This window comes from Cupriavidus sp. 05N40 (assembly GCF_056397305.1).
Genome location: NZ_JBFTND010000013.1, coordinates 1 through 96,943, shown reverse-complemented (window position 1 = coordinate 96,943; position 96,943 = coordinate 1). Strand labels below are relative to the sequence as shown.

General features: G+C 67.3%; 93 protein-coding genes, 1 tRNA gene, 1 pseudogene and 1 riboswitch. Of the genes and pseudogenes, 39 read left to right on the top strand and 56 right to left on the bottom strand.

Annotated features, from left to right (window positions below; translation table 11 throughout):
- From AC1DO7_RS05340 to AC1DO7_RS05300, 9 genes are all read right to left on the bottom strand, one after another.
- A partial coding sequence (locus AC1DO7_RS05340; protein WP_477115866.1) for a 3,4-dihydroxy-2-butanone-4-phosphate synthase occupies positions 1 to 173 on the bottom strand: 173 nt, incomplete at its 3' end.
- Between the two features lie 204 nt (positions 174 to 377).
- A complete protein-coding gene (locus tag AC1DO7_RS05335) occupies positions 378 to 998 on the bottom strand; it encodes a riboflavin synthase (RefSeq protein WP_441613234.1) in 621 nt (206 codons plus the stop codon).
- A 128-nt stretch (positions 999 to 1,126) separates the two neighbouring features.
- On the bottom strand, positions 1,127 to 2,245 hold the full coding sequence (ribD, locus tag AC1DO7_RS05330) for a bifunctional diaminohydroxyphosphoribosylaminopyrimidine deaminase/5-amino-6-(5-phosphoribosylamino)uracil reductase RibD (protein WP_441613233.1): 1,119 nt from the start codon (positions 2,243 to 2,245) through the stop codon (positions 1,127 to 1,129).
- A gap of 81 nt (positions 2,246 to 2,326) precedes the next feature.
- Positions 2,327 to 2,878, bottom strand: coding sequence for a GspH/FimT family pseudopilin (locus AC1DO7_RS05325; protein ID WP_441613232.1), 552 nt, complete (start codon positions 2,876 to 2,878; stop codon positions 2,327 to 2,329).
- Between the two features lie 3 nt (positions 2,879 to 2,881).
- Complete coding sequence (locus AC1DO7_RS05320; RefSeq protein WP_441613231.1) at positions 2,882 to 3,331, bottom strand: type IV pilin protein; 450 nt, start codon at positions 3,329 to 3,331, stop codon at positions 2,882 to 2,884.
- Positions 3,332 to 3,418: 87 nt separating this feature from the next.
- Positions 3,419 to 5,143 (bottom strand): pilus assembly protein, encoded by a 1,725-nt coding sequence (locus tag AC1DO7_RS05315; RefSeq protein ID WP_441613230.1) that lies wholly within the window; start codon positions 5,141 to 5,143, stop codon positions 3,419 to 3,421.
- On the bottom strand, positions 5,140 to 5,751 hold the full coding sequence (locus AC1DO7_RS05310) for a pilus assembly PilX family protein (RefSeq protein ID WP_441613229.1): 612 nt from the start codon (positions 5,749 to 5,751) through the stop codon (positions 5,140 to 5,142). The genes AC1DO7_RS05315 and AC1DO7_RS05310 overlap by 4 nt, the downstream gene beginning before the upstream one ends.
- Complete coding sequence (locus tag AC1DO7_RS05305; RefSeq protein WP_441643193.1) at positions 5,751 to 6,704, bottom strand: PilW family protein; 954 nt, start codon at positions 6,702 to 6,704, stop codon at positions 5,751 to 5,753. The genes AC1DO7_RS05310 and AC1DO7_RS05305 overlap by 1 nt, the downstream gene beginning before the upstream one ends.
- Positions 6,689 to 7,225, bottom strand: coding sequence for a hypothetical protein (locus AC1DO7_RS05300; protein ID WP_441613227.1), 537 nt, complete (start codon positions 7,223 to 7,225; stop codon positions 6,689 to 6,691). Before AC1DO7_RS05300 ends, AC1DO7_RS05305 begins: the two co-directional genes overlap by 16 nt.
- 408 nt (positions 7,226 to 7,633) lie before the next feature.
- On the opposite strand from AC1DO7_RS05300, the gene AC1DO7_RS05295 reads away from it, so the two are divergent.
- The 6 genes from AC1DO7_RS05295 to AC1DO7_RS05270 are packed head-to-tail and all read left to right on the top strand — an operon-like array spanning position 7,634 to position 14,439.
- Positions 7,634 to 8,125, top strand: a complete 492-nt coding sequence (locus AC1DO7_RS05295; protein ID WP_441613226.1) for a type IV pilin protein — start codon at positions 7,634 to 7,636, stop codon at positions 8,123 to 8,125.
- Between the two features lie 7 nt (positions 8,126 to 8,132).
- The gene (locus AC1DO7_RS05290; protein ID WP_441613225.1) at positions 8,133 to 8,651 is read left to right on the top strand and encodes a GspH/FimT family pseudopilin; all 519 of its coding nucleotides are present in this window, start codon (positions 8,133 to 8,135) and stop codon (positions 8,649 to 8,651) included.
- Position 8,652: 1 nt separating this feature from the next.
- A complete protein-coding gene (locus AC1DO7_RS05285; RefSeq protein WP_441613224.1) occupies positions 8,653 to 9,099 on the top strand; it encodes a type IV pilus modification PilV family protein in 447 nt (148 codons plus the stop codon).
- 7 nt (positions 9,100 to 9,106) lie between these two features.
- Positions 9,107 to 10,276 carry a PilW family protein gene (locus tag AC1DO7_RS05280; RefSeq protein WP_441613223.1) on the top strand — a complete coding sequence of 390 codons (1,170 nt, stop codon included), beginning with the start codon at positions 9,107 to 9,109 and terminating at the stop codon, positions 10,274 to 10,276.
- A 44-nt stretch (positions 10,277 to 10,320) separates the two neighbouring features.
- Positions 10,321 to 10,836: a pilus assembly PilX family protein gene (locus tag AC1DO7_RS05275; RefSeq protein WP_441613222.1), complete on the top strand. Its 516-nt coding sequence runs from the start codon at positions 10,321 to 10,323 to the stop codon at positions 10,834 to 10,836.
- A 6-nt stretch (positions 10,837 to 10,842) separates the two neighbouring features.
- Positions 10,843 to 14,439 carry a pilus assembly protein gene (locus AC1DO7_RS05270; RefSeq protein WP_477115865.1) on the top strand — a complete coding sequence of 1,199 codons (3,597 nt, stop codon included), beginning with the start codon at positions 10,843 to 10,845 and terminating at the stop codon, positions 14,437 to 14,439.
- Positions 14,440 to 14,483: 44 nt separating this feature from the next.
- Here AC1DO7_RS05270 and nrdR read toward each other — a convergent pair whose 3' ends face one another.
- Both nrdR and glyA read right to left on the bottom strand, forming a co-directional pair.
- The gene (gene nrdR, locus AC1DO7_RS05265) at positions 14,484 to 14,948 is read right to left on the bottom strand and encodes a transcriptional regulator NrdR (protein WP_441613220.1); all 465 of its coding nucleotides are present in this window, start codon (positions 14,946 to 14,948) and stop codon (positions 14,484 to 14,486) included.
- 159 nt (positions 14,949 to 15,107) lie between these two features.
- Complete coding sequence (glyA, locus tag AC1DO7_RS05260; protein WP_477115864.1) at positions 15,108 to 16,355, bottom strand: serine hydroxymethyltransferase; 1,248 nt, start codon at positions 16,353 to 16,355, stop codon at positions 15,108 to 15,110.
- 122 nt (positions 16,356 to 16,477) lie between these two features.
- A riboswitch (ZMP/ZTP riboswitch) is annotated at positions 16,478 to 16,579 on the bottom strand.
- Between the two features lie 163 nt (positions 16,580 to 16,742).
- Between glyA and ybgC the strand changes: the two genes are divergently transcribed.
- The 10 genes from ybgC to AC1DO7_RS05210 all read left to right on the top strand — a co-directional run bounded on the left by ybgC (position 16,743) and on the right by AC1DO7_RS05210 (position 24,429).
- Positions 16,743 to 17,147 carry a tol-pal system-associated acyl-CoA thioesterase gene (ybgC, locus tag AC1DO7_RS05255; protein ID WP_441613218.1) on the top strand — a complete coding sequence of 135 codons (405 nt, stop codon included), beginning with the start codon at positions 16,743 to 16,745 and terminating at the stop codon, positions 17,145 to 17,147.
- Positions 17,144 to 17,827, top strand: a complete 684-nt coding sequence (gene tolQ, locus AC1DO7_RS05250; protein ID WP_441613217.1) for a protein TolQ — start codon at positions 17,144 to 17,146, stop codon at positions 17,825 to 17,827. Before ybgC ends, tolQ begins: the two co-directional genes overlap by 4 nt.
- Before the next feature lie 69 nt (positions 17,828 to 17,896).
- Positions 17,897 to 18,334: a protein TolR gene (gene tolR / locus AC1DO7_RS05245; RefSeq protein ID WP_441613216.1), complete on the top strand. Its 438-nt coding sequence runs from the start codon at positions 17,897 to 17,899 to the stop codon at positions 18,332 to 18,334.
- A 19-nt stretch (positions 18,335 to 18,353) separates the two neighbouring features.
- Positions 18,354 to 19,502, top strand: coding sequence for a cell envelope integrity protein TolA (tolA, locus tag AC1DO7_RS05240; protein WP_441613215.1), 1,149 nt, complete (start codon positions 18,354 to 18,356; stop codon positions 19,500 to 19,502).
- Positions 19,503 to 19,646: 144 nt separating this feature from the next.
- Positions 19,647 to 20,912 (top strand): Tol-Pal system beta propeller repeat protein TolB, encoded by a 1,266-nt coding sequence (gene tolB / locus AC1DO7_RS05235; protein ID WP_441613213.1) that lies wholly within the window; start codon positions 19,647 to 19,649, stop codon positions 20,910 to 20,912.
- A gap of 16 nt (positions 20,913 to 20,928) precedes the next feature.
- Positions 20,929 to 21,441, top strand: a complete 513-nt coding sequence (gene pal / locus AC1DO7_RS05230) for a peptidoglycan-associated lipoprotein Pal (protein ID WP_441613212.1) — start codon at positions 20,929 to 20,931, stop codon at positions 21,439 to 21,441.
- An 18-nt stretch (positions 21,442 to 21,459) separates the two neighbouring features.
- Entirely contained in the window at positions 21,460 to 22,218 is a 759-nt protein-coding gene (ybgF, locus tag AC1DO7_RS05225) for a tol-pal system protein YbgF (RefSeq protein ID WP_441613211.1), read from the top strand.
- Positions 22,219 to 22,294: 76 nt separating this feature from the next.
- Positions 22,295 to 23,050 carry a 7-cyano-7-deazaguanine synthase QueC gene (gene queC, locus AC1DO7_RS05220; protein ID WP_441613210.1) on the top strand — a complete coding sequence of 252 codons (756 nt, stop codon included), beginning with the start codon at positions 22,295 to 22,297 and terminating at the stop codon, positions 23,048 to 23,050.
- Between the two features lie 102 nt (positions 23,051 to 23,152).
- The gene (locus AC1DO7_RS05215) at positions 23,153 to 24,268 is read left to right on the top strand and encodes a YeeE/YedE family protein (RefSeq protein WP_441613209.1); all 1,116 of its coding nucleotides are present in this window, start codon (positions 23,153 to 23,155) and stop codon (positions 24,266 to 24,268) included.
- Positions 24,269 to 24,353: 85 nt separating this feature from the next.
- Positions 24,354 to 24,429 (top strand) — tRNA-Lys (locus AC1DO7_RS05210).
- 117 nt (positions 24,430 to 24,546) lie between these two features.
- On the opposite strand, the gene AC1DO7_RS05205 is transcribed toward AC1DO7_RS05210, so the two are convergent.
- The 5 genes from AC1DO7_RS05205 to AC1DO7_RS05185 form a co-directional block, all read right to left on the bottom strand.
- The gene (locus tag AC1DO7_RS05205; RefSeq protein ID WP_441643192.1) at positions 24,547 to 26,412 is read right to left on the bottom strand and encodes a S9 family peptidase; all 1,866 of its coding nucleotides are present in this window, start codon (positions 26,410 to 26,412) and stop codon (positions 24,547 to 24,549) included.
- A 40-nt stretch (positions 26,413 to 26,452) separates the two neighbouring features.
- The gene (locus tag AC1DO7_RS05200; RefSeq protein WP_441613207.1) at positions 26,453 to 27,637 is read right to left on the bottom strand and encodes an AI-2E family transporter; all 1,185 of its coding nucleotides are present in this window, start codon (positions 27,635 to 27,637) and stop codon (positions 26,453 to 26,455) included.
- A gap of 200 nt (positions 27,638 to 27,837) precedes the next feature.
- Positions 27,838 to 28,368 (bottom strand): DUF3318 domain-containing protein, encoded by a 531-nt coding sequence (locus tag AC1DO7_RS05195; protein WP_441613206.1) that lies wholly within the window; start codon positions 28,366 to 28,368, stop codon positions 27,838 to 27,840.
- Positions 28,365 to 28,745 (bottom strand): phage holin family protein, encoded by a 381-nt coding sequence (locus tag AC1DO7_RS05190; protein ID WP_441613205.1) that lies wholly within the window; start codon positions 28,743 to 28,745, stop codon positions 28,365 to 28,367. The genes AC1DO7_RS05195 and AC1DO7_RS05190 overlap by 4 nt, the downstream gene beginning before the upstream one ends.
- Before the next feature lie 174 nt (positions 28,746 to 28,919).
- Entirely contained in the window at positions 28,920 to 29,237 is a 318-nt protein-coding gene (locus AC1DO7_RS05185) for an ElaB/YgaM/YqjD family protein (protein WP_369796917.1), read from the bottom strand.
- Between the two features lie 231 nt (positions 29,238 to 29,468).
- Here AC1DO7_RS05185 and AC1DO7_RS05180 point away from each other — a divergent pair, with 231 nt between their 5' ends.
- Positions 29,469 to 30,107 (top strand): peroxiredoxin, encoded by a 639-nt coding sequence (locus tag AC1DO7_RS05180; protein WP_441613204.1) that lies wholly within the window; start codon positions 29,469 to 29,471, stop codon positions 30,105 to 30,107.
- Between the two features lie 172 nt (positions 30,108 to 30,279).
- On the opposite strand, the gene AC1DO7_RS05175 is transcribed toward AC1DO7_RS05180, so the two are convergent.
- Complete coding sequence (locus tag AC1DO7_RS05175) at positions 30,280 to 31,473, bottom strand: acyl-CoA dehydrogenase (protein WP_441613203.1); 1,194 nt, start codon at positions 31,471 to 31,473, stop codon at positions 30,280 to 30,282.
- A gap of 265 nt (positions 31,474 to 31,738) precedes the next feature.
- Here AC1DO7_RS05175 and AC1DO7_RS05170 point away from each other — a divergent pair, with 265 nt between their 5' ends.
- The gene (locus tag AC1DO7_RS05170; protein WP_441613202.1) at positions 31,739 to 32,563 is read left to right on the top strand and encodes an IclR family transcriptional regulator; all 825 of its coding nucleotides are present in this window, start codon (positions 31,739 to 31,741) and stop codon (positions 32,561 to 32,563) included.
- 62 nt (positions 32,564 to 32,625) lie between these two features.
- Here AC1DO7_RS05170 and kynA read toward each other — a convergent pair whose 3' ends face one another.
- The 3 genes and pseudogenes from kynA to AC1DO7_RS05155 form a co-directional block, all read right to left on the bottom strand.
- A complete protein-coding gene (kynA, locus tag AC1DO7_RS05165; protein WP_441613201.1) occupies positions 32,626 to 33,507 on the bottom strand; it encodes a tryptophan 2,3-dioxygenase in 882 nt (293 codons plus the stop codon).
- A gap of 13 nt (positions 33,508 to 33,520) precedes the next feature.
- Positions 33,521 to 34,777 carry a kynureninase gene (kynU, locus tag AC1DO7_RS05160; RefSeq protein ID WP_441613200.1) on the bottom strand — a complete coding sequence of 419 codons (1,257 nt, stop codon included), beginning with the start codon at positions 34,775 to 34,777 and terminating at the stop codon, positions 33,521 to 33,523.
- A 63-nt stretch (positions 34,778 to 34,840) separates the two neighbouring features.
- A pseudogene (locus AC1DO7_RS05155) lies at positions 34,841 to 35,200 on the bottom strand (cyclase family protein); the annotation flags it as partial.
- Positions 35,201 to 35,390: 190 nt separating this feature from the next.
- On the opposite strand from AC1DO7_RS05155, the gene AC1DO7_RS05150 reads away from it, so the two are divergent.
- A complete protein-coding gene (locus AC1DO7_RS05150) occupies positions 35,391 to 35,873 on the top strand; it encodes an Lrp/AsnC family transcriptional regulator (protein ID WP_441613198.1) in 483 nt (160 codons plus the stop codon).
- A gap of 12 nt (positions 35,874 to 35,885) precedes the next feature.
- Here AC1DO7_RS05150 and AC1DO7_RS05145 read toward each other — a convergent pair whose 3' ends face one another.
- On the bottom strand, positions 35,886 to 36,332 hold the full coding sequence (locus AC1DO7_RS05145) for a MarR family winged helix-turn-helix transcriptional regulator (protein WP_441613197.1): 447 nt from the start codon (positions 36,330 to 36,332) through the stop codon (positions 35,886 to 35,888).
- A gap of 18 nt (positions 36,333 to 36,350) precedes the next feature.
- The gene (locus tag AC1DO7_RS05140; protein WP_441613196.1) at positions 36,351 to 36,905 is read right to left on the bottom strand and encodes a flavin reductase family protein; all 555 of its coding nucleotides are present in this window, start codon (positions 36,903 to 36,905) and stop codon (positions 36,351 to 36,353) included.
- A gap of 167 nt (positions 36,906 to 37,072) precedes the next feature.
- On the opposite strand from AC1DO7_RS05140, the gene AC1DO7_RS05135 reads away from it, so the two are divergent.
- The 5 genes from AC1DO7_RS05135 (at position 37,073) to msrA (ending at position 42,582) form a co-directional block, all read left to right on the top strand.
- Complete coding sequence (locus tag AC1DO7_RS05135) at positions 37,073 to 38,140, top strand: 2,5-dihydroxypyridine 5,6-dioxygenase NicX family protein (protein ID WP_441613195.1); 1,068 nt, start codon at positions 37,073 to 37,075, stop codon at positions 38,138 to 38,140.
- A 53-nt stretch (positions 38,141 to 38,193) separates the two neighbouring features.
- Positions 38,194 to 39,039, top strand: a complete 846-nt coding sequence (locus AC1DO7_RS05130) for an alpha/beta fold hydrolase (protein ID WP_441613194.1) — start codon at positions 38,194 to 38,196, stop codon at positions 39,037 to 39,039.
- 72 nt (positions 39,040 to 39,111) lie between these two features.
- Positions 39,112 to 40,356: an acyl-CoA dehydrogenase family protein gene (locus tag AC1DO7_RS05125; protein ID WP_441643191.1), complete on the top strand. Its 1,245-nt coding sequence runs from the start codon at positions 39,112 to 39,114 to the stop codon at positions 40,354 to 40,356.
- The gene (locus tag AC1DO7_RS05120) at positions 40,353 to 41,939 is read left to right on the top strand and encodes a class I adenylate-forming enzyme family protein (RefSeq protein ID WP_441643190.1); all 1,587 of its coding nucleotides are present in this window, start codon (positions 40,353 to 40,355) and stop codon (positions 41,937 to 41,939) included. Before AC1DO7_RS05125 ends, AC1DO7_RS05120 begins: the two co-directional genes overlap by 4 nt.
- Before the next feature lie 100 nt (positions 41,940 to 42,039).
- Positions 42,040 to 42,582 (top strand): peptide-methionine (S)-S-oxide reductase MsrA, encoded by a 543-nt coding sequence (gene msrA / locus AC1DO7_RS05115; protein ID WP_441613191.1) that lies wholly within the window; start codon positions 42,040 to 42,042, stop codon positions 42,580 to 42,582.
- A 40-nt stretch (positions 42,583 to 42,622) separates the two neighbouring features.
- Here msrA and AC1DO7_RS05110 read toward each other — a convergent pair whose 3' ends face one another.
- The 5 genes from AC1DO7_RS05110 to AC1DO7_RS05090 form a co-directional block, all read right to left on the bottom strand.
- Complete coding sequence (locus AC1DO7_RS05110; protein WP_441613190.1) at positions 42,623 to 43,702, bottom strand: DUF72 domain-containing protein; 1,080 nt, start codon at positions 43,700 to 43,702, stop codon at positions 42,623 to 42,625.
- Positions 43,703 to 43,710: 8 nt separating this feature from the next.
- Positions 43,711 to 44,943 (bottom strand): class I SAM-dependent methyltransferase, encoded by a 1,233-nt coding sequence (locus AC1DO7_RS05105; RefSeq protein WP_441613189.1) that lies wholly within the window; start codon positions 44,941 to 44,943, stop codon positions 43,711 to 43,713.
- Between the two features lie 180 nt (positions 44,944 to 45,123).
- Positions 45,124 to 45,762 (bottom strand): pyridoxamine 5'-phosphate oxidase, encoded by a 639-nt coding sequence (gene pdxH, locus AC1DO7_RS05100; protein ID WP_441613188.1) that lies wholly within the window; start codon positions 45,760 to 45,762, stop codon positions 45,124 to 45,126.
- Between the two features lie 135 nt (positions 45,763 to 45,897).
- Positions 45,898 to 47,091, bottom strand: a complete 1,194-nt coding sequence (locus AC1DO7_RS05095; protein WP_441613187.1) for an MFS transporter — start codon at positions 47,089 to 47,091, stop codon at positions 45,898 to 45,900.
- Between the two features lie 255 nt (positions 47,092 to 47,346).
- Positions 47,347 to 49,632, bottom strand: a complete 2,286-nt coding sequence (locus AC1DO7_RS05090) for an AsmA family protein (RefSeq protein WP_477115863.1) — start codon at positions 49,630 to 49,632, stop codon at positions 47,347 to 47,349.
- A 249-nt stretch (positions 49,633 to 49,881) separates the two neighbouring features.
- Between AC1DO7_RS05090 and tcdA the strand changes: the two genes are divergently transcribed.
- A complete protein-coding gene (gene tcdA, locus AC1DO7_RS05085) occupies positions 49,882 to 50,775 on the top strand; it encodes a tRNA cyclic N6-threonylcarbamoyladenosine(37) synthase TcdA (protein WP_477115862.1) in 894 nt (297 codons plus the stop codon).
- Positions 50,776 to 50,793: 18 nt separating this feature from the next.
- Here the strand turns inward: tcdA and AC1DO7_RS05080 are convergent, their stop codons facing one another.
- Positions 50,794 to 51,372, bottom strand: coding sequence for a P-loop nucleotide/nucleoside kinase family protein (locus AC1DO7_RS05080; protein WP_441613184.1), 579 nt, complete (start codon positions 51,370 to 51,372; stop codon positions 50,794 to 50,796).
- A 170-nt stretch (positions 51,373 to 51,542) separates the two neighbouring features.
- Between AC1DO7_RS05080 and AC1DO7_RS05075 the strand changes: the two genes are divergently transcribed.
- A complete protein-coding gene (locus tag AC1DO7_RS05075; protein ID WP_441613183.1) occupies positions 51,543 to 52,007 on the top strand; it encodes a bacteriohemerythrin in 465 nt (154 codons plus the stop codon).
- A gap of 15 nt (positions 52,008 to 52,022) precedes the next feature.
- Here AC1DO7_RS05075 and AC1DO7_RS05070 read toward each other — a convergent pair whose 3' ends face one another.
- Together AC1DO7_RS05070 and trxA are read right to left on the bottom strand one after the other, a co-directional pair.
- The gene (locus AC1DO7_RS05070) at positions 52,023 to 52,406 is read right to left on the bottom strand and encodes a cupin domain-containing protein (protein WP_441613182.1); all 384 of its coding nucleotides are present in this window, start codon (positions 52,404 to 52,406) and stop codon (positions 52,023 to 52,025) included.
- Positions 52,407 to 52,444: 38 nt separating this feature from the next.
- A complete protein-coding gene (gene trxA, locus AC1DO7_RS05065) occupies positions 52,445 to 53,290 on the bottom strand; it encodes a thioredoxin (protein ID WP_441613181.1) in 846 nt (281 codons plus the stop codon).
- Between the two features lie 207 nt (positions 53,291 to 53,497).
- Here trxA and AC1DO7_RS05060 point away from each other — a divergent pair, with 207 nt between their 5' ends.
- A complete protein-coding gene (locus AC1DO7_RS05060) occupies positions 53,498 to 55,195 on the top strand; it encodes a long-chain fatty acid--CoA ligase (RefSeq protein WP_477115861.1) in 1,698 nt (565 codons plus the stop codon).
- 42 nt (positions 55,196 to 55,237) lie between these two features.
- Here the strand turns inward: AC1DO7_RS05060 and AC1DO7_RS05055 are convergent, their stop codons facing one another.
- Together AC1DO7_RS05055 and AC1DO7_RS05050 are read right to left on the bottom strand one after the other, a co-directional pair.
- Complete coding sequence (locus AC1DO7_RS05055; RefSeq protein ID WP_477115860.1) at positions 55,238 to 56,047, bottom strand: ankyrin repeat domain-containing protein; 810 nt, start codon at positions 56,045 to 56,047, stop codon at positions 55,238 to 55,240.
- A gap of 16 nt (positions 56,048 to 56,063) precedes the next feature.
- Positions 56,064 to 56,768, bottom strand: coding sequence for a gamma-glutamylcyclotransferase (locus AC1DO7_RS05050; protein ID WP_441613178.1), 705 nt, complete (start codon positions 56,766 to 56,768; stop codon positions 56,064 to 56,066).
- Between the two features lie 208 nt (positions 56,769 to 56,976).
- On the opposite strand from AC1DO7_RS05050, the gene AC1DO7_RS05045 reads away from it, so the two are divergent.
- A complete protein-coding gene (locus tag AC1DO7_RS05045) occupies positions 56,977 to 57,297 on the top strand; it encodes a hypothetical protein (protein ID WP_441613177.1) in 321 nt (106 codons plus the stop codon).
- Between the two features lie 76 nt (positions 57,298 to 57,373).
- On the opposite strand, the gene AC1DO7_RS05040 is transcribed toward AC1DO7_RS05045, so the two are convergent.
- From AC1DO7_RS05040 to AC1DO7_RS05010, 7 genes are all read right to left on the bottom strand, one after another.
- Positions 57,374 to 57,721 (bottom strand): FKBP-type peptidyl-prolyl cis-trans isomerase, encoded by a 348-nt coding sequence (locus AC1DO7_RS05040; protein ID WP_020204589.1) that lies wholly within the window; start codon positions 57,719 to 57,721, stop codon positions 57,374 to 57,376.
- A gap of 109 nt (positions 57,722 to 57,830) precedes the next feature.
- Positions 57,831 to 58,379, bottom strand: coding sequence for a YaeQ family protein (locus AC1DO7_RS05035; RefSeq protein ID WP_441613176.1), 549 nt, complete (start codon positions 58,377 to 58,379; stop codon positions 57,831 to 57,833).
- Positions 58,380 to 58,553: 174 nt separating this feature from the next.
- Positions 58,554 to 58,865 (bottom strand): hypothetical protein, encoded by a 312-nt coding sequence (locus AC1DO7_RS05030; protein WP_477115859.1) that lies wholly within the window; start codon positions 58,863 to 58,865, stop codon positions 58,554 to 58,556.
- A 176-nt stretch (positions 58,866 to 59,041) separates the two neighbouring features.
- Positions 59,042 to 59,644 (bottom strand): YceI family protein, encoded by a 603-nt coding sequence (locus tag AC1DO7_RS05025; RefSeq protein WP_441613173.1) that lies wholly within the window; start codon positions 59,642 to 59,644, stop codon positions 59,042 to 59,044.
- Positions 59,645 to 59,656: 12 nt separating this feature from the next.
- Positions 59,657 to 60,040 (bottom strand): MAPEG family protein, encoded by a 384-nt coding sequence (locus AC1DO7_RS05020; protein WP_441613172.1) that lies wholly within the window; start codon positions 60,038 to 60,040, stop codon positions 59,657 to 59,659.
- Positions 60,041 to 60,143: 103 nt separating this feature from the next.
- On the bottom strand, positions 60,144 to 60,362 hold the full coding sequence (locus AC1DO7_RS05015; protein ID WP_441613323.1) for an RNA-binding S4 domain-containing protein: 219 nt from the start codon (positions 60,360 to 60,362) through the stop codon (positions 60,144 to 60,146).
- 2 nt (positions 60,363 to 60,364) lie between these two features.
- Positions 60,365 to 62,140 carry a glutamine--tRNA ligase/YqeY domain fusion protein gene (locus tag AC1DO7_RS05010; protein ID WP_441613171.1) on the bottom strand — a complete coding sequence of 592 codons (1,776 nt, stop codon included), beginning with the start codon at positions 62,138 to 62,140 and terminating at the stop codon, positions 60,365 to 60,367.
- Positions 62,141 to 62,365: 225 nt separating this feature from the next.
- Between AC1DO7_RS05010 and AC1DO7_RS05005 the strand changes: the two genes are divergently transcribed.
- Positions 62,366 to 63,805: a CoA transferase gene (locus AC1DO7_RS05005; protein WP_441643189.1), complete on the top strand. Its 1,440-nt coding sequence runs from the start codon at positions 62,366 to 62,368 to the stop codon at positions 63,803 to 63,805.
- Positions 63,806 to 63,860: 55 nt separating this feature from the next.
- Here the strand turns inward: AC1DO7_RS05005 and AC1DO7_RS05000 are convergent, their stop codons facing one another.
- From AC1DO7_RS05000 to AC1DO7_RS04980, 5 genes are all read right to left on the bottom strand, one after another.
- Complete coding sequence (locus AC1DO7_RS05000; RefSeq protein WP_477115858.1) at positions 63,861 to 64,478, bottom strand: FMN-binding negative transcriptional regulator; 618 nt, start codon at positions 64,476 to 64,478, stop codon at positions 63,861 to 63,863.
- Between the two features lie 23 nt (positions 64,479 to 64,501).
- Complete coding sequence (locus tag AC1DO7_RS04995) at positions 64,502 to 65,119, bottom strand: pyridoxamine 5'-phosphate oxidase family protein (RefSeq protein WP_441613168.1); 618 nt, start codon at positions 65,117 to 65,119, stop codon at positions 64,502 to 64,504.
- A gap of 122 nt (positions 65,120 to 65,241) precedes the next feature.
- On the bottom strand, positions 65,242 to 66,102 hold the full coding sequence (locus AC1DO7_RS04990) for a PhzF family phenazine biosynthesis protein (RefSeq protein WP_441613167.1): 861 nt from the start codon (positions 66,100 to 66,102) through the stop codon (positions 65,242 to 65,244).
- 198 nt (positions 66,103 to 66,300) lie between these two features.
- Positions 66,301 to 67,926 (bottom strand): gamma-glutamyltransferase, encoded by a 1,626-nt coding sequence (gene ggt / locus AC1DO7_RS04985; RefSeq protein WP_441613166.1) that lies wholly within the window; start codon positions 67,924 to 67,926, stop codon positions 66,301 to 66,303.
- A 69-nt stretch (positions 67,927 to 67,995) separates the two neighbouring features.
- On the bottom strand, positions 67,996 to 68,973 hold the full coding sequence (locus tag AC1DO7_RS04980) for a Bug family tripartite tricarboxylate transporter substrate binding protein (RefSeq protein WP_441613165.1): 978 nt from the start codon (positions 68,971 to 68,973) through the stop codon (positions 67,996 to 67,998).
- A gap of 193 nt (positions 68,974 to 69,166) precedes the next feature.
- Here AC1DO7_RS04980 and AC1DO7_RS04975 point away from each other — a divergent pair, with 193 nt between their 5' ends.
- Positions 69,167 to 70,051, top strand: coding sequence for a LysR substrate-binding domain-containing protein (locus AC1DO7_RS04975; RefSeq protein ID WP_441613164.1), 885 nt, complete (start codon positions 69,167 to 69,169; stop codon positions 70,049 to 70,051).
- Between the two features lie 108 nt (positions 70,052 to 70,159).
- On the opposite strand, the gene AC1DO7_RS04970 is transcribed toward AC1DO7_RS04975, so the two are convergent.
- Both AC1DO7_RS04970 and AC1DO7_RS04965 read right to left on the bottom strand, forming a co-directional pair.
- The gene (locus AC1DO7_RS04970) at positions 70,160 to 71,662 is read right to left on the bottom strand and encodes a tripartite tricarboxylate transporter permease (protein ID WP_477115857.1); all 1,503 of its coding nucleotides are present in this window, start codon (positions 71,660 to 71,662) and stop codon (positions 70,160 to 70,162) included.
- 12 nt (positions 71,663 to 71,674) lie between these two features.
- Entirely contained in the window at positions 71,675 to 72,136 is a 462-nt protein-coding gene (locus tag AC1DO7_RS04965) for a tripartite tricarboxylate transporter TctB family protein (protein ID WP_441613162.1), read from the bottom strand.
- A 346-nt stretch (positions 72,137 to 72,482) separates the two neighbouring features.
- Between AC1DO7_RS04965 and AC1DO7_RS04960 the strand changes: the two genes are divergently transcribed.
- A complete protein-coding gene (locus AC1DO7_RS04960) occupies positions 72,483 to 74,225 on the top strand; it encodes a potassium/proton antiporter (protein WP_441613161.1) in 1,743 nt (580 codons plus the stop codon).
- A 48-nt stretch (positions 74,226 to 74,273) separates the two neighbouring features.
- On the opposite strand, the gene AC1DO7_RS04955 is transcribed toward AC1DO7_RS04960, so the two are convergent.
- From AC1DO7_RS04955 to AC1DO7_RS04945, 3 genes are all read right to left on the bottom strand, one after another.
- Positions 74,274 to 75,281, bottom strand: coding sequence for a tripartite tricarboxylate transporter substrate binding protein (locus AC1DO7_RS04955; protein WP_477115856.1), 1,008 nt, complete (start codon positions 75,279 to 75,281; stop codon positions 74,274 to 74,276).
- A gap of 99 nt (positions 75,282 to 75,380) precedes the next feature.
- The gene (locus AC1DO7_RS04950; RefSeq protein WP_441613159.1) at positions 75,381 to 75,833 is read right to left on the bottom strand and encodes a DUF2214 family protein; all 453 of its coding nucleotides are present in this window, start codon (positions 75,831 to 75,833) and stop codon (positions 75,381 to 75,383) included.
- 152 nt (positions 75,834 to 75,985) lie between these two features.
- Positions 75,986 to 77,206: a CaiB/BaiF CoA transferase family protein gene (locus AC1DO7_RS04945; RefSeq protein ID WP_441613158.1), complete on the bottom strand. Its 1,221-nt coding sequence runs from the start codon at positions 77,204 to 77,206 to the stop codon at positions 75,986 to 75,988.
- A gap of 335 nt (positions 77,207 to 77,541) precedes the next feature.
- Here AC1DO7_RS04945 and alaS point away from each other — a divergent pair, with 335 nt between their 5' ends.
- Positions 77,542 to 80,166: an alanine--tRNA ligase gene (gene alaS, locus AC1DO7_RS04940; RefSeq protein WP_477115855.1), complete on the top strand. Its 2,625-nt coding sequence runs from the start codon at positions 77,542 to 77,544 to the stop codon at positions 80,164 to 80,166.
- 163 nt (positions 80,167 to 80,329) lie between these two features.
- Here the strand turns inward: alaS and AC1DO7_RS04935 are convergent, their stop codons facing one another.
- From AC1DO7_RS04935 to AC1DO7_RS04925, 3 genes are all read right to left on the bottom strand, one after another.
- Positions 80,330 to 81,091: a slipin family protein gene (locus AC1DO7_RS04935; RefSeq protein WP_477115854.1), complete on the bottom strand. Its 762-nt coding sequence runs from the start codon at positions 81,089 to 81,091 to the stop codon at positions 80,330 to 80,332.
- A 2-nt stretch (positions 81,092 to 81,093) separates the two neighbouring features.
- Positions 81,094 to 82,602 (bottom strand): NfeD family protein, encoded by a 1,509-nt coding sequence (locus AC1DO7_RS04930; protein ID WP_477115853.1) that lies wholly within the window; start codon positions 82,600 to 82,602, stop codon positions 81,094 to 81,096.
- Between the two features lie 108 nt (positions 82,603 to 82,710).
- A complete protein-coding gene (locus AC1DO7_RS04925; protein ID WP_477115852.1) occupies positions 82,711 to 83,574 on the bottom strand; it encodes a LysR substrate-binding domain-containing protein in 864 nt (287 codons plus the stop codon).
- Between the two features lie 204 nt (positions 83,575 to 83,778).
- Between AC1DO7_RS04925 and AC1DO7_RS04920 the strand changes: the two genes are divergently transcribed.
- The 6 genes from AC1DO7_RS04920 (at position 83,779) to AC1DO7_RS04895 (ending at position 88,228) form a co-directional block, all read left to right on the top strand.
- Positions 83,779 to 85,002 carry a YbfB/YjiJ family MFS transporter gene (locus AC1DO7_RS04920; protein ID WP_477115851.1) on the top strand — a complete coding sequence of 408 codons (1,224 nt, stop codon included), beginning with the start codon at positions 83,779 to 83,781 and terminating at the stop codon, positions 85,000 to 85,002.
- Positions 85,003 to 85,138: 136 nt separating this feature from the next.
- The gene (locus tag AC1DO7_RS04915; RefSeq protein ID WP_441613152.1) at positions 85,139 to 85,912 is read left to right on the top strand and encodes a class II aldolase/adducin family protein; all 774 of its coding nucleotides are present in this window, start codon (positions 85,139 to 85,141) and stop codon (positions 85,910 to 85,912) included.
- Between the two features lie 53 nt (positions 85,913 to 85,965).
- Complete coding sequence (locus AC1DO7_RS04910; protein ID WP_441613151.1) at positions 85,966 to 86,154, top strand: 4-oxalocrotonate tautomerase; 189 nt, start codon at positions 85,966 to 85,968, stop codon at positions 86,152 to 86,154.
- A 73-nt stretch (positions 86,155 to 86,227) separates the two neighbouring features.
- Positions 86,228 to 87,259 carry a threonine aldolase family protein gene (locus tag AC1DO7_RS04905; protein ID WP_441613150.1) on the top strand — a complete coding sequence of 344 codons (1,032 nt, stop codon included), beginning with the start codon at positions 86,228 to 86,230 and terminating at the stop codon, positions 87,257 to 87,259.
- Between the two features lie 100 nt (positions 87,260 to 87,359).
- Positions 87,360 to 87,947 (top strand): NUDIX domain-containing protein, encoded by a 588-nt coding sequence (locus tag AC1DO7_RS04900; protein WP_441613149.1) that lies wholly within the window; start codon positions 87,360 to 87,362, stop codon positions 87,945 to 87,947.
- A 53-nt stretch (positions 87,948 to 88,000) separates the two neighbouring features.
- Entirely contained in the window at positions 88,001 to 88,228 is a 228-nt protein-coding gene (locus AC1DO7_RS04895; protein ID WP_011297045.1) for a sulfurtransferase TusA family protein, read from the top strand.
- Between the two features lie 707 nt (positions 88,229 to 88,935).
- On the opposite strand, the gene galU is transcribed toward AC1DO7_RS04895, so the two are convergent.
- Together galU and AC1DO7_RS04885 are read right to left on the bottom strand one after the other, a co-directional pair.
- Positions 88,936 to 89,805: a UTP--glucose-1-phosphate uridylyltransferase GalU gene (gene galU, locus AC1DO7_RS04890; protein WP_441613148.1), complete on the bottom strand. Its 870-nt coding sequence runs from the start codon at positions 89,803 to 89,805 to the stop codon at positions 88,936 to 88,938.
- A 53-nt stretch (positions 89,806 to 89,858) separates the two neighbouring features.
- Positions 89,859 to 92,726 carry a valine--tRNA ligase gene (locus tag AC1DO7_RS04885; RefSeq protein WP_477115850.1) on the bottom strand — a complete coding sequence of 956 codons (2,868 nt, stop codon included), beginning with the start codon at positions 92,724 to 92,726 and terminating at the stop codon, positions 89,859 to 89,861.
- A 386-nt stretch (positions 92,727 to 93,112) separates the two neighbouring features.
- Between AC1DO7_RS04885 and AC1DO7_RS04880 the strand changes: the two genes are divergently transcribed.
- Complete coding sequence (locus AC1DO7_RS04880) at positions 93,113 to 95,467, top strand: UvrD-helicase domain-containing protein (protein WP_441613146.1); 2,355 nt, start codon at positions 93,113 to 93,115, stop codon at positions 95,465 to 95,467.
- A gap of 206 nt (positions 95,468 to 95,673) precedes the next feature.
- Here the strand turns inward: AC1DO7_RS04880 and AC1DO7_RS04875 are convergent, their stop codons facing one another.
- Positions 95,674 to 96,651, bottom strand: a complete 978-nt coding sequence (locus AC1DO7_RS04875) for a tripartite tricarboxylate transporter substrate binding protein (protein ID WP_441613144.1) — start codon at positions 96,649 to 96,651, stop codon at positions 95,674 to 95,676.
- Between the two features lie 49 nt (positions 96,652 to 96,700).
- The coding region (locus AC1DO7_RS04870; protein ID WP_477115849.1) for a UTRA domain-containing protein at positions 96,701 to 96,943 on the bottom strand (243 nt) is incomplete at its 5' end.

Sequence of the window (96,943 nt, the reverse complement as noted above, 5' to 3'; positions counted from 1 at the left end):
AGGCAGATCAGGCCGCGCCCGTACTTCGCCATGAAGTTGATTGCCTCGGGTGTGACGAAATCGGCAGCCAGGACCAGGTCGCCCTCGTTTTCGCGGTCTTCCTCGTCGACCAGGATGACCATGCGGCCGGCACGGATTTCGGCAATGATTTCTTCGGTACGGGCGATTGTCATGGATGGCAGGCTGGAGAACTGGCTGAAATTGGGGCGGAGTGCTTTGAAATTCGGGGCGGGATGGGATTGCTGGCCGGCTGGCGGGGCGCGTTGGCCGGGTTTTCGGAAAAAACCGGCCGGCCGCGCCAGCGGTCTGGCCCAATATTGTACGTCAAGCCGGCGCCGCGGGGCGCGGTGCCGCCGGCTGTCGGCTCGGTTCGGGACTCAGCCGGCCTTGGGCGCGCTCATCATGCGCTCCACGTAGCGCGCGATCAGGTCGATTTCCAGGTTTACGCGGGCGCCTGCCTTCAGGTCCTGCAGCGTGGTGACTTCGATGGTGTGGGGGATCAGGTTGATCGAGAACGTGCAACCCTGCGCGTCGTCGCTGACCTTGTTGACGGTCAGCGAGACGCCGTTGACCACCACGGAGCCCTTGTACGCCAGATAGCGGCCGAGTTCGCGCGGGGCGCGGATGCGCAGTTCGTGGGACTCGCCCACCGGGGCGAAATGGACGACCTCCCCGAGGCCGTCGACATGGCCGGACACCAGGTGGCCGCCGAGGCGGTCGGCCAGGCGCAGTGCCTTTTCCAGGTTGACGCGGCCCGGGCGGTCCAGGCCGGCGGTCTTGTCGAGCGATTCACGCGACACATCTACGTCGAAGGCGTCGCCATCCAGCGCGATCACCGTCATGCAGGCGCCCTGGATGGCAATGCTGTCGCCGAGGATGACATCGCTCAGGTCCAGTCCGGTGGCGCGCACGCGCAGGCGCACGCCGGCGGTTTCACCGGCAGCCAGCGGGGAAATGGTTTCGATGCGGCCGACGGCCGCGACAATGCCTGTAAACATGGTCAGTGCGGGATGCAAGGGGAAAACACGCATGCTAGCAGGTGCGCGGCCAGTTCGTTTTCCCGGCACGCGGCGGTGGCCGTGGCCGCGCCGCCGCCCGGCGCCTGAACGTGATCGCTGCCCGGCACCTAGACGTGGTCGGCGCGGCGGGCGATCAGGCGCAGGTCTTCGCCGACCATGCGCACGTCGTGCCAGCGGAAGGCCGCGGCATCCTGCAGGCGCGCCAGCGGCGGCAGGTTGAACATGCCCTGGGCATCGCCCAGCAGCTTGGGAGCCAGGTAGACCAGCAGTTCGTCGACGCAATGCTCGCGGATCAGCGAGCCGTTGAGCTTGAAGCCGGCCTCCACATGCAGTTCGTTGATGCCGCGCTTGCCCAGTTCCTCCAGCATGCGGCGCAGTTCTACCTTGCCATGCGGATTGGGCAGCACCACCACCTCGGCGCCGCGGGCTTCCAGCGCCCGCCGGCGGGCAGCGTCGTCGAAGGCGCAGAAGACCAGCACCGGCTTGGCGAAATCGCCGGTGTCCGGCGTGAGCAGGCGCGCATCCAGCGGGATCTCCAGCCGCGAGTCGACCACCACGCGTTGCGGCTGGCGCGGCGTTTCGATGGCGCGCACGTTGAGCTGCGGGTTGTCGTCGCGCACGGTGCCGATGCCGGTGAGGATGGCGCTGGCGCGCGCGCGCCAGGCATGGCCRTCGTCGCGSGCSGCCTGGCCRGTGATCCACTGGCTGGTGCCGTCGTGCAGCGCCGTGCCGCCGTCGAGCGAAGCCGCCACCTTGACCCGCACCCAGGGCAGGCCGCGCGTCATGCGAGAGACAAAGCCGATATTGAGTTCGCGCGCTTCCTTTTCCAGCAGCCCGCAGCGCACGTCGATGCCTGCTTCGCGCAGGCGCTGCAGGCCACGCCCGGAGACCGAGGGATTGGGGTCTTCCATGGCAGCCACCACGCGGGCGATGCCGGCGCGCGCCAGCGCATCCGCGCACGGCGGCGTACGACCGAAGTGGCTGCATGGCTCGAGCGTGACGTAGGCCGTCGCGCCCGCCGGGTCGTGGCCGTTTGCCGCGGCGTTCTTGAGCGCCTGGATTTCCGCGTGGTCCTGCCCGGCCGGCTGGGTGAAGCCCTGGCCGATGATCTTGCCGTCCTTCGACAACACGCAGCCGACGCGCGGATTGGGCGTAGTGGTGTACATGCCCCGCGCAGCTAGCGCGAGAGCCTGTGCCATGGCTGCGTGGTCGGTGTCAGAGAACATGAGGCTAGGGTGTCGCTCGCGGCGCGTTGGGTGGGGATCGGTCTCGGCAACAGGATACCCGGGCGTCCGGATGTCACGATGTCACTGTGGATCGGGCTGGGCGGCGCCGTCGCAGTCGGCATCCCGTCCCGGAGTGCAAAGGCGAACCCGGCCATGCGCGCCGAGCCTCAGCTGCCGTTGTTCACCGCGGCAGGACACGGTGAAGGTGGCGGCAAGGAAACCACCCTGCTCTGAGCGAGAGTATCCCACAGCTGTCATGCGCAGCGTATTGTTGCCTTGCGCCGTAGAGCGCAGGCCGATCCGCAGGCAGGCGCTGCGCATTTCCACCACCGCAAGCGGCGGTGCGGCGTGTTCGCCCGCCGTCACCACGCTCAAATGCCAGCCGCGGTCGAGCGTCGTGGCACCGGGCAGCGGCGCGAGTATCACGTCGCTGCGCCTGGCCACGGCGGTGGCGCGCGCCAGCGCGAGCGAGCCGGCCAGGCGGTCCGCCGCCAGATCGACCTGCTGCCGCGCCACCATGTGCTGCAACGACGGATAGGCCGCCCCGGCAAGGATGGCAAGCACGGCCAGGCAGGCCAGGAGTTCGGCAAGCGTGGCGCCGTGCCACGGGCGCCACGCCAGCGGTCGCCCCATCGCTCAGCAAACCGGCGGTAGCGGCACCGCTTCGGCGGCATGCGCTGGATGTGCAAGCCATTCGCCCGTGCTGCGCAGGATCAGCGTGCCGCATGGCGCATCGGGCCGTTGCGGCACGGCGCGAAGCTCGACGCAGCGCTCCAGCTCCCCGCCCGGGCAAGCACCGGCACTGATCAGATGTCGGGAGCGCGCCGGCGGTGCCGGCACGGGGCGCGGCCACTTGCCTGCCACCTGTCCGCCGCCGGGCTCGGCTGCGAAGGTCATGGCGGCCAGCGCGTGGCGTTCCAGTTCCAGCATGCCGCCAAGCAAGGCGCTGCGCGCCTCGGCGCGCCAGCCGCGCTCCAGGTGCTGGTGCCAGGCGGGCACGACCATGGCGGCGAGGATGCCCAGGACGGTCAGCGTGACCAGCAATTCGAGCAGGGTAAAACCGGTTGGGCGGGGTCTGTGCGACATGAGCGGTTCTCCGGTTGCGGACCGGCGCACCACGGGATGCGCGACGGGCGGTGAATGAGGAGGGGAGGGGAGGTGTGGCGTGCCGTTTCAAGGGGCGCCCGCGCGGATCAGCTCCCGCCAGCGCAGGCGGCCGGTGCGGCGGCTGGCCACCGTGCTGGCGAGTTGCGTGGCACGGCCCGCCTCAAGGGACCAAAGTGTCAATGTCACCGTCGCGCGCGCGCCTAGGCCAGGCCCGCTCGGCGGTGCCGGGGAAAGCGGCGTGGCGGCAAGGCTGATCGCGGCGTCCGCACCGACGGCTTGCCCGCGTGGCGGCTGCACGAGGGGCTTGCCGGGCGGGGCGGCATCTCCGCTCAGCGCGCGGAGCAGGTAAGCCCGCTGGCGTGCGTCGGGCGTGCGCGTAACCAGGGCCAGGTGACCCGGGGCGGCGGGCAGGATCCGCTCCAGGCGCTCGCCGGGGTTGGCAAGCACTCGTTTCCAGCCGCCCGTGGCTTGCGCGTTCGCCGAGGTGGCAGGCTCGAACACGGCGGCGACATCGCCGCCGCTGCCGTACACCACGAGATGGCCGCCGGGCGCGCTGATGATCTCCGGCGCCACGGGTATGGGCGGTGCCGCTTGCTGCGAGGCGCGCGTATCCAGGCGGTGCTGGCAACGGCCGTCCTCCCCGAGCCACGGCGCTGGCCCGCGCAGGTCGAAGCGCCAGAGGCGGCCGGCGTCATCCACGGCATAGGCTGCCACGGCCAGCCCGCCAGCATCGGACAGCACGGTCGCGGCGAGCAGCGCCGTACCGGCCGTGCCTGCCCCGCAGCCGCTCGCGGGCAAGCGCAGGCGTTGCACGGCGTACTTGCCGAGCCACGGGGTGTGGGCGGGTTTGTCCAGTGGCAGCAGCGCGAGTCCGCCCGGCGCCAGCGGCACCATCGCATACCATCTGTTCCCGTCAGGCGCGGGCAGGGCCAGCGCCCGGATCGGCCCCGCGGGCGCCAGCGGAAGCGCGGGGGAGGCATGGGCTTCCCACAGCGGGCCGAGCGGGGGCTCGAGCGCGGTATCGGTGATATCGAGGGCGAACACGGCGGCCGGGGCCTGCTGCCCCGCCTGCCTCGCCTGCCCCGGGCGGGCGGCCGTGATTGCTGCCATGCCGCACAGCAGCACAGTTCGCCAGCGTCCCGGTCCGAGCAGGACATCGGCGGCCTCGGGGAATGGGCAGGGAACCTGGGCTGGCCGGTTGGCGGGGGCTGACAGCGTTCCTCGCGCGACTGGTCCCGATGGTGCCGCCTGGCCCGGCAGGACGCCTGGCGCGTAAGCCAGCACTTCCTCGCCGGTGCCGGCATCGAAGGCATGCAGCAGGCCGCCGTGTGTTCCCAGCCAGACGAGGGCGGGGCGGGCCGCATGCTTGCGGGCAAACCTGGCGTGGCCGGGGCGGCCTGGCATCCATGCCGGCGGCGGCACGAGAACTGGCTGCGCACCGGTCGGGCTGCGGGCCAGGGGCGCCCGACGCAGCCTAGCCAGATGCCGTGCCGCGGCGCCATCCACGTCCGGTTGCGCGGAGAGCAGCCGGCGTGAATCCGGATCGCGCGCGGCAAGCCGTGCTCCGGCTTCCCAGGCGGGCAGGAAGGGCGCAGGCAAATGCGGAGGTTGCTTCGCAGTCGTGGCCGGACGGACAAGGGCGAGCAGGCGGCCGGTCCCGGGCTGCTGGCCGGGCTCCGCTATATAAATGAGCGACTGCCGCGACGCCGTGACGGAGCCCTGCACCGCGCCGGCGCCGAGACCGGCGAAGAAGGCGACCAGCAGGCCGCAGCCCAGGACAGCGCGCCTCATGGCTCGAATTCCGTCTGCAGCAGCCTGCGCACCGCCCGGTCGCGCCCGGCGCCAAGCGCGGTGATGCGAAAGCGCAGCCGCGGGCCGCCGCTCGCATACCCTGGCGTCAGCCATTCGCCGGCTGGCCGCTCGTGGAGCAGCTCGACCACGTAGCGCGGCAGCGCATTCGCGCCAGCGACGTCTGGCGGCAGCACCGGCAGCGTGGTCCCCGTGAAAGCGCCCATGGCGACGCCGGTGGCCACATCCGCTCCGCGCGCATCGAGCCAGTCGTCCCAGGCCGGCGGCAGGCCCACGCCGGGCCGGCACAGCCCCAGCCGCGGTCCCTGCCCGCACTGGCCGGCCGGCGGCCACGTGCCCAGCCGTGCATCCGCGCCGGCGTTGCCGGCGCGCAGTGCCTGCAGCAGGTCGGCCTCGGCGTCCAGCAGACCGGTCTCAGCCGCACGGAAGGCAATTTCGCGATCGAGCTGGTAGGTGCCGATCTGCCGTGCGGAGAGCAGGAAATGCAGGCCAGCCACCATGGCGGTTGCGGTGAGCAGCAACATCGTGGCGGTCAGCATCAGCGTCGTGCCGCCGGCGGCACGGTGCCGCGCGTTCAACAAGGGCAGCATCAACATACCGCTGCCGCGCAAGGCACGGCATTGCGCAGCCGTACCGAGGCCGAGAACACGCGCCGCATCACACCCGGCCCCGCGGGCGGCTGGAATACCGTGTCGCCGCCCTGGACATCGGGCGTGGGCGGAAACAGCACGAGCCGCTGCCCCCCAGCTGCCTGCGGCAGCGGCCGCTCGCCGCGCAAGACCAGCGCCACCTGCACCGCCAGTACCCCGCGCCATGCAGACGTTCCCCGCCGGTTCAGTTCCTCGGCGCGCAGGAAGGTGTCCGGCTTGCCGTCGCCGCTGGTGTCGATGCCGTAGCGCAGCTGCATGGCCTCGACGCCGCGCACCAGCGCGCCCGATGTCCAGCTGCCAGCCTGCACCTGCCCGCCGCGCCGGCTTGCATAGCGGCACAGTAGCTGCGGCTCGCCATCGGCGCCAATGGCGACGTAGAGCAAGTTGGCGCCCGCATACGCCGTGGCGGGCGCTGCGCCGGCCGCATCGCCCACGCTTTGCGCCGCCAGCGCATAGCCGCTGCAATCCACCATGGTCCGGTCCGGCACGGTCGGCTGCAGTTCGCGTCCGCTGCCACTGAAGCGCACCAGCAACGCGTCGCTGCCATTGACGCCGCTGCGCGCGCAACTGGGGACGGCGGCGATGCCGGGCTGCCCGCAGTCGTCGCGCCCGGACAGCGCCGGCGGCGCATCGGCGGGATCCGGCGCGGCGTCCGGCAGCCAGCCGGCGTGGTGGACCAAGTGCGTGACGATGGCGAGCGCACGCTGGCCGCGTTCTTCCAGCAGCACGAGATCGACCGCGGTGCGATAGGCGGCCTGGGCCATATGAAGGGCCGACATCGCCAGCGCGCTAACCAGCAGGCCAAGGGTCAGGCCGACCAAGAGTTCGATCAGCGAGTAGCCCTTCCAGCGTTGGCGCAGGGGAACACAAGCGCTTGTCACGGTCGCACCCATAGTGCAATCGTGCGCAAGCGCGCATTGTTGCTGTTGCCGCTGGCCGCGTCCGCGAACGCATGGAGCGGACCAACGACCGCCAACTGCTGCCCAGCCACGCAAGCCGGCAGGATGTGTTGGTCGCCTGCGGAAGCAAGTGATTTGCACAGACGCAGGTGCTCCGTAGCGATGCCGCGGGTGTGCACCGAAGACAGTACCAGTGATGGTGCTTCGAGTTCGGCCAGCTCGGCGCCCGCGCGCGTCGCATGGCTGAGCGCTTCGTAGTGGCGCAATGTTCCAAGTGCGACAGGTGCGAGCGTGCAGAGCGGCAGGAGACCAATGCCAAGCAAGGCGAGAGCGGTAAGAGCCTCGATCAGGAAGAAACCTCGCATGGGCGGATTGCCCTCGCAAATCGGGGGCATGACATGTCGCGGCGGCAGTTCTCTGAACGTATTGACATGAGTGGCACCGAGCGGACGCAGAAAGCCCGCGCGCCGGGCGCACCGATTCATGTAAGCCGGATGAAGTGTCGCTGCGGGCATGGCAAATCCGCTCTGGATGACGATTTGCCGAGGATGCCGCGCCAAAGATCAGGTGAATGTGCCGGGCAGTGACGAGTTTGAAAATTCATGTTGCAGACATATGTGGCCACAAACCAACGCCGGCGATCGAAAATCATGGGCTAGAGCGCCTGAATTGACACTTCCCTGTCCTTTCCCCCACTATAGCGGGGTGGCGCTGACGGCTGGATGCGCTATGAAGTAAGCAAGGCCGATGCGCATGTCGCCGGCCCGCAGAAAATTAAAAGATATTTCGGGATGGGTTCGGTGCTTCCATCGCAGAGTGGGATGCCGGAATCCGGATGAGTTATTCAACCGGGGGTCATATGAACTGGGTCAAATCTTCGCTCGCGCAGCGCCCGTATCCGGCTGTTTACCGGCGGCGTTGACATGTCCGCGCCGCTTCGCTATTTCGCGACCGCGCCGCGCCTCCTCACTCAGCAAGACGCTCCGCCTGGATCAGGCCGGCGCGGATGTCGAGTGGCGCGCGGCTTTACCTTGATCGAACTGATGGTGACGGTGGCGATCCTGGCCATCCTATCGGCGATCTCTATTCCGATGTACTCGGACTACGTCACGCGTAGCAAACTGTCCGAAGCCTTTGATACGCTTTCCGTTTTCGGCTTGCGCATGGAGCAGAGCTTTCAGGACAACGGCAACTATGGCGTGGCAGCTTGCAATGTTTCCACGTCGTCGGCGAACTTCTCCTACCAGTGCAACCTGACTTCTGCTGGGCAAGGCTTCCTTGTGACTGCGCAGGGCAAGGGACCGGTCACCGGGTATACCTATACGCTTGACCAGACCGGCAATAGAGCAACCACTATCTACAAGGGCCAGGCGGCAAATGGCGCCTGCTGGTGGCTGACTGCGGGGAACTGCTGATATGAGGATGAAAGGGCTGTCTCTTATCGAGATGATGGCCGTGCTTGCCATCATCTCCATTCTGTTGATGGTGGGCGTGCCGAGCCTGAGCGACTATTTGCAGAACAACCGCTTGCGTGCCGTCGGCGAACAATTGTCCTCCGATCTCAAGGCTGCGCGCGTTGAAGCGCTCAATCGCAACCGGATGACGACATTCACGATGTCGGCAAAGGGCTGGTCCTACGCGGTGCCAAGCGCTGCCGGATTCGCCGGTTATTCTGCCTCTCCGCCGGAGATGAGCCGGGCGGTGGCTATTGCCTCGAACCAGGCATCGATTTGCTTCGACGGTACTGGGCGTGTGCTGGCAGCGGATTGCGGCGGACCGCCGGTGGCGCTGCCGCAGTTTGATGTCCAGCCTGTGAGCGGAAGTGCCGCCTGTCAGGCCAAGGGCGGGACCATGCAGTGCTTGCGCGTGACGCTGTCAGCGTTGGGGCAAGCGCGCGTGTGCAATCCTGCGGCCGCGGCCAACAGTGTGATGGCGTGCTGATATGAAAGTACGCACCGAAGGCTTCGCGCTAATCGAGGCGCTGGTGTCATTGACGCTTTTCTCGATCGGGATCGTTGGCTTGTGCGCGGCGACCTTGCTCGCGGCCAAGCAGAACTCGCAAACGCGCTACCGCACGGTGGCACAGTACTACGCCGCGGAGATCATCGGGGTCGCCACGGTGGATTCCGCGAACGCAGCTTGCTACACCGTGCCCGCCGGGGGTGGCTGCACAGCGGGCACGGGCCAGGCGATCGCTGCCGACTGGTTGACGCGCGTGAAGGCGGCGCTGCCCAGCGATGTACCGCATGCGCCTAGCGTGGTGTACGACGCCGTCTCAGGCAATATGACCGTTACGCTGCAATGGAAGCTTGCGGGCGAGGCACAGGAGAAGACCTACGTGAGCCTCACCACGTGGCACAACCTCGTGACCACCACTAACCTCAGGTAGCCACTCCATGCACGCCAGGCTTCACTCGCATCTGCGTACTAGCGGCTTTACGCTGATTGAGTTGCTGGTCGGCCTAGTTGTCGGTCTGATCGCCGGGGTCGCCATTGTCAGTGCGACTTATTTTTTCGAAGATTTCAAGCGTACGCAGTTCGGTACGAACGCCGCCGCCGACAGCAGTGTGCTGGCGATGCTGGCGATCGAGCGCGATATCAAGGGCGCAGGGGTAGGCGTTGCCACGAGCGGGCGAAACAACCAATCCACCATCATCTGCCAGGCGCTGAATGCCTATTTCAATGGCGTGCTGGTCGACAATGCCGCCATTGCGCCGGTATGGGTGACGCGCCCGGGCGGGGCGGGCGCTTCGGATACGATTTCCGTCGCGGGCGCCGTCTCGATTAGCGCTGCCGCGCCCATTGCCCTCACCACTGGCATGGCCGCCGCATCGGATTCGCTGAACGTGGCTTCGGCCCAGGGGATCAGCGCGCCAGGCCCAAATGCGCAAGGTTCGGTGCTGCTGGTGTCCGCGTACAGCGGCACCGGCAGTGTGACCTCGCCCTGCACAGTCATGCAGGTCAGCGGCACATCGCTGCAAGCCAATAGTACGCAGATCGCACATGTGGCTGGTAGCGGCAACTGGAATCCTCCGGCGACAGTCGCATTCTCGAATCCACAACTATATGGCGCAGGCGCCAGCGTAATGAACGCGGGGGCATTCTCCTGGACGGCCTACCAGGTGAACAATGCGACTGCCATGCTTGAACTTGTCAATCAGTTTGCCGCAGCCAATACCCCGGCGACACCCATGGCCGAGAATGTGGTCTACATGCGCGCGCAATACGGCGTGGCGGCTGGGGTGGGCCTGAGCGTCTCCCAGTGGGTTGATGCAAGCGGGGCATGGGCATGGCCGCTGAGCGCGGCAAACATGAGTCAGATCCGCGCAATCCGTGTAGGCCTGGTGACGCGAATTCCGGCGGCGGTAAAGCCGACGGGAGGAGCGGGAGCTGCGTGCGATGCAACCACGGCCGCGACGCTGCCCGTGATATTTCCGGCTACCGTATCGCCGCTGGGAGCGGCCGTGTCAGCCGACCTGAGCGCGACGCAGAACTGGCAATGCTATCGCTATCGCACGCAGAGCCTGGTCATACCGCTCAAGAATATCGTGTTCGGAGAACAATAAGTATGCGATCGCTTCGCGCCCAGAGAGGCCTCGCACTTCCGGTAGTGCTGATCATCCTGCTGGCCATCCTGGTGTCCGCCGTCTCGTTGCTGCGCTCCGGGTCGGTGTCCGGAACCACGGCCGGCAATATCGCCTTCAAGGAGGCTGCGAGCCATGCGACCGACCTGGCCTTGACCGCGGCAAAGGCCACTCTTGACGGGATTGCCAATCCGGATGCCACGGATAGCACCAAGCAGTACTACGCGACTTCCGGGACCTTCGCGGTGGACCAGAATGGCCTGCCCAATGTGAACTGGGGCGACATCAACACTTTCCCGCAGGTCAAGGTCGCCAACGGTGGCCTGCAGTACCAGTACGTTGTCGAGCGCCTTTGTGGTCTGACGCCGGTAACCGATCCTTACGGACAATGTACTGCCCGTCCCAAGACGATTCAGGGGCCGGGCAGCTACCAGGTAGGCTCACCGTCGCTGCAATTGCCGCAGGTTGCTTATCGTGTGACGGTACATGTTACAAGCCCGCGTAGCGGCGAGACATTCGTTCAGGCAATCCTTAACAGATAATCTGCCATGAAATTCTCTACGTTGCTCAAGGCCTGTCTGGCAGTTTCGGCATTAGCGGTGATTTCGGCCTATCCAGCTTCGACCGACATCTCCGTCACCCCATTGTCCGCAACGTCGCAGGCTCCTCCCAATGTCATCTTTGGCGTTGACGATTCGGGGTCGATGGACTTCGAGGTGCTGATGAGTACGAGCGACGGTGCCTTGTGGTGGAATACGAGCAACAAGAACTTCTACTCGAATGGCACGTTCAACTTCAACGACACGGGATCGTCCGGAAGCCCGTGGATGAAGTATGCCTATCTGTTCCCGAACGGCCAGAGCACGAGCAATGACAGCGATCTGCGCCGCTATGCCGACTCGAACTCCGACCACTACGCAATACCGCCTCTGCCGCAGTACTCGTACATGCGCAGTTCGGACTACAACCCGCTCTATTACAACCCGAACGTAACTTACGTCGCGTGGCCTACCGCCTATGTGGGTAGCGCCATGAAGAGTTTCGGCGACGCGAATACGGCGGCTACACGCAGCCACCCATACTACCCGACCCAGAGTTCGTCCTCGCCCTACCTGTGGAACCTGGCGACGACAGTCGCTGCGCAAAACAGCGCGGCGGGCAATACGGCCTTCCGCATGTTTTCTGGCATGACGATCACGGCGAAGTGGGCGTCAGACAACGGCTACACGACGATCTACTACAAGCCCAAGAATGGCAATTGGACGTCAAGCAATATGGCGTCCGATCTCACGGTACCCGACGCCGCGACCTACTGGGACGTGTCGCTTCCGTATCGCCCTGCGACATACTACGTCAAGGATGCGACCTGCAAGGCCAATACCGCCGGATGTAACGCCACCCCGGATGGCAGCTATGTGCGGGAGTGGCAGATCACCGCCGCCAACAGCCTGAAGTTTCCCGGCGGGCGTACATATAGCGCCGAATTGCAGAATTTCGCCAACTGGTTCCAGTACTACCGCAAGCGTAAGCTGATGCTGGCCTCGGGCATGGGCCAGGTATTGACGAATCTCAAGGGCATGTATGGCGCCTATACCAACTTCAACTCCGGCGCGGGCACCGATGTCACCATGTACGACTTTTCTTCGACGGACAACTCGAAGAATGGCTCCGCCTTGCTGGGGGCGATTTACCAGAGTGTAGCGTCCGGCGGTACGCCCACGCTTGAAACACTCAACTTCATTGGCAAGCAGTTCATGAGAACGGACGCTAATGCGCCGGTCAAGTTTGCATGCCAGCAGAATRCCGGCTTTATCCTGACTGATGGCTATGCCAACAAGTCAACCGTGACGCCGCCAAGCTATTCGGCGAGCAGCAACTTCATAAATAGCGCGCCTTACACGTCGATCCCCAAGCCTTCCTTGGCGGACATTGCCAGTTCCTACTTCGTCAACAATTTGCGCGGCGATCTCACTAAGGGACTGGTGCCGGTGAATTCGACGGACAGCTCATGGAATGCCGACAAGAACTCCGACCCGCATATGAATACGTATGCAGTGGCACTGGGAGCCAGAGGTTATATCTATGGTCAGAACGCGGCGCAGACCGCCAATCCGAACCTTAACCCGCCAGCCTGGGTGGCTACATCCCAGAACTACAGTCCGAACGCCCTGGACGACCTTTGGCACGCCACTATCAACGGTCGCGGGCAGATGTTCCGTGCCACCAATGCCGCGGACCTGACTTCGTTCTTTCAGCAGGTCCTTCAGAGCCTGCTGTCGAAGTCCGCATCCAATGCGGCGATTGCTGTCAGTTCCACCAACGGCGGCGGCGCGGCGTTCATGGCTAGCTACAACGGACAGAATTGGTCCGGTGAACTGACTGCCGCTCCTATCGACCCGACAACCGGCTTTATCAATGCGGCGGCGCCGTTGTGGAAGGCGCGCGACCAACTGACCAGCCTCACGCCGAGCGGGCGTCGGATCGGTACCTACGATAACGGGAAGGGCGTTGCGTTCGCGGCGGGGTCGGGGGCCGGGTTCCTGCAGCCGGCCACTATCAGTCTTCTCAATACTCCTGGGAAGACTGACGGAGCCAGCGTGTTGGGCTACTTGCGCGGAGACCGTTCGCTGGAAGGCAGCACCTATCGCACACGGTCGTCGCTTCTCGGCGATATCGTTTCGGCGGAGCCCGTGTATGTCGCAGGTGCCGCAGCCTACTATTCGGATCCGGGCTACCCTAGCTTCCAGAGCCAGTTGGCATCACGCAAGTCGGCGATCTACCAAGGGGCAAACGACGGCATGCTGCATGCATTCGATGCGTCCTCGGGGGCAGAACTCTGGGCTTACGTGCCGGGCGCGCTCCTGACCTCGAGCGGGAAGATGAATGCGTACACAGTGACGCCCTACACGCACCAATACTATGTGGATGCAACGCCGGCGGTTGGCGATGTCTACATGGCAGGTACCAAGACCTGGCAAACATTGCTTGTCGGCGGCTTGGGGGCGGGTGGGAGTGGCTACTACGCGCTTGACGTGACCAGCTCTACGGCGCAGAGCGATGCGGACGTAGCCAGCAAGGTGAAGTGGGAGTTTCCGAATTCTTCCACCAGCAGTACGGACGCAGCCAACCTTGGCTTGACCTTCGGCAAGCCTGTTCTCGCCAAGACCAAAGCAATGGGGTGGGTGGTACTGGTGCCGTCGGGCTACAACAACAATGTGGTTCGCAATGGCGGAACGCAGGGCGATGGCAAGGGCCGGCTGTTTGTGCTGGATCCTGCGACCGGCAATGTGCTCAAGTCGATTTCGACGGGGGTTGGCGATACCACTACGCCTTCCGGGCTGGCCTATATCTCAGCGTTTGCGGCGAACGGCGCCACCGATGCGACGATCGACTACGTCTATGGCGGTGACCTGCTGGGGAATGTGTGGCGTTTCGATCTGTCTGGCACCACCGCTACAGCATGGAACGTCAGCAAGCTGGCCAGCCTTGCTGATAGCACCGGCAAGGTACAGCCGATCAGCTCGGCGCCGGAGCTTACTGTCTATAACGGGCAGCGCATGGTGTTCGTGGGTACGGGGCTGTTGCTCGGTCAATCAGACCTGGGCGTCAGCAATGTGCAGTCGATGTATGCGCTGGTCGACAAGATGACCGCGGCACCGCTGATCTCCAACGTACGGACCGCTCTCGTGAAAAGAGCCGTGACACTATCGGGGTCGGTTCGGCATATCAGTAACACCCCCGCAATCGACTACACCAAGAACCCGGGTTGGTATTTCGACCTGCCAGGGTCGGGCGAACGTGTGGTGACCAATCCGACAGCAGTCGCGGGAATCCTGGTCTTTACGACCGACATCCCTTCGGCGGCGACGTGTGGCTCGTCTAGTTACCTGTACGCCGTTGACTTGACCACCGGCGGCGAACTGCCCAGCACGAATTTCACCTTGACTGGCCAGTCTCCGTGGACAGGCATTGCGCTGTCCAATACTGCGCTGTCGTCGAGACCCTCCCTGGTCGCGCTGACCAATGGCAACCTCGATGCGCTTACCCAGCAGTCGAATGCAACTTCGTCCACATCGCGGCTTCCCATCAATCTTCTGGGGACATCCAAGCGAGTGGCATGGAAGGAGGTCTATATCCAGAAATAAATGGCGTATGGGGCAGGGGGGAGCCCCCTCTGTTCCGCGCGTGTTCAGCGCTTGCTATTGTTCCCGCTCACCTCGGCCAGCACGTCCGAGAATTCCGCCACGTCCTCGAAGCTCCGATACACCGAAGCAAAGCGGATATACGCAATCTTGTCGAGCCGGCGCAGTTCGCGCATGACCTGCTCGCCGACCTGGCTGCTGGGGATTTCCTTTTCGCCAAGCGCAAGCAGTCGTTCTTCGATACGGGCCAGCGACGCGTCGATGGCTTCGGCCGAGACGGGGCGCTTGCGCAACGCCAGGCGCATGGAGTCCTTCAGCTTGTCGCGGGCATAGTCCGCGCGGGAGCCGTTTTTCTTGACGATGGCGGGGAAGGACAGTTCGATCCGCTCATAGGTGGTGAAGCGGCGGTCGCAGGATTCGCAGCGGCGGCGGCGGCGAACGGTATCGCCTTCTTCCGACATGCGCGTGTCCAGGACCTGCGTATTGGAATGGGCGCAAAAGGGGCATTTCATGCCTGACCACCTTGTAGTTTGAGCCTGGGCGCCGGCTGCGCGGGGCAGCGCCCCGTTATCTTGTCATTCTGTGATGCGCCGGGCCGGGTTGGCAAGGCCCGCGCCGCACAGCGGCACGGGGCTGCCGGCCGCCCGCGCTCAGGCGGGCGGCGCAGGGCATCAGCCGTAGACCGGGAAACGCTTGGTCAGGGCCGACACTTGCTCGCGCACGCTGGCGATGTTGGCTGCGTCGTGCGGGTTGTCCAGCACGTCGGCCACCAGGTTGGCCACCAGGCGGGCTTCTTCTTCCTTGAAGCCGCGGGTGGTCATGGCCGGCGAGCCCAGGCGGATGCCCGAGGTGACGAAGGGCTTTTCCGGGTCGTTGGGGATGGCGTTCTTGTTGGCGGTGATGTGCGCTTCGCCCAGCACGCGTTCGGCTTCCTTGCCGGTGATCTTCTTGGCGCGCAGGTCGACCAGCATCACGTGGCTTTCGGTGCGGCCCGAGACGATGCGCAGGCCGCGCTCGATCAGGGTCTCGGCCATCACGCGGGCGTTCTTGACCACTTGTTGCTGGTAGGTCTTGAACTCAGGCGAGAGCGCCTCCTTGAAGGCCACGGCCTTGCCGGCGATGACGTGCATCAGCGGGCCGCCCTGGATGCCGGGGAAGATGGCCGAGTTGATGGCCTTCTCGTGCTCGGCCTTCATCAGGATCACACCGCCGCGCGGGCCGCGCAGGCTCTTGTGGGTGGTGGTGGTGACGAAGTCGGCGTGCGGCACCGGGTTGGGGTACTCGCCGGCGGCGATCAGGCCGGCGTAGTGGGCCATGTCGACCATGAACAGCGCGCCGACCGACTTGGCCACGCGGGCGATGCGCTCGAAGTCGATGCGCAGGGCGAAGGCCGAGGCGCCGGCGATGATCAGCTTGGGCTGCTTTTCATGGGCCAGCTTTTCCAGCGCGTCGTAGTCGATGTCTTCGTTGGCGYCCAGGCCGTAGCTGACCACGTTGAACCACTTGCCGCTCATGTTGAGCGCCATGCCGTGGGTCAGGTGGCCGCCTTCGGCCAGGCTCATGCCCATGATGGTGTCGCCAGGCTTGAGGGCGGCGAAGAACACGCCCTGGTTGGCCTGGGAGCCGGAGTTGGGCTGCACGTTGGCGGCTTCGGCGCCGAACAGTTGCTTGACGCGGTCGATGGCGAGCTGTTCGACCACGTCGACGTACTCGCAGCCACCGTAGTAGCGCTTGCCGGGATAACCTTCGGCGTACTTGTTGGTCAGTTGCGAGCCCTGCGCGGCCATCACGGCCGGCGAGGTGTAGTTTTCCGAGGCGATCAGCTCGATGTGCTCTTCCTGGCGCTGGTCTTCCTTCTGGATGGCGGCAAAAATCTCGGGGTCGATCTGGTCGATCGTATAGCGGCTGCGTTCGAACATGGCGAAAAACTCGTCTTAAGAAATGGGGATCCGAATGGCTTCGGGGTAGGGCGCGCGGGGAAGGCACAGGCGACCGGCGCCGGACACGTCAGAAGTCCGGCGCAGGGCGCACCCTGCTTCCCATTCRCTGCCCAGGCGAGCGGCAGGCGCTTGAAACTTCGCGCCAGAGAGCTTGCGCTTCCTCGTGGTAGTACCCACTGACTTCGCCAGTCGCGCAAGATGGAATGGTTGGCGGCAGTTTACGCGAGGCGCCGCCCGGCCGCAAGACGTGGGCCGGGCGGCGGCAGCGCATAAAGTCAATGGCTTGTCTGTCAGACAATGTAATTGTTGTAAAGTCAGACAAGGGTTTACACCGGGTCGGGCCACCTGTCCGCTACAATCGCGGCCATGAGCAACAATGTGTGGGCCCTGCGGGTGTACTGGGAAGACACTGACGCGGGCGGCGTGGTTTTCTACGCCAATTACCTGAAATTCTTCGAGCGCGCCCGGACCGAGTGGCTGCGCTCGCTCGGCATCGAGCAGCAGGCGCTCGCGGACGGAGCGGGCGTGGTCTTTATCGTCAGGAGCACGGCGGTGGACTACAATGCCCCCGCCCGGCTGGACGACCTGCTCGAGATCCGGACCCGGATTGAACGGGTTGGGCCGGCATCGGTCCAATTCGCCCAGGAAGCCTGGCGTGGGGAGCAGTTGCTGGCTACCGGCGCCATCCGTGTCGGATGTGTTGATCGCAGCACGTTCCGCCCGACCCCCATCCCCGCTCCCGTCCTCGCAACCATCAAGACCGCCCGATGAACCCCGTGACCGTCACGCAAGACCTGTCGATCATTTCGCTGGTGCTGCACGCCAGCTTGCTGGCCCAGGCCGTCATGGCCCTGCTGCTCGTCATGTCCCTGTTCTCGTGGACATATATCTTCCGCAAGCACCTGGCGCTGCGCGCCGCGCGCACCCAGACGGAGCGCTTCGAGCGCGATTTCTGGGCCGGCGGCGACCTCCAGGCGCTATACCAGAGCGCGGCCAACAACCGCCACAGCACCGGTGCCCTGGAACGTATCTTCGAGTCCGGCATGGGTGAATACCTGAAGGCACGCGAGCGCAACCACGAAGCCGGGGCCCTGCTCGACGCCGCCCGGCGCGCCATGCGCGCGGCTTACCAGCGCGAGATGGATGTGCTGGAATCGCACCTTCCGTTCCTGGCGTCGGTTGGCTCGGTCAGTCCCTATATCGGCCTGTTCGGCACCGTGTGGGGGATCATGAACGCCTTCCGCGGCCTGTCGAATGTGCAGCAGGCGACGCTGGCTTCCGTGGCGCCCGGCATCGCGGAGGCGCTGGTCGCCACCGCCATCGGCCTGTTTGCCGCCATTCCCGCCGTGATCGCCTACAACCGCTACGCCACCGAGATCGATCGCCTGGCAATCCGCTTTGAAAGCTTCATGGAAGAGTTCCTGAATATCCTGCAGCGCCAGACTCGCTGAGCTGCCGGTTCGCGCCGGCTCGCGCAAGTCCACGCAGTTACGTAGTCAAGGTCAAGGAGAAACCCGCATATGGCAGCGATACAGCGCCGCGGCGGTTCGCGCCGCCGGGCCAGCGCCGAGATCAACGTCGTTCCCTATATCGACGTGATGCTGGTGCTGCTCGTCATCTTCATGGTGGCGGCACCGATCGTGAATCCGGCCGTGGTCGACCTCCCCACCGTGGCCAACGCCACGCCGCAGCAGAAGGCGCCGCCGATCGTGGTGACCGTGCATGAAGACGGCCAGCTGACCGCACGCGGCAAGGACAATGCCGGCAACGCCTTCGACCGCAAGGTCGACAAGGCCGGACTGGTGGCATTCGTGCATCAGCGCCAGAACGAAAATCCCGACCAGCCCGTGGTGATCGCCGCCGACCGCTCGGTCAAGTACGAGTCCGTGCTCGACGTGATGTCGGTGCTCAAGGCCGACGGCGTCAAGCGCGTCGGCCTGATGGTCAAGTCAAAGTAATCAGACATTGCAGCGCGAGATGAAGACCGTCGCCTATCCTTATCAGCCGGTCAAGGAACGGGGAACCATGCGTTCCTTCCTGCTCGCGCTCTTCATGCACCTGCTGCTGGGCATCGTGCTGTACTACGGCGTGCACTGGCAAAGCAGCACTCCGGTCGGCGCCGAAGCCGAGTTGTGGGAAGAAATCCCGGACACGGCCGTCGCGCCGCCACCGCCGCGTCCCGTGCCCGAACCGGTGGTGCAGCCGCGTCCGGCCCCTCCCGCGCCCGCGGTCAAGTCCCGCGCCGAGGAAGACGCCGATATCGCGCTCGAGCAGCAAAAGCGCAAGCAGGCCGAAGCTGCCGCCCGCGAGGAAGCACGCAAGCAGGCCGATCTGCGCGCGCGCCAGGAAGCCGAGCGCCAGGAAGAGGCCCGCAAGGAGGCCCAGCGCAAGGAAGACCAGCGTAAGGACGCGCAGCGCAAGGAAGACCAGCGTAAGGACGCGCAGCGCAAGGAAGATCAACGCAAGGAAGACCTGCGCAAGGACGCGCAACGCAAGGAAGACGCGCGCAAGCTTGCCGCCCAGCAGGAGCAGCAGCACAAGGAGCAGGCCGAGCGCGACCGCAAGGAAGCCGACGCCAAGGCCCGCGCGGATGCGAAGGCCCGCGCGGACGCCGACGCCAAGGCCCGCGCCGAAGCCGACGCCAAGGCCAAGGCAAATGCGGACGCCAAGGCCGCCGCCAGCGCGAAGGCGAAGGCCGACGCGGACGCCAAGGCCAAGCGCGATGCCGCCGCCAACGCGCAGCGCCACAGCGAACTGGCGCGGCTGCAGGCCATGGCCGGCGGAGCCGGCGTGCCGGGCGGGGCCGGCGGCGTGGGCAGCAATGCCGGCAGCGGCGCAGGTTCGGGTGGCAAGGCCTCGCCGGGTTATTCGGATCGCGTACAGCGCAAGGTGCAGCCCAATATCAAGTATTCGGAGGATTTCCCGGCCAGCCTCGCGGCCGTGATCTCGGTCCGGCTGGCACCGGACGGCGCGTTGCTGTCGGCTCGGGTCAAGTCGTCGAGTGGCAACGCGGCCTGGGACGACGCCGCCCTGAGGGCGGTGCAGAACTCGGATCCGCTGCCCAAGGATGAGAACGGCAAGGCACCCCCGAGCTTCGACATCCGGCTGCGCCCGCATGCCAATTGAAGCGGCGAACGTAACAATATGCATAGTGAACGGATGCCTGGCGACGATGCGGCTACTATCTAGCGCTCATGGCCGGGCACGGCCGGCAAGTTAAACCATTTGTTAGGAAACGACATGCGATTCTGCAAACGGAACATAGCCTGGATGAAGGGACTTCTCCTCGGTAGCCTGCTGCTGCTGGCAACCGGCGCCCAGGCGCAATTCACGGTGGAAGTCACCGGCGTAGGCCCGACCCAGTTCCCGATTGCCACGGCCAACTTCCAGGGCGAGGCGCAGGCACCGCAGAACCTCACCGCCATCATCCGCAGCGACCTGCAGCGCAGTGGCCGCTTCCGCAATGTCGACGTGGCCGGCGCCACGGTGGCCGAGTCCGCCAACGTCGACCTGGGCAGCTGGAAGTCGCGCGGCGCGGATGCCTTCGTGGCCGGCAGCGTGACTCCCACCGGCAACGGCCAGTACGATGTCCGCTTCCGTCTCTACGACACGCAGAAGGGGCAGAGCCTCGGCGGCCTGGCCTTCACGGTCGGTGCCAACCAGCTGCGCGTCACCGGCCACAAGATCGCCGACTACATCTATGAAAAGCTGCTGGGCGAGCGCGGCGTGTTCGCCACGCGCCTGTCCTATGTGGCGCGCGTGGGTGGCCGCTACCAGCTGCTGATCTCGGATTCCGACGGCCAGAACTCGCAGGTGGCGCTGACCAGCAACGAGCCGATCATCTCGCCGTCGTGGTCGCCGGACGGGGGCAAGGTTGCCTACGTCTCGTTCGAGGCCAAGAAGCCGGTGGTCTATGTGCATGACCTCGCTTCGGGCCGCCGCACGCTGGTGTCGAACCAGAAGGGCAACAACAGCGCGCCTTCGTGGTCGCCCGACGGGCAGCGCCTGGCGGTGGCGCTGTCGCGCGACGGCAATACCCAGATCTACCAGGTCAACGCCGACGGCTCCGGCCTCAAGCGCCTGACGCGCAGCAGCGCCATCGACACCGAGCCGCAATACGCGCCGGACGGCCGCAACATCTATTTCACCAGCGACCGGGGCGGTGCGCCGCAGGTCTACCGCATGCCCACCGGCGGCGAGGAAGCCGGCGCGGCCCAGCGCGTGACCTTCAAGGGCAGCTACAACGTCAGCCCGCGCATTTCGCCGGACGGCAAGCAACTGGCCTACATTACCCGTAGCGGCGGCTTCAAGCTGCAACTGCTGGACCTGGGCAGCGGCGATGTCACTTCGCTGACCGATACCGCCAACGACGAAGCCCCGAGCTTCGCCGCCAACGGCAAGTACATTCTCTACGCCACCCGGGTGGGCGGTCGCGCGGTGCTGGCGGCGGTATCCACCGACGGGCGCACCCGGCAGGTTCTGTCCCTCCAGTCCGGCGAGGTTCGCGAGCCGTCCTGGGGCCCATTCATGCAATAACGAGGAGTATCACGCCATGACCCAAATGATGACCAAGACCCTTGCCGTAGCCGCACTGCTGGCCCTCGGCGCCTGCAGCTCCGGCGTCAAGCTGGACGACACCGCCAACGCCGGCGCCAACAAGGGCGCGCCGACGACCGATGCCCGCGCCGTGGCGCCGGTGGACGTCTCGCGCGATCCGCTGAACGACCCGAACAGCCCGCTGGCCAAGCGCAGCGTGTACTTCGACTTCGACAGCTACAGCGTCAAGTCCGACTACCAGGGCATGCTGTCCGAGCATTCGAAGTACCTGGGCGCCAACAAGGGCCGCCGCATCCTGATCCAGGGCAACACCGACGAGCGTGGCACCAGCGAGTACAACCTGGCGCTGGGCCAGAAGCGCGCCGAGGCCGTGCGCCGCTCGCTGTCCTCGCTGGGCGTGCCTGAAAGCCAGATGGAAGCCGTCAGCCTGGGCAAGGAAAAGCCCAAGGCAACCGGTCACGACGAAGCCGCCTGGGCGGAAAACCGCCGCGCGGACATCACGTACTAATCCGCGCATAGGCATCTCATGAAAGCACGCGTCTCCAAGTTGGTATTGCTCACTGCGATGTCCTGCGCCAGCCTGCTGCCGGTGGCGCAGGCGCGAGCGGGCGTGTTCGACGATGACGAGGCGCGCCGCGCCATCGTTACCATGCGAGACCAGTTCAACGGTTTCCAGGCGACGGCATCGCAGCGCATCGACCAGAACAGCCGCGCCCAGCTCGACATGCAGAACCAGCTCGAGGGCCTGCGCCAGGAAGTGGCGCGGCTGCGCGGCCAGAACGAGATGCTGCAGAACGAGGTGACCACGCTGCAGAAGCAGCAGAAGGACTACTACGCCGACCTCGATGCGCGCCTGAAGAAATTCGAGCCGCAGCAGGTCACCGTGGACGGCCGTGAGGGCTTGTCGCAACCTGGCGAGAAGACCGAGTACGATGCCGCGCTCAAGCAGTTCCAGACCGGGGACTTCAAGGGCGCGGGCAACGTATTCGCCGGGTTCATCAAGAAGTACCCGCAGAGCCCGTATGTCCCGCTGGCGCAGTTCTGGCTCGGCAACTCGCTGTACGCGCAGCGGGACTACCGCGGTTCCACCACGGTGTTGCAGAACATGGTGCAGGCGTACCCGGACCACCCCAAGGTGCCCGACGCGCTGATCGCCATCGCCAACAACCAGATGGAATCGGGCCAGAAGCCCGCGGCCCGCAAGACCCTGGAGCAGGTGGTGGCAAAGTATCCTGGCACCGAGGGCGCGCAGGCAGCGAGCAATCGCCTGAAGACGCTGAAGTAGGCGTTGCGCGGGCCGGCGCCTCGAAAGGGCGGCCTTGCCGGAGCATGACAAAGGCCCGCATTCGCGGGCCTTTGTCATGCTCGCGCTAAAATACGCGATTCGCCCTGATTTTCCGCGTGCCGCCGTGCGGCGCCGCGCCCCCGCCATCATGAAAAAACGCGCTATCGTCCTGCTCTCCGGCGGCCTGGATTCCGCCACCGTCCTCGCCATGGCCAATGCGCAGGGCTTCGAGACCTATGCCCTGTCGATGCGCTACGGCCAGCGCCATTCCTCCGAGCTGGAGGCGGCCAGGCGCGTGGCCGCGGCCCTCGGCGCGGTGCGCCACGAGATCATCGACCTGGACCTGCGCCGCTTCGGCGGCTCGGCCCTGACCGACGACAGCCTCGATGTGCCCACCGACGGTGCCCTCGGCGGCATCCCCGTGACCTACGTGCCGGCGCGCAATACGATCATGCTGTCGCTGGCGCTCGGCTGGGCCGAGGCCGTGGGCGGGCGCGACTTGTTCTTCGGCGCCAACGCGGTCGACTATTCCGGCTATCCGGACTGCCGCCCCGAGTACGTCTCCGCCTACGAGGCGCTGGCCAACCTGGCCACCAAGGCCGGCGTGGAAGGCGAGCGCATTCGCGTGCATGCGCCCATCATCGACATGACCAAGGCCGAGATCATCCGCGCCGGGGTCCGCCTTGGCGTTGACTACGGCATGACCGTGTCGTGCTACCAGGCCGACGACGATGGCCGCGCCTGCGGTGTCTGCGATTCCTGCCGCATCCGCCGCAGCGGCTTCGAGGCCGCCGGCGTGCCCGATCCCACGCGCTACCAGGATGCTGCCTGACGGCTGACCGGCAAGGCGGCGCGATCGCGTGCCGTCTGGCCGGCGCCACATCCGCCCCTTTCCCCATCCCTTTCCCCGTTCCGCTTCCCCCGCCGGACACCCATGCCTGAAATCGACATCGCCGCGCTCAGCCGTACCATACTGGCCAGCACGTTCATCCTGACCTTCCTCTTCGGCGCGGTGCTGCAACGCACGCATTTCTGCACCATGGGCGCCGTCTCCGACATCGTCAACATGGGCGACTGGAGCCGCATGCGCATGTGGGGGCTGGCCATCGGCGTGGCGATGATCGGCACGGGCGCGCTGGCCGCGGGCGGCCTGATCGACCCCACCAAGACCATCTATGCGGCCAGCAAGCTGGGCTGGCTTTCCGCGCTGGTGGGCGGGCTGATGTTCGGCTTTGGCATGGTGCTGGCTTCGGGCTGCGGCAGCAAGACGCTGGTGCGCATCGGTGCGGGCAACCTGAAATCGCTGGTGGTCTTTGTCTTCCTCGGGCTGTCGGCCTATATGACGCTGCGCGGGCTGTTCGGCGTGATCCGCGTCAACACGGTCGATGCGGTATCGCTCACGTTGCCCACCACGCAGGACCTGCCGTCCGTGCTGGCGCACGCCAGCGGCATGGCGCGCCCGACCCTGCAACTCGGCATGGCGCTGGTGCTGGGCGGGGCGCTTGTGATCTGGGCGCTGGCGGGGCGGGGCTTCCGCACCTTCGACAACCTGCTCGGCGGCCTTGCCGTAGGCCTGATCATCGTGGCGATGTGGTATGTGTCGGGGCATCTCGGCTATGTCGCCGAGGATCCCAATACGCTCGAAGAACTGTTCGTTGCCACCAACAGCGGCCGCATGGAAAGCCTGAGCTTCGTCGCGCCGTACGCCTATACGCTCGACTGGCTGATGCTGTTCAGCGACAAGAGCAAAGTGTTGACGCTTGGTATCGTCAGCGTGTTCGGCGTGGTGGCCGGTGCCGCCGCCTACGCGCTGGTCACGGGCACGTTCCGCTGGGAAGGGTTCGGTAACGCCGAGGACGTCGGCAACCATATGGTGGGCGGCATCCTGATGGGCGCCGGCGGCGTGACCGCGCTCGGCTGTACCATCGGGCAGGGCCTGTCGGGCGTGTCGACGCTGGCGATCGGCTCGTTCATTGCGCTGGCCGGCATCCTGGCGGGCTCGGTACTGGGCTTTCGCTACCAGATATGGCGCCTTGAGCGCATGGCCTAGCCAGCATGGCTTATCACACCGTGCCTGCGTTCCAAGGTTGACATAGAGGCCGGTATCTTCCTATAATCGCGGCTTCAGTTTTTCCGGGTCGTTAGCTCAGTCGGTAGAGCAGCGGACTTTTAATCCGTTGGTCGCGTGTTCGAGTCACGCACGACCCACCAGCATTACGAAGGGCCTGTGGCGCAAGTCACAGGCCCTTTTTGTTTTGCGTTCCGTTTTGCCTTCCGGCTCGGTCCGGACCTGGCCCGGACGGTGTTCGCCCGGGCCAGATCGCCCGCTCAGGCGGGCTTGCCCAGGTGCTTGGCAAGGAACGCTTCCATCGCCTCGTAGAAATCGAAGCGGTTTTCTTCGTTGTGGAAGCCGTGTCCTTCGTTCTCCTTGAGCAGGTAGGCCACGTCGACGCCGCGCGCGCGCAGCGCCTCGACGATCTGGTCGCTCTCCGCCTGCTTGACGCGCGGGTCGTTGGCGCCCTGGGCCACCAGCAGCGGCGTGCGGATGCGGTCGGCGAAGAATACCGGCGAGGCGTCGTGCATGGCCTTGCGGTCGTTCTCGTCGTCGGGGTTGCCGATCATCTCGTAGAGCATGTCGAGCATCGGCGTCCAGTAGGCGGGAATGGTCTCCAGCAGCGTGAACAGGTTCGATACGCCTACGTAGTCGATGGCCGCAGCATAGCGCTCGGGCGTGAAGGCCACACCCGCCAGGGTGGCATAGCCGCCGTAGCTGCCGCCGTAGATCGCCACGCGGCGCGCATCGGCGATGCCTTGCGCGGTCAGCCAGTCGACGCCGTCGTCGATGTCGTTCTGCATCGTCCTGCCCCATTGCTTGAAGCTGGCTTCCCAGAACTTGCGCCCGTAGCCGGTCGAGCCGCGGAAGTTGATCTGCAGCACCGCATAGCCGCGGTTGGCCAGCAACTGCACCTCGGGGTTGAAGCCCCACACGTCGCGCGTCCACGGGCCGCCGTGCGGGTTGACCACCAGCGGCAGGTTCCCTGGCTCGGCCCCGGCTGCCAGCGGCAGCGTCAGGTAGCCGTGCAGTTGCAGGCCATCGCGCGAGGTGAAGCTCACCGCTTGCATCGGCGCCATGTCGGCCTCGTCGAGCCACGGCAGGATCTGCCCGAGCGAGACCAGCTTGCGCGTGTCGCTGTCGTACAGGTAGCGCGTGCCGGTAGTGCGGTCGCTCGATGCCGAGACGATCATGCGGGTCTCGTCGCGCGTGATGCTGGTGACGTGGTGCTCGTAGCCCGGCAGCTGGCGTTCCAGGTCGGCATGGATCTGCTCGCTGCGCGCGTCGAAGAAATGCCGGCGGGTCTTCCAGTCCGTGTACCAGGCGGCGGTCAGCACGCGGCGGTGGCGCGAATACGCCAGGCCGCCGGCATCGACCTCGCCGTGCTCGAACACCAGGCGCCCTTCCTGCGCGGTTTGCGGGTCGAACTCGAAGATGGCCAGCTTGTCGCGGCCGCGGTTCGATTGCACGTAGAGCCGGGCATCGTCGAAGGTGAAGAACAGCGGCGAGACCGTCTCGCGGAAATCCGTGGTGAGGATGGGGCGGAACGGCTCGTCTTCGGCATCGCGGTAGAGCAGGGTGGTGTTGACGCCGTCGCTTGCCGTGGCCACGCGCAGGCGGCCGGCATGGTCGGTGCCCCAGCTCATCACATTGCCGGGGTTCTCGGCGATCTGTACCGATTCCCCGGTCACCACGTCCACGCGCAGCACGTCGAACACCTGCGGGTCGCGCCGGTTGTGCGACAGCAGGATATGGCGGTCGTCGTCCTCGAGGTCATCGACGATGTCCGCGCGAACGTCCGGGTACGGGGTCAGGTCGACCGGATCGCCGCCGTCGATTGGCACCGACAGCACATGGAAATTCTCGTCGCCGCCGAAGTCCTTGATGTAGAGAATGTGCGCATTGCCTTTCCATGTATGGAAGGGCAGGTCGCGCTCGGTTTCTCCGGTCAGCGGCCGGGCTTCGCCAAGGAGGTTGCCTTCGGCGTCGATGGCTTGCACGAAGATGTTCTGGCGGCCCTGGTGGCGCGCCAGGAACGACAGGTGGCGCCCGTCCGGCGAGATCGAGAACTGGGAGCGGTCCGGCTTGCGGAACAGCTCGCGCACCGTGTAGTGCCTGGGTTTTGTGTCGCTCTGGTTCAAGGCTTGCTCCTGGATGGATGCGGGGATGCCCGCGGCGTGCTTACTCGGTGCGGTCCGCGGCAGGGCGGCGGTCCTGCGGGCTGGCCGGCGTGGCCGGGGCGGCAGGGCTGGCGGCCATGTCGGGCGCCGGCGGGGGTGTCGCGGCCTGGTCCTGCGCAGCCTCGCGGCGTTCGATTTCCTCGCGCGTGGAGGTGGACAGGTCCCAGCTGGCGATGAACAGCGCGGCGATCAGCGGACCGATGACGAAGCCGTTCAGCCCGAACAGCGCCATGCCGCCCAGCGTGGAGATCAGGACCACCCAGTCGGGCATGCGGGTGTCCTTGCCGACCAGGATGGGGCGCAGCACGTTGTCCACCGCGCCGATCACCACCACGCAGAAGCCGATCAGGATCGAGCCCTTGCCGACGTCGCCGGTCAGCAGGAAGTAGATTGCCACCGGCCCCCAGATCAGCGCCGCGCCGATGGCGGGCAGCAGCGAAAGGAAGGCCATCAGCACGCCCCACAGCAGCGAGCCCTGGATGCCGAGGAACCAGAAGATCAGGCCGCCGAGCGCGCCTTGCACCGCCGCCACGGCGATATTGCCCTTGACGGTGGCGCGCGCCACGGTGGTGAACTTGCGCAACAGGTGCAGCTTGTGCGGCTCGCTCAGCGGGATGGCATGCACGATGCGGCGCGAGATCTCGGGGCCATCGCGCAGCAGGAAAAACAGCAGGTACAGCATCACGCCGAAGCTGATCACGAACTGGAAGGTGTTCTGTCCGATGCTCAGCGCCTGTGTGGCAATCAGCTGGCTGGCCTGGGCGGCGCCGGCGGTCAGCTTTCGCTGCAGGTCGGCGATGTCCGAAAGGCCGAAGCGTTCCAGCACCCTGCCGATGGAAGGCGGCAGCGCATGCACCGCTTGCTGGAAGTAGGAGCCGAAGTTGATCTGGCCCGACTTGATCTGCTGGTAGACCATGCTGATTTCCTGCATCAGCGCGCCGGTGACGAAGATCAGCGGCAGCACCACGATCAGCAGGCACAGCGTGAGCGTGGTCAGCGCGGCCAGGTTGCGGCGACCGCCCATGCGGCGCGTGAGCCAGTTGTTCGGCGGTGTGAAGATGATGGCGAGGATGGCGCCCCAGAACACGGCGCCGAAGAATGGCCACAGCACGAAGCAAAAGGCTATCGAGACTGCCGCCAGGAGCAGATAGAACGCCTTCTGCTGCATATCCGCTCGTTGGGTCATTGCGCTCTACCTTGCGTGGCAAATCCTTCGGGGCTGGTCTAAAAAGGACCTCGCCCGGATCTCGTTTCCGCAACGGGTTCCTGCCGCGCGCGCCATGTGGAGATCTGGCGTGACTGGTGCCGCGGCGCGCTGCGCGGTGTGCCCCGTGGCGCGTGTGCGCGGGACAGGGCCGCCAGTGCGGCGGCCCGGCATGACGGCATCTAGCGTACCAGGGGGTCGCGGAAGCCGGTGTCGATGGTGCCGGCGGGGGTATCGCCGGGGCCGGGCCGTGCCTGCCGTGCCTCGGCCGTGCCTTTCTGCCAGGTCTCGTAGGCCCAGTAGCCGGCCGCCGCCAGGCCGCCCAACTTGGCGAGCTTCCAGCCCCAGCGCAGCACCGGGGTCCTGCGCACCAGGGGCAGGGCCAGGGACACGGCCGAACTGAGCATCGGATAGTCCTTGGCCAGGCCTAGCAGCTTGAGCCAGGAGGCTGGCCGCGTCATGCGTGGCAGCCATGTGCTGAAGCGGCCGAGCCGGACCGCGCCGCCACGCACCTGGCGCAGGGCCTCGGCGCAGTCATGGCGCTCAATCAGGGCACGCGTGATCAGCAATTCCTTGCGGATCGCGAGTGGCAGGCGGACTTCGCGGGAATGACGCACGGGGCGGGGATGCGCGCGGGGCTGCCCGGTAGCGCGGGCCGCCGCCGTATCCGCCTGGTCGTCGGGCGCCTCGGGGGGAGTGGATGGCGTGCTCATCGGCGCAGGATCTCCCGGTCTTTGTCGATCTCGGCCAGCGTGGCCTCGAACAGGGGCGGGGCGTTGCGCACGAGATGGCGCGCCATGGCCAGGCAGGCCACGCAGGCGAGCAGGTAGAGCGCGACCAGCGCGCCCAGGGCCTGCCAGCGGTAGGAATCCCAGAATACGATGGCGATCAGGAACGTAAGCGTGACCATGGACAGGCCGAAGAACACCAGGCCGAAGCAGGCCAGCAAGGCCATCTTCATCAGGCGGGTTCGTTCTTCCGCGAGTTCGACGGTGGCAAGTTCGAGGCGCGTCAGCATCATCGCCACCAACGATCCTGCCAGGCTGCGCAGGGCGTCCATGAACTTGGGGGAAGGGGTGGGGTCGCTCATGCAATTCCGGCAAGGGCGTGCAACGGAAGGCTGCACCGGTTGCGGACGGGAAGCCAGGCGGGCGGCGTAAGGCCTGCCCGCGAGGCATTCGCCCTGCATGCCCGCCAGGCGGGCCTGCAGGGCGCTCGGGTTCTGGTGCCGGGCCCGCTGGCCCGGCAGTTCGAAAAATCCGAATTACTTGCGGTTGAGCAGCAGGCCGACCAGCAGGCCGACGCCGGCCGCCACGCCCACGGCGCGCCACGGGTGATCGTGCACGTAGTCATCGGTGGCGCGAGCTGCCGCCTTGCTCTTGGTGACGACTGCGTCCTGCAGGTCCTGGGCTTTCTCCTTGGCTTGCTTCAGCAGGCCCATGCCGCGTTCGCGCAGTTCGGCGGCTTTCTCGCCAGTGGTCGAGGCCGCTTGCTTAAGCAGTTCTTCGGCATCGGACAACACGGTCTTGACATCGCTCATCAGTTTCTCCTGTTTGCGGGCGGTGGTTTCGGATTGTGACATTTTGCCTTCCTCGCACGTTCTCGGGCATTTTTCTCGCCCTCTTTCCTAGCATATGCGGGGAACCGCCGTGGTTTCAACACCACGGGTCCGACATCGCATGTAGGACAGTAACGTATGTCAAAGGTCCTAAAGACACAAAGGTGATTTTGTAGTGACTTTATATTCGTTTGGGTTGGATCGCAATCGGACTAGACTGGTTCAACCCTAATTTGGCCCATGAAGGAGACATTAATGGCATTACGTCTTGGCGACCTCGCCCCGGATTTCGAGCAGGATTCCAGTGAAGGCCAGATCAGCTTCCACCAGTGGCTTGGCGATAGCTGGGGCGTGCTGTTCTCGCACCCGGCCGATTTCACGCCCGTCTGCACCACCGAACTGGGCCTGACCGCCAAGCTCAAGGGCGACTTCGCCAGCCGCAACGTCAAGGCCATTGCGCTGTCGGTCGACTCGGTCGAATCCCATCGGGAGTGGATCAAGGACATCAACGATACCCAGGGCACGGTGGTCAACTTCCCGATCATCGCCGATGGCGACCGCAAGGTCTCGCAGCTCTACGACATGATCCATCCCAACGCGAACGAAACCCTGACGGTGCGTTCGCTGTTCGTGATCGATCCGAAGAAGAAGGTGCGCCTGATCATCACGTATCCGGCCAGCACCGGGCGCAATTTCAACGAGATCCTGCGGGTGATCGATTCGCTGCAGCTCACCGACAACCACAGCGTCGCCACGCCGGGCAACTGGCAGGACGGCGATGACGTGGTGATCGTGCCTTCGCTGAAGGACGAGGAAGTCATCAGGCAGAAATTCCCGAAGGGCTACAAGGCCGTGCGGCCCTATCTTCGGTTGACGCCGCAGCCCAACAGGTAATGGCCTTGCGGCCGGCCGGGCGCATTGCGCCGGGCCGGAGCGTCACGGTGTTGTAACGCGATGGGCTCGCCCGTCGTCTCTCCTTGGTAGTGTGCTTGGCCCGGCTTCGCAGCCGGGCCTTTTTATTTCTCGGGAGAGATTGGTCGCAACGGGCGGCGGTGCCGCGCAGGCTTCAGTAGAACGCCTGGATGCCGGTCTGGGCGCGGCCCAGGATCAGCGCGTGGATGTCATGCGTGCCCTCGTAGGTATTGACGACCTCGAGGTTCACCACATGGCGGATCACGCCGAATTCGTCCGAGATGCCGTTGCCGCCGAGCATGTCGCGCGCCACGCGGGCGATGTCCAGCGACTTGCCGCAGGAATTGCGCTTCATGATCGAGGTGATCTCGACCGCGGCGGTGCCTTCGTCCTTCATGCGGCCCAGGCGCAGGCAGCCTTGCAGGCCCAGCGTGATCTCGGTCTGCATGTCGGCCAGCTTCTTCTGCACGAGCTGGTTGGCGGCCAGCGGGCGGCCGAACTGCAGGCGGTCCAGGGTGTACTGGCGGGCGGTGTGCCAGCAGAATTCGGCGGCGCCGAGCGCGCCCCAGGCGATACCGTAGCGCGCCGAGTTCAGGCAGGTGAAGGGACCCTTCAGGCCGGACACGCCGGGCATCAGGTTTTCCTCCGGCACGAACACCTGGTCCATGACGATTTCGCCGGTGATCGAGGTGCGCAGGCCCACCTTGCCGTGGATGGCGGGAGCCGTCAGGCCCTTCCAGCCCTTTTCCAGGATAAAGCCGCGGATGGCTTCCTTGCCATCGTCGCCGGCCAGCTTGCCCCACACCACGAACACATCGGCGATCGGCGAGTTGGTGATCCACATCTTGGCGCCGCTCAGCTCATAGCCGCCGGCGACCTTCTTGGCGCGCGTGACCATGGAGCCCGGGTCGGAGCCGTGATTGGGTTCGGTCAGGCCGAAGCAGCCGATCCATTCGCCGCTGGCCAGCTTGGGCAGGTATTTCTGCTTCTGCGCTTCGCTGCCGAATTCATGGATCGGCACCATCACCAGCGACGACTGCACGCTCATCATCGAGCGATAGCCCGAATCCACACGTTCCACTTCGCGCGCGATCAGGCCGTAGGCCACGTAGTTCAGGCCCGGGCCACCGTATTGCTCGGGAATGGTCGGGCCGAGCAGGCCGAGTTCGCCCATTTCACGGAAGATCTCGATGTCGGTCTTCTCATTGCGGAACGATTGCAGCACGCGCGGGGCGAGCTTGTCCTGGCAATAGGCCTGGGCGGCATCGCGCACCATGCGCTCGTCGTCGCTCAGTTGGTGGTCCAGCAACAGCGGGTCGGCCCAGTGGAATTCGGCGTTGGCAGCCATGTAGGTCTCCTTCGGTAGTGCAGTTCGTAGTGCAGGTGGTCTTGCAGATAGGTCGGGCAGTCTCGCGGGCGGCCCGGAACTCAACATCATCGGCGCATTCCGCGGTCTGTCGTGACGCTTTTCAGTTCCGCATTGCGGAACCTTGTTCCGATGATGTAGTATAGCGCAATGCGCCGTCCGTGCAATAGCCGGAATCGGCACCCGCAATACGACCGTTCGCTGACCGGCCGCGGTGCGTTCCCATCCAACCAGCCGGAGCCGTCCCTTGGCCACTGAATCGCAAGCCTTGTCCGCCACGAAGGATGCGGATGCCGCCGGCGCCGCGCCGCGCGAAAGCGATCCCAATTTCGTCGCCGCCCTGGCGCGCGGCCTGGAACTGCTGCGCTGCTTCCGCACCGGCGAATCGATGCTGGGCAACCAGGACTTCGTGCGCCGTACCGGCTTCCCGAAGGCGACCGTGAGCAGGCTGGCCGGCACGCTGGTGCAGCTCGGCTACCTGCGCTACGACGACAGCCTGGGCAAGTACGCGCTCGACGCCGGCGTGCTGGCGCTGGGCTATTCGTATCTGGCGGCATCCAACGTGGTGACGCTGGCACGCCCGCATATGCTGGCGTTTGCGCAGGCGTACGGGGTGTCTGTGTCGCTGGGCAAGCGCGAGCGGCTGGACGTGATCTATCTCGAGTCGATCCGCAACGATGCCGGCGTGATGCTCGGACTGGGCGTGGGATCGCGGCTCTCGCTGGTATCCAGCTCGATGGGGCGCGCCTATCTGGCAGCCTTGACGGCAGCCAGGCGCGACCGCGTGCTGGCGGAGTTCGCACAGGCCTTTCCGGAGCAATGGAAGACCCAGGAGGCGGCCATGCGCGCGTCGGTGACGCAGGCCGCTGCACGGGGCTATGCGGCATCGTTCCGCGACTGGCACCCGGCGATCCACGCCTGCGCGGTGGCCTTCCGGCCGGTGGGGGAGAAGGAGCTGCACATGCTGAGCTGCAGCGCGTCGTACGGCTCGGTGGAAGAGGCCGAATTCCACGACAAGCTGGCGCCGGCCCTGCGCGCGCTGGCGGCGCGGCTGTCGGACCCGGCGTCCTGAAGCACGGCCCGCGCCGGGGTCCTCCGGGGTCCTTCCTGTCTTGAAGCGTTTCCCGCAGACGCCTAGAGATCGGTGCGCAGTTTCCAGAGTTCGGGGAACAGCACCACGTCGAGCATCTTGCGCAGGTAGCTCACGCCTTCCGTGCCGCCGGTGCCGCGCTTGAAGCCGATCACGCGCTCCACGGTGGTGACATGGCGGAAGCGCCATTGCCGGAACGCATCTTCCAGGTCGACGAACTTCTCGCCCAGTTCATACAGTTCCCAGTGCGCCTCGGGCTGGCGATAGACCTCCAGCCACGCAGCCTCCACCGAGGCATTCTCCCCGGCAGGGCGGGTCCAGTCGCGTTCGATGCAGGCCGCGTCGATGGCGAAGCCGCGCCGCGCCATCAGGCGGATCGCTTCGTCATAGAGCGACGGCGTGCGCAGCGCCTCTTCCACCAGCGCCAGGTGCTCCGGCCGGTGCGCGTGCGGAAGCAGCATGGCGGCGTTCTTGTTGCCGAGGATGAACTCGATCTCGCGATACTGGTAGGACTGGAAGCCGGAGGACATGCCCAGGTAGGGACGCATCGCCGTGTACTCCGGCGGCGTCATGGTGGCCAGCACGCTCCACGCCTGCACCAGCTGCTCCATGATGCGCGACACGCGCGTGAGCATCTTGAAGGCCGGCGGCAACTGGTCGCACCGCACGCATTCGCGCGCCGCGCGCAGTTCGTGCAGCGCCAGCTTCATCCACAGTTCGCTGGTCTGGTGCTGCACGATGAACAGCATCTCGTTGTGCTCGGGCGAGAGCGGATGCTGGGCGTTGAGGATCTGGTCCAGCGCCAGGTAGTCGCCGTAGCTCATGTCCCTGGCGAAGTCCATCTGCGCGTCGTGCCAGGCGGCATCGTTCCCGCTTGCCGCCGCGCTGCCCGCGCCCGACATCGGGCATCCCTTGTTGATCGTCATGGCGAATTCCTGTTCAGGTCACCTGGCCGCGGGCCTGGTGACGCGCTTCCTTGTAGCTGCCGCTGTCGAGCACGTCGCGCAGCACCTCCACCGCATCCCACACGTCGGTAAAGCCGATGTACAGCGGGGTGAAGCCGAAGCGTGCAATGCGTGGTTCGCGGTAATCGCCGATCACGCCGCGCTCGATCAGCGCCTGCACCACCGCGAAGCCGTCGGGATGGGCAAGGCTGACATGGCTGCCGCGGCGTGCATGCGCGCGCGGCGTGGCCAGTTCGAGCGGGTGGTGGCCGCAGCGCTGCTCCACCAGCGCGACGAAGAGATCGGTCAGCAACAGCGACTTGGCGCGCAGCGCCCGCATGTCGGTCTGGGCGAAGATGTCGAGCCCGCATTCGACCATGGCCAGCGAGGTCACGGGCTGCGTGCCGCACAGGAAGCGGCCGACCCCTTCGCGCGGCCGGTAGCCCGGTTCCATCGCGAACGGCGCGGCATGGCCCCACCAGCCGGACAGCGGCTGCCAGAATGCATCGCGCAGCGCGGGCGCCACCCACAGGAAGGCCGGCGAACCGGGCCCGCCGTTGAGGTACTTGTAGGTGCAGCCGACCGCGTAGTCCGCGCCCGATGCCTTCAGCGCAACCGGCACCGCGCCGGCCGAATGCGCCAGGTCCCACACCGTCAGCGCGCCGCACGCGTGCGCCATCTCGGTCACGGCGGCCATGTCCAGCATCTCGCCGCTCTGGTAGTTCACGTGGGTCAGCATCAACACCGCGGTGTCGGCATCGACCGCCGCCTCGATCTCCGCCGGCGAATTCACCAGGCGCAGCGAATAGCCCTGCTGCAGCAGGTCCGCAAGGCCCTGCGCGATATAGAGGTCGGTGGGAAAGTTGCTGGCTTCCGAGACGATCACCTTGCGCCTGGGGTCGCGCGCCTGCTGCACGCGCAGCGCTGCCGCCAGGACCTTGAACAGGTTGATCGACGTGGTGTCCGTCACCACCACTTCGTCCTCGCCGGCGCCGATCAGCGGCGCCAGCTTGTTGCCCAGGCGCTGCGGCAGTTCGAACCAGCCGGCCGTGTTCCAGCTGCAGATCAGGCCCGTGCCCCATTCCTCGCTCACCACCTCGGCGGCGCGCGCGGCGGCACTGCGCGGGCGGGCGCCCAGCGAATTGCCGTCGAGATAGATCACGCCCTCGGGCAGCGCGAATTGGTCGCGCAGGCTGCGCAGCGGGTCCTGCTGGTCTAGCGCGAGACATTGCGCGCGGGTTTGTACGGTCATGGGCGAAGCGTCCTGGAAGAGTTCAGTGGTTCAGTGTCGGGTGGGTGGCGACGCGGCTCCGCGTCATGCCAGGCTGCGCAGTACCGCGCGCACCGGGCTGGCGTCGAGGCCCGCCAGGCGCAGCGGCAGCGCGATCAGTTCATAGTCGCCTTCGTCGACCGCATCGAGCACCAGCCCCTCGAGGATGGCCAGCCGGTGCCGGCGCACCATGCGGTGCGCATCCATGGTCTTGGATTGCTGCGGGTCCAGCGAAGGCGTGTCGATGCCGACCAGCGTCACGCCGTGCGCAGCCAGCAGGGCGATGGTCTCTGGCGCGACCGCGCAGAAATCCGGATCCCAGTGCGCCAGCGGCGCCTGYCGATAAGTGCGCAGCAGCACGCGCGGCGGTGTGCCGGCCAGCGCGTGCCCGAGATGGCGCGGCTGGGGGTGCGAGGGCGGCTTGGTCTGTCATTGGCTGGTCGCGCCGTCATCCGGCGCTCCTTGGCTCAGTGGGGAGCGGATGACGGCATGATAGTCAATATTCCGGGCAAGAGGCTTGCTAAATGCCTGGGGTTTTGGTCGCGAATTCGCATAGAATTTCACGAGACGACAAAATGTGTAAATAATCTGCGAAATGAATCTCGACCCCACCGATTTGCGCATCCTGAGCTGCCTGCAGGAGAACGGACGCATCAGCAACCAGGACCTGGCGGACCGCGTGGCGCTGTCGCCGTCGGCCTGCCTGCGGCGGGTGCGGTTGCTGGAAGAAAGCGGCGTGATCGGCGGCTATCGCGCCTGGTTCGATGCCGAGCGGCTCGGGCTGGAAATCGAAGCGATCGTGCAGGTGTCGATGCGGCACGACGTGGAAGGCTGGCACGACACCTTCAACGCGGCGGTGCAGGCGTGGCCTGAAGTGGTGTCTGCCTACATCATCACCGGCGACAGCAACTACATCCTCAAGGTGCAGGCGCGCAACCTCAAGCACTACTCGGATTTCATCGTCAACCGGCTCTACCGCACGCCGGGCGTGATGGACATCCGCTCCAATATCGTGCTGCAGAAGATCAAGACCGATGGCTCCCCACTGGCCGTGATCAAGGGCTCGCCCGGCACATGAGCGCAGGCCCCGCTAGCGCGGCGCGTGCAGCGCGATCAGCCGGCGCAGCGTGTCCTTGAGCTGGTCGGCCTGCGCGGCGCCGAAGTCGTCCAGCACCTGCTGCTCGTGCACGGCGGCCTGGTCGAGCAGGGCGCGGGCACGGGTGCGGCCGCCCGCGGTGATGGAGACCAGCGCATGGCGGCGGTCATGCGCGCCGTTGCGGCGCGTGACCAGGCCGCTGGCCTCCATGCGGTCGATCAGCTTGGTCAGGGTAGGCTGCTTGGTGAGGGTGATATCGGCCAGGGCGCCGATGGTGCAGGCGGGCCGGTCGGCCAGCGTGGCCAGCACGCGCCATTCGGGCACGGAGAAACCCGCGGCTTCCACCTGCCGGTGGAATTCGCCCGAAACGAGATAGCTTGCGCGCGCCAGCAGGTAAGGCAGGTAGCCGTCGACGAAGGCAGGCTTGGACGATTGCGTCATGGCCGTGCGCCCGGCGCCTCAGTCCGCCAGCGGGTAGGTGGTGGCGAAGCGTCCGTCGTGGAACACCAGCGGGCTGCCGCCGTCATCGTGCACGCCGCAGCGCTCCACCTCGCCCACGAAGATCACATGGTCGCCCTCGTCGTACCGGCTGCGGTTATGGCATTCGAACCACGCCAGCGCATTGCTCAGGATGGGCAGGCCGTTCTCGGACAGGCGGTAGTCCACGCCGGCGAAACGATCGCCCTTGAGCGTGGCGAAGCGCTGGCACAGGTCCAGCTGCGTGGATGACAGCACATTGATGATGTAGTGCGAGCCGTCGCGGAACATCGGCAGGCTGTTCGCGCGCGTGGCCATGCTCCACAGCACCAGGGGCGGGTCCAGCGATACCGAGTTGAAGGAGCTGGCGGTGATGCCCACGAACGGCACGCCCGGGGGCGAGCCAGGGCCCGCACGGGTGGTGATGACCGTCACGCCGGTGGCGAACTGCGACAGCGTGCGCCGGAAGTGCAGCGTATCGAAATCGGGAGAAGCAGCCTTGCCGATCATGCGCGGCGTGGCCTCAGGCATGCCCATAGCGCGGGCTCCACTTGAATCCATGAAATTTCATATATTATTTGCGCCAGCGACAAGAAGCACAAGTACAAGCTAATGCGTCCGGTGCCAGGCATCGGTGGGCTGGCGCACCAAGGCTGCCCGCGGGCCTGCCGGGACGCGGCGGATTCCGCACTGGAGGAGACAACATGCTCATCGAGCACATCGAACACCGCTGGCTGGCGGCGTTCCGTCATACCCTCGAACTCTGCGCCCTGTCGGCCGGACAAGTCGTGGGGATTGTAACGGAGTCCCAATCCCGTCCTGTCAATGTGGAGTTGGCCGAGCTGGCGGTGCAGGCGCTCGGCGCCACGCCGGTACGCATCCGGGTGCCGTCCGCGCCCCTCAGTGCGCCCGCCCCGGTGCGCTCCACCGGCGCCAGCGACGCGCTCCGGCAACTTGCTCCGGTAGTGGCCGCGCTGCAACGCTGCCACCTGGTGATCGACTGCACCGTGGAAGGCCTGCTGCACGCTCCCGAGTTGCCGCGCATCCTGCAGGGCGCCGACGGCATCGTGCCGCGGTTGCTGATGGTCAGCAACGAACATCCCGAAATCCTCGAGCGCTGCCAGCCCGATGCTGCGCTGGAGGGCAGCGTGCGCGCCGCCATGAAGCGCCTGCGCGGCGCGCGCGAGATGCGCGTGCGTTCGGCGGCCGGAACCGAGCTGCGCATCGGCCTCGGCGACGCCCGCGTGGGCGGCGTGTGGGGCTACTGCAACAAGCCGGGGCAGGTCGCGCACTGGCCGGGCGGCCTGTGCCTGGCATTTCCCGCCGGTGGCCAGGTCAACGGCACGCTGGTGCTGGCGCCCGGCGACGTCAACCTGACCTTCAAGACCTACCTGCGCGACATCATCGTCTGCCATGTCGAGGATGACTACATCGTCGCCATCGAAGGCCTGGGTGTCGACGCCGACATGATGCGCGGCTACTACGCGGCGTGGGCCGACCGCGAAGGCACGCGCGATGCCTATGCGGTTTCCCACGTGGGCTGGGGCATGAACCCGCAGGCGCGCTGGGATGCGATGACGTTCTACGACAAGCGCGACTGCAACGGTACCGAGCTGCGCGCCTTTGCCGGCAACTTCCTCTATTCGACCGGCGCCAACGAGGTCGCCGGCCGCCACACCCTTGGCCACTTCGACCTGCCGCTGCGCAATTGCACCGTCACGCTGGACGGGGCGAACGAGGTCGAGGAAGGCAGGCTGGCCGCGGCCAGCTGATGCGATGGCCGGGCAGACCATTTGAAGAGGGCAGGCGCATGACAGGAAACGCAATGGCAGAGACCACAAAGACCACAGCGACCACAAAGACCACCATCCACACCCATCCCAACGGCATCGCCACCATCGCGCAGGGCGATGGCCCGGTGGCGGTGGTGATGCTGCATGGCATCGGCGGCGGCAAGGCCGCGTGGCCGGCGCAGCTCGACGCGCTGGCGCAGGCGGGCTATCGCGCCGTGGCCTGGGACATGCCTGGCTACGGCGCGAGCGCAATGATCGAGCCCTACGATTTCGCCGGGCTGGCGCAAGCGCTGATGCCGGTGTTGCAGGCCGAGCGCGACGCCGGCCGGCGCGTCCTGCTGCTGGGTCACAGCATGGGCGGCATGGTGGCGCAGCAAGCATACGCCGCCGCACCCGCGCTGATCGACGGCATGGTGCTGTCCGGTACCTCGCCGGCGTTCGGCAAGGCTGATGGCCAGTGGCAGCGCGACTTCGTCGCCGCGCGCACGGCGCCGCTCGACGCGGGCAAGACCATGGCCGAAATGGCGAGCGGGCTGGTGCGCGCGATGGTGGCGCCGCAGGCGGATGCCGATGCGGTAGCCTTCGCCGCCAGCGTGATGGCTGCCGTCCCCCCCGCGACCTATCGCGCCGCGCTGCAGGCGCTGGTGCGTTTCGATTGCCGCGAGCTGCTGGCGCGCATCACGGTGCCGGTGCTGGCGCTGGCCGGCGAGCACGACGCCAATGCGGCACCGGCGGTGATGGAGCGCATGGCGCAGAAGATCGCCGGCGCCGAGTACCTGTGCCTGCCGGCGGTGGGTCACCTCGCATGCATGGAACGGCCCGCGGCATTCAATGCCGCCGTGCTCGCTTTCCTCGGCCGCCATTTTCCCGCGCGCTGAAGGCGGCGTTTCACCAGAAAACACAAGCAATAGCGAGGCATCGCCGCGCGACGATGCCCGGGAGACCAACCAATGCCATTGGACTTTATCCCTGCCGTCGGCGCCGCCGACTTCACCCAGGCGCAGGAGCGCCTGCTGGTGCTGGCCAACCGGCTCGGCCGCGAGCGCTTCGCCCCGCGCGCTGCACAGTGGGACCGCGAGGCCAGCTTTCCCTTCGCCAACTATGACGACCTGCGCGAAGCCGGCCTGCTCGGCCTGTGCGTGCCGCGCGAGTTCGGCGGCGAGGGCGCGGACTTCGCTACCTATTGCATGGTGGGCGCGGAGATCGGCCGCTTCTGCGGTGCCACGGCACTGACCTACAACATGCATATCTGCTCCACCATGTGGACGGGCATGCTGGCCGACGGCGTCGCCATGACGCCCGCGCAACGGGCCGAACACGACGGCCGCCGCGAGCTGCATTTCGCGCGCGTGGTCAGGGACGGCGCCATCTACGCGCAGCCGTTCTCGGAAGGCTCGGCCGCCGCCGCCGGGCGAGCCCCGTTCGGCACCAGCGCGCACAAGGTCGATGGCGGCTGGGTGCTCAACGGCCGCAAGATCTTTGCTTCGCTGTCGGGCGCCGCCGACTACTACGGCATCCTTTGCACCGAGGAATGCGCCGACCATTCGCCCGACATGCGCGACACGCTCTATATCGCCGTGCCGGGCAATGCCGAAGGCCTCGCCGTCACCGGCGAGTGGGACCCGATGGGCATGCGCGGCACGGTCTCGCGCACGCTGCTGCTCAAGGATGTGTTCGTCGCCGACCACGAGCAGCTGATGCCGCGCGGCGTCTACTTCAAGGCCGCGCAGACCTGGCCCGCGATGTTCTTCACGCTCTCGCCGACCTACCTCGGCGTGGCCCAGGCAGCCTATGACTTCACCGTGCAGTATCTGCGCGGCGAGGTGCCGGGCCAGCCGCCGGTGAAGCGGCGCATGTATCCCACCAAGCAGATCGCGGTGGCGCAGATGCGCATCCAGCTGGAAAACATGCGCTCGATCTTCTGGCGCGTGATCCACGAAGCGTGCGCCAATCCTTCCAAGGATGCGCGCATGCGCCTGTACGCCGCGCACTACAGCGTGATGGAGGGCGCCAACGACATCGCGCGCCTGGCGATCCGCACCTGCGGCGGGCAGTCCATGCTCAAGGACCTGCCACTCGAGCGGCTTTACCGCGATTCGCGCTGCGGCGCGCTGATGCTGCCGTGGACCGCCGAGCTGATCCTCGACCGCATGGGCCGGGAAACGCTCTACGAATCGGGCGAGCGCGACGAATGAGCGCGCGTGCCGACCGGCTCCTTGTCGTTCCCGCCGGCACGCCGGAGCCAGGCGCCTTGCTGCGCGCGCTGCATGCGCACGCACGCGCGGCGCCGCAGCGGCCCGCGCTCCACAGCCTCGGCCACACCATCAGCTACGGCCGGCTGTGGCGGCGCGTGGAGCGTCTCAGTGCCCACCTTGCCGGCACCTGGGGCGTGCAGCCGGGCGAGCGGGTTGCCACGCTCTGCCTGAACCACGACCTGCAGCTCGCCATGCTGTTCGCCTGCGCACGGCTCGGCGCGATCTTCGTGCCGCTGAACTTCCGTCTTGCGGTTCCCGAGCTGGAAGCCATCGCAGTGCATGCGGGCATCCGCGTGCTGTTCCACGACGCGCCACACGCGCAGGCGGCCGGGGCAGTGGCCGCCGCGGCCGCCTGCGCAACGCAGGCTCGCGTCGGGCACGCGCCCATCGACAGCCTGGTGGATCGTCCTGCCACGGGACACGCGGCGCTGCCTGCGCCGCCCGGGCAACCAGACCAGGCGCCGCTGCTGCTGGTCTATACCTCGGGTTCCACCGGTCAGCCCAAGGGCGCACTGCACACGCAGGCGGCCTTGCTGGCCAATGCGCGCGCGAGCTGGTGGGCGCACGGCATGACGCCGGACGACCACGTCCTGTCGGTGCTGCCGCTGTTCCATGTGGGCGGCCTGTGCATCCAGACGCTGCCGGCCCTGCTGGCCGGCGCGCAGGTCACGCTGCACCAGCGCTTCGCGCCGCAGGCATGGCTGGCCGAACTGGCGCGCTCCAAGGTCACGCTGTCGCTGATGGTGCCGGCCACGCTGCGCGCGGTGCTCGAGCACCCGGACTGGGCGCGCGCGGACCTTGCTTCGCTGCGCGGCGTGATGGCGGGATCGTCGCCGATTCCGCGCGCGTATATCGATGCCTTCCATGCGCGCGGCGTGCCGCTCGGGCAGGTCTACGGCGCCACCGAGAGCGGCCCGGTGTCGGTCGTGCTGCGGCTGGACCAGGCCATGGCACACCCCGGCTACGCGGGCTGGCCGCAGCCCGAAGTGCGGGTGCGCGTGGCCGGCGCCGGCGGCGCCGAGGTGGCGCCAGGCGAGGTCGGCGAGTTGTGGCTGTCCGGCACCAACCTGATGCAGGGCTACTGGCGCCAGCCGGACCATCCGGATTTCCGCGACGGCTGGTTCCATTCGGGCGACCTCGCGCATTGCAATGCCGACGGCTGCATCGAGGTGGTCGGCCGCAGCAAGGACATGATCATTTCGGGCGGCGAGAACATCTATCCGGCCGAGATCGAGAACGTCCTGCTGGGCCTGCCGGGCGTGGCGGATTGCGCGGTGGTCGGCCTGCCCGATACGCACTGGGGCGAGGTGCCGGTCGCGGTGGTGGTGCCGGCCACTGGCGCGGACCGTGCCGCGCTGGCGCAGGAGCCGCTGCGCGAAGCGCTGGCCGCGCAGATCGCGCGTTTCAAGTTGCCGCGCCGCGTGGTGCTGCTCGATGCCCTGCCCAGGAGCGCGCTGGGCAAAGTGCTCAAGCCGCAATTGCGCGCCATGTTGCAGGCGGACGGACCTGCCGCCGCCGGCTGACAGCCACGCCGCCCGGGCGCGGCCGTGGCAGCAACTCTTCGGCGGCATGACGCGCGCCGAGCGAGTATGCTAGTTATTGTCACGAGCCGGAGGGAGCAACATGGATAACGAGCGCGAGATTGCCACGCTGGGCGGCGGTTGTTTCTGGTGCCTGGAGGCGGTGTACCAGCAGGTCAGGGGGGTGCGGGCGGTGGAGTCAGGCTATACCGGCGGCCACGTGAACCATCCGACGTACGAGCAGGTATGCGACGGTGAGACCGGACACGCCGAAGTGGTGCAGGTGAGCTTCGACCCGTCCGTGATCAAGTATCGCGAGATCCTGGAGATCTTCTTCGCCATCCATGACCCGACCACGCTGAACCGGCAGGGCAACGACGTCGGCACGCAATACCGCTCGGTCATCTTCACGCACTCCGAGCCCCAGCGCGCGATGGCCGAGTACGTCATGCGCGAAGTTATCGCGCAGAAGCTCTACGACGCCCCGCTGGTCACCCAGATCGAGCCCACCCAGCCGTACTGGCGTGCCGAGGAAAGCCACCAGAACTACTACCAGAACCACCCCAACCAGGGTTATTGCTCGTTCGTGATCTCGCCCAAGCTGGCCAAGTTCCGGCAGAAGTTCGCGCACTTGCTGATCCGGTGAGGCGCGCCGTCGCCGGTGCGCTTGCGTGCCGGCGAGCCGCTCAGTTCGCGGCAAGCCGCTCGGCGATCGCCTCCGCCAGCCGCACGCAGGTCAGCGGCGCGGAACCTTCGGCCTTGTTGCTGACGATCACATAGGCGGGCTGTCCGGCGCGCAGCGTGCGGGCAACCTGCTCGGCGATCACGGCGCGCGTGTGCGGATCTTCGTCGACCAGCCGGTCGAACGGCGCGTAGCGCGATTCGGCCTGCTCGTAGGCAAAGCCCGCATGCAGCATCCAGCGCAGCACCAGTGGTCCCGGCGCGGCTTCATCCATCAATGCCTGCGCGGGCAGCTGGCGTTCTGCCGGCGGCATGCGCTCGCGCGCCGACAGGCAGAAACGCACGCCACGCGCACGCAGCAGCTTGATGAAACGGGGCGTGAGCAGGGACGCATCGCGCAGTTCCACCGCATAGCACGCATGCGGCGTGGCGGCGGCGTCGAGCGCGGGCAGGGCACCCAGGAAAGCATCGAGCCGAGACAGGAAGCCGGCGCTGTCCACGGCCATCGCGCCCAGCGGCGACAGCTGGAACAGCAGCGGGCCGCACTTGGCTCCGAGCCCCGCGGTAGCCGGCCCGACGAAATCGCGCGCCGCGATCCCCGCATCGAGGAAGCTCGCATTGGCCAGCCGCCCCGCGCCCTCCGACGTGCGCAGCCACGGATCGCATACGCTCGCGGGCGCCTTGGTCAGGAAGCGGAAATGCGCCGGCACCTGGGCCGCATAGGCAAGATAGTCCGCAAGCGGGATCGGTGCGTAGAAGCCGCGGTCGATGCCGGCAGCCCGTAGCAGTGGATGCAGGGAGTAAGCGGCCAGGCCCTTGCGCGAGAGCAGGTTGTCGCTGTATTCACCGTGGTAGACCAGTCCGTTCCAGCCGCCATAGGACCACGACGATGTACCGAGGTGCAGTCCGGCCGGAAGGCGCTCGGCCAGTGCGAGCAGGGCGGGATCGGGAGGGGGCGCCTGCACGCTTTTTCCGCGCACAGGGCGCGCGGCGCAGGCCGTGGCGTCGGTGCCAGGCAATGTGTCGCCACTGCGCGCGGTGGCCGCGGGTATTTCCGGCAGGCCGCCGAACAGGTCTTCAGTCAAGCAGGTTTTCAGTCCAGCGATTTGTCGTAGATATAGCGGCGCGACCAGGGCAGGCCCGTCGCCGACAGGCCGGCCTTGTGGCACACCACCTGGTAGATCGACATCTGGTCGGTGTCGAAGGCATGCGCGCAGCCCGCCAGGTAGACGCGCCAGATGCGGTATTTCTTCTCGCCCACCATGGCGCGGATGGTATCACCCTGCGCCTCGAAGTTGTCCGCCCAGTGATGCAGCGTGCGGTGATAGTGGCCGCGCATCAGTTCGACGTCGGTCGCCTCCAGGCCGCCGCGCTGCAGGGTGTTGAGCACCATGCCGATGTGCGGCAGCTCGCCCTGCGGGAACACATAGCGATCCATGAACTCGGAGCCGTCCATCGGCGTGGCGCCGCTATCCGGATCGGGCGAGGTGATGCCATGGTTCATGGCATAGCCGTCGTCGGCCAGCAGGTCGCACATGCGGCTGAAGTAGCCGGACAGATTGTTCTTGCCCACGTGCTCGAACATGCCGACGCTGGTGATGCGGTCGAAGGTCCCGGCGGTATCGCGGTAGTCCTGCAGGCGGATCTCGATGCGCTCGGACAGTCCGGCCTGCCTGACGCGCTCGGTAGCGAGGTCGAACTGGTTTTGCGACAGCGTGATGCCCACGCAGCGCGCGCCGAACTTCTGCGCCGCGCGCAGCACCAGCGCGCCCCAGCCGCAGCCGATGTCGAGCAGGGTCTGCCCGGGCTGCAGGCGGATCTTGGTCAGGATGTGGTCGATCTTCTTGCGCTGCGCGGTGGCGAGATCCTCGTTGCCGTGCTCGAAATAGGCGCAGGAATAGACCATCGCCGGGTCGAGCCAGAGCCGGTAGAACTCGTTGGAAACGTCGTAGTGGTACTGGATCGATGCCTTGTCGGCCGCCTTGGTGTGAGCGAAGTGCTGCGCCACCCGGGCCAGTGCGCCGCCTGCCTGTGCGCTGGCGGCGGCGGAAAAGCGGTAGGCCACGGCGATGATGTCGCTGAGCTTGCCGTCCAGGTCGATCTTCTCCTGTACGTAGGCTTCACCGAGGTTGTCCAGGCTGGGCGTCAGCAGCAGTGACAGGGCGCCGGCCTCGCGTATCGTCAGCGTCACAGCCGGGTGCTCGAAACGGCCGAGTGGATATTCGCTGCCGTTCCATAGCCGCAATCTGACAGGGAGATTGGCACGGTCGCGCAAATCGGCGATCCAGTGATCCAGTTGCTTGTCCAGTGCTTGCTTGAAAAACATGCGGCCTCCCTATTCGGCGGTTGCGGCACACTCCTCGAACCTCAGCATCGGGCAGGCTTGTGGCCCGCGCCTTATGGCCGCTCCCTGATGGAAGCAGCCATAAACCACTTTACGACAATTCCCAAATTTGTGCAGTGCGCGGCCCCGGTCGGGCGAGCGTTCCCAGGGCCCCCGCGTCCTTCATGGCGACAGCCGCGCGATCTGCCACGCACCGTCCGCCTGCAGGCGGTAGGCGATGCGGTCATGCAGGCGCGACGGGCGGCCCTGCCAGAACTCGATCCGTGTCGGCGCGAGACGGTAGCCGCCCCAGTGGGCCGGGCGTGGCGGGTTGTCGCCGAACTTGGCGCGGAAATCCGCTTCGCGCTGCTCCAGCACGGCGCGGTCCGCGACCTCGCGGCTTTGTTCCGAGGCCCAGGCGCCGAGGCGCGAGCCGAGCGGGCGCGAGGCGTAGTAGGCATCGCTCTCGGACTCGTCCACCTTCTCCACGACGCCTTCCACGCGCACCTGGCGCTCCAGTTGCACCCAGTGGAACAACAGCGCCGCGCGCGGGTTGGCAGCCATGTCCAGGCCCTTGCGGCTTTCATAGTTGGTGAAGAACGTGAAGCCCCTGGCATCCATGCCCTTGAGCAGGACGATGCGCGCGGAAGGCTGGCCGCCGGCATCGACCGTTGCCAGCGTCATCGCATTGGGTTCGGGCAGCTTGGCGTGGGTGGCTTCATCGAACCAGCGCTGGAACTGGCTGATCGGGTCGGGCGCCACGTCGGACTCGGAAAGGGAGCCCAGCACATAGGTGCGGCGGAGGTCGGCAAGTTGGGTCATGTCAGGTCAGGTATCAAGTCTGCGGGCCGCGCACCGGGCAAGCCTGCCCGGCACCGGCGGCGCGCCTGATTTGAGTATAGCGAAAGCGCTGCAAGCCGCATTTGCGCCTGCGCAATCCCTTCGCCCGGCCAGCGCTCAGGCCTCGGACGGCGGCAGCTTGCGCGCATGCGCGCGCGAATAGTAGCCAGCCACGCCCATGGCGCCCGCCATCGACAGGAAGATCGGCAGCATGCCAAGCGCCGTGCCGACCACGCCGAATGTCAGCGGCCACACCACCTGGCTCGTGTTGAGCACCGCCGAACGCAGGCCCAGCGCTTCGCCGGCACGCCCGGAAGGCGACGCCGCATGCAGGATGTTCATCACGTTGGGTTGCGCGCTGCCCAGCGCGAGCCCGAGCAGGAACGCCAGGCAGCACATCAGCCAGAACTGGGACACGAAGGGATAGAGCAGGTAGGCCACCGCGCCGACCAGCAGCGCGCCGCGGATCACCTTCCATTCGGACAGCCGGCGCGACACCAGCGGCATCGCCACCCGGATCGCGAAGGTGGCGATGGCGAAGGCGCCCAGCACCCAGCCGATCGACGACGGCGAAAGCCCGACGCGCGTGCCCTGGATCGGGATCAGGAATGCGTGCAGGTCCCAGGCGGCGGACAGCACTGCGCTGGCGATGAAGACCGCACGCAGCTCGGGGTGCGCCAGCAGCCCCAGCGTGGAGTTGCGGCTGCCGTCGGCGATGGCGCCGCGTGCGGCACGCCCGCCGCGTTCGGGCAGCCGGCGGCGTACCAGGCACAGCCCGGCCAGTCCGGCGCCGGCCACCACGACTAGCGCGCAGAAGGCCGGACGGAAGCCGGCGTGCTCGATCAGGTAGCCCATCACCACCGGCCCCACCGTGCCCGAGAACGACAGCCCGAGCGCGTGCAGCGTGTAGTTGCGCAGTCGCGTGCCGTCGCTGGAGATCTGCCCGATCAGCAACTGCATGGCGACCTGGACCAGCATGAAGCCGACCCCGATCAGCGCGCACGAAAGATACAGCGCCGCGATGCCCGGCCACAATGCCGGCAGCAGCGTGCCCGCCAGGACCATCATCGAACCGGCGGCCATGGGCTTGCGCGGCCCGGTCTCATCGATGCGCTTGCCGGCATGGATGGCCAGCAACATCGGCAACAGCGCATAGAGCGACATCAGGATGCCGAGCGTGACGGTGGAAGCCTTGAGGGAGAGGGCGAACAGCGAGACCACCACGCGGCTGGCATTGAAGGCCACGTGGTTACACACCGTGAGCGCGATCAGGCAACTGATCGGCGGAACGGTGGTCTGTAGCGGCGGCATGCGCGGGCGGGGGCGGGTAGGAAACCGGAGGAAAAACAAGTGCGGCCGAAACCGCACCCAGGGAAGGAGGCCACGATCGCTCGCGGACATCCGTATTGCGCCATCTATTGGAAACTTCGTTGTAAATGGCCGTTTAATTATGCGAGCGGCGTGGCCGATGTACAACGACTGTCTGCGCGGAGAGCGCGAAAGTGTTGCGAAAGTGCCTCGTCTGGCGGGGATGTGTCGCGGGTGGGCAACAGCCGCGGGGTTGGCTCAGCCGCCCTGGTGCAGCGAGGCATCGGGAGCCGGGCGCGCAGGCGCGGCGGGGCGCACTTGCGCGGGCCTGGCACTCGCCGCGGCCGCGGCGGCGGCCGGCGTCCTGGCTTCGGCCCCGCTGTCCGGCGACGGCGCGGGTCCGGCAGCCTGGCCGGTGGCGCCGGTGGCCGGATCGCGGTAGGTCTTGCCGGGAGGCGGGGCGATCGGACGCTTGCGGATCTCGGCCAGCAGCTTGCCGCACTGCGAGTTCTCGCTGGTGGAAAGGTCGATCAGGGGCAGCACGGCGGCGCCGATAGGCGCCACCAGCGCGAGCGCCACCACGCCCCCGGCGCGCAGGGCCAGCACGCCCACGTCCGGGCTGACCGATGGTTTTTTCAGCGTGCCGCCCACATAGAGCGGCGAGCGCAGCGAGAAGATGCGCAGGCCCTTCGAGTCGGGCCGGACGGTCAGCGCCAGCCGCTCGCTGGCCAGGTCGACGGCGCCGCTGGTATCGATCACGGCATCCTGCGTATCGAGCACGAAGGTACGCGCGCGCGCCACGCCGTTGGTGAAACTGAAATCGCTGACGCCGCAATTGATCTGCACCGGCTTGTCGCCGAACAGCTTCGAGATCACCACGCTGCCCACGTTCAGCCCCATCGCCTCCAGGACGAACTTGCTCACCGTGCCGTTCTCCACCAGCAGCTTGGCTTCGCCGTTGGCGCTGCCCAGCAGCGTGGCCACCGAGTTGCCGGTCGCGCTCAGCCTGGCGCTGCCGTTGAGCTCGCCGATGCTGGCGCGCATCGATTCGAGCTTGGGGAACAACTCCTTGAGCTTGAGGTGGCGCGCCTTCATGTTGATGATGGCGGCCAGGGGTTCGCGCTTGCCGTTGAGTTGCAGCGAGGACACCAGGTTGCCCCCCGCCACGCCAAAGTCGAGCGGGTCCAGGGTCAGCACGCCGTCGTCGAGCTTGWGATGGGTGACGAGGTCGGTGATCGGCAGGTCGCTGGTGCGGATGATGCGCTTGCCGGTGAACTTCACGTCGGCGTCGATGCTGTCCCAGCGTTCGGTGCGGAATGGCGCCACCGGCAGGGCTTTGTCGGCGGGCTGCTTCACGCCGCTGCCGGAAGCAGCTTGCCCGGGCTTGGCGTCGGCGCCGATCAGCGGTGCGAGGTCTTCGAAGCGCAACTGGCCGGATTCGAGCTCGCCCGACAGCAGGGGGCGTGGCTGGCGCTGCGTGTAGGTAAGCGTGCCGTTCAGGTCGCTGCCGCCGACGCGTCCGCTGAACTTGTCGTAGCGGTACACCGAGCTGCCTTTTTTCAGCGTGGCGACGAGCCGGCCGCGTGTTTCGTATGGCGGCGTGCTGGGCAGCACGATGCCGGTCAGGGCATAGAGCTTGGCCATGTTGTCGCCCGACAGCTGCAGGTGGACGTCGAGCGCGCCAAGGTGGGCGGGGTTGGTCAGCGTGCCCTCCACCACCGCGCGCGTATTGCCGACACGCGCGTCGGCCTGTACCGGGAAGGGCATGTTGGTGTCGCGCAGGCTGAGCACCGTGCCGGCCTTGCCGGTGGCGTTGATGGTGGCGTCGTTGTAGCGCCCGGTGGCCTTCCAGCGCACGCCATAGCGCTGGCTGCCGGTGCCGGGCTGGCCGGGGGCGGGGACCGTTGCGCTGGCGCTCCCCGGCGTGCCCGAGGCCGCGGGATTGATCAGCGCGCCGTCGCGGGCCCTGTCGTAGAGCGGGCTGTCGCCTATGGTGTCCAGGCGGGCCTGCATCTCGATTTTCATGGCCTTGTCGGACAGGGTCAGGTCGCCCCGCGCCAGCGCCATTTCGCCGATATCGAGCTTCCATTCCGAAGGCTTCTTGCTCGACGCCATGTCGAACGTCCAGTTGTTGCGCTGGTCCGCCAGGCGCTCCAGCCACACGGCGGGGCTGTCGACGACGATGGTGGGAACCGAGATCTGGTGCCTGAGCAGCGGCAGCGGACGCACCACGAAGATCAGCTCGCGCACGGTGGCGAAGTTGGGCTCGCGCGCCCAGCCGGGGTTGCCGACGGTGATGTCGGTGGCGGACAGGCGGGGCCAGGGCACCCAGGTGTGCCAGCCGGTCTCGCCTTCCGCCCGGCGCCAGGTCAGGGTCAGGTCGCCGTTGACGGCAAAGGGCCGGCCGATCGCCTCGGACACGCGCTGGTTGAGCCACGGCTTGAGGCGGTTCCAGTCGAAGGTCAGAATGACCACGAACAGCACGGCGATCAACACCAGCGGTGTCAGTACACTCCAGATAACTGCCTTGCGGCGCAGGGACATGGGGTCGGTATCCTGGTCGGGCGGACCGCGCGCAGCGCATGTATTGCGTCTTGGGGGGCGAGGCGGCGGTCGAACCACTGCTGTAGGTATTGTATAGTTGCGCGCCCCGTTCTCCTGTCGGCGCTTGGCTGACAGTGTGATGTGACGGGCATTTTGCTTCTCGCGTGGCTTTCGCGTGGTTGCCGCGTGCCTTGCCGTGCTTCCACGGCAGCCTCTTTTCTCTCTTACCAGCAAGTCTCGAGCCAAGATATGAGCAATCTCGTCCCGGAAACAGCCCCGGAAACGTCCACCTCCCCGGCACTGGCGCAACTGCCGCCGGCGCTGACGCACGAGAGCCCGGCCGACGACGACTACCACCGCCGCTTCGGCGGCGTGGCGCGCCTGTACGGCGCCGACGGCCTGGCGCGCCTGGAGGCGGCGAGCGTTTGCGTGGTCGGCATCGGCGGCGTGGGCAGCTGGGCGGCAGAGGCGCTGGCGCGCAATGCCGTGGGCCGCGTCACGCTGATCGACCTCGACCATATCGCGCTGTCCAATACCAACCGCCAGATCCACGCGCTGGGCGACGACTACGGCCGCGCCAAGGTCCAGGCCATGGCCGAGCGCATGGTGCAGATCAACCCGCGCTGCCGCGTGACCGAGGTGGACGATTTCGTCACCGTCGACAACGTGGCGGAGCTGCTTGGCGGGCACGACTACATCATCGACGCGATCGACTCGGTCAAGGTCAAGATCGCCATGCTGGGCTGGGCGCGGCGCGAAGGCCGGCGCATCATCACCYGCGGCGGCGCCGGCGGCCAGCTCGATCCGACCCGCATCCGCGTCGTCGACTTCTCGCGCACCGTCCAGGACCCGCTGCTGGCCAAGGTGCGCTCCAGCCTGCGCAAGGACTGGGGCTGGCCGCGCAACCCCAAGCGGAAGTTCGGCATCGACGCAGTGTACTCGGACGAACCGCTGCGCTATCCCGAACCCGAGCAGCAGGCCTGCGAGATCGATGAGGCTCCGGCCGCGGCCGTGCCGGCAGCACCGCCCGCCGGCCCGCAGGGGCTGGCCTGCGCCGGCTTCGGTTCCTCGGTGGCGGTGACCGCCGTGTTCGGCATGGTGGCGGCCGCCAGCGTGCTGGGGGCGCTGACGGCGCCGGAGTGAAGCGCCGGGGCGCGGGAGCTAGGCCGCCAGCTCGGCCAGCAACGCGGCCAGGTCGGCTTCGTCCGGGGCGGAGTTGTCGAAGTAGCTCAGTTCGGGATGCGCCTGCGGTGCCGGCATGAAGCGCCGGGCGCGGTAGTCGTCCCAGTGCGTCAGCTTGTAGGCATCGTTGGGGTTGCCGCGCCGGATGATGCGGGCATGGGCTTCGTCTTCCGGCAGGTGCACCCACAGGGTGCGTACCTCGGTGCCGGGCGGCACGCGCAGCCACGCCGGGTCGTGCAGCAGATGGTCGCGTACCTCGCGCGAAAGCGGGCCCACCACGATCACGCTGATGCCCAGCGCAAGATTCTCGCGCGCGGTGTCGAGCAGGCCGTGGTACTCGGCATCGCGCAGGTGCTTGAGGTAGGTGGGGCTGTCGCGGTCGTTCGGGTCGCCGGTCAGCGCGCCCATCGCCGCGGCGCTGTAGCCGCCGTACAGGGTGTCCTTGTCGAGCAGGCAGAACGGTTCGCCGGTGGCCTGCATGAGCGGGCCGATCAGGCGGTGGGCCAGGGTGGTCTTGCCGGTGCCGGCGTGGCCGCAGAAGAAGAGCAGTCGGGGCATATGGGGGCAGGCCTGGGCCTGGCGCGATGGAAAGCCAGGCTCCAGCATAACCCGCGCRCCGTCTTGTCCTGGATCAGGCCGGCGAACCGCGGATTCGGTATCCTCTGGCCTTATGCCGGCACCCGGCGCCATGCATGCCGGCGAGCCTGCCCACTTTCTTCTCCCCAGACATGACCGATTCCCCTACGGATGCCATTGCGGATGCCCTCGCGCCGAGCCGCGCCACCCTCGCGCCCGAGTTGTTGCTCGGCGAGCCGGTGACCGACGCCACCCATGAAGAGTTCGTGCAATTGCTGGACGCCGCCGCGCGTGCCGAAGACACCGGCTTCCTGGCCGCGCTGGACGAGTGGATCGACCACTCGCGTCATCATTTCGGCCAGGAAGAAGCGTGGATGGAAGCCATGGCCTTCGGCCCGCAGCACTGTCATCGCGGCGAGCACCAGCAAGTGCTGGCGGTGGCCGACGCGGTGCGGGCCAAGGTCGCGGAAGGCGACGTGGCGCTGGGCCGGCGGCTGGTGTCGGAGCTGCCCGGCTGGTTCGACCAGCATGTGAAGTCGATGGACGCGATGATGGTCAGCCACATGCGCGAAAACGGCTTCAGCCTGATCGAGGCACCTGCCGGGCAGGCTGCCTGAATACGCTGGCGGGCTTCAGCCTGCGCCGGCGGCCGCGCGGTCGAGCACGACGAAGTGCTTGCGCACGGCTTCAATCACCTCGAACAGCCCGGTAAAGCCCGCCGGGATCACGCACGCATCGCCGGGCCCGAATTCGCGGGCGTTGCCGGCATCGTCGCTGATGCGGATGCGTCCGCTGATGATCTGGAAGAACTCTTCCTTGCCTGCCGGGAAGGCAATGCGCCACGCACCCGGCTCGCACGCCCACACCCCGCAGTCGAAGTCGCCCCGGCCGGCGCTGTAGTGCGTCCACGTGGTGCGCTCGGGATTGCCCGACACCAGCCGGTCCGGGCGCGGACGGTCGTGGCTGGGAGTCGGGTCGGTGCGGAAATCGGCCAGGCGGGGCAGGGAAGCGGTCACGGCAGCAGCGGGCAAGAAGGTATGACAGGCCCGCCAGTTTAATTCAGCGCGGAAGCCAGCTGCCGGCGCCAGCGCGAAACCGCCTCGGGCTGGTCGCTCATCAGGTCGAATACCGAGATCATGGTGACGCGCCCGACATCTTCCTCGAAGCTGCGGTCGGCCCGCACGATCGCCAGCAATTGCTCCAGCGCGGCCTCGTATTGCCGGTGCGCGATGAGCGCGCGGGCGAGGTCCAGGCGCGAACGCAGGTCGCCGGGCGCCGCGGCGATGCGCGCCGTCAGCGTGGCGGTGTCGGGCAGTTCGGACACGCCGCGCATGGCCTCGAGGCGAGTACGCAGCGCGGCGAAGCCTTCCGCCTGGGGTGCGCTGGGCGACAGCATGCCGAACTCGGACTCGGCCTGGTCCAGCGCGTCCATGTCGAGCAGGAAGCCGATGTATTCGAGCCGGGCCGCGTCGAAGCCGGGATCGAAAGCCAGCGCGGCCTGGAAAGCCTCCCGGGCGGCTTCATGATCACCGGCGCCGATGGCATCGCGCGCCGCGCGCAAGGCGGTCTGGCCAGGATTGGGCATCACGCGGGCCAGGAACTCGCGCAGGCCGGACTCCGGCAGCACGCCGGTGAACTGGTCTACCGCCTGGCCGTCCGCGAACGCAACCACGTGCGGGATGCTGCGCACGCCGAAGTGCCCCGCCAGGTCCTGGTTCTCGTCGACATTCACCTTGGCCAGCCGCCACTTGCCGCCGGCCTCGGCTTCCAGCTTTTCCAGCATCGGGCCCAGCGTCTTGCACGGACCGCACCAGGGCGCCCAGAAATCCACCAGCACCGGGATGTGATGCGACGTCTCGATCACGTCGGCCTCGAAATTCTGCAGGGTTACGTCGCTCATGGCTTGCTCTCGGTAGAAGGTGGGCCCGGCGCGTGCCGGGGGGCAGACCTAAGCTAGATTGGGGCGGACGGCGCCGTTTGCAACCACGCCCGGCCGGGCGACGGGTAGACAAGGGTAAGCGATGGATTGAAAATAGAACGGTCGTTCGGTTATATTGCTTGATTCGCATTTCAAGATCAGGTCCAGCAGACCGCATAGGAGACATTTATGCCAACCCACCAGTCCGCGCGCCCGCATTTCAAGTTCTGGCCCAAGCGGGTACCCACCGAGATCGTGCTGCCGGAAACCTCGCTCTGGTACAACCTGGTGGTGTCCGCGCACCGCTATGCCGACAAGGCGGCCATCCGCTATTTCGGCAACGCCATCAGCTTCAGCCAGCTCGAGGCGCAGGCCAGCGCCATGGCCGGCTGGCTGCAGCAGAAGGCGGGCGTGAAGAAGGGCGACCGGGTGCTGCTCTATATGCAGAACTGCCCCCAGTTCATCGTCGGCTACTACGCCATCCTGCGCGCCGACGCCGTGGTGGTGCCGGTCAACCCGATGAACCGCACCGAGGAATTCAAGCACTACATCAGCGACGCCCAGGCCCGCGTGGCGATCTGCAGCGCCGACCTGGCGGCCGGTGCCGAACAGGCCAACGCCGAGCTGCCGGCCGGGCAGCGCCTGCAGCATATGCTGGTCACGCAATACAGCGACGCGCTGCCTGCCAGCTACGAACACCCGGAAGATGCGCCCGCCGCCTGGCTCACCGCCCAGCATCCGCTGCCGGCCGGCGCCACGCCGTGGGCCGAGGCGCTCGCCCTGAAACTGGTGCCGTCCGAACATACCGCCGGTCCCGACGACGTGGCAGTGATGCCCTACACCTCGGGCACCACCGGTTTCCCCAAGGGCTGCATCCACACCCACCGCTCGGTCATGCACAACGTGATCGGCGGCGGCATCTGGAGCGGCAGCGGCGCGGAATCGACGATCCTGTCGGTACTGCCGATGTTCCACGTCACCGGCATGCAATACGGCATGAACGGCCCGATCTACAGCGGCGCCACGGTGGTGATGCYGCCGCGCTGGGACCGCGAAGTCGCCGGCCGCCTGATCTCGCGCTACCAGGTCACCCACTGGACCAATATCCCGACCATGGTGATCGACTTCCTCGGCAGCCCGAACCTGGCCCAGTTCGACCTGTCGAGCCTGCGCTACATCGGCGGCGGTGGCGCGGCCATGCCGCAGGCAGTGGCGGAGCGCCTGCAGCAGCAGTTCGGCCTGAACTATGTCGAGGGCTATGGCCTGTCGGAAACGATGGCGCCGACCCACAGCAACCCGGTCGACCGCCCCAAGCTGCAATGCCTGGGCGTGCCCACCCTGAATACCGACGCGCGCGTGATCGACCCGGTCACRCTGGCCGAGCTGCCGCCCAATGAAGTCGGCGAGATCATCGTGTGCGGCCCGCAGGTGTTCAAGGGCTACTGGGGCAAGCCGGACGCCACGCGTGACGCCTTCATCGAGTTCGACGGCAAGACCTTCTTCCGCACCGGCGACCTGGGCCGCATGGACGAGGAGGGCTATTACTTCCTGACCGACCGCCTCAAGCGCATGATCAACGCGTCCGGCTTCAAGGTGTGGCCGGCCGAGGTGGAGAACCTGCTCTACAAGCATCCGGCCGTGCAGGAGGCCTGCATCATCGGCTCGCGCGACCCGTACCGCGGCGAAACCGTGAAGGCGGTGGTCGTGCTCAAGGCCGATGCCAAGGGCAAGACCACGCCCGAGGACATCATCGAGTGGGCCAAGGAAAACATGGCGGCCTACAAGTATCCGCGCGTGGTGGAGTTCGTCGATGCGCTGCCCAAATCGGGCACCGGCAAGGTGATGTGGCGCCAGCTGCAGGAAAGCGAGAACGCGCGCAGCGCCTAACCGGCTGCTGCCTGACAGCGCCCGGCGCGCCGTGCGCCGGGCTTAGTGCCCGCGCGCGCGCATCAGCATCTTCACCATGGTCTTGTAGCTGCGTTCGCGCGCGTGCCGCGTCGGGCTGGTACCGTCGCGGTCCGCCAGGTTGGCGTCCGCGCCGGCATCGAGCAGCAACTGCACCGTATCCTCGTAGCGCGCGCTGCCGTCGCCCATGACGATGGTCTCCAGCAGGGCGGTCCAGCCCTGCCGGTTGACGTGGTCGACCGCCACGCCCGCCTTCAGCAGCACCTTCACCACCTCGGTATTGCCATGCGCGCAGGCGACGATCAGCGCCGTGCTGTTGCTGATGTCCGTGCTGTTGAGGTCTGCTCCGTGCGTAATCGCCAGTTGCACCACTTCGAGCTGCCCCGTGGACGCGGCCAGCAGGAAGGGGCTGTTTGAGTCGATGTCCTTGCGGTTGACGTCGGCGCCGGCCGCCACCAGCGTCTTGGCCACCTCGGTGTGGCGGCTGTACACGGCTACCAGCAAGGCGCCGCGGCCGCGTTCGTCGGTGGCCTGGGCGGAAGCGCCGGCCGCCAGCAGGCGCTTGACCAGCTCGAGATCGCCTTGCGTGGCGGCAGCGATCAGGTTGCGGTCGAGGGCGCCAACGTTTTCGTGGGCACTGGTAGCGCCGGTGGCGGCGGTGGCGCCCTGCCCGTGCGGGCGCGGCGAGGTCTGGGCCGGGCTGCTTCCGCCCKGGCGGGCCGCCAGGCTCGAACCGCCCGGGCTGGCCAGCAGCGCCCCGCCCATCAGCAGCCCGGTCAGCCCCAGCACTTCGGCGAGTACCATTCGGCGGGAGCGGGCGGCAGGGCGTGGCATCAGGCTGCTTTCCGGGTCAGGCGGCTTCGCTGGTGGCGCGCTCGCAGGCGGCGTCGGTGTCCTGGAGCTGGCGCCACAGGCGGCCCAGGTAAGGATCGTCGACCCCGTTCGTGGCGAGGCCGAGCAAGGTCTGCTGCAGGTATTCGCGCGCCGGGCCATAGAGGCCGCAGGCGTGGCGCAGGCACGCCACCACCCGCTCGTCGGGCAGGCGCCCGGCATAGGCTTCGTGGGTACGGTTCATGACGAAGGCCAGCGCCGGCTGCGGCTTGCTGCCGGCCAGCTTCACCTTGAGCCAGCGCGGATGGTAGGCGCCGGTGAGCATCTCGCGGCGCCACAGCAGGCGGAATTCCTGCTCGATCATGTCGTGGGGGATGCGGAACACCATGCCGTGGCAGCAACCACCGCGGTCCAGGGCCAGCACCAGGCCGGGATCGTCCCAGGTGCCGCGGTTGATGCGCGAATACAGGTAGAAGCCGCGGTGGTAGCCATGCACGGTGGCCAGCTGACGCGCCGTGTGCACCACCATGGGGTTCCAGATCAGGGAGCCGTAGCCGAACACCCAGACATCGCCGGCCAGCCCTGGTGTGTCCGGCCGCTGGTCCAGCGTGGCGCGCAGGGAGCCTTCGAACGCTTCTTCCGGGAGTAGGGAGGAAGCCACCGGCGTGCTGCAAAGAGAAGCACGAAGCCGATCCGTTTCGAGATCTTGTCGGGTGATGGCCATGCTTGCAAGCATAATCCAAAGCTGCGTTTCAGGCGGCACCGAAACCACATGGCAAGCAGAAATCTCTGAAACGACTGTCCCTGTGTGTGCGGCAGACAACGGTTGCCGGTATGGCAGGCGCAGCGAAAATCGCGCCGAGTTGACCGTACGAGGTGGCGGCGGCGGCAGACATGTCCTTACAATACCGCATCAACCAGGAGATCAGGCTATGGCGCGCACGCTCACGGTGGCCTTCGGCACCGGCAAGGAATTCGGTTTCACCATTGGCGACGCCGAACTGGCGGCCGTCAGCGAAGAGGCCGGCTGGCGCTGGTTCGACCGCGAATACGCCGAACTCGATTGCCAGGCTTCGAGTCCGGTGGGCAAGGTGCTGGTGATCGACAAGATCCTGAACGTGGCCAAGTTCTCGGGCGAGCAGCGCTTTGCCGGCGATGCCGCGTGGGCCCAGGACTATGCGCGCCACGCCGCGCGGCTGCTGGACCGCGACAAGGTGCGGGTCGACGTCGGCAACGCCGCGATCAGTTTCTGACGCCGGGGGCGCCAGAAGGCAAAAGGGACGCCCGCGGGCGTCCCTTCTTGCATGGCCGGGTCCGCGACCCGGAGGCTCAGACYGCCAGCAGTTCCACTTCGAACAGCAGCGTGGCGTTCGGCGGRATCACGCCGCCCGCGCCGCGCGCGCCGTAGCCCAGCTCGGCCGGGATCACCAGGCGGCGAGTCCCGCCCACCTTCATGCCCTGGACGCCCTCGTCCCAGCCGCGAATGACGTGGCCTGCACCCAGCGGGAACACGAACGGGTCGTTGCGGTCCTTGCTCGAATCAAACTTGCGGCCAGCCTGGCCGTTGTCGTAAAGCCAGCCGGTGTAGTGCACCGTGACATGCTTGCCCGCGGTGGCTTCGGCGCCTTCGCCGGTGACGGTGTCTTCGTATTGCAGGCCGGAGGGAGTGGTGTTCATGATTGGCTTCCTTATGCTGTATCAGGGAGGGTCACGGTACCGGAACGGCCAGCGCATGGCTGGCCGTTCCGGGCAAACGGGTACTGCGCAACCGCGGCGGCGCCGGGGGTCAGCCCGCGGCGCGCTGCAGGATGTCGAGCGTGATGCGCACGTTGTGGTCGTCGTCGCTGACCCAGATCTCGCTGTCCTGGATCGTCACCGACAAGCGCATGGCGCGCTGGGCCAGCGCGGCCAGGGCATCGACCGCATCGGCCGGCACATTGTAGATGGTCACGTTGCGCAGCTTGCCGACCTTGCCGGACATGCCCTTCCACCATTCGCGCGCGCTCGCACCATTGTAGGTGAACACGGTCACGCGCCCGGCGCGCGCGGAGGCGCGCTTGAGGCGGGATTCGTCGGGCTGGCCCAGCTCGATCCAGTGCGCGATCTCGTCGGTCAGGGTCTTTTCCCACAGGTCCGGCTCGTCGGGCTCGTCCAGGCCGCGGGTGAAGGTGAGCGATTCGCTGGCCTCGCAGGCAAAGGCCAGCAGCCGCACCATCATGCGCGCGTCGTTCTCCGACGGGTGCTTGGCGATGGTCAGGGCGTGGCTGCCGTAGTAGGGCCGGTCCATGTCGGACACGGAAAGCTCGGCCTTGTAGATGGTGGATTTGAGAGCCATTGGGAAACGCTGTGAACCGCTGTGAAGCGCCGCCGCACATGGCGTCGGCGAGATGCGAAAGGCCGCATGATACGTGAATCCGGCGGCGCGCTCGCGGCTGCGCCACGCAGGGCGGCGGGCGGCATCGCCCGGGCGCCCCGGCGTCAGCCCGCGGATGCGGGCGCGGCGATACGCTCAGCGCGCCTTGCGGTACTCGCTCAGGTAGAACCGCAGCAGCGCCGAGCCCAGCACCAGGCACAGGAAGGCCGCCGCGACCACCATGGCGTGGCCGGCCGCACTGTCGACCTGCCCGAACATGGCCAGCCCGGCCAGCCAGCTCGCCACCGGCAAGCTCAGCGCCGGCACCATCAGGGCCCGGCGGCCGTACGTTTGCAGCGCCCACGCCGGGAAGCGGCGCAGGAAGCCCAAGGGAATGCTGCAGATCAGSCAGGCGCCCGCCGCGGCCAGCGAAGCCGCCACTACATCCCCGATGTGAATCATCGTCATCCTGTTGTCGTCCCGTGTCAGGCGGCGGCCGGGAAGCCAAAGGAAACGGGGCCGGCCAAAATATGCAAACCGCTGATTCTACAGAAGAAAATCGCCGGTCAGGCGCCTGCTGGGCAACATGTGGCGGCAGCGCGAGCGCCGCCATGAGGAAGGACGCCGGCCGGGTGGCGCGGCTGTCACTCGCCCGCCGGCTTGTCCGGCGTGGCTTCGACGGAGAGGGTGAGCGTCACGGTGTCGCCCACATCGGGCAGGAAGCGCGTCATGCCGAACGCGCTGCGCGACAGCACCGCCCGGAAGTCGCCGCCGCACACGTGGCGCTTGATGCCGAACAGCGAGATCTCGCCGCAACTGAAGCGCTCGGCCTCCAGTCGCAGCGGCCGGGTGACGCCGTGCAGCGTCAGTTCGCCTTCCACCGCGACCAGCCGCTCGCCTTCGCGTATGAAACGGTCGGCGCGCAGCCGCACGACCGGGAAGGCCTGCGCATCGAGGAACTGTGCCGAACGCAGGACGCCGTCGAGCGTGCGGTTGCCGGTGTCGACCGTATCGGCATCCGCCGTGAAATCGATGCCGCCGCTGCCGGTGGCCTCGTCATAGCGGATGCGGCCATCGATCTTGCCGAAGCGCCCGCGCACGGAGGTGCGCTCGAAGTGGCTGGCGGCAAAGTAGACCGCCGTGTGCGTGGGGTCCACCGCATAGTCGGCGGGGGCGCCCTGCGCCGCGCAGGGCAACGCCGCGGCCAGCAGCCACAGCGTGCGTACCAGGACCGGCGTCTTGCGCATGGCGGCAGGGCTCTAGTGGACGAACACGGGCAGCAGGAACATGCCGATCACCGACAGGAAGCCCACGGTCCAGCACAGGGTGCGCAAGGTGGGGCGGTCCGCCAGGTAGCACACGGTGTAGAAAATGCGCGCGGCGATGAAGACCAGCGCCAGTTCGTCGATGCGCGCCGCCGGCGCATGCAGGAAGCTTGCCGACAGCACGGCCGCGGCAAAGAAGGGAAAGGCTTCGAAGTGATTGCGGTGCGCCATGTCGGCACGGCGCGCGCGTCCGGCCTGCCCTTCCAGCCAGCCGCGCGGGTCGTGGTTGTCGAAGCCGGCGCCGCCGGCCTTGGCGATGGCCACCGTCACGACGGGCAGGATGCCTGCCAGCAGTACACACCAGAACGCTATCGGCATCGCTGTTTCCCTGTTTCCGTATCTGCCTGCCGGCCTGCCCGTTCGCGGAAATCGCACCCGGTTGCCGTCGCGGCGCCCGGGCGCGCTGCCAGCGCGGCCAGCCTCAAGCGGCCACCACGCGGATCTTCACGCCTGCCACGCTGACCACCTGGCCAGCGCGGATCTTGGCGGTCTTGCGCGATTCCACCGCGCCGTCGACCGAGACTTCACCGGCCGCCACCAGGGCCTTGCCGGCGCCGCCGCTGTCGCAGACGCCAGCCACCTTGAGGAGGTCGTTGAGGGCGATATGCTCGCCTTCGAGCGAAAAGGTGATGGTCTGCATGGTCATTTGCCCCAGCTGTCCTTGAGGCCGACGATACGGTTGAAGACCGGCTTGCCCGGCTTCGAATCGACACGGTCGGCCACGAAGTAGCCATGGCGCTCGAACTGGAAGCGGTCGTCGGCGGCAGCCTGCTCCAGGCCCGGCTCCAGATAGGCTGTGACCACTTTCCTGGAGTCCGGGTTCAGCGCGTCGAGGAAATTCTTGCCGCCGGCGTCCGGGTTGGGGTCGTTGAACAGGCGGTCGTACAGGCGCACCTCGGCCTCGGACGCATGCGGCGCGCTGACCCAGTGGATGTTGCCCTTGACCTTGACGCTGTCCGCGCCCGGCGTGCCGCTCTTGGTGTCCGGCAGGTAGCTGGCGTGCACGGCGATCACCTTGCCGTCCGCGTCGCGGTCCACGCCCGTGCATTCGATCACGTAGCCGTAGCGCAGGCGCACCTTGCTGCCGGGGTTGCCGTCCTTCGGCGCGAACAGGCGGAAGTAGCCCTTGGGGGGCGCTTCGCTGAAGTCGTCGCGCTCGATCCACAATTCGCGCGACAGCGGGAACACGCGGCGGCCCAGTTCGGGCTTCTTCGGGTGCACCGGGGCCGAGCATTCCTCGCTCTGGCCTTCGGGGTAGTTGTCGAGGATCAGCTTGACCGGGTCCAGCACGCCCACGCTGCGCGCGGCGCGCGCGTCGAGGTCGTCGCGCACGGCGCCTTCGAGCGTGCTCATGTCGATCCAGCTATCGGACTTGGCCACGCCGATGCGTTCGCAGAACAACTGTATCGATTCCGGGGTGAAGCCGCGCCGGCGCATGCCCACGATGGTCGGCATGCGCGGGTCGTCCCAGCCTTCCACGCGGTTCTCGTTGACCAGTTGCAGCAGGCGGCGCTTGCTGGTGATGGCGTAGGTCAGGTTCAGGCGCGCGAACTCGTACTGGTGCGGCAGCGGCTCGCTGAACACGCCGCAATCGCGCAACTGGGCGAGCACCCAGTCGTACAGCGGGCGGTTGTTCTCGAACTCCAGCGTGCACAGCGAGTGGGTGATGTTCTCGATCGCGTCCGAGATGCAATGCGTGAAGTCGTACATCGGGTAGATGCACCACTTGTCGCCCGTGCGGTGGTGATGGGCATGGCGGATACGGTAGATCACCGGGTCGCGCATCACGATATTGGGCGCGTTCATGTCGATCTTGGCGCGCAGCACGTGCTCGCCGTCGGCGTACTTGTCGTCGCGCATGTCGCGGAACATCTGCAGGTTCTCCGCCACGCTGCGATCGCGGAACGGCGAAGGCGTGCCCGGGCGCGAGAAGTCGCCGCGGTTGGCGGCGATCTGCTCGGCGCTCTGGCTGTCCACGTAGGCCACGCCGCGCTCTATCAGCTTTTCGGCGAAGGCGTAGAGCTGGTCGAAGTAGTCGCTGGCGTAGTACAGGTGCGGCTGGCGGGCGCCGTCCTTGTCCGTGGTGTCCCAGCTGAAGCCGAGCCAGTGCACCGAGTCGATGATGGAATCGACGTATTCGGTGTCTTCCTTGACCGGGTTGGTGTCGTCGAAGCGCAGGTGGCAGCGGCCGGCGTAGTCGCGCGCCAGGCCGAAGTTCACGCAGATGCTCTTGGCGTGGCCGATATGCAGGTAACCATTGGGTTCCGGCGGGAAGCGGGTGATGACGGTGGGCAACGCCTGGCCCTGCGTATCCTGGCGGCCGGCATAGGTACCGGCGTTGAGATCCTGGTCGATGATGCTGCGCAGGAAATTGGATGCGGCGGGGGTGCTGTCGTTGGCTTTGGGGTCGTGGCTCATGGTTGCGCCGGAGGCGGTTACGTCAGCAGGCGCAGGCTGCGCACCGGAATGCGGCGCGCAGCCTGCCGCGCTGCTCGATTGCATGGCGGAATGCCGGATCGCGTGATTTTACCGTGCCTGCGCCCGGCGTCGTGCAAACTCGCCGCGCCGGCCTGAAAAGACGCCAAAACGGCTGGCGCGTCCTAGCATGGAGTCAACGCATCCGCTTCCCGGAGTCCATTCGCCATGCCTGCCTCGACCGTCACTCCAGCCGCCCGCCCGACCCCGCACGAAGCCCTGGCCGGGCTCTGGCAGGCCGCCGGGCTGCCTGCCGCCGCGCCAGGCCACGCGCGGCTCGGCGGCGCCGATCCCGGCCTGCCCTCGTCCTTTGCCGTGGGCACGGCCGCGCAGGCCAGCCTGGGCAGCGCGGCGCTTGCCGCGGCGGCCCTGTGGGAATTGCGCGGCGGCGGTCGCCAGCAGGTTGCCGTCGATATGCGCCATGCGCTGGCCGAGTTCCGCAGTGAACGCTACCTGCGGGTGGACGGCGCGCCTGCGCCGGAATTCCGCGACCCCCTGACGCGCCTCTGCCGCTGCGGCGACGGCGGCTGGGTACGCCTGCACGCCAATTTCCCGCACCACCGGGACGGCGTGCTGCGCCTGCTCGGCTGCGGCCCCGATCCCGCCGCGGTGGACGCCGCCCTGCGCAAATGGGAGCCCGAGGCCTTCGAGACCGCCGCCTCGGAAGCGGGCCTGGTGGTGGCCGCCTTGCGCGGCTTCGACGAATGGGACCGGCATCCGCAGGCGCAGGCCCTGCGCGGCCTGCCGCCGCTGACGCTCGAGCGTATCGGCGACGCGCCGCCGCAGCCTTTGCCGGCGCTGCCGGGCGCCGGCGCGCGTCCGCTTTCCGGCGTGCGCGTGCTCGACTTCACGCGCATCATCGCCGGGCCGGTGGCGGGGCGCACCCTGGCCGCCCATGGTGCCGACGTGCTGCTCGTCACGGCTGCCCACCTGCCTTTCATCGCGCCGCTGGTGATCGATACCGGGCGCGGCAAGCGTTCCTGCCAGCTCGATCTGCGCGACCCCGACGACAAGCGGGCCCTGCACAAGCTGCTGCATGGCGCCGATGTATTGATCCAGGGCTACCGTCCGCAGGGCCTGGCCGAACTGGGGGTGGGGCCGGAAGCGGCGGCGCGGGCGCGCCCCGGCATCGTCTATGTGAGCTTGAGCGCCTACGGGCATGTGGGGCCGTGGGCAGGCAAGCGTGGCTTCGATTCGCTGGTGCAGGCCGCCACCGGTTTCAACCATGCCGAGGCACTGGCGGCCGGCAGCGAAGAGCCGCGGCCCTTGCCGGCGCAGGTGCTGGACCACGCGGCGGGCTACCTGCTGGCACTGGGAGCCATGGCCGGGCTTTACCGCCGCGCCACCGAGGGCGGCAGCTGGCATGTGCGCGTGTCGCTGGCGCAGACCGGGCAGTGGCTGCGCAGCCTGGGCCGTGTCGATGGCGGACTGCGCCAGCCGGACCAGCAATACGCGGATGTGGCGGACCTGCTCGAGACCCTGCCATCGGGGTTTGGCGAGCTGACCGTGGTATCGCATGCCGGGCGTCTGTCCGAGACGCCCGCGCGCTGGGCGCTGCCGTCAGTGCCGCTGGGTTCGCACGCGCCGGAGTGGCTGCCGCGCGCCTGAGTGGCGCGCGTTCCCGGGCTTGCCCGGCCGGGGTCAGGCGCCGGTCATGCGCCAGTCATGCGCCAGTCATGCGCGCCATCCATTGCGCCATGTCGCGTTCGAGGGGGCTGCCTTCCTGCTGGGCGGCGAGGATGCGTTCGCGGTCCGCGGCAGGGCGGTTCTGGCTCAGCTTGAACTTGGCTTCGATGCGTGTCGGCACGATGCGCAGGCCCACGATCGCGCCCAGCATCTTCTGCTGGAAGTCTTCCGGCAGCGCGCGCCACTGCGCGGCGTAAGCGGGCTCGTTGCGGGCAATGAGGCGCTTGAGCAGTGCGTCCTTCTCCGTGGCGTCATGGATGGTGGCGATGTCCGCGTAGACGTGCACGGCGACGTAGTTCCAGGTCGGCACCGACAGTTTCTGCTCGTACAACGCGGGCGATACGTAGCCGTGCGGCCCCTGGAACACCAGCAGCGCGCGCGGGTTCTGTTCGAGCCAGCGCCAGTGCGGGTTGGYGCGCGCCATATGGCCTTCGACCTGCCAGCTGTCGCCGGCGCGTTCGGCAACCACCGGCAAGTGGGTGGCGAACGGGATGCCGTCGGCATCGTTGCCGACCAGGGTGGCAAACGGGTAGCCGCGCAAGACGTCGTCGATGGCGTCGGCTTCGGTGCTGGCAAAGTGGGATGGCGTGTACATGGGCGCGTGGTGATCGGGCGGGATCAATACAGGGTTTGTTGCAGCCGTGCGGGCTGGGTCTCGTCGTAGGCGGTGCCGTCGATGGTGTGGTGGCTCAGGGTGGCGAGGATGGTGCCGTTGCTCGGCAGGCTGGCGCGCGCCACCTGGCTTTGCGGGGCCCACAGTTTCGAGCGCACCAGCGCGCGGGCGCACTGGAAGAACACCGATTCGATCGCGATCACCAGCACCGTCGCCGGCGCCTTGCCATCGACCACGCAGCGCGCGATGAGCGCGGGGTCCACCGAGATGGTGGCGGTGCCCGCCACGCGAATGGTCTCGTTGACGCCGGGAATGACGAACAATAGTCCCACGCGCGGATCGGCCACGATATTGCGCAGGCTGTCGATGCGGTTGTTGCCGCGGCGGTCGGGCAGCAACAGGGTGCGTTCGTCCAGCACCTGCACGAAGCCGGGCGCGTCGCCGCGCGGCGAGCATTCGGCATGCCTGCTGCCAACGGTAGAGAGCAGGCATAGCGGGGCGGCTTCGATGAAGGCGCGGTAGAGCGGGTGCAGGTAGCTGACTTCCTTGGCGAGCGAAGCTTCGGCGGCGTCGGCGTAGCGCGCTTCCAGCTCGGCCAGCGTGGTGATGGCGTATGGGTTCATGGCGAGGAGCATGCGCGGCGGCCGGGGCATCGCTACGCTTGTTTCTTTTGGTTTCCCGAGACGCTGCGGGACGATTGCGGGACAGTGCCTCACTGTACCGCAATCGCGCCGCGTGCCCGGCGCTACAGCGTGACTGTGCCGCGGCCCAGCTCGATCACGCGCCCGCCCACGCGGATGGCCTTGTCGGCCGTGACCTCCAGGTGCAGCGCGCACGGACGGCCCACGGCCTCGCCCTGGGCAATGCGGCAGGTGGCGGGCAGGTCGCGGCCGCTGGCGACGATCCAGCCGCCCAGGTTGGCGCAGGCCGAGCCGGTGCCCGGGTCCTCCGCCACGCCGCCGCCCTGCTTGGTGAAGAAGTAGCGCGCCTCGACCTGGCCGGGCTGCGCGGGATCGAAGGCGAACACATAAGCGGTCTTGCGGCCCAGGCTGCTCTGCGGCCATGCTTCGAGCCGGCTGCCGTCGGGCTGGGCGCGGCGCACGGCGTCCACGCTGCGCAGCGGCACCAGCAACTGGTCGGCGCCGGTATCGACCCACATCGGCGGCGCCAGCAGGTCCGCTGCGGTCAGGCCGAGCAGGCCAGCCATCTGCGCGTCCGGCAGGCCGGCCGGCGCGGTACGCGGCGCGCCCGCGTGCGGCGCGGTGAAGGTCCAGATGTCGCCCTGCGCGGTGACCGGCACCACTCCCGCCTTGAATTCGAGCGAGAAGGCATCGCCGGCGGCGGCCAGTTCGCGCACCACGTGGGCGGTGCCGAGCGTGGGATGGCCGGCGAAGCGCATCTCGTAGCCGGTGGTGAAGATGCGCACCTGGGCGGCAGCCCGCTCCGACGGCAGGATGAAGGTGGTTTCCGACAGGTTGAACTGCAGCGCCAGCGCTTGCATGGTGGCGTCGTCGAGCCCGCGCGCGTCTTCGAACACGCATAGCGGATTGCCGCCGAAGGTCGATTCGGCGAACACGTTGAGCAGGCGGTAGGCGTAGGTGGTCATGCTGTTCCCGGGGAATGCGCCGGGCCATGGATGGCGGACATCACAGTCTAAGGTGCCGGCGCGCGTACGCCATGCACAGTCATGCCGACGCCGGGCAGGCCAGTTGCGGACAGTCGCGCGCCGGCCCGCCAAGAAAAAAGGCGCCCCCGTTGCCGGGGGCGCCCTCCCAGTACTGCTTGCGGGGACTCAGAAACCGATTCAGAAACCGACTGCCTGCCCATCGCGCCGGCTATCGCTGGCGGCTACGTAGCCGTGTTCGGCGTCGTCGGACATACGCCAGATGAACTGGCCGGAGCCAAAGTCCATGTAGGGGTCGTCGACCGACTTGAGCTGGTGGCCGCGCGCCTTGAGGGCGGCCACCACGGCAGGATCCATGGTGGATTCAACGTCCAGGGTGAAGTCTCGGTTGACCTTCCAGCGCGGCGCGCAGCATGCGGCCTGCGGCTGCTGGTTGTAGTCCACCATGCGCACCACGGTCTGCAGATGGCCCTGCGGCTGCATGTCGCCGCCCATCACGCCGAAGCTCATCACCGGCTGGCCGCCCTTGGTCAGGAAGGCCGGGATGATGGTGTGGAAGGGACGCTTGCCGCCTGCCACCACGTTGGCGGACTTCGGGTCCATCGAGAAGCCCACGCCGCGGTTCTGCAGGCTGATGCCGGTGCCGGGCACCACCACGCCGGAGCCGAAGCCCATGTAGTTCGACTGGATGAAGGAAATCATCATGCCGTTCTCGTCGGCGGCGGTCAGGTAGATGGTGCCGCCCACCTTGGGCATGCCGAAGTCGAAATGCGTGGCGCGCTGCATGTCGATCAGCTTGGCGCGCGACTTCAGGTAGGCGTCGTCCAGCATCTGCTCGGGCGTGACTTCCATGCTGCGCGGATCGGCCACGTAGCGATAGAGGTCGGCGAAGGCCAGCTTCATCGCTTCGATCTGCAGATGCTGCGACTCCACCGAATCCACCGGCAGCGAGCCCACGTCGAACTGGTCGAGGATGCCGAGCGCCATCAGCGCGGCGATGCCCTGGCCGTTGGGCGGGATCTCGTGCATCTCATAGCCGCGATAGGACTTGCTGATCGGCTTGACCCAGTCCGGCTTGTAGTCGCGCAGGTCGGCGGCGGTCATGGCGCCGCCGCATTCCTTGCTGAAGGCGGCGATGCGCTCGGCGATCTCGCCTTCGTAGTAGGCCCGGCCGTTGGTGGCGCCGATCTTGCGCAGCGTCTCGGCGGCGGCCTTGAGCGTGAACTTCTCGCCCACGTTGGGCGCGCGGCCGTTGGGCATGAAGGTGTCGGCGTAGCCGGGCTGGTCCTTCAGTTCAGGCACGGCCGCGGCCCACTTGTGCGCCACCACCGGCGGCACCGCATAGCCGCGCTCGGCGATCTCGATGGCAGGCTCCATCAGGTCGGCGAACGGCAGCTTGCCGAAGCGCTCGTGCAGCGCGGCCCAGCCGGCGATCACGCCGGGCACGGTGACGGCGTCCCAGCCGCGCACCGGGCGGTTGGCGATGCCGTTGGCGTCCGTGCCGTACTTGTTCTTGAAATATTCGGGGCTCCAGGCCGCCGGCGCCACGCCGGACGCGTTCAGGCCGTGCAGTTCCTTGCCGTCCCAGAGAATGGCGAAAGCGTCGCTGCCCAGGCCGCACGAGACCGGCTCGACGATGGTGATGGCCGCCGCCGCGGCGATGGCCGCATCCACCGCGTTGCCGCCCTTGAGCAGCATGCGCAGGCCGGCCTGCGCCGCCAGCGGATGCGAAGTGGACACCACGTTGCGCGCGAACAGCGGGATCCGCACGGAGGGGTAGGGGTTGGTCCAGTTGAAATTCTGCATGCTTGTCTCGGTTGCTTGCGCGGGCGGCGCGCCTGCGGCGCCGCCACGGAGGTGGCTTGAACCGACCTCTTATTCGACGGTGATCTTGCGATCCTTGATGAGCTTACCCCAGCGCGCGCTGTCCTTCTTGACCATCGCGGCGAACTGCGCCGGCGTGCCGCCGACCGGCTCGGCGCCCAGCTTGCCCAGGCGCTCCTTGACGTCAGGCGACTGGATCGCCTTGTTGAACTCGGCGTTGAGGCGGTTCACCAGGTCGGCCGGCATGCCCTTCGGGCCATAGATGCCGAACCATGTGTCGGATTCGAAGCCCGGAAGGCCGGACTCGCTGGCCGTGGGGATCTCCGGCGCCAGCGGCGAGCGCTTCAGGCTGGTCACGGCCAGCGCCTTGAGCTTGCCGTCCTTCACGTGCGGCAGGCCCGAGACGATGCTGTCGAACAGGACCTGCACCTTGTTGGAGATCAGGTCGGGCACGGCCAGCGCGGTGCCGCGGTAGGGAATGTGCGTGATGAACACGCCGGCCTGCGCCTTGAAGGCCTCGGCCGTCAGGTGCACCACCGTGCCGTTGCCGCTCGAAGCGTAGTTCAGCTCGCCGGGATGCTTCTTGGCGTAGTCGATCAGTTCCTTGACGTTCTTCACCGGCAGGCTGTTCGGCACCACCAGCACATTGGTGGCGATGGCCACCTGGCCGATCGGCGTGAAGTCGGTTTCGGTGTTGTAGGGCAGGCGGGTGTTGATATACGGCCCGATCGAGTGCGTGCTGGTGGTGGCGATCAGCAGCGTGTAGCCGTCCGCCGGCGCCTTGGCCGCCATGTCGGAGCCGATCGCGCCGCCCGCGCCGGGCCGGTTGTCCACCACGATCTGCTGGCCCATGCTGGTGCCCACTTTCTGGGCGATGGCGCGTGCCAGCAGGTCGGTGGCGCCGCTGGCCGGGAACGGCACGATCAGGCGGATCGGCTTGTTCGGGTAGGTGTCGGCGAGAGCCGGCACCGCGCTCAGTGCGAGGCCGGTGGCGAGGCTCGTGCCGAGCAGGCGCAGCCAGTGTTTCATGGTGTTCTCCGGAACTGGAAGGCAGGGGCAGGCGGCAACTGCCCCAGGGCTGGCCGCCGCACGCGATTCGATGATGCTTTGCATCATTATTCCGTGCGCTACATCGTAATGAAAGCTAATATTTCTTTTGTGTGTCTCAATATTTTCTTAAGTTATTTAGTGGATTAAAGGGCGCTTTTATGGCGCCGATTTCATGAGCACCATCCGCTTCCTCCGTACCTTCGTCGCCGTGGCCGACCACGGCTCCTTTGTCGCCGCCGCCGAGCAGGTGTCGCTGACCCAGGCCGCGGTCAGCCTGCAGATGCGTGCGCTGGAGATGGAGCTGCGCCGCGAACTGTTCGACCGCGGCGGCAGGGTAGTGGCGCTCAACGCAGGCGGACGCGAACTGCTGCCGCAGGCGCGCCGCATGCTGGCGCTGTACGACGAGATGCGCCTGCCGCCCGAGGCGCCCGACGCCATGGCCGGCGCGGTGGCCGTGGGCGCCGTGGTCTCGGTGATGGGCGGCCTGTCGCACGTGGTGGCACGCATGAAGCGCGAATACCCTGCGCTGGACGTGCGCCTGGTCGGCGCCAAGTCCCTCGAGCTGGCCGCCCAGGTGGAAGCCGGCGAGCTGGACGCCGCCATGCTGGTCGAAGGCGCCGGCCGCCTGCCCGGCACCCTGGTGTGGACGCCGCTCTACCGCGAACCGCTGGTGGCCATCGCCGGGCTCAGCAGCCCTGGCGCGACGGCCCGCGAGGCGCTGGCCGCCAACCCGTTCCTGCGCTTCGACCGCGGCCAGCGCACCGGCATGCTGGTGGAGCGCGCGTTGCGCCGCGCCCACCTGCGCGTCAACGAGTTCCTCGAGCTGAATTCGATCGAGGCGCTGGTCGAGCTGGTGCGCCAGGAGGTCGGCGTCACCGTGGTGCCGCTGCTGCAGCGCGCGCGCTGGCTGGACGACGACGCCTTGCGCATCCTGCCGCTGGCGGTGGGCGGCGCGCCCGTGCTGCGCACCATCGGCATGCTGGAGCGGCGCGATCATGCGCGCCGGCATATCACGGCGGCCGTGCGCGAGGCGTGCGCCGGGCTGTTCGGGGCCTGAGGCGCGGGACGCCGATTCCCGCGGCCCACGGACAGGCGGGCGGGAAACGAAAAAAGGGCGCCTCGCGGCGCCCTTCGATGGTCTTGCTGTTGTTGCTTGTTGTCCTGCTTATTCTTCCTGGAACGCTTCTTCGCGCTTGTTCTTGATCGACGGCAGCGCCACGATCAGCACCAGCACGGCAGCGGCGATCAGCAGGCCGAGCGAAAGGGGGCGGGTCAGGAACACGCTGAACTCGCCACGCGACAGCAGCAGGGAACGGCGGAAGTTCTCTTCCATCATCGGTCCCAGCACGAAGCCCAGCAGCAGCGGCGCCGGCTCGCACTTCAGCTTGATGAACAGGTAGCCGATCACGCCGAAGGCAGCGGTCTGGAACACGTCGAACGTGGTGTTCTGGACCGAGTACACGCCGATGCAGCAGAAGGTCAGGATGGCCGGGTACAGGTAGCGGTAAGGCACCTTGAGCAGCTTCACCCAGATCCCGATCAGCGGCAGGTTCAGGATGATCAGCATGAAGTTGCCGATCCACATCGAGGCGATCAGGCCCCAGAACAGCGCGGGGTTGCTGGTCATGACCTGCGGACCCGGCTGGATGTTGTGGATGGTCATCGCGCCCACCATCAGCGCCATCACGGCGTTGGGCGGAATGCCCAGCGTCAGCAGCGGGATGAAGGAGGTTTGCGCCGCGGCGTTGTTGGCCGATTCCGGACCGGCCACGCCTTCGATGGCGCCCTTGCCGAATTCGTGGGAATACTTGGAGGTCTTCTTCTCCAGCGAGTAGGCCGCGAACGACGCCAGTGCCGCACCGCCGCCCGGCAGGATGCCCAGCAGAGAGCCGAGCGCAGTACCGCGCAACACGGCGGGAATCATGCGCTTGAAGTCGGCCTTGGTCGGGAACAGGTTGGTGATGTGGTCCGTGAAGGTTTCGCGGGCATCCTTCTGTTCCAGGTTCGCGATGATTTCCGCGAAGCCGAACACACCCATGGCCACCGAGACGAAGTTCAGTCCGTCGGTCAGTTCAGGCACGTCGAAGGAAAAGCGCGCGGCGCCCGAGTTCACGTCGGTGCCGACCAGGCCCAGCAGCAGGCCCAGCACGATCATGGCGATGGCCTTGACCAGCGAACCCGAAGCCAGCACCACGGCGCCGATCAGGCCCAGCACCATCAGCGAGAAGTATTCGGCCGGGCCGAACTTGAATGCCAGTTCCGACAGCGGCGYGGCGAACGCAGCCAGGATCAGGGTYGCCACGCAGCCGGCGAAGAACGAGCCCAGGCCGGCGGTGGCYARCGCCACCCCCGCTCGYCCTCGCCTGGCCATCTGGTAGCCATCGATGGTAGTCACCACCGACGACGATTCACCCGGCAGGTTGACCAGGATGGCGGTGGTGGAGCCACCATATTGCGCGCCGTAGTAAATACCGGCCAGCATGATCAGCGCGGCCACCGGCGGCAGCGTGTAGGTCACCGGCAGCAGCATGGCGATGGTGGCCAGAGGCCCCAGGCCCGGCAGCACGCCGATCAGGGTACCCAGCACGCAGCCCAGGAAGGCGTATGCGAGGTTTTGCAGGGTCAGGGCGGTAGAGAAGCCCAGCCCCAGGTTGGCGAGTAGTTCCATATGGCCGTCTCCTTATCCTGCCAAGAATGCCGGCCACACCGGCATCTGAAGATTGATGCCGTAGACGAAGGCGCCCATGCTGATCACCACCAGGATGATGGCGTTGAGAACGGCACCCTTCCAGCTGAATTCATGGCTGGCCATCGAGGACACCAGCACCAGTACCAGTACGGACAGCACCATGCCAAGCGGCTTGAGCATGAGGCCGAACAGCACCACCGCGCCCAGGATCCACAGCAGCGTCTTGATATCCCAGCGCGCCAGCTGGTCTTCTTCCTTCTTGGCGGACAGGGAACTCCACAGCACCAGTGCGCCCAGCAAGGCGAGCACGACGCCGAGCCAGAACGGGAAATATCCCGGACCCATCTTGGCGGCGGTTCCCATGGAATAGCCGCGTGCGACCCAGGAAAAGCCGAATCCGACCAGGATGAACATCAGGCCGGAGGCAAAGTCCTTTTGGCTACGTATGCGCAAAATGATTCTCCTCGAAAAGCTGCTTGAAATCCGGGCGGCGGGCGCTGCTGCGGCGCATCAAAGTGACACGCCAAACCGACCTGCCGCGGGCAGGGTGGAAAGTAAGGGGCGGACCTTTCAGCTAYCTTTCAGATGTCTTGTGAAATGGTCAATCTGCGGGTATCTCCCTAGGCGACATACGGATCGCTTCCAGCCGATCCGCGACGGCACCGGGGCGCCCCGCCCGGGGCGGCCCGGCGCGGTCGTGCCGGCAATGGGCTGCGCTATCATCGTTGGCCGCCATGCCGCGGCTCGCCGCCCTCCGGGCATGTGGGCAATGCAGCACGGCGCTGAAAGGAAAGCCGCTTTGGAAAGCATCGACCATGTCATCCTGATCGGCGCCGTCGTGATGTCCCTGGGCATCGTGGTGGGCGCTTTCTCCGCGCGCCTCGGCGTGCCTTTCCTGCTCGTCTTCCTGTCAGTCGGCATGCTGGCCGGCGTCGACGGCCCCGGTGGCATCCGCTTCTCCAATACCTGGCTGAGCTTCCTGGTCGGCAACCTGGCGCTGGCGGTGATCCTGCTCGACGGCGGCCTGCGCACCAGGCTGACCACGTTCCGCGTGGCGCTCAAGCCGTCGCTGGCGCTGGCCACGGTGGGCGTGCTGGTCACCACCGGCCTGGTAGGGCTGTTCGCCGCCTGGGTGCTGGAGATCGACTGGAAGCTCGGATTGCTGCTGGGCGCCATCGTCGGCTCCACCGATGCCGCGGCGGTGTTCTCGCTGCTCAATACCAGCGGCATCCGCCTCAAGGAGCGGGTCGCCAGCGTGCTGGAGATCGAATCCGGCATCAACGACCCGATGGCGATCTTCCTGACCCTGACCCTGATCGAGTGGATCGGCGCGCCCGCCGGCCTGACTCCGGGCGCCCTGCTGTGGCGGCTGGTGGTGCAGTTCGGCGTGGGCGGCGTGCTGGGCATGGGGCTGGGCTACTGCCTGGCCAATGTGATGGAGCGCATCCGCGTGGCCGAGGGGCTGCAGGCCATCCTGCTGTGCTCGGGCGGCGCCATGGTGTTCGCCATCGTGCAGAGCGCCGGCGGCAGCGGCTTCCTGGCGGTCTACCTGACCGGCGTGCTGGTCGGCAACCGCGAGCGCGCGGTCAGCGCGGACGCCATGCGCGCGATGGACGGCATGGCCTGGCTGTCGCAGTCGGTGATGTTCCTGCTGCTGGGCTTGCTGGTGGCGCCGCACCGGATCTGGGAAGTGGCGGGGCCGGCCGCGGCCGTGGCGGCCTTCCTGATGCTGGTGGCGCGCCCGGCCGCGGTCTGGCTGGCGCTGCTGCCGTTCCGCTTCAGCGCGCGGGAGAAGGGCTTCATGGCGTGGATGGGCCTGCGCGGCGCGGTGCCGATCGTGCTGGCGCTGTTCCCGCTGCTGCAAGGGCTGCCCGACGCGGGCCTGCTGTTCCGCGTCGCCTTCGCCGTGGTGCTGGCCAGCCTGCTGCTGCAGGGCACCACGGTGCCGTTCGCGGCGCGCCTGGCCCGTGTGCTGCGGCCGGCATACCCCGAGCCGCTCGCGCGCGCCCGCCTGCATGGCACCCACGGCCCCGCGCTCGAGGTGATGCAGTTCGCCGTGGAGCGCGATGCCCCGGCCGAGAGCCTGCGTGCCGACCAGCTCGAACTGCCGCCGCGTTGCCGTTTGCTGACGGTGGTGCGCGACAAGGCGCTGGCAGCGCCCGAGCAGACCGTGCTGCGCGCCGGCGACGTGGTCTCCATCCTGGCGCCCGGCACCAGCGTGCCGATGCTGGCGCTGCTGTTCCGCAAGCCCGGCCCGGCGCCGGCCTGGGGCAAGGCCAGCCACGATTTCCTGCTGTCCGGCGAGGCCATGCTGCGCGATGTGGCGGGGCTCTACGGCACGCGCGAACTGGGTGCGGCGGAGGCTGGCCTGACGCTGGAGGCGGCCATGCAGGCGGCCTTCACGTCGCCGCCGGTCGAAGGCGATATGGTGGAGATCGCCGGCCTGAAGCTGACCGTGACGCGGATGGACGGGCCGCGCATCATCCAGGTCGGACTATTGCTGCCGCGCACGGCGCGCGGCGCGCGAGCGGCGGAAGGCTGAGGGCCGGGGCGCATTGCGCGCCCTCGCCGGCGCGGCCGGCGCCCGTCGTCAATCCACCTTCGCGCCGGACACCTTCACGATCTGCGCATACTTCTTCAGCTCGCGCTGCACCAGCGCGSCRAACTGYTCSGGCGTGGTCGGCGCCGGCTGCGCGCCGATGCGGGCCAGGCGGGCCTTCATGTCGTCGGTCTTGAGGATGGCCACGATGTCGTGGTTGAGGCGGTCGACGATCTCGCGCGGCGTATTGGCCGGCGCGAACACGCCGAACCAGGTCGAGATATCGAAGCCTTCCAGCCCCAGGCCCTTGCCGGCTTCGGCAATGGTCGGCAGCTCCGGGAAGGCCGCGGCGCGCACCGCCGTGGTCACCGCGAAGGCCTTGAGCTTGCCGGCCCTGATATTGGCCGAGGCCGAGGCAAGGTTGTCGAAGATCATGTCGGTCTGGCCGGACAGCACGGACAACTGCGCGGGCGAGGCGCCGTTGTACGGGATATGGACCATGCTCACCTTGGCCATGCTCTTGAACAACTCGCCCGACAGGTGCCCGGCGCTGCCGTTGCCGCCCGAGGCGTAGTCCAGCTTGCCGGGGTTCTTGCGGGCGTATTCCACCAGCTCGCGCAGGTCGGTGATGTGCAGCTCGGCGGCCTTGCCGGGGTGCATCACCAGCACGTTTGGCACGTCCGCCACCAGGGTGACCGGGCTGAAGTCCTTGACCGGGTCGTACGGCATCCTGGCGAACAGCGACGGGTTGATGGCGTGCGTGGCCACCGCGCCCATCACGATGGTGTAGCCGTCCGCCGGTTGCTTGGCGACGTAGTCCGCGCCGATATTGCCGCCGGCGCCGGGACGGTTCTCCACCACTACCGGCTGGCCCAGGCTGTCCTTGAGCTTGTCGCCGATGGCGCGCGCCACGGTATCCAGCGGGCCGCCGGCGGGGTAGGGCACCACGAACTTCAGCGGCTTGACGGGGTAGGCCGAGGAAGCCACGGCCGGCGCGGCGGCGAGTGCGCCAAGGGCGCCGAACGCCAGCAACGCGGCGGCGAATTGTTGCTTGAACATGGAAATGCGCATTGGAGTTGCGGGGTACGTATGGGAATTCTGGTGGGTTGGGAGGCTGCCCGAAAGCGCGGCGGTCCCGGCTCTCTTTCGACGGGCCGCCTAGATGCCGATGCCCCGGGCCATCATCACCGCGCACAGCGGCAGCAGGATCAGCAGGTGGGCTTCGATCATGACCCAGCGGCGCGCCTTCTTCAGCTCCGCCGCCGCCGGCACGAAGTCCGGCGCCGTGCGTGCCTGGCGACGCCAGCGCTGGATGGCGAAGGTGGGCGGCAGCGAACACAGCGCGATCACCACGAACACGGTCATCTTGGCGTGGAACCACGGGTTGTGCAGGTAGAACTGCATGCCCTTGGCGCCGTAGAACAGGCGCAGCAGGCCGGTCGCCAGCACCGCCATGGCTGACAGGAAGTAGACCAGGTCGTAGATCGAGATCCGCCTGAGCGTGGCCGGCGTGAGGCCGGTGCGCATGATCACGGCCTCGGCCGTGAGCAGCGCGATCAGGGCGAAGATGAAGGCAAAGTGCAGGAAGGCCAGCAGGGCGTCGGTCAGCATCCAAACTCCTTTCGTGGGTATGGGCAGGCGCCGGCCGGCGGCGCGCGGGTCAGGTCATCGGTTTGTGCTTCATTTGCTGCTTTGCTGCTTTGCTGCCGGATCCGGCACGGGCCAAGGCCGGCCGCCGCCTTGCGGGACGGACGGCAAAGCCTTTACAGCACGCCCTTGGCGCGCAGCGCTGCGATCTGCTCAGGGCTATAGCCGAGCATGCCTTCGAGCACCGCGTCGGTGTGTTCGCCCAGCAGCGGCGGATGCCGCACCGCCTCGGGCGGGGTCGCGCTCATCTTGATCGGGCTGCCGACCAGCTTGACCTCGCCGGCGCTCGGGTGCGGCAGGTCCACGCGCAGGCCGCGCGCCTTGACCTGGGCATCGTCGAACACGTCGTCCAGCGTATTGATCGGACCGCACGGCACCCCGGCGCTTTCCAGGTCGAGGATCCACTGCGCGCGCGTGCGCGGCTTGACCATCTCGGCCAGGATCGGCACCAGCACGTCGCGCTGCGCCACGCGCTGCGGATTGGTGGCGAAGCGCGGGTCGTCGGCCAGCTCGGGGTGGCCGCCCGCGGTCACGAACTTGCGGAACTGGCCGTCGTTGCCCACCGCCACGATGATCCAGCCGTCGGCGGCCTGGAAAGTCTGGTAGGGAACGATGTTCGGGTGCGCGTTGCCCCAGCGCTTCGGCGCCACGCCGCTGGCCAGGTAGTTGGTGTTCATGTTGGCCAGCATGGCGACCTGCACGTCGAGCAGGGCCATGTCGATGTACTGGCCTTCGCCGGTGCGCTCGCGGTGCGCCAGCGCCGCCAGCACGGCGATGGTGGCGTACTGGCCGGTCATCAGGTCGGAGATGGCCACGCCGGCCTTCTGCGGGCCGCCGCCGGGCAGGTCGTCGCGCTCGCCGGTCAGGCTCATGAAGCCGCCCATGCCCTGGATGATGAAATCGTAGCCCGGGCGCGCCGCGTAGGGGCCGGTCTGGCCGAAGCCGGTCACCGAGCAATAGATCAGGCCCGGCTTCACCGCCTTGAGCGATTCGTAGTCCAGGCCGTACTTCTTGAGCTGGCCGACCTTGTAGTTCTCCAGCACCACGTCGCTCTGGGCGGCCAGCGCGCGCACCAGTTCCTGGCCTTCGGGCGTGCTGATGTCGCAGGTGACCGAGCGCTTGTTGCGGTTGGCGGCCAGGTAGTAGGCGGCTTCCGCGGTGTCGCGGCCGTCCGCGTCCTGCAGCCAGGGCGGGCCCCAGGTGCGGGTGTCGTCGCCGGCGCCGGGCCGCTCGATCTTGATCACGTCGGCGCCGAAGTCGGCAAGGTTCTGGGCGCACCAGGGCCCGGCGAGGACGCGGGTCAGGTCGAGGACGCGGAGGTGGCTTAAGGCTCCCATGGGGTGTGATGCAATCCGGAAGGGGTGGCAAGGGAAGGCCGGGCGGCCCCGCCGTCTGGTTCCTGCCTGGCTCGTGCCGGATGCAGGGCGGCTTGCGGGGTGACCGGGGCGGCGCTGAGGGCGGCGCCAGGGGTGTCCGGCCGGGACAGCCAGCACTTTACCACCGGCAGGCCCCCGGGAGCACATCGCGGCCCGGCCGGGCGGGCGCCGGCGCGCATGCGCCACGAAACCCCGGCGGCGCGCCGCGGCAGCAGGCTTCCCCGTATAATCAATGGTTTGCAAATCCATCCTGACCGACAGCGACCTGCCACGCCGCGGGACGCCCTGCCCAGAACATGAAAGTCTCCGACATCCGCAGCAAGTTCCTGCAGTACTTCGAATCGAAGGGCCACACCGTGGTCCGCTCGTCCAGCCTGGTGCCGGGGAACGATCCGACGCTGCTGTTCACCAACTCCGGCATGGTGCAGTTCAAGGACGTGTTCCTGGGCACCGACAAGCGCCCGTACACGCGCGCCACGTCGTCGCAGCGCTCGGTGCGCGCCGGCGGCAAGCACAACGACCTGGAGAACGTGGGCTACACCGCGCGCCACCACACGTTCTTCGAAATGCTCGGCAACTTCTCGTTCGGCGACTACTTCAAGCGCGAGGCCATCCAGTACGCGTGGGAGCTGCTGACCAAGGTGTACCAGCTGCCCGCCGACAAGCTGTGGGTCACGGTGTACGCGGAAGACGACGAGGCCTACGACATCTGGGCCAAGGAAGTCGGCGTGCCGGCCGAGCGCATCGTGCGCATCGGCGACAACAAGGGCGCGCGCTACGCCTCGGACAATTTCTGGCAGATGGCCGACACCGGTCCCTGCGGCCCGTGCTCGGAGATCTTCTACGACCACGGCCCGGACGTGTGGGGCGGCCCGCCGGGATCGCCCGAGGAAGACGGCGACCGCTACATCGAGATCTGGAACCTGGTGTTCATGCAGTTCAACCGGGACGAGCAAGGCAATATGCCGCGCCTGCCCAAGCCTTGCGTCGACACCGGCATGGGCCTGGAGCGCATCGCCGCGGTGCTGCAACACGTGCACAGCAACTATGAGATCGACCTGTTCCAGGCGCTGATCAAGGCCGCCGCGCGCGAGACCGGCATCACCGACCTGAACAACAACTCGCTCAAGGTCATCGCCGACCATATCCGCGCCTGCTCCTTCCTGATCGTGGATGGCGTGATCCCCGGCAACGAAGGCCGTGGCTACGTGCTGCGCCGCATCGTGCGCCGCGCCATCCGCCACGGCTACAAGCTGGGCCGCAAGACCCCGTTCTTCCACAAGCTGGTGCCGGACCTGGTGGCGCAGATGGGCCAGGCCTATCCCGAGCTGGCCGAGGCAGAGTCGCGCGTGATCGAAGTGCTCAAGGCCGAAGAGGAACGTTTCTTCGAGACCATCGAGAATGGCATGTCCATCCTCGACGCGGCGCTGGCCGAGGTCAAGGCCAAGGGCGGCACCGTGCTCGACGGCGAACTCGCCTTCAAGCTGCACGACACCTTCGGCTTCCCGCTGGACCTGACGCAGGACGTGTGCCGCGAGCAGGAAATGACGGTGAACGAGACCGCCTTCGACGCTGCCATGAACCGCCAGCGCGAGCAGGCCCGCGCCGCCGGCAAGTTCAAGATGGCCGCCGGCCTCGAATACAACGGCGACAAGACCACCTTCCACGGCTACGACCAGCTCGCCGTCGAAGCCGCCCGGATCACCGCGCTGTACGTGGACGGCGCCGCCGTCGACACCATGCAGCCCGGCCAGACCGGCGTGGTGGTGCTGGACAACACCCCGTTCTACGCCGAATCCGGCGGCCAGGCCGGCGACCAGGGCGAGCTGCGCAGCGGCAGCGCCGTGTTCGCCGTGGCCGATACCACCAAGGTGCAGGCCGACGTGTTCGGCCACCAGGGCACCCTGGCGGGCGGCGCGCTCAAGGTGGGCGACAGCGTCGGCGCGCAGGTGGATGCGCAGCGCCGCGCGCGCACCATGCGCAACCACTCGGCCACCCACCTGATGCACAAGGCCCTGCGCGAAGTGCTGGGCACCCACGTGCAGCAGAAGGGCTCGCTGGTGGATGCCGACAAGACCCGCTTCGACTTCTCGCACAACGCGCCGATGACCGACGAGCAGATCCGCCGGGTCGAGGACATCGTCAACGCCGAGATCCTGCAGAACGCCGCCACCGGCGCCGAGGTGATGCCCTTCGACGATGCCGTCAAGAGCGGCGCCRTGGCGCTGTTCGGCGAGAAGTACGCCGACGACGTGCGCGTGCTGTCGATCGGCAGCTCGAAGGAACTGTGCGGCGGCACCCACGTGGCGCGCACCGGCGACATCGGCCTGTTCAAGATCGTGGTGGAAGGCGGCGTGGCCGCCGGCATCCGCCGCGTGGAAGCCATCACCGGCGACAACGCGCTGCACTACCTGCAGGCGCTCGACGCCAAGCTCAACGAAGCCGCCGCCGCGCTCAAGGCGCAGCCGTCCGAACTGGTGCCGCGCATCGGCCAGGTGCAGGAGCAGGTGCGCGCGCTGGAGAAGGAACTGGAGCGCCTCAAGAGCAAGCTGGCCGCCTCGCAGGGCGACGAGCTGGCCGCGCAGGCCATCGACGTCAAGGGCATCAAGGTGCTGGCAGCCCAGCTCGACGGCGCCGACCTCAAGACGCTGCGCGAGACCATGGACAAGCTCAAGGACAAGCTGGGCAGCGCGGCCATCGTGCTGGGCGCCGTGGCCGACGGCAAGGTCAGCCTGATCGCCGGCGTCACCGCCGACGCGACTGGCAAGGTCAAGGCCGGCGAGCTGGTCAACTTTGTCGCCCAGCAGGTCGGCGGCAAGGGCGGCGGCCGCCCCGACATGGCCCAGGCAGGCGGCACCGAGCCGGCCAACCTGCCGAAGGCGCTGGCAGGTGTCGGCGAGTGGGTGGCGGCGAAGGTGTGATGCTTTCGTCGTGGCYGGCCAGGGACGTCGGCACTGCCTGATGTCCTGGCCTCCTCTGCCCTCATGGGGAGAGGAAAGACCACCGGTGGCATGTTTGTCACGCTTAGTCACGCGGGACGGGAGGAAGGCGCTGCGGCGCCTTTTTTCACGTCCCCTTGCTTCATCATGTCCCCTGCCGGCTGAGCTTGCCCACCAGCGTGAGGATGTCGATCGGCAGCGGAAACACGATGGTCGAACTCTTGTCGCAGGCAATCTGCGTGAGCGTCTGCAGGTAGCGAAGCTGCATTGCCTGTGGCTCGCGGGCCAGCATCTGCGCTGCCTCCAGCAGCTTCACGGAAGCCTGCAGTTCGCCTTCGGCGTGGATCACCTTGGCGCGCCGTTCGCGCTCGGCCTCGGCCTGGCGCGCGATGGCGCGGATCATGGTCTCGTTGAGGTCGACATGCTTGATCTCCACGTTCGAGACCTTGATGCCCCAGCTGTCGGTCTGGGCGTCGAGCGCCTTCTGGATATCGATATTGAGCTGCTCGCGCTCGGCCAGCATCTCGTCGAGCTCATGCTTGCCCAGCACCGAGCGCAGCGTGGTCTGCGCCAGCTGGCTGGTGGCCYCGAGGAAGTTCGCCACCTGGATGATGGCGCGCTCGGGATCGATCACGCGGAAGTACACCACCGCGTTGACCTTGACCGAGACGTTGTCGCGCGAGATCACGTCCTGCGGYGGCACGTCCATCACCACTGTGCGCAGGTCCACGCGCACCATCTGCTGCACGGCAGGGATCAGGATCACCAGGCCCGGCCCCTTCACCTTCCAGAAACGGCCCAGCATGAACACCACGCCGCGCTCGTATTCGCGCAGCACGCGGATGGACGAGACAATGAGCAGGGCGACCAGGAAGACGAGACCGCCCGCGCTGAATCCGAATGCCATGATCATGCTCCTCGAGTGGATGGATTGATCGTGCCGGCCGCGCCCGCCGTGCCTGCGGCGTTCGCGGCGGCATCATCGATGGCGCGCACTTCCAGCAGCAGCCCGCTGCGCCCGGTGACCAGCACCCGCTGGCCGCGCTGCAGCGGCAGCATGCCGTGCACGCGCCAGCGCTCGCCGCGCACCTCGGCCCAGCCGTCTTCGCGCGCGTCGCCGTCCAGCAAGTCCAGCACCACGCCGGGCGTGCCGATCATGGCATCGCCGCCATTGACCGAAGGCATGCGCCGCGCGCGCCAGAGCAGCGTCCAGACTCCCAGCAGGAAGGCGGCGCTGGCCAGCGCCAGCGTGCCGATCAGCCACAGCGGGATGCCGAAGCCAGGCACCTCGGTGTCGATCAGCATCACCGCGCCGAAGATGAAGGCGATGATCCCGCCCACGCCGAGCGCGCCGAAGGTTGGCAGGAACAGCTCCGCCACCATGCAGCCGATGCCCAGCGCGATCAGTCCCAGCCCGGCGTAGTTCACCGGCAGCATCTGCAGCGCGAACAGCGCCAGCAGCAGGCAGATCGCGCCGGCCACGCCGGGCAACACCATGCCCGGCGTGGAGAACTCGAAGATCAGGCCGTAGATGCCGATCATCATCAGGATCAGCGCCACGCTGGGCTCGGTGATGACTGCCAGGAAGCTGCTGCGCCAGTCCGGCTCCAGCACCTGCACCGGCGCCTGCGCGGTGCGCAGCACGCGCTCCACGCCGGCGGCCTGCACGCGCCTGCCATCCACCGCGCGCAGCAGGGCCGGCAGGTCGGGCGCGACCAGGTCGGCCACGTGCTGTTCCACGGCTTCGCTGGCCGACAGGCTSACCGCCTCGCGCACSGCSCGYTCGCCCCATTCGGCATTGCGSYSGCGCAGYTGCGCCAGSCCGCGGATATAGGCGGAGGCATCGTGCATCTGCTTGCGCTCCATGGTGTCCTGTGGCTGGGGCGTGCTGGCCGGCGCCGAGGCGGGCGTGGCTTCCGGTTTCTGCGGCCCGCCCGTGCCGCCAATACCGATCTGCACCGGGCTGGCCGCGCCCAGATTGGTACCCGGCGCCATCGCGGCGATATGGCTGGCGTAGAGGATGTAGGTGCCGGCGCTGGCCGCGCGCGCGCCGCCCGGGTAGACGTAGCTCGCCACCGGCACCGGCGAGGCGAGGATGGCCTGGATGATCTCGCGCATCGACAGGTCCAGCCCGCCGGGCGTGTCCATTTCCAGCACGATCAGCTGGGCGCCGCCGTCGCGGGCGCGGGCCATGCCGCGCACGATGAAACTGGCGCTGGCCGGGCCGACGGCGCCCTTGAGCGGGATCACGACTACCGGGGCGGCCGGCGTGGCGGGGGCCATGGCGGCCTGCGTCGCGGACCACGTCGTTGCCGGCACTACGATGGCAAGGACGGCCAGGGTGACGGCGAATGCAGCGGCCGCGGCCAGCCGGGTGCCGGCGGCAAGCCATCGCAAGTGCATCGGGGCATGCTTCATGGCAGGGACGCCGGCACAGTGAGTGCACACGCGGCGCCACTTCCAGTGTAGGCGAACGGGCACATCCTGCCGGGCGCGCGGCCCCGTCCGGCCGCCGACCGGGCGGGCTCAGGCCGCGGCGGCCAGCCGGAACCTGTCGGCCAGCGCCGCCAGCGCGGTGCTGGCCATGGCCGGATGCCAGGCCAGCACGGTATCGACCTTGCCGGCGGYGCCGAGCGTGTGCACGCTGATCTTGGGCAGGTCGCGGTAAAGGCCCAGCACCGAGCGCGGCACGATGGCCACGCCGATGCCCGCCGCGGCGCAGGCGATGATGGCATGGTACGAGCCCAGTTCCAGCACCCGGCGCGGCGGGCTGTTGCCCGCGGCCAGCCAGGTCTCCAGCCGCATGCGGTAGTTGCAGCCCGGATCGAAGGCCAGCATGGTGCGGGTTTCCAGGTCGGCCGCGCAGCCGATGGGCGGGTGCTGCTCGCGCGCGATCAGCAACAGTTCCTCCTGGAAGGCCGGCAGCCAGGCCAGGGCAGGGTCGTCCAGCGGCTCTGCCACGAAGGCGCAATCCACCTCGAAGCGGCCCAGCGCCTGCAAGGCCTGCCGCGTAGTCAGCGTCACCAGTTCGAGTTGCACCTCGGGCCAGGCCTGGTGATAGGCGGCCAGCACCGAGGGCAGGCGGCTGGCCGCCGTGCTTTCCATCGAGGCGATGCGCAGGCGGCCCTGGGGCTTGGCCGGCAGCACCGCGTGGCGGGCTTCCTCGGCCAGGTCCAGCACGCGCCGTGCGTAGTCGAACAGGGTCTGCCCGGCTGGTGTCAGCACCATGCGCTTGCCTTCGCGCAGGARCAATTCCACGCCGAGCGAGCTTTCCAGCTGGCGGATGCGGGTGGTGACGTTGGATTGCACTCGGTGCAGGCGCGCCGCGGCGCGCGTGACGCCGCCTTCTTCGACGACGCAGCGGAAGATTTCCAGGGAAGCCAGGTCCATTGCGATGCTCTTGCTAGCGGTTCCACGCGCCGCCGGAAGGAAGTCCGGATGGGAACGCCTCATCCATCTCGCCGGAAGATCGTTGCGTTCTCAATTATTCATTTTTCGGTCGCGTGTCCTGAGCGTAGCATGCGGCGATGGACTTCACATTCCCCACCGTCATCGTCCCGTGCCTGCGGCGTCTCTTCCAGGGAGGCCGCGCGGATGGGCAGCGCTGACCACCGCCTGGCCGCCGCGCTCGCGCCGGCGCACGTCCAGCCCGGCATCTGGACCGTGRCGCTGGCCGGCCTGGTTGCGCTGGGCGTGGCGATGGGCATAGGCCGCTTTGCCTTTACGCCGCTGCTGCCGATRATGTTGCATGACGCCAGCGTCACGCTGGGCGAGGGCGGATGGCTGGCGACGCTGAACTACCTGGGTTATTTCGCTGGCGCCGCCGTGTGCCTGTTCATCCGCCCGGAGCCGGCGCGCATGGTCAGGCTCGGCCTGGTCGCCACCGTACTGCTGACCCTGGGCATGGCCGCGCCCGGCGGCATGGCGGCGTGGGGCGTGTGGCGCGCGGCGGCGGGCGTGGCGAGCGCGTTCGTGATGGTCTACGGCACGGCCTGGTGCATGCACCGGCTGGCAGAGATGGGCCGGGCGCCCTTGGGCGGGCTGATCTTCTGCGGGCCCGGCATCGGCATCGTGCTGACGGGCGTTTCGGCCTTCGGCATGGTCGGCGCCGGCTGGCGCGCGGGCTGGGCCTGGCTGGCCTTCGGGTTGCTGGGCGCCGTCCTGGTCGGCATGGTCTGGCCTGTGTTCCGGCCGGCGCCCCGCGGCGCGCCACCGGCCGGCCCGGTGCCCGCGGCGGCCGCGATTGCGGCATCCGCCGTGCCGAGGCTCGACCGCGAGACCTGGCTGCTGACGCTGGCTTACGGCCTGGCCGGCTTCGGCTACATCATCACCGCCACCTTCCTGCCCGTGATCGCGCGCCAGGCCATGCCYGGCTCGGTATGGGCCGACCTGTTCTGGCCCATCTTCGGCGCCGGCGTGACCGTGGGCGCCTTCGTCGCCTCGCGCGTGCGGGTGGAGTGCGACAACCGCAAGCTGCTGGCCTTTACCTACGCCATGCAGGCGGCGGGGGTGGCGGTCGCGGTGGTATGGCCGACAGTGACCGGATTCGCGCTCAGCAGCCTGCTGGCGGGGCTGCCGTTCAACGCGCTGGTGTCGTTCGCGATGCGCGAGGCGCGGCRCCTGTGGGGCGGCCAGGCCCAGCGCCTGATGGGGCTGATGACCGCCAGCTACGGCCTGGGCCAGATCGTGGGGCCGCCGCTGGCCACGGCGCTGGTGGCACGCAGCGGCGGCTTTGCCGCCTCCCTGTGCTGTGCGGTCGCGGCCCTGCTGACGGGCAGCGCGGTGTTCGCCTGGATGGCGCGCGCGCCTGCGCGCTAGACGCGCCCGCGGGCCTGCCCGGGCGCCGCCTGACGGGGCTGCGGGGCTTGCGCTACAGTATCGCCTTCGCCGCGCGCGCTGCCACCGGGAGCGCCGTCCGGGCCGCCCGGACGCGCGTGGCGCAGGAGCCGATTCCATGTCTTTTTCCCTGCAGCCTGCCCGCGCCACCGGCGCCACCCAGCCCGCCACGCCGGCCGAGGCGCGCATGCGCGCCGATCTTGCGGCCGCCTACCGCCTGTGCGCGCTGCAGGGCTGGGATGACCTGATCTACACGCATATCTCCGCGGTCGTCCCGGGCGAGCCGGATCATTTCCTGATCAACCCGTTTGGCTTTGCCTTCGACGAGATCCGCGCCAGCGACCTGGTCAAGATCAACGGCCGCGGCGAGGTGGTGGGCGAGAGCGTGCACCCGGTCAACGTCACCGGCTTTGCGCTGCATGGCGCGGTGCACGCCGCGCGGCCCGACGCGGTATGCGTGATGCACCTGCACAATACCGCCGGCGTGGCGGTGTCGGCCCAGGCCCGCGGCCTGCTCGCGCTGTCGCAGCACGCCATGCGCTTCCATGGCCGGCTGGCCTACCACGACTACGAAGGCCTGGCCTTCACGCCGGCCGAGGGCGAGCGCCTGACCGCTTCGCTCGGCGCGCAGCCTGCCATGCTGCTGCGCAATCACGGCACGCTCACGGTGGGCCGCACCGTGGCCGAGGCCTATGTGCTGATGGCCACGCTGATCAAGGCCTGCGAGATCCAGATCGCGGCGCAGGCGGGCGGCGAAGTCGTGCAGCCGCCGCCCGCCGTGGCGGTGCATGCATCGGCGCAGCTCGACGACAACGGCGCGCTGGAAGGCGGGCTCGAATGGCCGTCATTGCTGCGCAAACTCGATAGAATCGATGTTTCCTACCGCGATTGACGCGCGCGAGCGCATTGGTCCCGCTCCCCCGATACCCAAGAGGAACCCTAGCCATGCCGACATACCATGTAGAACTCTTCGAAGGCCGCACCATCGAGCAAAAGCGCAAGCTGGTCGAGGAAGTCACCCGCGTCACCTGCGAAACGCTGGGCTGCTCGGCTTCGGCGGTCGATATCATCATCACCGACATCAAGCGCGAGAACTGGTCCACCGGCGGCGAACTGTGGGCCGACAAGAAGTGAGCACGGGCGGACCTTGCGCGCTCCGCCCGCGCTGACCACAGCACGTATCCACCCGCCACGGACTTTTCCCTCCATGCAGCACTTCGCCTCCGACAACTACGCCGGCTTTTGCCCGGAATCGCTCAAGTATTTCCTCGAAGCCAATGGCAGCGGCCATGAGCAGGCCTACGGCGACGACTCCTGGACCCAGAAGGTCTGCGACCGCATCCGCGACCTGTTCCAGACCGACTGCGAAGTCTTCTTCGTCTTCAACGGCACCGCGGCGAATTCGCTGGCGCTGTCGGCGCTGTGCCAGTCCTACCATTCGGTGATCTGCCATGAACTGGCGCACATCGAAACCGACGAATGCGGCGGCCCTGAGTTCTTTTCCAACGGCTCCAAGCTGCTGACCGCGCCGGGCGCCAACGGCAAGCTCACCCCCGACGCCGTGGAAGCGCTCGTCACGCGCCGCTCCGATATCCACTATCCCAAGCCCAAGGTGGTGTCGCTGACGCAGTCCACCGAAGTCGGCACCGTGTACACGGTGGAGGAGGTGCGCGCCATCGCCGCCATCGCCAAGCGCCGCCAGTTGCGCGTGCACATGGACGGGGCGCGCTTTGCCAACGCGGTGGCGTCGCTGGGCGTGCATCCCTCGGAAATCACCTGGCGCGCCGGGGTCGATGTGCTGTGCTTCGGCGGCACCAAGAACGGCCTGCCGGTGGGCGAGGCGGTGGTGTTCTTCGACCGCAGGCTGGCCGAGGACTTCGCCTACCGTGTCAAGCAGGCCGGGCAACTGGCCTCCAAGATGCGCTTTATCTCGGCGCCGTGGCTGGGCCTGCTGGAGAACGACGTGTGGCTGGCCAACGCTCGCCATGCCAACGCCATGGCCCAGCTTCTGCACGAGCGCATCGCCACCATCCCCGGCGTGCGCATCATGTTCCCGACCGAGTCCAATGCGGTCTTCGCCGAACTGCCGCTGGCGGCCATCGAAACGCTGCGCGCGAAGGGCTGGCGCTTCTACACCTTCATCGGTGCGGGCGGCTGCCGTTTCATGTGCTCGTGGGACCTGCAGCCGGAAACGGTGGAAGCGCTGGCCGCCGACATGCGCGACGCCTGCGCCGCCTGAGCGCCGGCAAGCAAGAACGCAGGAAAGCAGGCATCGTGACAAGCTGACGACCCGACAAACACAACAAAGCCGGCAAGGCTGAAAGACAAGGAGCTTCGCAATGTCCTATTACCGTTACTGCCCCCAATGCGGTTCGCCGCTGGAAGTGCTGCCGCATTCCGGGCGCGAGCGCGATGCCTGCGTGCAGCCCGAATGCGGATTCGTCCACTGGAACAACCCGCTGCCGGTGCTGGCCGCGGTGGTGGAGTACGAGGGCAAGCTGCTGCTGGCGCGCAACGCCGCGTGGCCCGAGAAGATGTTCGCCCTGGTGACGGGTTTCCTGGAGCGCGACGAGACGCCCGAGCAGGGCGTGGCGCGCGAACTCAAGGAAGAGACCAACCTGGACGCCCACGCGGTGTCGCTGATCGGGGTCTACGAGTTCATGCGCAAGAACGAGCTGATCATCGCCTACCATGTGCAGGCCAGCGGCCAGATCGCGCTATCCGAGGAACTGGCCGACTACAAGCTGGTGGCGCCCGAGGACATGCGGATCTGGTCGGCGGGCACCGGCTTCGCGGTGGCAGACTGGCTGGCCTCGCGCGGCCACCCGGTGCGCTTCTTCGACCGCAACACCGGCGAGGACATTCCCGACCCGCGCAAGCGCGACGCCTTCGGCCTGCCCGGTGCTTCGCTACAATACAGGCCGTGAATACTCAGTGTCCTGGATAAAGAGCCGGGACACAAAGACAAAGGAAGAGAGGAATGGAGTTCCAGAAAGAAGTGGACGCGCGCGGCCTGAACTGCCCGCTGCCGATCCTGCGCACCAAGAAGGCGCTGGCCGACATGGCCAGCGGCGATGTCCTCAAGGTACTTGCCACCGATCCGGGCGCCACGCGCGATTTCCAGGCGTTTGCCAAGCAGACTGGCAATGAGTTGCTGTCGCATCAGGAAGTGGACAAGGTGTTTGTGTTTTATATGCGGAGGCGGTGAGGGGTGTCATTTAGGGGTTACCCGGTTTGCGGATTCGTGGTGGGGGCGGTGGTTCTGCTGGAATCTGCCGGTACCGGCTCGGGCGGCCACTAAGCTGCGGGCGGTGCCGGTTTCGTGGTGATGCCCCTGATTGCTGGTGCACTGCTTGTTCGGGCATCTGCCGTTACCGACTCGGGCCGCCACGAGATAGCACCCTGGTGTTTTCGTGGTGGGCGTGGTGGACCGGGGCGCAGGTGGTTGAGTGCTCTTTACTCTCATGTGGGCGCCACCGCGCCCACCACGAAACCAGCGAGGCAACGATGCAGTGGCCATCAGAACCGGTAACGGCAGATGGCCGAACCAGCAGGGCACTCGCCATCATAGGTCTGACCCCGAAACCGCAGCCGCCAGCAAGATCGTGGTTGGTCGCACCGGTAACGGCAGGATGCGAACAGAACCGCAGGCACCACGACGAAACCACCACAACCAGAAACCCCGACGTTTCTGCCCCTGCCGGCCAGGCAGCCCGCTCTCTTTGCCTACTTTCTTTTCGGGGAAAAGAAAGTAGGTCGCTCCGGGGGAGCGAAAGCCGTTGACTTTGAAGTGAAGTTAAGCCGTTTGATCCTGACCCCAACCCCTCACCCAGCGAACCAACAAAAAAGCCCCGCAAAGCCGCCGGCAACCGGCCACCCTGCAGGGCTTTCCTTATCCAGCCAAACCGACAACAATCACCCGCGCGTGCGCAGGTAAGTGCTGAACTCGTCCATCACTTCCGGGTGCTTGAGCGCGAATTCGACGGTCGCCTTCAGGTAGCCGAGCTTGCTGCCGCAGTCGTAGCGCACGCCCTTGTAGCGGTAGGCCAGCACCTGTTCCTGGCTGAGCAGCGAACCGATCGCGTCGGTGAGCTGGAACTCGCCGCCGGCGCCCGGCTTGAGGTTGCGGATATGGTCGAAGATGCGCGGCGTCAGGATGTAGCGGCCGACCACGCCCAGGTTTGAGGGCGCGTCCTCGGGCGCCGGCTTCTCGACGATGCCGGAGACCTTGATCACGCCTTCGTCCCATTCGCGGCCGTCGACCACGCCGTACGAGCGGCTCTGTTCCGGAGCGATCTCTTCCACGCCCAGTACCGAGCAGTTGTAGTGGCCGTACAGGTCCGTCATCTGCTTCATCACGGGCGGCTGGCCGTCCAGCAGGTCATCGGCCAGCATCACGGCGAAGGGCGCGTCGCCCACCAGCTTTTCCGCGCACAGCACGGCGTGGCCCAGGCCCAGTGCTTCGGGCTGGCGCACATAGAAGAATTCCACGTGCGAGGGCTTGATCGAGCGCACCAGCGAGAGCAGGGCCTGCTTGTTCTTGGCCTCCAGTTCGGCTTCGAGCTCGTAGGCCTTGTCGAAGTGATCCTCGATGGCGCGCTTGGAGCGGCCGGTCACGAAGATCATCTCGGTGATGCCGGCAGCCATGGCTTCTTCCACCGCGTACTGGATCAGCGGCTTGTCGACCACCGGCAGCATTTCCTTCGGGCTTGCCTTGGTAGCGGGCAAAAAGCGGGTGCCCAGACCAGCTACGGGGAAGACAGCCTTGGTGACACGGGTTTCCATAACAGGTTTTCCTTATCGTTTCGGTGTACGCAACCCTGCTGGTGATGCAAAGCTCATGCCGGCAGACGTTGCAGCTGATCCTGCAACTTGCCCAGCGTCTGTTCGAAATCGGACAGACGCTGGTTTTCCTGCGCGACCACGGCCGGCGGTGCMTTGGCGACGAAGCTCTCATTGGAAAGCTTGCCCCGGCACTTGCCGATCTCGGCGCTCAGGCGCTCTATTTCCTTCGACAGCCGCACGCGCTCGGCCGCCACGTCAATCTCGATCTTCAGCAGCAGGCGGTTACCGCCCACGATTGCCACCGGTGCGCCGGCACCTTCGGCCATCAGGGCATTCTCGTCTTCGAATACCTTTACCTCGGAAAGTTTCGCCAGCGCCTGCACATAGGCCTGGGCCGAGGTGAGGAAAGCGCTGTCGCCCTGGGCGTAGAGCGGGATGCGCTGGGCCGGGGAGATATTCATCTCGCCGCGCAGGTTGCGGCAGGCGTCGACCACCGCCTTGAGCTGCGCGGTCCACTGCTCGGCGGCCTCGTCGATCTTGGCCACGGCCGGCAGCGGGTAAGCCTGCAGCGCCAGCGTCTCGCTACCGTCGCCCTTGGCGCGGCCGGCCAGCGGCGCTACCTTCTGCCACAGTTCCTCGGTGATGAAGGGGATGATCGGGTGGGCCAGGCGCAGCACCGTCTCCAGCACGCGCAGCAGCGTGCGGCGGGTGGCGCGCTGCTGGGCGGGCGTGCCGTTCTGGATCTGTACCTTGGCCAGTTCCAGGTACCAGTCGCAGTACTCGTCCCACACGAACTTGTAGATCGCGCTGGAGATATTGTCGAAGCGGTACTCGGCAAAGCCCTTTTGCACATCGGCTTCCACGCGCTGCAGCAGCGATACGATCCAGCGGTCCGCCTGCGAGAAGTCGAGGTAGCCGTCCGGGCCGCAGTCGTTGTTGCACGGGCCCATGCCGCAGTCATGGCCTTCGGTGTTCATCAGCACGAAGCGGGTGGCGTTCCACAGCTTGTTGCAGAAGTTGCGGTAGCCCTCGCAGCGGCCGGTGTCGAAGTTGATGTTGCGGCCCAGCGTGGCCAGCGAGGCGAAGGTGAAGCGCAGCGCGTCCGCGCCGAAGGCGGGAATGCCTTCGGGGAATTCCTTCTTCGTCTTCTTCTCGATCTTGGGTGCGTCCTTGGGGCGGCGCAGGCCGGTGGTGCGCTTCTGGAGCAGGGTATCGAGATCGATGCCGTCGATCAGGTCCACCGGGTCCAGGGTGTTGCCCTCGGACTTGCTCATCTTCTTGCCTTCGGAGTCCCGCACCAGGCCGTGCACGTAGACGGTATGGAAGGGCACCTTGCCGGTGAAGTGCTTGGTCATCATGACCATGCGCGCCACCCAGAAGAAGATGATGTCGTAGCCGGTAACAAGTGCCGACGACGGCAGAAAATGCTGCAATTCGGGCGTTTCCTCAGGCCAGCCGAGCGACGAGAACGGGACCAGCGCGGACGAGAACYAGGTGTCCAGCACATCGTCCTCGCGGCGCAGCGCGCCGGTGCTGCCGGCCGCGGCGGCCTGCGCCAGGGCGTCTTCCTCGGTGCGGGCGACGAAGCACTTGCCGTTCTCGTCGTACCAGGCCGGGATCTGGTGGCCCCACCACAGCTGGCGCGAGATGCACCAGTCCTGGATGTTCTCCAGCCACTGGTTGTAGGTGCTGTTCCAGTTCTCGGGGATCAGCTTGATCTCGCCGCCTTTCACGGCCTCGAGCGCCACCTCGGCGATCGAGCGGCCCGGGTTGAAAGTGCCCTCGGGCGCCGGCTTGCTCATGGCGACGAACCACTGGTCGGTCAGCATCGGCTCGATGGCGCTGCCGGTGCGCTCGCTGCGCGGGGTCATCAGCTTGTGCTTCCTGACTTCGGCCAGCAGGCCCTGCGCGTCGAGGTCCTCGACGATGCGCTTGCGCGCGTCGAAGCGGTCCAGGCCCGCGTAAGCGGCCGGGGCGTCGGCGACGATCTTCGCGTCGAGCGTGAGGATGGACAGCTGGGGCAGGCTATGGCGCTGGCCCACCGCGTAGTCGTTGAAATCGTGGCCCGGGGTCACCTTGACCACGCCGGTGCCGAACTCGCGGTCGACGTATTCGTCGGCAATCACGGGGATGTCGCGGCCGGTGAGCGGCAGGCTGACCGACTTGCCGATCAGGTGGGCATAGCGCTCGTCTTCCGGGTGCACCATCACGGCCACGTCGCCCAGCATCGTTTCGGGGCGTGTGGTGGCCACGGTCAGGTGGGTCAGGCCGTGCACGCTGTCGGCTTCGGTGAGCGGGTAGCGGATGTGCCACATCGAGCCTTCTTCCTCGACGTTGTCCACTTCCAGGTCGGACACCGCGGTGCCCAGCACCGGATCCCAGTTGACCAGGCGCTTGCCGCGGTAGATCAGGCCCTGCTCGAACAGGCGCACGAACACTTCGGTGACCGCCTGGGACATTTCCGGCGACATGGTGAAGTACTCGCGGCTCCAGTCGATCGAAGCCCCCATGCGGCGGATCTGGCGCGTGATGGTCGAGCCGGACTCTTCCTTCCACGCCCACACCTTCTCGGTGAATTTCTCGCGGCCGAGTTCTTGGCGCGACACGCCCTGTGCCTCCAGCTGGCGTTCCACCACGATCTGGGTGGCGATGCCGGCGTGGTCGGTGCCGGGCACCCACAGCGTGTTGGCGCCCGACATGCGGGCGTGGCGGGCCAGGCCRTCCATGATGGTCTGGTTGAASGCRTGGCCCATGTGCAGCGTGCCGGTCACATTAGGCGGGGGCAGCTGGATGCAGAAATCGGGGCGGTCCGAGTCGAGGGTCGGCTTCGCGATGCCGCGCTTCTCCCACTCTGGGCCCCATTTGGCCTCAATGGCGGCGGGTTCGAAGCTCTTGGCAAGGGACTGGTCTTGGGCGGTCATGCTCGGGTGTCGATGATTACGTCGGATTCTGCGGCCCAGGCGGGCAGGGGCAACGCGCCGGGAAACGTTAAATTATACGGAAGGCGGGGTGCCGGGTGCGGGAAATGGGCCCGCGCAGGGCAGTACCGCGCCATCCGGGCGCATTTCAGGGCCGATCCATGGGTGGCCCGGGAGCGATCCGGGCGCGATGCTGGCGTAATCCGGCCGCTATTTTGCCGCTGCTTCGGCGTCCCGGGTGGATTTCTGCTTACTCCGGGAGAGGGGAAAGCCCGCGCATTGTGCGCTTGGTGCTACCTGTGCCGCAGCGCGCGACGGGGCGGCGGCCGGCCGCCGCGGGCCGGGGGTGCGCCCCGGTATAATTCGGGGCACTCCACAAGGCCCTCCCGATGTCCGACCTGCTTGCCAATCTCAACGCCGAACAACTTGCCGCCGTCACCTTGCCCGACGAACCGGCGCTGATCCTGGCGGGCGCGGGCAGCGGCAAGACGCGCGTGCTGACCACGCGCATCGCGTGGCTGATCCAGAACGGCCGCGTGTCGCCCGCCGGCCTGCTGGCGGTGACCTTCACCAACAAGGCCGCCAAGGAAATGACCGCGCGGCTGACTTCGATGCTGCCGATCAACACCCGGGGCATGTGGATCGGCACCTTCCACGGCTTGTGCAACCGCATGTTGCGCGCCCACTTCCGCGACGCCGGGCTGCCGCAGACCTTCGCCATCCTCGACAGCCAGGACCAGCTCTCGGCGCTCAAGCGCCTGCTCAAGTCGCTCAACGTGGACGACGAGAAGTACCCGGCCAAGAACCTGCAGTACTTCATCAACAATGCCAAGGAGCAGGGCCTGCGTCCGGCCGACGTGGAGGCCAACGATGACTTCAATCGCCGCTTCGTCGACCTCTATGCCGCCTACGACGTGCAGTGCCAGCGCGAAGGCGTGGTCGACTTCGCCGAACTGCTGCTGCGCTGCTACGAGCTGCTGCGCTACAACGACGCCATCCGCCAGCACTACCAGAACCGCTTCCGCCACGTGCTGGTCGACGAATTCCAGGACACCAATGTGCTGCAGTACCAGTGGCTCAAGCTGCTGGCGGGCTTCGGCACGCAGAACCCGGCGGCGGTATTCGCGGTGGGCGACGACGACCAGAGCATCTATGCGTTCCGCGGGGCCAATGTCGGCAACATGCGCGATTTCGAGCACGAATTCCGCGTGCGCCACATGATCAAGCTCGAGCAGAACTACCGCTCGCATGGCCACATCCTCGATTCCGCCAACCACCTGATCGCCCACAATGCGCGCCGCCTCGGCAAGAACCTGCGCACCGACGCCGGCCACGGCGAGCCGGTGCGGGTGTTCCAGGCCGGCTCCGACGGCCAGGAAGCGGCCTGGATGGTGGAGGAAATCCGCGACCTGGTGGCGCAGGGCATGAGCCGCTCGGAAATCGCCATCCTGTACCGCAGCAATGCGCAGTCGCGCGTGATCGAGCATGCGCTGTTCTCGTCGGGCATCGCTTACCGGGTGTACGGCGGCCTGCGCTTCTTCGAGCGCGCCGAAATCAAGCACGCCCTGGCTTACCTGCAGCTGCTGGAGAACCCGCGCAACGACGCCGCCTTCGGGCGCGTGGTGAACTTTCCCGCGCGCGGCATCGGCGCGCGCTCGCTCGAAGCACTGCAGGACGCCGCGCGCCAGTATGACTGCTCGCTCGCGGAAGCCGTGGCCTACGTGGCCGGCAAGGCCGGCAGCACGCTCGGCGCCTTCGTGCGGCTGATCGAGCAGATGCGCGCGGAGACGCGCCGCATGACGCTGCCGGAGACGGTCGAATACGTGACCAATACCAGCGGCCTGATCACCTACTACCGCGGCGAGAAAGAAGGCCAGGACCGCATCGAGAACTTGCAGGAACTGGTGACCGCGGCGCAGGCCTTCGTGACGGAGGAGGGCTACGGGCTGGACGCGCTGGCCAGCGCGATCCCGGTGGGACGCGACGGCGGGCCGGCGCTGCCGGCGCTGGCCGATGGCGACCAGGCCCAGCAGGTGCTGGACCCCGAAGCGCTGCCCGTGGTGATGACGCCGCTGGTGGCCTTCCTGACCCATGCCTCGCTCGAGGCCGGCGACAACCAGGCGCAGGCCGGCCAGGACGCGGTGCAGATGATGACCGTGCACGCGGCCAAGGGCCTCGAGTTCAACGCGGTGTTCATCACCGGGCTGGAAGAAGGCCTGTTCCCGCACGAGAACAGCGCGAACGAGGCCGACGGCCTCGAGGAAGAGCGCCGCCTGATGTATGTGGCGATCACCCGCGCCCGCCAGCGGCTCTACCTGTCATTCGCGCAGAGCCGCGTGCTGCACGGGCAGATGCGCTATCACGTGCGCTCCCGCTTCTTCGAGGAGCTGCCCGACGAAGCGCTCAAGTGGCTGACGCCGCCGGCGCAAGCCTACGGTTCGCAGCGCCGCCAGCAGAACGACGGCGGCTGGGGTCGTGACTGGTTCAAGAAGGCGGAAGACGTGCCCTACTCGGGCACCAAGCCGACCGGCGGCATGGATACCGGCAACGGCTACGCCGACTCCAAGCGCGAGGCCGGCTCCGGGCTGCGCATCGGCCAGAGCGTGTTCCACAACAAGTTCGGCGAGGGCGTGATCACGGCGCTCGAAGGCGACGGCGCGGATGCCCGCGCCAATATCAAGTTCAAGCGGCACGGCGCCAAGTGGCTGGCGCTCTCGGTGGCCAAGCTGGATCCGATAGACTGAGCGGCACCAGCAAGAAGATCCTGGCGTCGTTGCGCGGCCTTGCCTTGCCAGTCGTACTGTCCGCGGCCGCGCCCTTGCGGGGCGCGTGCACGCTGGCCGGCGCGCACCGCTGCGCAGGCGGATCACTGCGTGGTCCGGATTCCCTGCTCCGCCCTGGCCACGACCGCTTCGCTTCAATCCGATAGCGCCGCCAGGGCCTGCCCGCCTCAGTCGAGCTGGATGTTGCCGTCCTTGATGACCTTGGCCCATTCCTTCGTCTGCGCCTGCACGAACTTCGCGGCCTCGGCCGGCGTGCCGGCCACGATCTCGCCGCCCAGGCTGGCGATGCGCTCGCGGTTCTCCGGCAGGTTGATGACCTTGCGGATCGCCTCCGAGAGGCGCGCCACGATGTCCGGCGGCGTGCCCGCCGGCAGGAACACGCCGTTCCATTCATAGACTTCATAGCGCGGCACGCCGGCTTCGGTCATGGTCGGGGTGTCCGGCAGGATGGCCGTGCGCCGGGCTCCGGTCACCGCCAGCACGCGCAGCTTGCCCGCGCGCACATGCTGCAGGCCCGAGGCCGTGTTGGCGAAGAACACCGGCACCTGGCCCGCGATCACATCGGCCATGGCCGGGCCGCCTCCCTTGTAGGGCACATGCAGCAGATCCAGCTTCATGCGCTGCGCGAACAGCGCGCCGGCGAGATGCTGCGCCGAGCCGTTCCCCGACGAGGCGTAGGCGATGCTGCCAGGCTTGGCGCGGGCCATCGCCACCAGTTCCTGCGCGGATTTGGCCGGGAACTGCGGATTCACCACCAGCATATTGGGATAGAGCGCCAGCACCGAGACCGGGATGAACGACTTGGCCGGATCATAGGGCAGCCGCTTGTAAAGCGCCGGGTTGGAGGCGAACGAGGCGGCATCGAGCAGCACGGTGTAGCCGTCCGGCGCGGACTTGGCAACGATGTCCGTGCCGATCTGGCCGCCCGCGCCGGGCCGGTTGTCCACCACGATGGTTTGGCCGAGTTCCTGCCCCAGGCGGGGGGAAATCATGCGGGCCATGGTGTCGGCGCCACCGCCCGGCGCGTAGGTGACCACCAGGCGGATGGGCTTGGCGGCGGGCCAGGCCTGCGCGAGTGCAAGGCCGCTGGCGCAGGCGGCGAGCCCGAACAGGGCGGTCGCGCAAAGGCGGATGGAATTTCGCATGGGTCTCCTCGGGGTCTGTAGGTATGGGGTGGCAGCGAGGCGGGGCGCGTCAGCGGACCTCGGCGCGATAGTGGAAGTCGTCGGCGTTGCCCAGCGTCTGCCGGTACTCGACCCGCCGGCCCGCCAGGTCGAACGCCACGCGGCTGACCGCCAGCGCCGGGTGACCCTCGGGCAGGCCAAGCCGGGCGGCCTCGCGCGGGCCCAGCCGGCTAAAACGCAGGTCGTCGACCGCGCGGCCCACGGTGACGCCGTAGCGCTGCGCATACATCGGGTACAGCAGGGGCGCGAACTC

Bases quoted from the DNA above. Each gene is read 5' to 3' on its own strand.
- AC1DO7_RS05335 (WP_441613234.1), bottom strand. From the start codon at position 998: ATGTTTACAGGCATTGTCGCGGCCGTCGGCCGCATCGAAACCATTTCC.
- AC1DO7_RS05325 (WP_441613232.1), bottom strand. From the start codon at position 2,878: ATGGGGCGACCGCTGGCGTGGCGCCCGTGGCACGGCGCCACGCTTGCC.
- AC1DO7_RS05320 (WP_441613231.1), bottom strand. From the start codon at position 3,331: ATGTCGCACAGACCCCGCCCAACCGGTTTTACCCTGCTCGAATTGCTG.
- AC1DO7_RS05315 (WP_441613230.1), bottom strand. From the start codon at position 5,143: ATGAGGCGCGCTGTCCTGGGCTGCGGCCTGCTGGTCGCCTTCTTCGCC.
- AC1DO7_RS05310 (WP_441613229.1), bottom strand. From the start codon at position 5,751: ATGCTGCCCTTGTTGAACGCGCGGCACCGTGCCGCCGGCGGCACGACG.
- AC1DO7_RS05305 (WP_441643193.1), bottom strand. From the start codon at position 6,704: ATGGGTGCGACCGTGACAAGCGCTTGTGTTCCCCTGCGCCAACGCTGG.
- AC1DO7_RS05300 (WP_441613227.1), bottom strand. From the start codon at position 7,225: ATGCCCGCAGCGACACTTCATCCGGCTTACATGAATCGGTGCGCCCGG.
- AC1DO7_RS05295 (WP_441613226.1), top strand. From the start codon at position 7,634: ATGTCCGCGCCGCTTCGCTATTTCGCGACCGCGCCGCGCCTCCTCACT.
- AC1DO7_RS05290 (WP_441613225.1), top strand. From the start codon at position 8,133: ATGAAAGGGCTGTCTCTTATCGAGATGATGGCCGTGCTTGCCATCATC.
- AC1DO7_RS05285 (WP_441613224.1), top strand. From the start codon at position 8,653: ATGAAAGTACGCACCGAAGGCTTCGCGCTAATCGAGGCGCTGGTGTCA.
- AC1DO7_RS05280 (WP_441613223.1), top strand. From the start codon at position 9,107: ATGCACGCCAGGCTTCACTCGCATCTGCGTACTAGCGGCTTTACGCTG.
- nrdR (WP_441613220.1), bottom strand. From the start codon at position 14,948: ATGAAATGCCCCTTTTGCGCCCATTCCAATACGCAGGTCCTGGACACG.
- ybgC (WP_441613218.1), top strand. From the start codon at position 16,743: ATGAGCAACAATGTGTGGGCCCTGCGGGTGTACTGGGAAGACACTGAC.
- tolQ (WP_441613217.1), top strand. From the start codon at position 17,144: ATGAACCCCGTGACCGTCACGCAAGACCTGTCGATCATTTCGCTGGTG.
- tolR (WP_441613216.1), top strand. From the start codon at position 17,897: ATGGCAGCGATACAGCGCCGCGGCGGTTCGCGCCGCCGGGCCAGCGCC.
- tolA (WP_441613215.1), top strand. From the start codon at position 18,354: ATGAAGACCGTCGCCTATCCTTATCAGCCGGTCAAGGAACGGGGAACC.
- tolB (WP_441613213.1), top strand. From the start codon at position 19,647: ATGAAGGGACTTCTCCTCGGTAGCCTGCTGCTGCTGGCAACCGGCGCC.
- pal (WP_441613212.1), top strand. From the start codon at position 20,929: ATGACCCAAATGATGACCAAGACCCTTGCCGTAGCCGCACTGCTGGCC.
- ybgF (WP_441613211.1), top strand. From the start codon at position 21,460: ATGAAAGCACGCGTCTCCAAGTTGGTATTGCTCACTGCGATGTCCTGC.
- queC (WP_441613210.1), top strand. From the start codon at position 22,295: ATGCTCGCGCTAAAATACGCGATTCGCCCTGATTTTCCGCGTGCCGCC.
- AC1DO7_RS05215 (WP_441613209.1), top strand. From the start codon at position 23,153: ATGCCTGAAATCGACATCGCCGCGCTCAGCCGTACCATACTGGCCAGC.
- AC1DO7_RS05200 (WP_441613207.1), bottom strand. From the start codon at position 27,637: ATGACCCAACGAGCGGATATGCAGCAGAAGGCGTTCTATCTGCTCCTG.
- AC1DO7_RS05195 (WP_441613206.1), bottom strand. From the start codon at position 28,368: ATGAGCACGCCATCCACTCCCCCCGAGGCGCCCGACGACCAGGCGGAT.
- AC1DO7_RS05190 (WP_441613205.1), bottom strand. From the start codon at position 28,745: ATGAGCGACCCCACCCCTTCCCCCAAGTTCATGGACGCCCTGCGCAGC.
- AC1DO7_RS05185 (WP_369796917.1), bottom strand. From the start codon at position 29,237: ATGTCACAATCCGAAACCACCGCCCGCAAACAGGAGAAACTGATGAGC.
- AC1DO7_RS05180 (WP_441613204.1), top strand. From the start codon at position 29,469: ATGGCATTACGTCTTGGCGACCTCGCCCCGGATTTCGAGCAGGATTCC.
- AC1DO7_RS05175 (WP_441613203.1), bottom strand. From the start codon at position 31,473: ATGGCTGCCAACGCCGAATTCCACTGGGCCGACCCGCTGTTGCTGGAC.
- kynA (WP_441613201.1), bottom strand. From the start codon at position 33,507: ATGACGATCAACAAGGGATGCCCGATGTCGGGCGCGGGCAGCGCGGCG.
- kynU (WP_441613200.1), bottom strand. From the start codon at position 34,777: ATGACCGTACAAACCCGCGCGCAATGTCTCGCGCTAGACCAGCAGGAC.
- AC1DO7_RS05150 (WP_441613198.1), top strand. From the start codon at position 35,391: ATGAATCTCGACCCCACCGATTTGCGCATCCTGAGCTGCCTGCAGGAG.
- AC1DO7_RS05145 (WP_441613197.1), bottom strand. From the start codon at position 36,332: ATGACGCAATCGTCCAAGCCTGCCTTCGTCGACGGCTACCTGCCTTAC.
- AC1DO7_RS05140 (WP_441613196.1), bottom strand. From the start codon at position 36,905: ATGGGCATGCCTGAGGCCACGCCGCGCATGATCGGCAAGGCTGCTTCT.
- AC1DO7_RS05135 (WP_441613195.1), top strand. From the start codon at position 37,073: ATGCTCATCGAGCACATCGAACACCGCTGGCTGGCGGCGTTCCGTCAT.
- AC1DO7_RS05130 (WP_441613194.1), top strand. From the start codon at position 38,194: ATGGCAGAGACCACAAAGACCACAGCGACCACAAAGACCACCATCCAC.
- AC1DO7_RS05125 (WP_441643191.1), top strand. From the start codon at position 39,112: ATGCCATTGGACTTTATCCCTGCCGTCGGCGCCGCCGACTTCACCCAG.
- AC1DO7_RS05120 (WP_441643190.1), top strand. From the start codon at position 40,353: ATGAGCGCGCGTGCCGACCGGCTCCTTGTCGTTCCCGCCGGCACGCCG.
- msrA (WP_441613191.1), top strand. From the start codon at position 42,040: ATGGATAACGAGCGCGAGATTGCCACGCTGGGCGGCGGTTGTTTCTGG.
- AC1DO7_RS05105 (WP_441613189.1), bottom strand. From the start codon at position 44,943: ATGTTTTTCAAGCAAGCACTGGACAAGCAACTGGATCACTGGATCGCC.
- pdxH (WP_441613188.1), bottom strand. From the start codon at position 45,762: ATGACCCAACTTGCCGACCTCCGCCGCACCTATGTGCTGGGCTCCCTT.
- AC1DO7_RS05095 (WP_441613187.1), bottom strand. From the start codon at position 47,091: ATGCCGCCGCTACAGACCACCGTTCCGCCGATCAGTTGCCTGATCGCG.
- AC1DO7_RS05080 (WP_441613184.1), bottom strand. From the start codon at position 51,372: ATGCCCCGACTGCTCTTCTTCTGCGGCCACGCCGGCACCGGCAAGACC.
- AC1DO7_RS05075 (WP_441613183.1), top strand. From the start codon at position 51,543: ATGACCGATTCCCCTACGGATGCCATTGCGGATGCCCTCGCGCCGAGC.
- trxA (WP_441613181.1), bottom strand. From the start codon at position 53,290: ATGAGCGACGTAACCCTGCAGAATTTCGAGGCCGACGTGATCGAGACG.
- AC1DO7_RS05050 (WP_441613178.1), bottom strand. From the start codon at position 56,768: ATGGCCATCACCCGACAAGATCTCGAAACGGATCGGCTTCGTGCTTCT.
- AC1DO7_RS05045 (WP_441613177.1), top strand. From the start codon at position 56,977: ATGGCGCGCACGCTCACGGTGGCCTTCGGCACCGGCAAGGAATTCGGT.
- AC1DO7_RS05035 (WP_441613176.1), bottom strand. From the start codon at position 58,379: ATGGCTCTCAAATCCACCATCTACAAGGCCGAGCTTTCCGTGTCCGAC.
- AC1DO7_RS05025 (WP_441613173.1), bottom strand. From the start codon at position 59,644: ATGCGCAAGACGCCGGTCCTGGTACGCACGCTGTGGCTGCTGGCCGCG.
- AC1DO7_RS05020 (WP_441613172.1), bottom strand. From the start codon at position 60,040: ATGCCGATAGCGTTCTGGTGTGTACTGCTGGCAGGCATCCTGCCCGTC.
- AC1DO7_RS05015 (WP_441613323.1), bottom strand. From the start codon at position 60,362: ATGCAGACCATCACCTTTTCGCTCGAAGGCGAGCATATCGCCCTCAAC.
- AC1DO7_RS05010 (WP_441613171.1), bottom strand. From the start codon at position 62,140: ATGAGCCACGACCCCAAAGCCAACGACAGCACCCCCGCCGCATCCAAT.
- AC1DO7_RS05005 (WP_441643189.1), top strand. From the start codon at position 62,366: ATGCCTGCCTCGACCGTCACTCCAGCCGCCCGCCCGACCCCGCACGAA.
- AC1DO7_RS04995 (WP_441613168.1), bottom strand. From the start codon at position 65,119: ATGAACCCATACGCCATCACCACGCTGGCCGAGCTGGAAGCGCGCTAC.
- AC1DO7_RS04990 (WP_441613167.1), bottom strand. From the start codon at position 66,102: ATGACCACCTACGCCTACCGCCTGCTCAACGTGTTCGCCGAATCGACC.
- ggt (WP_441613166.1), bottom strand. From the start codon at position 67,926: ATGCAGAATTTCAACTGGACCAACCCCTACCCCTCCGTGCGGATCCCG.
- AC1DO7_RS04980 (WP_441613165.1), bottom strand. From the start codon at position 68,973: ATGAAACACTGGCTGCGCCTGCTCGGCACGAGCCTCGCCACCGGCCTC.
- AC1DO7_RS04975 (WP_441613164.1), top strand. From the start codon at position 69,167: ATGAGCACCATCCGCTTCCTCCGTACCTTCGTCGCCGTGGCCGACCAC.
- AC1DO7_RS04950 (WP_441613159.1), bottom strand. From the start codon at position 75,833: ATGCTGACCGACGCCCTGCTGGCCTTCCTGCACTTTGCCTTCATCTTC.
- AC1DO7_RS04945 (WP_441613158.1), bottom strand. From the start codon at position 77,206: ATGGGAGCCTTAAGCCACCTCCGCGTCCTCGACCTGACCCGCGTCCTC.
- AC1DO7_RS04915 (WP_441613152.1), top strand. From the start codon at position 85,139: ATGTCTTTTTCCCTGCAGCCTGCCCGCGCCACCGGCGCCACCCAGCCC.
- AC1DO7_RS04910 (WP_441613151.1), top strand. From the start codon at position 85,966: ATGCCGACATACCATGTAGAACTCTTCGAAGGCCGCACCATCGAGCAA.
- AC1DO7_RS04905 (WP_441613150.1), top strand. From the start codon at position 86,228: ATGCAGCACTTCGCCTCCGACAACTACGCCGGCTTTTGCCCGGAATCG.
- AC1DO7_RS04900 (WP_441613149.1), top strand. From the start codon at position 87,360: ATGTCCTATTACCGTTACTGCCCCCAATGCGGTTCGCCGCTGGAAGTG.
- AC1DO7_RS04895 (WP_011297045.1), top strand. From the start codon at position 88,001: ATGGAGTTCCAGAAAGAAGTGGACGCGCGCGGCCTGAACTGCCCGCTG.
- galU (WP_441613148.1), bottom strand. From the start codon at position 89,805: ATGGAAACCCGTGTCACCAAGGCTGTCTTCCCCGTAGCTGGTCTGGGC.
- AC1DO7_RS04880 (WP_441613146.1), top strand. From the start codon at position 93,113: ATGTCCGACCTGCTTGCCAATCTCAACGCCGAACAACTTGCCGCCGTC.
- AC1DO7_RS04875 (WP_441613144.1), bottom strand. From the start codon at position 96,651: ATGCGAAATTCCATCCGCCTTTGCGCGACCGCCCTGTTCGGGCTCGCC.